We start from the raw sequence: 113962 nt of genomic DNA on the forward strand, positions 1-113962 counted from the left end.
CGTCGTAAACGACTCCGAACCCGGACCCGCATACATCCGCGCCGAATTGAACTCCGGCGGAAACGCCCCATAATCCAACATGATTGACTCCTTAACCAGCCGCGGCCGCGTTGGCCGCCTCAGTCAGCGCGTACGACCCGGAGCTTGTGCTCAGGGTGTTGACAAACATTTCGTGGATTGCCGCAGCCTGTGCGCTGACGGCCTGATACATCTGTGCATGCGCAGCGAACTGTGCCGCCGTCAGAGCTGACACCTCGTCGGCGGCGGCCGGCACCACCCCCGTCGTCGGGGCCGCTGCCGCAGCGTTCTGAGCGCTCAGCGTCGAGCCGATGGATTGGAGACTGCCCGCTGCCGCGGCCAGCGCATCCGGCTGTGTGGTCACAAATGACATTTCTTTTCCTTCCCTGAGGTCGGGCCCGGCAACTTCCCGGCAATGGCAGGCGGGTGGCGACTGAGGTCCATCTGGGCTCTTCGTTATCCGGCCGAGGGTGGGCGGGTCAGCACGCTGTAGCGAAACCCGTACTTGTGGACATAGCCGGCGCCGGCACGCCGGCCCGAGGCCCCCGGCGGCATACCGCGCAGAATGGCATTGCCGGGTGCAGGTGTCACAGAGGTCGCAGTGGCCCGGACCGGAACGGCGTCCGTCTCGGAGACCGTCGCCGGGCTTACCGCCGAGGTCAGCGTGGCCCACTGCTGCGGAACCGACAGCGCCCCCACCTGGGTGGCCTGGCCGGCAGCCGCTGAGATCCCGGCGCCGCTGATCTGGCTCACGGCTGCCGGGCCCCCGCCAAGGTTGCCCAGACCCAAGGTCGCGAACTGCGGCGTCGGGAACCACGCACCGCCGGCACCGGCCGTCTCACCACCGGGACCGTAGGTCAGCTGCTGCGCAATCGACCAACCGAAGTTTCCTATGCCCACACCGAAGTACGCCTGCAGCGTTTGTCTGAAGGTTGTGTAGTTCGCGGAAGTAAGCCCCCACCAGTTGGTGGGGCTGGGGATCAGATTTTGCAGCGTGGTACCCGACGATGTGGTCGGTGCCGCGGCCGCCGCCGATACCTGCTGCGTCGCTTGAGGAGCAGCGGTGGCCGACAGCATCTGCGGGGTCGCCAGTTGCGACGTCGTGTTCGCGGCCGTCTGCGCGCCATTGCCGGCCGGCTCGGCGGCCGCTTGCGTGACCGCGGACGCTTGGTTGGATTCATTGTCGGGTGTGGTGGTGTTGGGCGGCGTCATGAACGGGCTCAACGCCGAGGCGGCCGCCGACGATGCGGCATATCCATACATGGCGCCGGCATCCTGTGCCCACATCTCCATGTACTGGGCCTCGGTCGCCGCGATCGCCGGGGTGTTCTGCCCGAAGAAATTGGTCGCGATCAGGTTCATCAACAGAACTCGATTCGCGGCGATCACCGGCGGCGGCACCGTCATCGCGAAAGCCGCCTCGAAGGCCGCCGCGGCCGCCCGACCCTGGCTGGCGGACTCCTCGGCCTGTGCGCCGACGGCAGTGAGCCAGCTCACATACGGCGTGACCGCCGACAGCATCGACATCGATGCCGGTCCTACCCAGGGGGCGCTGGTGAGCTCCGAGACCACCGAGTGGTAGCCGCTGGCCGCGACACCCAATTCCGCCGCGATCTCGTCCCAGGCAGCGGCCGCGGCCATCATTGGCCCCGACCCCGGACCCGCATACATGCGACCGGAATTGATTTCGGGCGGTAACGCCGCGAAGTCAAACACCGTGTCCTCCTCAGTCGGCCGCGATCGCAGGCGATCTCGGCTGTCACATGGGAATCAGTGGTGGCCGTGGTCACGGCTCTGTAAACGACGCCACCAGGCGGTCGCCGAAGCAGGTGGGGTCACTGTCCGCGCCTTCCGCCCGCAACCCCATCAGCCGGGCCGGACGATGCATACTGACCGATTGGCAGCGCTCGCAAAGGTGGTCTGCCACCACGCTTCTCGGACATCTGGCCTGGAAAGACATGCATCTTCTGCCTCGGCTAATCCCCCGTTATCAGCAACCGAGCGACAGCTCGCGTTGTGCCCGAACTGCCGCCCGGCAATGAGATTAGTTCGTTATGAAGCAAACACCGACGTGCGATGCCAACTGTTCATTAACGGCCAGCCACTGTTCATTCCCGGTCGGCGGGAGTTCATGCAATGCAACGGATTGTTCATCAACCGTTCGCTTGCCGACATCCGAAACGGGGCCGGCTTCGCGCCGGTCAGTCCTCTTCCAGAATCAGCGCCATTTCGGGGCAGGAAGCGACGCCGTCACGCGTCAACTGCTCGTCTTCCGGCCTCACCTCGTGCTCCTCGAGAATCGAATAACCGGACTCGTCGATGGGGAAGATGCCTGGGTCGACGGCGTAGCACTGGGCGTGACCCACACATTTCGACTGCTCCAGACGAACCCTCACAAGGCTTCCTTCCTAGAAGGCCGATATGGCTCGTAACCAATTCTTCAAAATGAGCGAAACTGCGCTTGACGCTTCGATGACCAGATTAGTTGGTCGTTGAAGTGTGCAATATGTTTCGCCGACCGAGGGCCCGCCGGAGATCTCGGATCGGCTCCGGCAGGCGCATCCGCATTCCTTTGCCGCCCGTGCAATATTGATGTGCCACCACGTTTTGGTGGACGAGGGAGCAAGCGCGGCGTGATCACGTCGGGGCTGACGGCCAAAGACAGACAACCGGAGATCGAAGCGCATGAGCGAGGGCCAACAGGGCACGTTCTACCTACCCCGGCTTGAGTACGACAAGTTGCCGATGGCCGCCGACCGGGGCGTCGGGTGGAAGACGTTGCGCGACGCCGGCCCGGTGGTGTTCATGAACGGCCACTACTACCTCACCCGTCGCGAGGACGTGCTGGCCGCGCTGCGCAACCCCAAGGTCTTCTCGTCAACGGTGCTGCAGCCCCCGGGCCATCCGTTGCCAGTGCTGCCGTTGGCTTTTGACCCACCGCAGCACACCCGCTACCGCAAAATCCTGCAGCCATATTTCAGCCCGCACGCGTTGAGCAAGTCCCGCCCGGTGCTGGAGCGGCACGCCAGTGAGATGATCGCCGCGCTGGCCGGCCGCGGCGAGTGCGAAGTGATGGCAGACTTCGCTCGGCTGTACCCATTTCAGGTGTTCCTGGACCTGTACGGTCTGCCCCTCGAGGATCGTGACCGGCTCATCGCGTGGAAGGACGCCGTCGTCGGCGACAAGCCGTTCCTCACCCAGGCCGATCTAGAGCAAGGTCAGCATCTGCTGCAATATCTGCTCGACGCCATCGCGCAGCGCCGGAAGAACCCGGGGTCGGACATGTTGTCGCGGGTGATGACCGGCGAGGGCAATTTCACGGACCTCGAGCTTCTCGGGATGAGTCACTTGTTGATCCTGGCCGGTCTGGACACGGTGACCGCGGCGATCGGATTTTCCTTGTTCGAACTGGCGCGCCGACCACAACTGCGCAAGGAGCTTCGCGACAACCCTAAGCAGATCAGGGTTTTCATCGAAGAGATCGTCCGCTTGGAACCGTCGGCACCGGTGGCGCCGCGGATCACCACCGAGTTCGTCGAAGTCGGCGGCATGACGTTGCCGCCGGGCACATCGGTGCGGCTGTGCATGGCCGCGGTCAACCGTGACGACACTGACCCGTTATCCACCAACGAGCTCAACTTGGACGGGAAGATTCACCGGCACTGGGGATTTGGCGGTGGTCCGCACCGGTGCCTGGGGTCTCACCTGGCGCGCATCGAACTGACGGTGATCGTCGCCGAATGGCTGTCCCAGATTCCGGATTTCGAGCTGCCCGAGGACTACTCCCCCGAGATCAATTACCCGTCAAAAAGCTTCGCGCTCAAGGCATTGCCGCTGCGCTGGGGCTGAATCTGATTCGGTCGGCCCCAGCGCAGCGCGTCCTACTTGCGGAACTCGGTCGCCGCGACCTGAACGAACACACCGGTGTCCTCGGCCATCAGCAGGCCTCGGCCACGGGGCAGCGGACCACCCTTCATCTTGCCGCGGATGAAGCCCTCGTCGGGGTCGGCGTCCATCACCAGCAGCGGCGCGTTCGCCTGCGCCAGTGCCCGCAACATCGGGTCGCTGCCGGCCGAGGACCAACCGCCGAACGTCCGCGTGACGATCACGTGCAGGCCGACGTCGGCGGCCCGGGTCACCCACGGCGCGGCCTTGTGCAGCGGCGAGTCGAAGCCTGCCGGCAGCTGCTGGATGTCGTCGACGATCAGGAAGATCTCCGGCCCACTCCACCAGTTCCGCGACAGCAACTCCTCGGCGGACAGGCCCGGCGGCGGCTCGCGGCCGGCCAGCACCGCGGCCAGTTCGCCCATCATCGCCTGCACGCCGTCGAGGTTGTATGCGAACTTCTCCACGTAGTTGGAGCCGAGCGTGGTCAGCAGCTGACGACGCGGGTCCACCAGCCACACCTGGGCTGAGGGCTGCCCCGGCGGCGGCGGCGGTGCGCTGGTCGCTCCCGGCGCGTACAACCGCCCGATCTCGGACATGATGGTGGCCAGCGTCGTGGTACGCCCACATTCGCGACGGCCGGTCACCATCAGGTGCGCGTTCTCGGCGAAGTTGAGATACACCGGGTAGAGGTCCAATTCCGAGATGGCCCAAGCGATTCCGCCCGCGCCGACGCCCTGGCGGGTGTCCTGCGCGGCGAGCTCGCGGAGCTGTTCCACCCCGAAGGTCGCCGGCAGCCGGCGCACCGGCGCAGCCTGAGCGCTCGTGATGCGGCTGACGGCTTCGACGATGCTGTCGGACTCGAACCGGTGGTCAGGTGTGCTGGCCAGCGCGGGACGCGCCACCAGCGTGTGTAGACCGGACTGCGGGTCGGCGTCGAGGCGGACGTAGTTGACCGCGACCATGCCGCGACCCGGCTTGACCGGAACGTCCTTGGCGAAGCGCGAACGCACCAGCTTCGCGTCTTCCACGGCGGCCAGCCGCAGTTCGACCCGGGAGCCGAAACCGCTGCGCACCGGCGGCCGCAGCTCCGATTCGCGATCGGCGGTGACCACCACGTGCACCCCGAACGAGGGACCCTGATTGATGATCACGTTGACCTGCTCGATCAGCACCTCGTTCTCTTCGGCCAACGCCCGGTAGTTGTCCACCACCAGGTAGACGTCGCCGAAGCCGTCGTTGGGGACCGGACCGGGCTCGTCGCCGAACTTGCGCCGCCGGAACACCTCCATCGAGGCGATTCCGTACTCGAGGAAGCTACGCTTGCGCTCCCGCACCAGCGCCAGCAGCTCGGCCACCGTGCGGCGAACGCCGTACGGGTCGGTCGGGCCGGCCACCTCACCGACATGGGGCAGCCGGGCGACGGTGGTCAGCGCGGTACTGCTGTAGGCCAGGCAGTAGAACTGGATCTGCTCGGGCGTGTGGGTCAGCGCCGCCGAACAGATCAGGGTCTGCAGCGCGGTCGTCTTACCCGAACCACCGGCACCCAGGATCAGAACGTTGGCACCGGGCCCCGACGTGTCGACCGTCCACGGCGGCTGGTCGTGCTTGAAGGGACGGTCGATGATCCCGATCGGGAAGACCAGATCCCGCGCGCTGCCGTAGTCCTGCTGCCAGGGGCGGCCGAGGAACCGGTTCACCAATTCGTCGATGGCGACGGGCTGGCTCAGCGGCGGCTGCCAAAGCCGGTACGGCTGGAAGTCGATCTTGCGCAGCTGGTCGATGATGACCGTGCCGACCTTGGGCGTCCGGATCCCTTCGGAGTCGTCTTCCTCGGCCGCCTCGATCGGAAGCGCGTCACCGTCGCCGGGAATGGCGGGGGCGGTCACCTCCGGTCCCCCGACGCTGACTTCCAGCGGGGTGAACGAGTTGGTGAACAGTTGCGGACGGACGTAGTCGATGCTGTGCACCAGCGCCGGCGCTTCGTCTCCGTCGTCGGTGAGGCCGCGCGGGAAGTAGTCCCGCCACAGGAATTCGGCCTGGAACCGGGTGATGTCTTCCAGGCTGCGGCGGAAGTAGCCCAGACCGGCCTGCGCGGGCAGGTTGACCGCGTTCGGCACACCGGCCGCCTGCGCCGCACCGGCGGTGCGCGCCTTCAGCACCAACCGGTAACCCATGTTCTCCATGAGCTTTTCGGCGCGGCTCTCGATGGTCTGCGACGCCATCATCAGGTGGATCCAGTACGCGCGACCCTGACGGCCGATGGAGTCGAGAACGTCGACCGCGGTCGGCATGATGCGGAACCACTCGTAGAACTCGTCGATGACGACCACGAGCATCGGCAGCGGCGCCATGTCCTGGCCGCGTGCCCGCATCCGGCTGCGCACCGAGTTGTATTCCTTGGCGTCGTCGACACCGGCGCTGTCGCAGATCGCCTTGCGGCGGGCGATCTCACCCCACAGCGCGTCCAGGAAGCGCTCCATCAACGCCTGGTCCTCTTCCAGGTCGGTGATGATCCGGGACACGTGCGGCACGCCGGCGAAGGGCTTGACCGCCGACCCACCCTTGAGGTCGGCGAGGACGAACTGCAGCTCCTCCGGCGGGTGGCTGAGCATCAGCGACTCGATCACGGTTCGCACCAGGGTCGACTTACCCGAACCGGTCGTACCGGACATGACGCCGTGCGGGCCGTCGCCGCCTTCGTCCAGCGACTTCATGTCGAGGAACAGCAGCTCGCCGTTGTCGGAGCGGACGCCGAACGGCGCGCGCAACCGGGACCTGCCCATCGAGTCGTTGCGGCTACCCCACAGCGCCTCGAAGTCGATGCGGCCCGGGTCGTCGATTCCGTAGTAGCCCATGATGTCTCGGGCGCCGATGTGCGCCACCCGCTGGCCGATCTCCTCGTACGCCTCGGCGAGCCGCCAGCGCGCCAGCTTCTGCGCGAACTCCTCGGCCTCCGCGGTGCTGATGTGGTCGGTGAGGGCGAAGAACCAGGGCTTCTCGTCGATGACCATCCAGGTGTCGCGGTCGCGGGGCAGCGCCTCGATCACACCCTTCTCGTCGAACCGCAGCGTGCGCTCCGGGACCGCGCTCCACATCGCGGAACCGGTCAGGTCGAAGAACGTCACCCCGTCTACACCCTCGCCGCTGATCACGTACTCCCACTGCGGGTCGACGGCGTCGGCGATGATCACGGTGTGCGGGGTCGGCGTCTGGGCAGACGAACTGGCGTGCCGAGGCGTGAAAGAGCCACGGCCGGCGAACAATTCGGCCTGCTCGGCGGCGAACTCGCGCACCGAGCTGTAGACCATCCGCGCGTTGCCGGCGGCGTCCTGGCGGCGCGGGTCGCCGAAGTGCGGCAGCCACTTCACCCAGTCCCATTCGTCCAGGTTCGAACTGACCACGATCATGCGCATGTGGTCGGGCCCGTGCGAGAACGCCAGCTGGCAGATGATCGCCCGCATCAGTCCCACCGCCTGCTCGCGATCTCCAGCCAGCGAGTACCAGGGCTCGACCAGCACCGAGATCATCTTGGGCAGGTTGTAGACGACGCTTTGGTAGCGACCGAATTCCTGAAGCGCCTTACCGGTCACCGGCTCCAGCTCGATGTCGGTCGGCATGTTCTGAGGCTCACCCCAGGTCACCTCGGGACGCGTCATACCGACGCCGACGCGGACCACGCCGAAGTTGAGGTCTTTGCCGTCGGGCTTGCGTTCCCACATCCGCGACGATCCGACCGCGGCGGCCAGCGTGGTGGGCGCCGGGTGGAACCACCGGTAGTTGGCGTCCATGCTGTCGGCCGACTCGTGGGCGGTCTCGCGCAGCATGTCCAGCATCAGCATGAACTGGGCACGCATCGAGTCCAGCTTGGGCCGGCTCATCTGCTGCTGGCCGCCGAACCGGCCGCCGAACATCATCATCGCGACGCCACCGATCATGAAGATCGGGAAGATCGATCCGGCACCGCCGAACACGTGCGAACCGCTGGCGAAGGTCATGGCGACCATACCGATCAGCAGGCCGACCACCACGACGCCGACCACGATCAGCCACCAGGGCTTGCCTTCCGGCGGCGGGATGCTCAACGGCGTCGGAAGGACGATGTTCTCCGGCTTGATTACCGGAGGCTTCTCCGGCGTCGGCCGCGCAAATCCACGTTTCACTTCGGTACCGCCAACTCTCCTGGTGACATATCCATCGGTAGCGTGTCGTGCTCCACCAGCGCATCCGCCCGCGACAACGTCGGCCCCTGCGGCAGCAGCCGCAACGCCACCCACGGCGCCAGGCCCGGTTTCGTCTTGAGGCCCAACGCTTCTCGTACCTCGCGGGTATCGTCGACTCCGAACCGGGCACCCGCATCCGTGAGCCACCACAATGATTCGGTCGTCTTGGCTCCGGGATCGTTGCCGGTGACGGCCACGAAGTTCGCGTAGTCGGGCCCGAAGAAGACCTGGTCGGCTTCGCGCCCGGTGGTATCCGCCTTGACCAGCGACACCACCCTGCTGACGTCCTTCTGTTCGACCGGAATGGTGGCGCCGGAGATGACCTGGACGCGGGCCCGATTCTCACCGGAGGTCTTCTGCCACCACCAGCAGGTCGCCGGGTTCTCGCGGATGTCCATCACGTTCAGCGGCGCGTCCGGGTACGACGACAGATCCAGCTTGTTGACCACCGGCATCTTCGCCAGCGCGGACGGCTCCACGGTCACCGGCTTGGTGTTACCCGGCCCGGCGTTCTGCAGGATCTGGGCCACCAGCGGCGGCAGCGTCTGCACGCCGTCGGCCAACACCAATGAATACTGTTGCGGCCCACTGATTTGCGGGGTGACGATCACCGTGCCGATCGGGCCCGGCGCGTTCGGGAACGACGCCCCGGCACCGGCATTCTGGATCTGCGGCACGGTAAGTTCCGGCCCCACCGGCAACGCGTCATAGAGGGCGCGGCTCATCGGCTTGGCCATGCTGACCTGCTCCGGGGTGAGACCCAACGGCAACAGCACCGATCGGTTCGACCCGTCGATGCGGGAGCGGCGTCCATCCCGGATCACCCAGGCGTCCCCGCCGTAGTTCAGCACCACCGCGTCCGACCCCGTCAGCACCCGCCGGTGGTTGCCCAGATCGGGGTTGCCGTCGATCACCGTCACCGTCACACCGGACGGCGCCCCGGCGCCGGTCGAGTTCGCCACGGTGTCGCAGACCAACCAGGACGATGCGGCCGGGCTGGTCGGGTGGAAGCTGGACGGTGCACCGGGGATGCCCACCATCGGACCGCGCGGCAGGGTGGCGATCTGGTTGGACTTGACCAGGTGCGGGTTGTCCGGGCGGCCGGTGATGAGGCGTGCCGACGCCAGGTTCAGCGCCGGGTACAGCTTGTCGCCGACGCGGACGTACAGGGCGCCCGAATCGCGGTCGGCGATGATCGGCGACTCGTTGATCTGACCGGCCGGGCTGATGAAGGAGTAGAGCAGCGCGCCGAGGCAGATCACCAGCGCGGCGGAGATCGATGCCACCACCGCCAGGTTCTGACGCCGTCCCGGCTCGACCTCCATGCGGACACGCCACCGGGTCAGTGCCATCGCGGTCCGGCGCGCAAGGAACTGGTAGCCGGTCACCTGGGTCCGGGTCGACAGCCCGAGGCCGTACCCCGACCCGCGCTGCCCGCGACTCTCTTCCGCCACTTAATTCACCATCCGGTCTACTGATGCGCCTAAATTTTGTCCCACTGAACTGATCCAGCGCGAATTACATGACAACCGTAAGGCACCTGCGCGGACCTCGCCACGCGGCGCCAATGCCATTCACTTCTACATCTCTTTATGCACCCGAAGCCGGCCGCGTTCGGCGCGCCGGAGGCGCCGGCGACGACGGCGGCGACATGCGCCTTTGAGCTGGCAGTTTCGTTTCCCCCACGGACGCGCCGACCGGATCCTTTTCGTCTCCTCGGAGCATCGTAGTGGCCGCGCGGCCTTTCGTCCTGTCGAGCGCACCAAAGCCCTTCTCGGAAGACGTCATAAATGAATGGCAGGCCACCACACAGCAAAGAACGCGCCAACTCGCGCCGGGTCCGAGTCGCAGGGCCGCGAATCCTGGCAGCAAGATGGCGGTATGACTGAACTCGCGCCGTCGCTGATCGAACTCGCCCGGAGGTACGGCATCGCGACGGAATACGAGGACTGGACCGGCCGGCGGGTGCGGGTCTCCGAGACCACGCTGAAGGCCGTGCTGGGTGCCCTCGGCGTCGCGGCCGACAACGAGCAGGAGCGCAACGTCGCGCTGACCGCGAAGCTGCGGGCGCACTGGGCGCGCCGGCTGCCGGCGACCATCGTCGGGCGCACCGGCGAGCCGATCCGGTTCTGGGCGCATGTCACCCACGGCGATCCCGCCGAGGTGTGGTTGCAGCTCGAAGACGGCACGGTGCGCGGCGGTGTCGAACAGGTCGACAACTTCACCCCGCCGTTCGACCTGGACGGCCGCTGGGTGGGCGAGGCCAGCTTTCTGCTGCCCTCCCATCTGCCGCTGGGCTATCACCGCGTGCACCTGCGCTCCGGCGACTCCGAGACCAGCACCGCACTGATCGTCACGCCGGACTGGCTCGGGCTGCCGGAGCGGCTCGGCGCCCGGCGCGCATGGGGCCTGGCCGCCCAGCTCTACAGCGTGCGGTCGCGGCAGTCGTGGGGCATCGGCGACCTGACCGATCTGACCGACCTGGCGGTGTGGTCGGCGTCGCGTCACGGCGCCGACTATCTCCTGGTCAATCCCCTGCACGCGGCGGCCCCGACCAAGCCGATGGAGCCGTCGCCGTACCTGCCGACATCGCGCCGCTTCGTCAACCCGATTTATCTTCACGTCGAGGCAATCCCCGAATTCGCCGACCTGACCAAGCGCAGCAGGGTCCGCCGGCTGCGTTCCGAGGTGCAGCAGCGCGCCGCCCGCGTCAACGCCATAGACCGCGACAGCTCATGGGCGGCCAAGCGGGCAGCACTCAAGCTGCTGCACGAGGAACCGCGGTCGGCGGGACGGGAGCTGTCCTACACCGCGTTCCGCGACCGGGAGGGCCGCGCGCTGGACGACTTCGCCACCTGGTGCGCGCTTGCCGAGAAGTACGGCGCCGACTGGCACGCCTGGCCCGAGGCGCTACAGCACCCGGACGCATCCGGGGTCGCGAACTTCGTCAAAAAACATTCGGAAACAGTCGATTTCCACCGCTGGCTGCAGTGGCAACTCGACGAGCAGCTGGCCGCGGCGCAGTCACAGGCGATCCGGGCCGGCATGTCATTGGGCGTCATGCATGACCTGGCCGTCGGCGTGCACCCCAATGGCGCCGACGCCTGGGCGCTGCAGGACGTGATGGCGCTGGGCGTCACCGCGGGCGCGCCGCCGGACGAGTTCAATCAGCTCGGCCAGGACTGGTCCCAACCGCCGTGGCGGCCAGACCGATTGGAGGAGCACGAATATCGGCCGTTTCGCGCGCTGATCCGCGCGGTGCTGCGGCACGCCGGCGGGGTGCGCATCGACCACATCATCGGCTTGTTCCGGCTCTGGTGGATCCCACGCGGCACCTCGCCCACCGAGGGCACCTACGTGCGGTACGACCACGAGGCCATGATCGGCATCGTCGCGCTGGAAGCGCACCGCGCCGGCGCGGTCGTGGTCGGGGAGGACCTGGGCACGGTCGAGCCGTGGGTGCGCGACTACCTCTTGTTGCGGGGCCTGCTTGGCACCTCGATCCTCTGGTTCGAGCTGGACCGCGACGGGAACGGCGGCCCCCTGCCCGCCGAGCGCTGGCGCGAATACTGCCTGTCTTCGGTCACCACGCACGACCTGCCTCCAACGGCCGGCTATCTGGCGGGTGACCATGTGCGGCTGCGGGATTCGCTGGGGCTGCTGACCCGTCCCGTCGAGGAGGAGCTCGAGTCCGACCGGACGGAGCTGGCGGCGTGGATGGCCGAGCTGCGTCGGGTCGGGTTGCTCGAGGACGGCGAAGAGAACCCCGAGCAGGTCGTGCTGGCGCTGTACCGCTACCTGGGCAGGACGCCGTCGCGGCTGCTGGGCGTGGCGCTGACTGACGCCGTGGGTGACCGCCGGACTCAGAATCAGCCCGGCACCACCGACGAGTACCCGAACTGGCGGGTGCCGTTGACGGGCCCCGACGGGAGCGCGGTGATGCTCGAGGACGTGTTCACCGATCCGCGCACCGCCACGCTCGCCGAAGCCGTGCGCGCAGCGATCGCGCCCGTCGCCACCGAAAGTGCGACCCGCCAGCCGCCCCGTCGGGTGCCTTGTTAGCTTCAAAAGCCATGAAGGTCTCAGTCGTGGCCCCGGTCGCCGACGGTGTCACTGCGGACCCCCAGTGGATGGTGGCCTTCGCGCGTCACCTCGAAGCCTGCGGGTTCGAATCGATCGTCGTCGTCGAGCACACCGTGTTGCTCACCCGCTACGACAGCGTCTACCCCTACGACGACTCGGGGCGCGTCGGACTGACCCCAGACTGCCCGATCCCGGATCCCCTTGACCTGCTTGCCTTTCTGGCCGGCCAGACCAGCCACCTGGGCCTGGCCACCGGCGTGCTGGTTCTGCCCAACCACCACCCGGTGGTGCTGGCCAAGCGGGCCGCCACCGTCGACGCCCTGTCCGGCGGCAGGCTGCGCCTGTGTGTGGGCGTGGGCTGGCTGAAGGAGGAGCTGGCCGCCTGCGATGTGGATTTCGACAGCCGGGGCCGACGGGCCGACGAGCAGCTGGCCGTCATGCGGGAGCTGTGGGCTCCGCGGTCCGGCGGGGCGTCTTTCGCGGGCGAATTCTTCAACTTCGAGAATGTTATGAGTTTTCCGAAACCCGCTGCAGCGGAACGCCTCCCGATTCACATCGGCGGGCACAGCCGAGCCGCCGCACGCCGCGCCGGACGCGTCGGCGACGGCTTCCAGCCGCTCGGGGTGACCGGGCCGCGTCTCGCGTCGCTGATCGCGCTCATGCGCGACGAGGCAACGGGGGCGGGCCGTGATCCGGCGGCGCTGGAGGTGTCGCTGGGCCACGCCGTCGCCAAGATCGACGCCGAGCGCGCGGCCGCCCTCGCCGATCAGGGCGCCGACCGTCTGGTGCTGGCCATGCCGCCGACCACCGATATCGAGCAGGCCAAAGACCTGTTGTCGGCGTGTGCGCAACGGCTGTCCCTAAAATCATGACGCTGTCGGCCGACCAGCGGGCCGCGCTGAGCGATCTGGTGCACCGGTACGCCGCCAACATCGATGACCGCGAATTCGGAACTGTTGCAAGCCTTTTCGTTGTCGACGCCGAACTGGTGGTGCCTTCACCCCCGGCCGATCTGTTGCCGATCCATTCGCATCGCGGCCGCGACGCCATCACCGCCGCGGTCGCGGCCGTCGCCGCCGTCGCCCGCACCGAGCACGCGATCATCGGTGAGGTGTACGACGCGGCCGCGCGACCCGGCACCGCGCGCGGGCGGATCGCGTGCGTCGCGCACCACTGGAGCGAGCGCGGCGGCGAGCTGGTGGACGTGGCATGGCACCTGCGTTACGACGACGAGTATGTGCTGACCGATGCGGGCTGGCGGATCAGCTGCAGGTCACTGACGATCCACGCCATCGAGACCCGCCCGGTGCGCCGGCTGCTGCCGCACGACCCGGCCTAGCGTGTTGGCAGCAGGTTATGCGCACACTCACAGCTGAACTCATCGGTTCGTATCTGCGGCGCAAATCGGCGCTTTCTTTGGGTAGGTGCGGCTAACACCGTTCGCCCTCGGCCGGATTCTGCGCACTCGGCAGAGTACTTCGGGCGTCACCAAACACTCTGAGCCGCGGCGCGCCTCACCTCCGTCAAGTCGTTTGTCCGAACGGCCATTCGGGTAGCACAAACACATCGGCCGAAACGGATGTGACCGTAGAGGAGACGCCATGGGGCACAACCCTGTCGACCACGATCGGACGACTGACCGGTATGCGCACGGATCGGCGCCTGCCGCGGCACAAACACCCGGGCTCGTCGTCGTCGCGGCGGCCGCGCTGGCGTTCGCGGTGTGCGTGGTGAATTTCGCGCTGGGCGAGGCCGGCGCCGGTGTTGCCGCCGCCATCATCTCGATGCTCGCGTTCGGGGCCGGCCTGTCGTGGCTGGGGATGGACCGCAGGCGAATTCGCGACGCGGAGCGACAGTGGGTGGTCAGGCACCCGGCGGCCCGGTAGACCGGCTACTGCAGGGCCGCGAGGTTGTTCACGGACTTTTGCACGTCGGAGCGCAGCACCCGGGCGACCAATCCCCCGACCGGCCCGCTGAGCAAACCGCCGCCAAGATCCGCGGTGAGGTGAAACGTCGACCCGGGGTGATCATCGCTGACGGTCATCGCCACCGTGAGGCGGATGCCGCCGCGTCCGCGGCCCTGCAGCTCAATCGCTTTCGGCTCGTCGTACCGGGTGACCTCCCAGTGGATGACGTTGCGAAAGCCCTTGACCTTGACGCACGACGAGACACAGGTGCCCTTCTCGATCTTGTCGGGCACCGGCCCCCGCCACCCGGCGAAAATCGTCATCCACTCGCCGAATCGATCCAGGTCGGAGGCCAACTTCCACGCTGCTTCCGGTTCTACCTGCGACTTCACCGAGACATCTACGCGAGCCAAAGTTTTCCTCCCCTGGCGGATCAGGACGCCGTCGACGTACGTGCCGGCGACAAACACACATTCGTGGCTGAGTACCCCGACACCCTCACCCGTATTCGTGGGCCCGGACGCTCAGGGCCAGGCCTGCTCCAGCTGCTGAGCCACGTCGATGATCTGCGCCGCCTGCGACTGGGGCGCGTCGATCTCGGTGGCGACGTACTGCGCGATGAAGCGCCGGATCTCACCGTCGACACCGGCCAGGATCCGCAACACCTCGCCGCGGATCGACTTCGACGAGACGTTGACGGTGATGTCGGAGGGCCGCGGCTTGGCGACGTCGACGATCAACAACAGCGGCTCGGCCGCACGCGCGGTCGCGCGCAACTGGATGTCCCCGGAGACCACAAATCGCTGCTTATCGAGCCACAGGTCGACCAGCAGGTCGATCGAGAGCGGAATGTGGATGACGAAGGTGATGCTGTCGCCGAGCCGCCGAGTGACCCGCGGGTCCTGGATCTTGACGTTGGCGCTGACTTTGGCGATCCCGCCCGGCCCCTGCGCTATCGGCTCCATGGCGAACTCACTCCCGGCGATGTCGGCGAACGCGGCAGCGACCCGCTCGGGGGTGACGGCAACCTCGAAGAACCTGCGGCCAAACTCCTCGTAGGTGACATAATCGTGATTCGTCATAGGCTTATACCGTCTCATGTCACCTGCCGGAACGGTCGCTTGATCTGCTCGCGTCGCAGGATTTCCGCCGCAGATCCCCTCTCGATGAACGAGCAAACCCGATCGGTGCCAGGTGGGCGATCTGCGTCAATCCGAAGGTTTGTGAAGCGCGCCACAGGCGGGGCGCTTCGATTCGATGTGTCGGGCGGTGGCCTGCAAGGCTTGATGGTGGAGGTGTTTGGAGTCTCATGCCCCAGGAAGTAACTGAGCAGCGCACGGGCCAGGTGTCGGGGGTGCTCATCTGGCTTGGCGGTGGACACCGGCGCGAGCTGGGTGAGCGTCACGAACGGTCCGCTCACGCGGTCGCGGGCGCGGTCGCGTTGTTGGGCGCGGTGCTGGCCTGGCTTGTCGCGACCCTGGCGATCTGCGGGTCGGGCCGCTGGCCGCTGCCGGTCGTAGTTCCGTTCACCCTCGTCTTCGGCCTGCTGGTCGGCGCCATCACCCGCGGCACGATCCCGGGGCCGGACCGCAGCCGCCCCGGTGTGGTCGGACGCGCGGCGGTGGCGGCCGTGGTGGGCGTCGTCGTCGGTGAGCTCGCGGCGCTGGTCATTCTGTCCACCTCCATCGACCATCGGCTCGACGAACGGGCGTTGCGCAACGCCGAATCCGCCCCCGCCGTCGCGCAGGCGTCGGCACCGCTACAGCAGACCCGGGATGCCCGCGCCGCGCTCGACGGCGCCGTCGCGCAGGCGCGGGACCGCCAGGACAAGGCCTTGGTGGTCGCGCGCTGCGAGTACCACCCGACGCCCGGCTGCCCGCAGACCCGGATCACCGGGGATCCCGGGGCCGGGCCCGAAACACGGACGGCGAACGACCTTCTCGCCGATGCCCAGCACGAACTGGACACCGCGCTGGCGGCGCGAGACAGCCGCGCACCGGACCTGGACGCCGCGATTTCGCGACAGGAGGCGGCGCTGCGCGACGCGCGGGACGCCGTCGTGGCGGATGCGGGGCGGGGCCTGGGCGCGCGCTGGGTCGCGATGAATGACCTCACCTTCGCCGAGGCCGGGGCAATGAGCCTGCGGGTGCTGACGGTCGCGCTGTGCGTGCTGCTCTACCTGACGCCGCTGATTCTGGGGTTGTGGCGAGGCGAGACAACCCACGATCGCCGCGCCACCTCGCGCGCCGAACGCGAACGCGCCGAACTCGACGCGGACACCGCCATCGCGGTCAAGCGGGCCGAGGTGCGCCGCGAGGCCGAAATCCTCTGGGCCGAGCACCAACTTACCCAGGCACGGCTCGCCATCGAGGCGCAGACCGAGATCGACCGCGAGCAGCAACGCCGCCGGGTCACGGAAGCCCTGGACGCTCCGGGGCACGCACCGTCGCAGCGGGCCTTCGAGCCGGCCGACGACGTGTATCTGCCGATCGCCGCCGAGGCCGAGGCGGCCAGCCGGGCCCTCACCCAACTGCCCGCGCCGCGCCCGACCGGCGGGCCGGGTAATGCCCAGACGCCGGACGTTCCGGAGAACCTGCCCGCTCCCCTGCCGGCGGGCGGCGAGGTCGAGGCCCACGAGGAACGGCACGCCCCGTTGATCCCGTCGATTCCGGACGCCACCAAGGCCGCGGCCCGCTGGATTCGCCCGCTGGTGCCGCCGTTCGTGGCGAAGGTGATCGACACCACCACCCAGCCACTGCGTAGCGCGCGCCAGGTGTTCGAAGGCGTCCTCGAAGAGACCGAGGAGATCACGTTCACGCTCAAGCGCAGCCGCAAAGTGACGGTCAACTCCGAGAGTGTAGACACGGAGCTGGCCGGACAGCCCGCGAGCACCGAAACTCCGCCGGCACGAACGGAGTTCGTCACCTCGTCGCGACAGGAACCCGGCAGCCGAGCGCACCGGCGGGTAACCGGTCGCCATTCCCACTCGTCCTTGCCACGGCGCGCCGCAGACGATGCGGACCGCTTGTCGGTGGAGGCCGCGGAACACGGCCGTCGGCGTGCGCTGACGAAGCGGGACGGGCCACCCGAATTGGATCCGCCGGACGGTCCGCGCCAGCTGCCGCCGCCGAAATAGCTTGGCGTTATTCGGAACCGAACGCGTCGCGGAGTTCGGAAACGACCCTGTCGGTTGGTTCGACTCCTGAGCCCAGCGCGCGGATGATGTGACGGCACCATCTTGTCGCGTCGATCCGACGGCCCAGTGGTTTCGCTTTCCTTCAACAGAACCACGATTCCGAGCAATTTCCATCGTATTTGGTGCCCTGGGCGCGGATGCACCCACCCTGGCGGCAGGGAAATGTCAGCCGGTCGCGTCACACCAGCCGCCCCACCGGATGACCGGCACCACTGCAGAGGAAGCTCAACGATGACCGAAACGACGTCCGCGATGTCCACGTTCGACGCGACTGAGGCGCTTGACGATCTTCTCGCCGATGTCGGCTTGTCGGTCGCCGACGCCGGGGGCCGAGTCACCTTCGCCGGTCAGGATCCCATCATCCCGGCGCGGCATCGGTTGGCAGCGGCGATTGGTATACCGATGATGGGCAACGCGGTGGCGGCGGCCGCGATGCACCGCCGGCGCGGCGGTCCGGGCCAGGATCTGCACCTGGATTTGCGCCAAGCCGTACACCACATCAATCCCGGCTACGCATGGGAGCCGACGCTTGCCGGCGAATTTCCTTCCATTGCGCTCGTATTGGACAATCCTTTTGCGCTTATTCCGTATCGGACCCGCGATGGGCGCACCGTGATGGCCTCGGCGGTGTATCCGCACCAGTCGGCCAAATGGTGCCGATTCCTCGATGTGCCACCCGATTTCGCCAAGGTCGCCAAGGCGTTTGGCGATTGGGATGCCTTCGAACTCGAAGAAGCGGCCAACGCGGTCGGATTGCCTGCCTGTGTGGCCCGCAGCCCCGAGGAGTGGCTGGCCCACCCGCATGGAGCGCTGCTGGCCAGCCAGCCCGTCATCGGGCTCACCCGCATCGGCGACGCCCCTCCGCGCGAACTGGGGCCCTCGGAGCGACCCTTCGGGGGCATGCGCGTGTTGTCGTTCACCCATGCGGTGGCGGGGCCGACCGTGGGCCGCGTGCTGGCCGAGCAGGGTGCCGAGGTGCTCGGCGCTTCGCGCCCCAATGACTTCGAGCACGACTGGGTCTATTTCGAAGCCAATATCGGATCTCGCAGCGCATGGCTGGATTTGACCAAGGACAGTGGCAAGGCCGATGTCAATCGACTGTTGCGCGACGCCCATGTCGTGGTGAACAACCATCGCGCCCTCAAATTGGAGAAACTGGGTCTCGACCCCTGCGAACTCGCAAGCACCCACCCGGGCCTGGTCCACGTCTCGGTCACCTGTTATGGGTCGAGGGGGCCGTGGGCACACCGCGGCGGTTTCGACATGAACGGGTCGGCCGCGTCCGGATTGATGGTGATCGAAGGCGGGGCCGATAGCCCCAAGCTGCCGCCCACCGGGCTGATCAACGACTTCATCACCGGCTACATGGGCGCCTTGGGCGCGGCCGCCGGGCTGATCAGACAACAAACCGAAGGTGGTAGCTGGCATGTCACCGTCAACCTCACTCGCAACGCGATGTGGTACCAAACCCTGGGCCTGGTTGATCCCGCCGACGCAGGCCGAGACGACGAGCACTCGATCGCCGAACCAATCGCTTACGATGCCGACAGTCCCATGGGTCGAGTCCACATGCTCGCCCCGCCCGTCAATTTCAGCCGCACCGCGCCAAGCTGGCCGGATCCAATCCTCGTACCCCGGGGATCCAGCCGCCCCGAATGGACCGACCTCGACCGCTCGGCATGAAACTTGTTGCCCAGAGGGGGCACCTCAGTGAGTCGACGGAGTGACAATAAGCGGTGTGGATGGCGTGGACGAGCTGGATATCGCCTTGCTCGATGCGCTCCATGTCAATCCGCAGATCAGCTTCGAGGAACTCGGCCGGGTTCTCGACGTCTCGCCCGTCACCGCGGCACGGCGGTGGCGTCGCCTGGTATCCACCGGCCGAGCATGGGTATCATCCGCGATCGGTCCGCGGCTGCCAACGCGGGCCGCGCTGTTCGAAGCCGAGTGCAAACCCGGGGCCGCGCCCTCGGTGGCCGACGAATTCGCGGCCATGCCGCAGGTTTTCAGCGTCAACATAACGACCGGCGCCGGCAACCTCTATGCATTGGTAGCGGCCGCCGACCAACCCCGGCTAGCCGGGTTGATCGTCGATGTCCTTCCCGCGGTCCCGGGGCTTCTGCGCGTGCGGTCCGCGCTCATTACTCGGCTGTTCAGCGGCACCCGCTGGCGACTGGGCGGTCTCAGCGCGAGCCAAGTCCGCGAGCTGACACCCGATCCGGCCGCGCATGCGCATCACCATGAGTTCGACGAGTTCGACCGCCAGTTGTTTCTGACACTCCAGCATGACGGGCGTCTCAGCTGCCGCGATCTGGCTGCCGCCGTCGGCCAGTCGGAACCTGCGGTGCGACGGCGCCTGGGATTGTTGACCCGCTCCGGGTTGATCGCATTCCGCACGGATTTCGCCCGCGTGGAAGCCGGCTGGTTGACCGGTGTCGCGCTCAAACTTCAGGTAAGCGGGTCGCCAGTGGCCGCTGTGGGACGGTCACTGGTGCAATACCCGGAGACCCGCTTCTGCGTCGCGGCCGTCGGCGACGGCGTGGAAAACCTTTTCGTCACCATGCAGCTTCACGCCCTGTCGTCGCTCGACGATGTGATATCGCAACTGATCGCCTCATACCCCGGCGTAACCGTCATCGACACTCGCGTGGTACTACGCTCCGTCAAATCTTGGGGGCGGCTCCTGGGACCCGACGGTCACGCGCACGAGATCGTGCCGGTCGACTTGTGGGCGCCGGCCAAGCCGGCCCCGCCGGGCCGCGCTACCGAAACAGCTTGATCCCGTAGTCAATTTCGGACGCCGGTAGCGTCACGGCATGCCCTCTTCGCCAGCGCCGGATACCCCGTCCCCGCGTCGGCCAGTGCAACCGGAGCGCGAAAGCGCCACCCTCAGGCCGCACCTTCGGGTCGATGTTGCCGTCGATGTCGTTGCAGTTGGAGACGGCCGGGTTACCCCTCGAAAGCTCGGCCGCCCCAACGTCTTGGCGCGCGCTCAACAGGTCAGAGCGGCGGATTTGAACAGCGACCCCCACTCGTGGCGGGCCGCGGACTGCGCGTCGACGAAGCTGGGAGTCTTCTCGCCGTCGCCGGCCAGGTGGACGAGCGCCCACGCCATGGCGAATACCGGTACTTTGTGCCGGATTGCCGCGCTGTGCAATTCGTCCAAAGCGGCGTCGGAAGGACACCGGCGAAGACCGATGAGGATGCCCCGTGCGGTGTCGAGAATACGACCGGAGTTCGGGCCGCACGAAGTTTGGGCTGGAACCCAGTTCGTCGTCATGCTGTTGATACCTCCTGCTGCGCCTCAACGAAATCCACTACTCGCGTAGCGGCAGGAATCCGTGCGCTTCATCGCGGCCGCAATCCCCAAAAGGCGCCCTGTGTAATGATTTGCGGATCCGTCGCGATGTGCCAGTCCATCATTGACATTGATATGCGGCTGTGACCGTTTCGGAATCGGCGGCTCATCAACAAAATTCGCGACACGTGGTAGCGAAACAGGCCGTGAAACGGCGTGATCAATTGCTGACCGGGTCCACCAGGCTCGCTACAGAATCGCCTTGGCGTCCTTCGCCTTGGCGATGTCGTCCCAGTCGACGTCCAGTTCCAGCAGGATCTCTTCGGTGTGTTGCCCGTGTTCCGGCGCACGCGCGGGAGACGGTGGCGTCTCGTCAAATTGGACTGGCGCGGCGACGATTCGGTATTTCTCACCGTGATCGTCGACATTGGTGATCACATATCCGTTGGGTTCGACTTGCGGGTCGTTGAGGGTCTCCCGTGGCGTCGCGAGCGCACCCCATACGCCCGGCTCGTCCTCGAGCACCGCCTGCCAGTGCGCGAGGTCGTGACTCGCGAAGGTGTTCGCCAGCAGCTCGGTGGCCGCTGCCGCATTGGCGATCAGGTTGCTGGACGGGACGAATCGCTCGTCGTCAGCGAGTTCCGGCAGGCCCATCCGCGCGCAGAAGCCCACCCAGAATTTGTCGGGCTGTAAGAACACCAGCTGGATCCACCTGTCGTCTTTCGTCTTGTACCGGTTGACGAGCGGATTGATGGCCAGGCCCGGCGGTGCGCCCGGGATCCCATCGATATCGAAGAAGTCGGCCGCACATATCGACGGCGCTATCGACCACATCGCCTGCGCCAGCAGCGAAGAGTCGACAATCGTGGGTTCGCCGGTGCGTTCCCGGTGAAACAGCGCGGCGCACACGCCGCCGGCCAGCGTCGCCCCACCCTGCAGGTCACCGAAGCCGGGCCCCTGGACCGCGGGCGTCTCGCTGCCGAATGGGGTGAGCGTGTAGGCGACCCCGCCGCGCGCCAGATAGGTCGCCGCATCGAATCCGCCGCGATCGCGGTCGGGACCGCGAACCCCTAGCCCGGTGCCGCGCGCGATGATGATCTTCGGGTTGAACGCGCGGATGTCGTCGACGGTCAGCCGGGCCCGTTCGAGTGCGCCGGGCAGCCAATTGGTCAAGAACACATCGGCGCTGGCAAGCAGCCGGCCGAACAGCTCGCGACCCGTTTCCGACTTGATGTCGATGGCGATGCTGCGCTTGCCGCGGTTGCCCAGCTCGAGGATGAAGTCGGCGTCCGGGCGGGCCGCCTGCCGGGTGAACCCGCCGACCACCAGCGCGCGGCCGGGATCGCCGGTGGCGACGCCTTCCACCTTGATGACGTCGGCGCCCCAGTCCGACAGGGCGGCACCGGCGGAGGGCACGTAGGTCCACGACGCCAACTCGACCACCCGCACACCTCGAAGGACTCCGCCGTGCACGTCAGACATCGCCAATCCCCTCGTCGCGACCATTCCTTGCTATTTTAGATATTCTAGCTAGTCTTGGGCGTAGTGATAGCCCATCTGCAGGTCAGCGCAGTTTTTCGTGGAAGTGATGCGATGGAGCCGACCGAAGGTCGCATTCCGACGCCCGCCGCGGTGACCGCGTGCCGCGATGAGGCGCGGACGGGCGAGAAGTCGATTCAGTCCCGCCGCGAAACCAGTCGTGACGACGAATGGCGTTGGGCCCCAATGCGGGTCGTGATGTAGACACACGGACGAAGGACGGGCGATGGGCAGAGTGACGGGCAAGGTTGCCGTGATCAGCGGCGCCGCGCGCGGTCAGGGCCGTTCCCACGCGCGGATGCTGGCCGCCGAGGGTGCCGACATCATTGCCGTCGACCTCTGCGCGGACATCGACACCAATGAGTATCCCCTGGCCCGCCCCGAGGACCTGGACGAAACGGCTCGGCTGGTGGAGAAGGAGGGCCAGCGCGCCCACACCGCGATCGCCGACGTCCGCGACCGCGTCGCCCTGTCCGCGGCCATCGACGAGGGCGTCGCCGAATTCGGGCACCTCGACGTCGTGGTGGCGAACGCCGGCATCTGCCCTCTGACGGCGGGCCTGCCACCGAAGGCTTTCGCCGACGCGGTGGACGTGGATCTGGTAGGCGTGCTCAACCTCGTCCACGCCAGCCTCAAACACCTGCAGGCCGGCGCATCGATCGTCGTCATCGGTTCCAACGCGGCCTTCATGTCGTCGATGAACACCACCGGCATCGACGGCGGCCCCGGCGGGGCCGGCTACGCCTTTGCGAAATTGGCTGCCGCGCACTATGTCAACGACTTCGCGCTGGCGCTTGCCCCGTTCTCCATCCGGATGAACGCGGTTCATCCCACGAACGTCAACACCGACATGCTGCACAGCCCGCCGATGTACCGCGCCTTCCGGCCCGACCTGAAGGAACCGACCCGCGAGGACGCAGAACCCATCTTCCCGTTCGTCCAGGCGATGCCGATCCCCTACGTCGAGCCCGAGGACATCAGTGAGGCCGTGCTTTTCCTCGCCTCCGACTCCGCCCGCTATATCACCGGCCAGCAACTTCGCGTGGACGGCGGCGGCTTCCTCAAGGTCAAGCCATGGTCGGGCGCATGACCGCGTGGGCACCAAACAGACTGCACCGCAACGGGACTACGCGATGACTGACAACCGCTCCGTCCAACGGCGCCTCTACGCGCTCATGGTCCTGATGAAGGCCGCCGACGACCGGCTGTCCAAGGGCATCGGCACCGGGGAGTTCATGTGCGTGTATTGGCCGTCGCGCGGCCAGGAGGCGATCGCCGCCGCGATGGGCGTCGCGCTGCGGCCCGGCGATCAGCTGGTGACCACCTACCGCGGGCTCCACGACCTCATCGGCAAGGGGGTGCCGCTCGAGGAGATCTACGGCGAAATGATGGGCCGCACCGTCGGCGCCAGCCGGGGCAAGGGCGGCACCATGCACATCGCCAAACCCGAGGTCGGCGTGATGCTTTCGACCGGCATCGTCGGGGCTGGGCCGCCGGTGGCCGTGGGGCTGGCGATGGCTGCCAAGCGCAAGGGGCTCGATCGGGTCACCGTGGTGAGCTTCGGTGACGGTGCCACCAACACCGGTTCCTTCCACGAGGCGGCCAATATGGCCGCGCTCTGGGATCTGCCGATGGTGTTCCTCTGCCAGAACAACCTGTACGCCGAGATGACGCCGACCGGCGACACGATGAAGCTCGAGCGGGTGGCCGATCGGGCCGCCGGATACGGGATGCCGGGTGTGCGCGTCGACGGCAACGACCCGCTGGCGGTGAAAGATGCACTCGAGGAGGCGCTGCGGCGGGCCCGCGACGGCGCCGGCCCCACCTTCATCGAATGCGTGACATTCCGATTCCGCGGCCACTACTTCGGCGACCGGATGCCCTACATCCCCAAGGAACAACTAGAAGCGGCGATGGCCGCCGACCCGGTGCCGCGCTTCCGCCGGCACCTCGTCGACACCGGCGTGTGCGGCGAAGACGAGCTCGCCCGGATCGACGATCAGGCGTTGGCGACGGTGGAATCCGCGCTGCAGACCGTGATGAACGCGGATGAACCGACGGCGGACGAACTCGACCACGACGTGTACGCAATCCCGATCAAATTCCCGGTGTAAAGGCATGGACGACAAAGAGATGACGATGCGCGAGGCGCTTAACCTCGCGCTTGATCAGGCGCTCGCAGCCGACGATCGGGTGTTTCTGCTCGGCGAGGACATCGCCGATCCCGGCGCCTCCGGACCGACCGCGGGGCTGTCGACGAAGTACGGCCACGAACGCGTCCTGGACACGCCGATTTCGGAGGCCGCGATCCTGGGGGCGGCCATCGGGGCCGCCATCGACGGCCTGCTGCCCGTGGCCGAGATCATGATCATGGATTTCATCGGAATCGCCGCCGATCAGCTGATCAACAACGCCGCCAAACTGCGGTTCATGACGGCCGGACGCACGTCGGCGCCGATCACCGTTCGCACCCAGGTATACGCCGGCCTGGCCACCGGCGCGACGCATTCGCAGAGCCTGGAGGCGTGGTTCATGCACATCCCCGGGATGAAGGTGATCGTCCCGTCCACCCCGCGCGACGGCAAAGGACTGCTGACGTCGGCGATCTTCGACCCCGACCCCTGCCTGTTCATCGAAACCATCCGGTTGCAGGGCAAGAAGGGTCCCGTCCCCGTCGAACCCGGTTTCTCGATTCCATTGGGCCAGGCCGAGATCAAGCGACCCGGCACCGAGGTGAGCCTGGTCGGCTACGGACGCTGCGTGCACGACGCGCTCACCGCCGCGGTCACGCTGGCCGAACAGGGTGTCAGCGCCGAGGTCGTCGACCTGCGCACCCTGGTGCCTCTCGATGTCGAGACCATCGTCGAATCGGTCCGCCGCACCCGCCGGGCCGTCATCGTGCACGACTCGGTCCAATTCGGCGGTCCGGGAGCCGAAATCGCCGCGACGCTGTCAACCGAATTGTTCGGCGAACTCGCCGCGCCGCTCGAGCGGGTCGCCGCGCGGTTCGTGCCCAACCCGGCCGCGGCGGCGCTCGAGGCACAGGTGTATCCGTCGCCGGCACGCATCGTGGCAGCGGCCCAGCGCACCCTGGAAAAGGCGAAGGTGCATGGCTGACTTCATCATCCGCATCCCCCGGGTCTCCGTGGCGGTATCCGAGGCCGAACTCACCGGGCTGCTCGTCGGCGCCGGTGAGCACGTCGAGGCGGGCACACCCATCTACGTGATTGCCACCGAGAAAGCGGAACAGGAGATCGAAGCGGGAGCATCCGGCACCGTGCGCTGGACGGGCCGGGTCGGGACCACCTACGACATCGGCGCCGAAATCGGCGTCATCACGTCCTAGAAGGAAGGATAAGCCTATGGATCTCAACGAGACCCGCGAGAGAATCATCTACGCCAAAGAAGGCCCGATCGCCCGCATCACCCTGAACTGGCCGGAGAAGGCCAACGCCCAGGACCAGAAGCTCGCCGAAGAGGTCGACGCCGCGCTGCTGGACGCCGACCGCGACTACGACATCAAGGTGCTGGTACTCAAGGCCAACGGCAAGGGCTTCTGCTCCGGGCACGCGATCGGCAACAACGCCGTCGACTACCCGTCGTTCGTGGAGAACGCCATGGTGACGGGCCACCCGTGGAAGGCGCAGTCGGACCTCTTCGTCAAACCCACCCTGAACCTGTGGGAGTTCTCCAAGCCCACCATCGCGCAGGTGCACGGCTACTGCGTGGGCGGTGGCACGCACATGGGCCTGACCACCGACATCGTCATCGCGTCGGAAGACGCCTACTTCTCCTACCCGCCGCTGCAGGGGTTCGGCATGCCGTCCGGTGAATGTTCCATCGAACCTTGGGTGTTCATGAACTGGCGCCGCGCCGCCTACTACCTGTTCACCGCGGAGGTGATCGATGCCAAGAAGGCGTTGGAGGTCGGCCTCGTCAACGAGGTCGTACCGCGAGACCAACTCGACGACCGTGTCGACGCGATCGCCCGCCACATCGCCCAGGCACCGTTGACGACACTGATGCTCACCAAGGCCAACCTGAAGCGGGCCTGGGAGCTGATGGGCATGCGGGTGCACTGGCAGAGCTCCAACGACCTCGTCGCGCTCGCCTCGATCAGCAAGGACGTGCAGCAGCTGATTCAGACCGTGTTCAAGGACAAGGTGCTGCCGTCCGAGCACGCCCGCCGCCAGGCCGCGGCCGCCGCCCAGACCGACGGCGCCGCAGCAACATAGGCCCGCCGGTGAACGTCACCGATCACGCGATCGCAGCCGCTCAGTCACCGGCACTGATAACCGACGGCGGCGCGATCTCGTTCGGCGAACTGCATGCCCGCAGCCAACGGGTGGCCGCGGCGCTGCACGAGGTGGGGCTGCGCCGCGGCGACGGCGTGGCCCTGGTTCTGCCGAACCGGCCGGAGTTCCTCGAGATCACCTGGGGCGCTCAGCTTTCCGGCCTCTACTACACCGCGGTCAACACCCATTTTTTGCCCGACGAGGTTGGCTACGTCATCGACGATTCGGACGCCAGGGTGGTCTTCGTCGATGCCTCGATGCCCGAACTGGCCGCGCACATCCGCGAGGCCAACGCCGCGGTGATCGCCCACATCGCGGTCGGCGGACCCCTGCCGGGCTGGCGATGCTACGAGGACGCGTTGGCGGCGGCGGGCGACGCCCCGCCGGCATCGGACGGGTCGGAGATGCTCTATTCGTCCGGCACCACCGGACGGCCCAAGGCGGTGCGACGGCCGCTTCCCGTCGACGGCAACGGATCCTGGGCGCAGTCGGTGCTCGAGATGGCGCTCATCCACAAGTACGGGATGGGCCCGTCGAGTGTGTACCTGTCCCCCGCTCCGCTGTATCACGCGGCGGGGGTGAACTACACCATGGCGGCCAACCGGGTGGGCGCCGCGTCGATTCTCATGCGCAGGTTCGACGCCGAAACGGTGTTGCGTCTGATCGAGACGCACCGGGTGACCCACGCGCAGTTCGTGCCGACCATGTTCGTGCGCATGCTCAAGCTGCCCGCGGCGATCCGGGAACGCTATGACGTGTCGAGCCTGCGGTGCGTCATTCACGCCGCGGCGCCGTGTCCGGTCGATGTCAAACACCAGATGATGGGGTGGTTCGGGCCCATCATCCACGAATACTACGGTGGCACCGAGGGATTCGCGGGGACCACGATCGGGCCGCAGGATTGGCTCGCGCATCCCGGATCGGTGGGGATCCCGATGGCCCCGGTGCACGTGGTCGGCGAGGACGGGCGGGAACTGCCCGTCGGTGAATCCGGCGAGCTCTATTTCGAAGGCGGGCCCGACTTCGAATACTTCAAGGATCCCGCCAAGACCGCATCGGTATACAACGACCGCGGATGGCGATCGCTGGGCGACGTGGGCTATGTCGACCGGGACGGGTTCCTGTATCTCACCGACCGGTCCACGTTCATGATCGTTTCCGGCGGGGTCAACATCTACCCGCAAGAGGCGGAGAATCTGCTCGTCATGCACCCGAAGCTGGTGGACGCGGCGGTATTCGGGGTTCCCAACGACGAATTCGGCGAAGAGGTCAAGGCCGTCGTGCAGCCCGCCGACGGCGTGGTGCCCGGACCCGAGCTCGAGGCCGAGCTCGTCGAATACTGCCGGGCTCACCTGGCCGGGTACAAGTGCCCGCGCACCGTCGAGTTCGACCGGGAGCTGCCCCGCGACCCGAACGGAAAGCTGTACAAGAGACGCATCCGCGACCGTTACTGGCAGGGACGGGTATCGCGGATCTTGTGACGTGACACAAGGGATGACGAAATGGCTGTAGGAATGGGCAACGAGATCTCCGGCGCTCACACCGCGCGCCGGCCGGGGGCGAATTGGACGCGGCTACCGGTGCCGTGGGCGGTCCAGACCGCCGATCGAATCCCCAAGCAGCGCTACTACGACCCGGAGTTCTATGCGCTGGAAGCGGAGATGTTCTGGCCGCGGGTGTGGCAGATGGCGTGCCGGCTCGAGGAGATCCCCAAGCCCGGCGATTTCGTCGAATACGAAATCCTCGACGAGTCGATCATCGTCGTCCGGGTGGACGGCGACACCGTGCGCGCCTACCACAACGCCTGCCGCCATCGCGGCGTGAAACTGGTGGAGGGCAACGGGAATCGTCGCACCTTCGTATGCCCGTTTCACGGCTGGTGCTGGGGCATCGACGGCCGCAACACGTTCGTCCTGCGGCCCGAGGCGTTCGCCGAAGAGAACATGGCCGACGACGACCTGCAGCTGGTGTCCGTGCGCTGCGAGCTGTGGGGCGGTTGTGCGTGGATCAACCTCGACGACGAGGCACCGGCGTTGCGTGACTGGATGGAGCCGTTCGCGACGATCTACGACGCGTGGCAGGTGGACTCGCTGCGCGTGGAATGGTGGCAATCGTGCCTGCTGCCGGTGAACTGGAAACTGGCGACCGCGGCGTTCATGGAGGGCTACCACGTCCCGCAGACCCACCCGCAGCTGCTGCCGTCCGCGCAGACCGGCGAGCCTTCCGCGGCAGTGCATCCCGTCGTCGCGAGCAGCCTGTATTTCATGCGCACGCTCGGCGACGGCATGGGCGGCATGACGCACGAAAACGACATCCGCATCGCCGAGGGCCTGCAGAACATCGAGTTGCCGACCGACCCCGCCGCGGCGATCGCGGCGTGGCGCGGCGCGCTCAACGATGCCGTCGTCAACTGGCATCGCGCCCGTGGCAGCGGCATACCCGATCTCAACGATCTGGTCCGCCGCGGGATCACCGACGCGATCGGATTCGCCTTCCCGCACCACTTCATCCTGCCGACCTATAGCAGCGCATCCTCATATCGCATCCGTCCGCTGGGACCCGAGGAGACGCTGTTCGAGATCTGGTCTCTCACCCGGTTCCCGGCGGATGCGTCGGCCGGCAAACCCAAGCCCCCCCAACCCATGGCGCCCGACGATCCGCGTTGGCCGCCCATCCCCGCCCAGGATTTCTCGAACCTGCCCAGGCAGCAGAAGGGATTGCACTCCAAGGGTTTTGAATTCATGCGCCTGTCCGACCAGATCGAGGGCCTGATCTCGAATTTCGAACGGGTCATCGACGGTTTCCTGGCGGGCCTGCCGTACGCCACCCTGCTGCCCGCCATCCAGAAGACCAACACCACCATCGATGTGCCGATCGCCGACCTCGGCTTCGGCTCGGAGGCGCCGTGACCAGCCGGTGGGACCACTCCGCGGACCTGGTCATCGCGGGCAGCGGCGGGGGTGGCATGGTCGCCGCCCTGGCCGCGCTGGACTGCGGCCTGGAACCGCTGATCATCGAAAAGCAGCCGCTGGTGGGCGGCTCGACGGGGCTGTCGGGCGGCATCGTCTGGCTGCCGAACAATCCGTTGATGCGGGCCGACGGCATCGCGGACTCACACGAGGACGGGCTCGCCTACCTGGCCGACGTGGTCGGCGACATCGGCGCGCCCTCCTCCCCCGAGCGACGCGAGATGTTCCTCACCGCCGGCTTCGAGATGGTCAACTTCCTCACCCGCAAGGGTGTCCGACTGATCCGGTGCGCGGGCTGGAGCGACTACTACCCGAACCACAAGGGCGGCAACGCGTCCGGCCGCGCCGTCGAGGGCATCCCGTTCGATGCCGCGAGGCTCGGCACGTGGCGCGACAAGGTGCAGCCGCCGCTGGCCAAGAACTACGGATATGTGGTGCTGACCAACGAATTACGGTTCGTCCAGTATTTCAACCGCGCGCCGCGCGCCTTCGCCGTCGCAACGCGGGTGTTCCTGCGCACCGCGCTGGCGCGGGCCCGCCGCCGCCGGCTTCTTACCAACGGCGCGTCGCTGATCGCTCAGATGCTCAAGGCGCTGATCGATCTCAGCGACGGGAATCCCCCGCTCTGGACCGAAGCCGCGATGGCCGACCTGGTCGTCGACGACGGCCGGGTGGTCGGCGTGCGTGTCGTGCGCGACGGGAGGCCGCTGAACGTGGAGGCCCGGAAGGGAGTCCTGTTGGCCGCCGGCGGTTTCGGCCACAACAAGGAGATGCGCCGCCGGTACAGCGGTGACCAGCCCAACGAGGGGAAGTGGTCGATCGCCAACGCCGGGGACACCGGCGAGGTGCTCGAGGCGGCCATGCGGCTGGGCGCCAAGACCGACCTGTTGGACGAGGCATGGTGGCTGCCTTCGGTTTTCATCGCCAACGGCGGTGCCGTCGCCGCGTCGCTGGGGTCTGGACGCCAGCGCCCCGGCGCCATCTATGTCGACTCGACCGGGAGGCGGTTCTGCAACGAGTCCAACTCCTACGTTGAGGTCGGCAAGGCGATGTACGCGAACAAGGCCGTGCCGTGCTGGATGATCTTCGACGAGGGATACGTGCGCCGATACGTCACCAGCACGAATCCCCTCAATCGGAACCAGCCGCTGCCCCCCGAGCTGATCGAGTCCGGCGCGGTCAAACGCGCCGCGACGGTTTCCGACCTGGCCCGCGAGATCGACCTTCCCGCCGACGAATTGGCGGCCACGGTCCAGCGGTTCAACCAATTCGCGGCCAGGGGGCTGGATCCCGACTTCGGCCGGGGCCAGTCCGCCTACAACGACTGCCTCGGCGACCCCGGATACCGGCCGAACGCCGCCATCGGTCCGCTGGACACCGCCCCGTACTACGCGACTCGGGTGCTCCCCGCCGACGTCGGGACCTGCGGCGGCGTGATCACCAACGAGCATGCCCAGGTTCTCGACGAAGACGATCGGGTGATCGAGGGCTTGTACGCGACCGGCAACACCACTGCGACCGTGATGGGGCGGACGTATCCGGGGGCCGGCGCGAGCATCGCCAGCTCGATGGTGTTCGGGTACGTCGCCGCCCGCCACGCGGCGGGACGCAAGCTCGCGGGCGAGATGAGCCGCTAGGCGGCCACCGTCACGTTGGCGGCGAGTCGGGTTTGTCGACGAATTCGCGCGGCTTCATGCCCGACTGCATCAGCTCGGCACGCCGCGCCTGCACGTCGGTCGCGGCGCCGACCATATTCGTCAGGATGTGACTGACCTGCAGATGCACCCGCATGCCCATCAATTCCCACGCGCGCTTGACGTTGTTTTTGACCGCCATCAGTGTGGTCAACGGGATTTGGGCGATCTTGCGTGCCATCTCCTCCACGGTGTCCTCGAGCTGATCGCGCGGCACCACCCTGTTGAGCAGGCCCCACTCCAGGGCCTGCTGCGCGGACAGGGTCGGCGCCAGCAGCAGCCAGTCCATGGTGCGATGCCAATTCATCAACAGCCACGGCTCGATCATCGTGTGACCGCCGGGCTCGCCGAGGCTTTGGGCAAGTGGCATCTGGAAATACGCGTCCTCGGAAGCGACACAGAAGTCGGTCAGCAAGCCGAGATAGATCCCGCCGCCCATGCAATAACCGTGGATCTGCGAGATGGTCGGCTTGGGGAATTCCCACAGATACAGCGTCGGCCACAAAAAGAGATCGGCGGTGCCTTTGTACAGATCCTCGAAGGTGTCCCCGAAATCCGGATAAGGGTTTTCATCCGGGCCCCAGCGCGCCACGTGGCCGCCGCAGAATCCCTTGCCGTTCGCCTTGAGAATGACGACCTTGATGTCCTTGTCGCGGTCGGCCTCATGCAGGCAGCTGTCGACCTCGCCGACCAGGACCGCGTCTTTCGTGTTGGCCTTGTCCACCCGGTTCAGAATGATCCGCGCAATCGGCGGTTCGCGTTCGTAAATGACCGCTTCCAGGACGCGCCGCTCCATCCTGGTGACATTACCGGAGACCGCAATGATCCGAATTCGCTTTGTGGTTGCGCAATGTTCGCGGGAGGAGTGAAGTGTATAGGGGCGCTGGACTAGGCCGTGACGAATGGAGCTGGGATGACGACTCCGTCGGACCGAGCGGCACAGCTCGCCCTGATAGCCCGGCTGCAGTCCTCCTACCCCGAACTTCCCGACGCTCCCACGCCGGATCTCATTGACCACGAACACTTCACCGCCTACGTCAAGACTCCCCACGACGTGGGCGGCGAGCCGGACGCGCCCATCGAATACGAGAACAAGCAGTACGAGATCTGGGAGCACAACACCTACGTCATGTGCGAGGTGCTCGGCTGGCGTGGGATCTGGTTGTCCGAGGAACGACGTCGGATGGGCAACGTCGACGTGGGCCGCACCATTTATCTCGGCCTCCCCTACTACGCGCGGTGGCTGCTGGCGGTCGCACGCGTCCTCGCCGAAAAGCACCACGTCGGCGTCAGTGAATTGGCCGAACGCATGGCCGAGGTCAAGGCCCGCTATGCGGAAGGCCTGCGCGGAAAACCGTTGGAGGCCAAGCCCAAGTCCGAGGGCGACCCCGCCGCCGTCACCCGCAACCGACACCACCTCCATGCCGTCGGCAAAGGCGATCCTCAGGTGTTCGCGGGCCGGGCCGGCACGCCGAAGTTCAACGTCGGCGACAAGGTGGTGGTGCGGGAGCTGCCCGTGCTGCTCTACACCCGCACCCAGGAGTACGTGCGCGGCGCGACGGGCGAGATCGTGGTCGTGTCCTACGAAAGCCCCGCCGCCGAGGACGAAACCTGGGACGGGCCAGACCAACAACCCGAATGGTTCTACATCGTTCGGTTCAACCTCTCCGAGTTGTGGCATGGCTACACCGGACCAGGCAACGACACGCTGCAGACCGAGCTCCCCGAGCGGTGGCTCGAGTCGGCCGAATAGCGTCGGAAAGGACCGCAGCATGACCGCCCACGAGCACGACCACGAGCGCACGGCCGCGCCCATGGTGGACGAGATCACCGACTTCGAGGTCCTCGAGATCGCGCTGCGCGAATTGTGCATCGAGAAGGGGATTTTCACTGCCGAGGATCATCGCCGCTTCACCGAATTCGCCGAACAGATCGGCCCCACTCCGGCGGCGCGCCTGGTGGCGAGAGCCTGGCTCGACCCCGACTTCAAGGAGTTGGTGCGCTCGGATGCGCTCGCCGCCAGCAAGGAGGTCGGCGTCGACTGGCTGGAACCGACCGGATTCGGAACGCCGAGCGACTTCACCGCCCTGCACGTGCTGGAGGACACCCCGACGCTGCATCACGTGATCGTCTGCACGCTGTGCTCGTGCTACCCGCGCCCGATCCTGGGCAATTCGCCGGAGTGGTACCGCACACCCAACTATCGCCGTCGCATCGTGCGCTGGCCGCGTCAGGTACTCGCGGAATTCGGCCTGATCCTTCCGGAAGACGTCGAGATCCGGGTGGAAGATTCCAACCAGAAGCACCGGTTCATGGTGATGCCCGTCCGCCCTGACGGAACGCAGGGGTGGACGGAGGACCAACTCGTCGAAATCATCACGCGCGATTGCCTGATCGGCGTTGCGCTGCCCAAGCCGGGGGTGACGACCAACGTCATCACTCAGACGCGTCCGGCCATCCACCCCGTCGACGATTGATGCGAGCGAAGAGATGAGCACCGCGCACTCTCCGCATGCCGCCGAAGGCGAAGTCGTCGCGCCGCTGGCGAAAATCGTTGAGCGCAAACAGGTCTGGAGCCGCATGGCGGCCAAGTACGGCGTCGACAACCCGGCACCGCCCTGGAAGACGAGCCTGGACGGGATCTGTGATGCGCTCGACCACAGCGACCGCGGCGCGCAGCTGCTCGGTTTCGCCGACCGGCGCGGCGAAGAGGATGCCCTGTCGGCGACGGTCTACTCGGACCTGCCCTATCCGGAGAACCGGTTGGTGGCGTTGGCCCACTCGCTCGTGGTGCGCGGTGTCATCGACGAGTCGGAACTCGAAGACAGGCTGGCCGCGGTGCGTTCCCGGCTGCAAGCTTGAGCGAAGTCGAGCAAGTCCGGTGGCGATCCCGGTTTTCGAGGCTGGTTAGAGGATTGCCGTCCGATACGCTAGGCTGGCAGCAACGTTGGCTTCATGACACTGCATGCCAACACCGTCGTGGAACGCTTCCTCATCCCATTGGTGCCAGCCCAAAGCTCGCGCTTGTCACCTAGATGATCCGTGCATCCCGCACGAGCTTGTCTCGCGGCGATCGATTTTGCCATCCGGCAATCTCGCCACCTCGTGCCGATGCCGCGCGGCGTTGTCGCCTGCAGCACGGCACCACCGATGCCTGAAAGGCACCGAAAAGTGACTACCGACAAGACTTTCGCCGACCTCGGCGTGCGCGGCCAGCTGGTCGATGCGCTCGCCAAGCGCGGCATTACCCACCCGTTTCCGATTCAGGTCGAGACCCTGCCCGATACGCTCGCCGGACGCGACGTACTCGGTCGCGGAAAGACCGGCAGCGGTAAGACGCTGGCCTTCTCGATCCCGCTCGTCAGCCGGCTGTCGGAGGGAAACCGGCGCCGCTCGCGGCCGTCGGGGTTGGTGCTCGCGCCGACCCGAGAGTTAGCGACGCAGATCACAGCGACGCTCGAGCCGTTGGCGACGGCCTGCGGCCTGCGGATCACCACGATCTTCGGCGGCGTATCGCAAAGCCGCCAGGTCGCCGCCCTCAAGTCCGGAGTCGATATCGTGGTCGCCTGCCCGGGCCGGCTCGAGGATTTGATGAAGCAGCGGTTGATCAGCCTCGAGGCCGTCGAGATCACCGTCATCGATGAGGCCGATCACATGGCCGACCTCGGGTTCCTGCCCGGCGTCACCCGGATCCTGGCGGCGACCCCGAATGGCGGCCAGCGGCTGCTGTTCTCGGCGACCCTGGACAACGGCGTCGACAAGCTCGTCTCGCGATTCCTCCGGAACGAGGTGTTGCATTCGGTCGACGAGGCCAACTCGCCGGTATCCGAGATGACCCACCACGTCTTCCATGTCGCCAATGCCGACGCCAAGAAAGAGGTTGTGCACCGGCTCGCCTCCGGCACCGGTCGGCGGATCCTGTTCATGCGCACCAAGCACCAGGCGCGCAAGCTGGCCAGGCAGCTCACCGAGGCCGGTGTTCCGTCAGTTGACCTGCACGGCAACCTGTCTCAGCCCGCACGCGAGCGCAACCTGGCTATGTTCGCCTCGGGCGGCGCCCGGGTGCTGGTGGCGACCGACATCGCGGCGCGGGGAGTGCACGTCGACGAGGTGGAGCTCGTCGTGCACATCGACCCACCCAGTGAGCACAAGTCCTATCTGCACCGGTCCGGGCGAACGGCGCGGGCGGGTAGCGCCGGTGACGTCGTCACCGTGGTGCTACCCGAGCAGCGCCGTGACACGCAGATGCTGATGCGCAAGGCCGGCATCAAGGTCGCCCCTCAACAGGTGACCGCGGCGTCGGACGCGGTGCAAGCGCTCGTGGGTGAGGTCGCGCCGTACCAGGCGCCCGCACCCGCCGGGGCGCCCTCGCACACACCTCAGCAGCATCGGACCAACTCCGGCGGGCAGCGGCGCCGCCGTACCACCAGGTCGCCGAGGACCAATCCCACCCCCACCGAATCGGCGATGTCCCATCGCACGGGTGCGACCAAGCGGAGGCCGGATCGTCGCCGCTCGAGCCGTGCGCAAGGGAGTGCCGGTCAGCACGGTTCAGCGCCGGGCCAGTAGCCACGCCTGACCGTCGCCTTCGTCGGCGCCGAGCAGGTCCAGGCCTGCGAAGGCGGCGGGCAACTCGCCGGCCGCGGCGCGGAAGGGGCCGGGGCGCGCCCCGACCTCGCTCAGCGCGGCAATGGCCAGCAGACCGCCCGGTGCGAGTCGTTCGATGATCGCCCGGTCGAGGCGGGGATCGCGGAACTTGCAGCACAGGATGACGTCGACCGGGGTTCCCGCCGGCAGACCGCCGTCGAAATCGACGACGTCGAAGCGACAGCGGCCGCCCACCGCGGCGCGCTGGGCCAGCTCCCGCGCGTGGCTGATCGCCACCGGGGAGACGTCCAGCCCCACCACCTGCAGACCGCGTGAGGCCAGCCAGACCGAGCCGGTCCCCTGGCCGCAGGCGAGGTCGAGGGCCCTGCCGGCGGTGGGAAACAGATCCGCATGTCCCGCGAAGACGGCGGGCGGCGCAACCGAACTCAGCGATGGCGGACCCTTCGCCGCGTACCGTTCGTCCCAGCGATGCCGGTCCGCTTCGCCCATAGGCGCCACTCTAGAACGGCGTGCGCCGGTGACAGTCAGTCCCGTTTTAGACAGTTGTCCGTAAAAGGGCACCCGTGTCCGCACGAGCAGGCCGGCCGACCGCGATGGATGCTGTTGTTGGCGGCAGGTCCCGTTTCTACACTGGACGAGTGTCTAGAGATGCGTCGTTCCCGGTCGTCGTCGGGAAGGCGGCGGGTGCCGGTGCGGCCCGCCGCTCAGATCGCCGGCCCGGGCAGACCATTCGCAAGGTCCTCGATGCCGGGCTGGCGGAGCTGCGGGAATCCTCGTACGCGAACCTGACGATGCGCGCGGTGGCGACCCGCGCCGGGGTGTCGCCGGCCAGCGCCTACACCTACTTTCCCTCGAAAAGCGCGCTGGTCGCGGCGGTGTACCTGCGCTTCCTGCGCGACCTGCCGCTACATACCGACGTCAACGACACGACGAAGACCCGGGTCAGCGCGACCCTGCGGGACATGGCGGTGGTGGTCGCCGATGAGCCGGAGCTCACCGCCGCCTGCGGGGCGGCCCTGATGGCCGACGATCCGGCGGTCGCGCCGCTTCGGGAACAGATCGGCGAAGAAGTGTCCAAACGGATCGGGGCCGCGCTCGGTCCGGGTTGGCCCCGATCCGTCAAATCCACGCTGCAGATGACCTTTTCCGGTGCGCTGATGACCGCCCGGTTCGTCAGCTTCACCGAGATCTCCGGACAGCTCGACGAGGCCGTCAACCTCATCCTGGGAGCATCGGTCGCATGAATCGCTGCGTGCCAAGCGAGTCGGCGCGGCTAGCCCGTGTAGGCCAGCTTTCGTGCCGAGCTGCCGGTGCCGGCCCGGAGGAATTCACCGAAGCGCTGCTCGCCCAGCTCTGGCGAGGCCTCGCCCGCGCCGAAGGCGAGTTTCCCGGACACCAGGACCGCCGTGACCGTCTCGTCGTTGCGGTTCACCATCCGCGACAGCCCGCCGTAGGACTCGACCGGATGCTCGGCGTACCGCTCGAGTGACTCGTCGAGCTTGTCCGGATTGATGACGACGATGTCGGCGCGGTCGCCTTCACGCAGCGTGCCGGCGTCGATGTCGTACCACGCACCGAGTTCACCGGTGAGCCGGTGCACGGCGTGCTCCATCGACATGAACGGCCTGCCCTGCTTCTCGGCGTCGCGCACGTGGCGCAGCAGCCGCAGACCCGAGTTGTAGAACGCCATGTTGCGCAGGTGCGCGCCCGCGTCCGAGAACCCCATCTGAACGTTGGGACTCTGCGCAAGCTTCTTGAGCAATTCGGGCCGGTGGTTGGAGATCGTGGTGCGCCAGCGCAGCTTTTCGCCGTGCTCGAGCACCAGGTCGAGGAACGCGTCGACCGGATGCAGGCCGCCGCGGTCCAGACCCACCTGCCCGAAGGACTTACCGACCACCGATTCGTCCGGGCACGCCACGATGTCGGCATCGAAGAAGTCGCGGTGCCACACCCGGGGCCCGTACTTCTGGTCGTAGTCCTTGCGGAACTGACGCCGGTAGTCCTCGTCGCGCATCAGCTCGTTGCGGGTGATCTCGTCCTGCAGGTGCAGCGCCGCGGCACCGGAGCCGAACTCTTCGAAGATCACCAGCGAGATCCCGTCGGCGTAGACCTCGAACGGCACCGGCAGGTGCTGCCAGCGGAAATCCGCGCCCAGCGCGTTGACCATCCGCGCGAGCCAATCCATCAGATGGATGACCGGCGGCAGGGATTTCACATCTGCGGCCGACAGCAGGCTGGTCTTCAATCGCCGGCGCCCGACCCCGAGCGACGTCGCCAGCTGCGAGACGATCGACAGCGGGTTCTTGATGTCGGGGCCCGACTGCAGGATTTTGTTGCGCCGCCGCAGGATCGCGTTCAAGCGCCGGAGTTCACGCGGCTTTGCATAGGTCGACGGCAGCGTGCGCGACCGGCAGACCTCGCCGTCGAGTTTGTCGAACAGCAGTTGCTGCGAGGACAGCCCGATGAAACCTTCGTCGAGAGCCTCTTCGAGCATCGACTCCATCCGCGCGAGTTCGGCCGCCGACGGGCGAGTGTCCTTGCGGGTCGCCCGGTCCAGGCCCATCGTGGCGGCGCGCATGTCGGAGTGCCCGATGAACGCCGCGATGTTGGGGCCGAGGTTCAGCTGCTCGAGCGCGGTCACATATTCCTTGGGGTTGTTCCACGACCGGGCTTCGTTGAGCTGTTCGATGACGTAGCGCCGCGGGATGGCCTCGACGCGGCCGAAGATGTCGCCCGCGTCGACGTTGTCCAGGTACACGGTGGACAGCGAGCAGGAGCCCAGCATCACCGTCGTCACGCCATGCCGCAGTGATTCGGAAAGCGCTGGTTCACAAAGTGTTTCGATGTCGTAGTGGGTGTGGATGTCGATGATGCCGGGAATCACCCACTGACCCGTCGCATCGATGACCCGGGCCCCGGTCGTATGGAGTGGCCCCTTGGCGATGGTGACGACGCGGCCATCACGCACGCCGATGTCCCGCAGAGCCGACGGCCCGCCCGTCCCATCGAACCAGCGGCCGTTGGTGATCACGGTGTCGTACTGCATCGGTCGGCCTCTCTGTCGCGCCGGAGCCCTCCGGATCCGCAGTGATCATACATAATGCGCATATTGTCCTGCCGCGCTATCGGCGCACGACTCGGCGGTTAGCCAGCAACGATGGCGTCGCGACAGACGTTATGATCCAGCTGTGGGGTTCACCGGCCACGGGTTTGCCGCCCGTTAATCATGCGCAGTCACGGTTGGGCGGGAAACACGCCGGCGTCCGATGCGGAGGCGATCGAGCGCATCCTCGACGCCGCCGACAAGATCATCGACGAACGTGGCTCGGCGATGCGGATCGCGGATGTGGCGCGGGCACTGGGGGTGACCCGGCAGACCGTCTACCGATACTTCCCCGGGACGCAGGCCTTATTGGTGGCGTCCGCGATGCGGTCGGCCGACGGCTTCCTCGATCGCATGGCGGCCCACCTGGAGGGCGTCACCGATCCGGTGGTGGCCATCACCGAAGGAATGGCTTTTGCCGTCGAGGAGCTGGCCGCGGACAACCAGGTCGAGTTCGTGCTCAGCCAGCGCCACCGCGGCGCCCAGAAGGTTTCGATCATCTCCGATACCGCCCTGGCCTTCGGTCGTTCGATGCTCCATCGCTACGACATCGACTGGGAGCAGTACGGTTTCGATGAGGCCGGCCTGGACGAGCTGAACGAATTCTCGCTGCGGGTTCTGCATTCCTTCCTGACCGACCCGGGACGGCCGCCGCGCAGCGGTGCCGATCTCCGGCGCTACCTCACCCGCTGGGTAGGACCGGCGATCGCCTACCCGCAGATGGTCCGGGCCATGGATGCACTGGGCGCCGCGGAGCCGCCGCGAACGCGACGGCGCTCGTCGAAAGCCTCCTGACCGGCCGGGCGGGAGCGGCGATCTTGACCATACATATTCGCCATTATGTCCTGGCGTCGCGATGCGCGAATCCTCAACGGGCCGACGTTGTCCACCGATCGAAGGAGGCCTCGACGTGGTGGGTTTGGCACAGGTCGCGCTGAACAGCGCGCCCATCTTCGGTGGCGCGCTGCTCGCGGTTGCGGCCGGGCAGTTCCGGGGTCCTGATTACCGGGAAGCGATCAAGCAGGACATGGACCTGCTCGACCGACTGCCGCCCGAAGATGTCGACAGGCGCGCGGAATTGCGGCGCAGCATCGAGGGTCGCGTCGACGACCTGATCGATGCGGCGGACCGCAGTCGCGTGCTACGCCGGGCCGCACTGTCCTACCACGGCAACTGGCGAGACGGGGTTCTGCTGCTCTGTGCCGTGCTCTTCACGATCGTCTGGTGGGACGTCAGTCACAGCAGGGACAACTGGCTGCCGATGTTCGTCGTGTTGATCTTGCTGTGCGTGGTGGCCGCCGCCTACGCGTTCCGCGGCGCGCTGCACGGCGCCCGGTCCGCTTTCCGCGCGAAGCGAAAGGGTCACGCCCAGGGCTAGCGGGCGCCCGTCGGCGCGAGTCGTCGACTTGGAGGTCTTCGTCACATCCGCGGCGGTGGCCGACCGCTCAGCGCGCGCTTCCGGGCGTCCTGTGGCAGGATCGCGCTGTGCAGGCGCATCCCCTCGCTGTGTTGACTTGTGCTGTGCTGTCGCCGATTTGGGCTCTGCTCGTCGGCCCGGTCACGGCGGCGTCCGCGGATCCATGCCCCGACGTCGAGGTGGTGTTCGCCCGGGGCACCACCGAGCCGCCCGGTGTCGGCCGCATCGGCCAGAACTTCGTCGACACCTTGCGCTCACACGTCGGCGGCAAGTCGGTCGGCGTGTATCCGGTCAACTATCCGGCCACCACCGACTTCCCCACGGCCGCCGACGGCATCAACGACGCCGGCAGTCACGTCGAACAGATGGCGGCGAATTGCCCCCGCACCAAGATGGTGCTGGGTGGCTACTCGCAGGGCGCCGCGGTGATGGGCTTCGTCACCGAAAGTGCTGTCCCGGACGGCGTGCACCTGGTGCAGGCGCTACAACCGATGCCGGCCGAAGTGGCCAACCACGTGGCGGCGGTGGCGCTGTTCGGCAAGCCGTCGAGTCAGTTCATGAGCATCATCAACCAGCCGCCGGTCAACATCGGGCCGCTGTATTCGGCAAAAACGCTCGAGTTGTGTGTCCCCGGCGACCCGGTCTGTTCCGGCGCGGGCAACCCCGCCGCGCACCGTCAATACGTCGAAGCCGGGATGGTCGACCAGGCGGCCGATTTCGCCGCCAACCGGCTCTCGTAAGCCTCGCGCTCTTTCAGCGCCAGGGCCTGCCCTCACTCGGCCGCGCCACCGATCATGTCGTGCACGTCGCGCACGGACCACGGCGCGGCCTGATGGTGGTCGCGGTAGCCCAGCAGCCGCGGGGTCTGGCGGTCGAAGCTGCCGACGAAACCGCCTGCCGCAACCAGGATTCGGCCCGTCACGTCGCGCGATAAATCGCCGGCGAGATAGGCGTAGACCGGTGCGACGAACTCGGGCGGAGCGCTGTCGAGCGATGCCCGCATGGTCATCTCGTCGAGCAGCCCACGGCGGTGCAGATCTTCGATGTGTTGTTCGTATTCGACTCCGGTCGACAGGCGTGTCCTGGCGCCGGGGCACACCACATTGGCCCGCACGCCGTAGGGCTTCAGTTCGGCGGCGATGGCCATCGTCAGGCCGTTGACGGCGCCCTTGCCGGCCGGATATCCCGTCCCGCCGTAGTCACCCAGATACGCAACCGAACTGGTGTTGACGATGGCTCCGTGCCCCTGCTCGGCCAGCACCGGGGCGGCCGCCCGGCAGGTGTGGAAGGCCGTGCCGAGGTGGCCACTGATCAGCCGGTCGAACTCGTCCGGGGTGATGGTCAGGATCGACGAGCCGGGGGGTTCTGCGATGCCGGCGCAATTGATCAGGGTGTCCAGTCGCCCGAACGCGCTGAGGCATTTGTCGACGAGCGATCGCGCGACGCGCTCGTCGTCAGCGGCTCCGACCACCGCGGTGGCCCGCCCGCCCGACGCGGTGATCGTTGCGACCGTTTCTTCCACGGCGTGTTCGTCACGTCCGTTGACGACTACACAGGCGCCCAGGCTGCCCAGCAGCTCTGCGACCGCTCGTCCGATGCCGCGACTGCCACCCGACACCACCACAGCGCGCCCATCGAGCGCAGCCTCGGTGCCGCTCATCGCCCGCTCCGGTGGGTGCGCCGGCGAGGACCACGTAAAGCGTTGCGCGCGAATCGCTCTCGCGGTCGGGTGTAGCCGGCGCGGCCGGTCGATGTCGCGAACATTAGGCGAACAGTACCCAGCCGGACCAGGAAATGAGAACCAACGCCGGCTATTGCGGATCACGGACCCGTCAGCAATCTCTACCAACCGGATGATTGGGCGCGCGGCGGCGCCCGCCCCGCTGCACAATCGCCGCCTGGGTCGGCCGCCGGTGCACCGGCGTTCTCCCCGCCGGCAACCGGCCCGGCAGGCCGCTCGCACAGCGGGGTGAACCAGGTCACCGCGACGGCGCGCAACCCTGATTCGATCGCCGGTCGGGTTTGCCGACGACGACAGGACCGGCGTCACCGCTCGACGGAGGAGCACGACGCCGCACGTCGGAGGCGATCACGCAACCGGCGCGATGCCGTCGCGCCGCGACCGGGGGCTTGCTGGCGCCCCACCCGATCGCGCCGGCCCCGCGCGGAAAAGCCCCCGATCCGCTGCGGCGACCCGCGCCGGGTGAGGCGAAGGGGCGTATAGTTTCCAACGAAGTCCGTAATGGACGTGTCGCCGTTTAGCTAAAAGCGGTCCAGCAGCCGCACGGCTACTGAGCTTGGTATGGCTCCGGCGAACAAGCCCCAGTCAACTCCCCGCTCCTTCGTGCGTGGTTAACGACCCGTCCGGCGGATTGAGATGCAGGGGGGCGAGATGTGCACAGAGCTGCAACCTCCCATTGCACACGACTCGAGGGGAGAGTCAGCATGCAAACTTGTTTTCGCGCAACCGTTTACACGATTTTTCGAGTGAACGCGGGGTGCGCCAGCCGATGACCAATGTAATTTCAGCAACCCGACCCGCTCCGCCACCTACCACCAAGACCGACGATTCGTACGACGATGTAGTCGAGATGTTTCTGGCGCTGCACCAGTTGCCCGCCGAATCGCACGAGTACGCCCACCAGCGCGAACGCATCGTTTCTCGATGCCTGCCGCTGGCGGACCACGTGGCCAGCCACTTCGCCCGTCGGGGCGAAGGTCTCGAAGACCTGATTCAGGTCGCGCGGCTGGGGTTGATGAACGCCGTCAACCGATTCGACCCCGCCAAGGGGCCCAGCTTCATCGGGTTCGCCGTGCCCACCATGATGGGCGAGGTCCGGCGCTACTTCCGCGACTACAGCTGGGGAATGCGCGTCCCGCGGCGGTTGCGCGAGTTGCACGTGCAGATCAGCAGGACCACCGCGGATCTGTCCCAGCGACTGGGGCGCGCGCCCACGGCGGGCGAGCTGTCTCAGGTGCTCGAGGTACCGCGCGAGGAGATCATCGAATGTCTCGTCGCGGGCGACGCCTATCGGCTCGACTCCCTGGATGCACCGCTGGGCGCCGACGGTTCGGGAACGCCCCGCTCGGTGGCCGACTCGGTCGGCGACATCGATCCACAGATCGAGCACATCACCAATCGGGAAGCGCTGCGGGTGCTGGTTGCCACCCTCCCGCAGCGTGAACGCGAGGTGCTGGGCATGCGGTTCTTCGAATCCATGACGCAAAGCCAGATCGCGGAGCGGATCGGCGTGTCACAGATGCAGGTATCCCGCATCCTGGCAAACACGCTGAGCAGCCTGCGCGATCAACTCGAGTAGCAGGCCAGTTCCCCCAGGACGCTGCGCGGCATACCCTGCCGCGCAGCCCTGTACTGTGCGATCGAAGGACGATCCGACTTTGTCGCCAGGAAGACCTGGAAGGGAGCTGGATGCGATGAGGATGTCACGAACGGTGATCGCGGGTGTCGCAGCGACGACGGCACTTGCGATATCGGTGGCCGGCTGTGGGGGCAACAAGCCGCAGCCGTCGCCGTCGAAGTCCGGATCGGCCACCTCGGCAACCTCGGCTCCGAGCAGCCCCGGCTCGGCACCGGCGTCATCGGCGCCGGCCCAACCCAACGAGTACGACAAGCTGCTCATCCAGCCCAGTGACATCAACGCCCCGGTCCCCTTCACGGCCACGCCCCCGACCGGCAACCCCAACGGCCAGCCGGGCGTGGCGACCACCTTCAAGGACGACGACGGTAGCCACGCGATCAAGGTGACTATCCAGGTCTACGACGACCCCGACTCCGCCACGAACGCGTTGAACGCCGCGAAGGGACAACAGGGCGGCGTGATCAAGGATCCCTCCACGCAACCGTCGAACATCGGCAGCGGCGGAACGATGCTGATGGGCAACGCCCCGGACCGCAGCAAGGGTGCGGTCATCCTGCTCTTCACCGAGGGCAAGGCGTTCGCCACGCTGGAATTCGACGGCCCGACCGACACGCTGGCCCCGCCGGACTTCGTCAACGACGTCGGCCAGAAGCAGGATGCGGCCATCAAGAAGGGGCTCGGCAGCTAGCCGCTGCGCCACCACCATCGGGGGGACGCCATGAACGTCATCAACGGCATGCCGGCGCACGCTTTGCTGCTGCATTTCGTGTTGGTGCTGGTGCCGCTCACCGCCCTGCTGGTAATCGCTTGCGGGTTATGGCCGGCGGCGCGGCGCGGGCAGCTGATGTGGCTCACGCTGGTGCTGGCCGTGGTCACCATGGTGTTGACGCCCATCACCATCAACGCCGGCGGATGGCTCTACGGCCTGAGAACGAATCCGAGCCCGATCCTGCGCGAACACGCCGAGCGCGGCGGCCTGATGACCTACTTCTCCGCCGCGCTGCTGGTCGCGGCTGTCGTGCTGGTCGTGGTGCGGGTGATCGAACGCCGGTCCGACAAGGGCCGCGTCGCCACCCGGATACTCGTCGCGATTCTGGTGCTGGCGGTGGGGATCGCGTCGATGGTCCAGATCTACCGCGTGGGCGACGCCGGTGCGCAGTCGGTCTGGGGCACCGAGATCGCGCGCCTGACGAAGAACCACCCGGGCTGACGACGCCACTCGCGGCAAAACCCGTCGGCGCGCGCGGGCGAGCGCCGTCGGAGTAACTGCCGTGCGCTAACCACGTTTCGCGACATGGGTGCTTCCGTTGCGTTACCGTTTGCGGTGTCGAAGCCGGGGGCGGAAGGAAACGTCCATGAGCAAATTTTTCAGGCTTGCCGTCGGGGTGCCGTTGACGCTGGCACTGGCCGGCGCGACGGTGCTGGGCTGCGGCAACGGGTCGAAGTCAACGCCGGCCACATCGCCGGCCACGTCGCCGTCGGTCGCCTCGAGTTCGCCCGGGCACGCCGCGACATCGACGCCCGCGCCCGCCCAGCCCTCCGACTACACGCGGTTGCTCATCGCGCCAGGCGATATCAACGCGCCCGAGGTCTTCACGGCCACCCCGCCGATCAACAACCCGAACGGTCAACCGGGCGCCAGCACCACTTTCAGCAACAACGACCGGACGCACGTGATCGCTGACAGCGTTCAGGTCCTGTCCGATCCCGCCGCCGCGCAGCGCGCGCTGGAATCGGCAAACTCGACGCATGACGGTTACGTCCACGGGGCGCCCGAGCCGATCGCCATCGGCACCGGGGGCACCACGATCTCGGGCCCCTCGCCCGACGGCGCGAAGGGCGTGACCGTGCTGATGTTCACCGAGGGCAAAGCCTTCGTCGAGTTGGAATTCGACGGCCCGCCCAGCGCCCTCGTGCCGCCGGACTTCGTGACTGATGTCGGCCAAAAACAAGACGCCGCAGTCAAGAACGGACTCGGCGGCTAGAAACGGCGACGAAGACACTCACGGGGCCGGCGTGAGCAGAAACAGCCGGAACCGGCGCGCGCCGGCGCGTTCCTGGGCGAGGCGATAATTCGGCCAGGACGTCAGCGCCTGGGCCCACGCTTCGTCGCGCTCCGCGCCGCCGAGCAGCCGCACGGACGCCACGAACCGGTGGCCCCGACGGCGCACCGTGACCCGTTGCGCCGCTTTCAGATTCGCCGACCAGGACGGGTGGCGCACGCGGCCCCAGTTCGATCCGACCAACAGCAGGCCGTCGCGAAAGGGTACGTACTGCACGGTTGCGCTGCGGGCGAGACCGGTCTTGCGGCCCGAGAGGGTGATCCGCACGTTGGGCACGCCGGCCAGATCCAACGCGCCGAGCCGTCCACTGGTCAGGAACCGAAGCACGGCTTCGAGCCCCTCCACGATCTGGCGACCGTTGAGGACCAGCACGCGGTAGGCCGTGGGGTTGCGCGCCAGCCGCTGCAGCGGATTCATGGGCATGACTGTATTCGCTGGGCGCCGGGCCAGGGCGTCACGGCGATGAAATGCCGCTAACGAACCAAGGTTTCGGTGCGCACCCGAAACGCGGCCCGCCCGGCTAAATAAAGCGCTTGATTTAATACGGGGCGAGGTGTTCACTGAGGCGATGACTGCCGAACGGGCCGCTCGGTCCGACAGGTCGACGGGCACCCGAGAGGCGATCCTGTCGGCCGCCGAGGTGCTTTTCGCCGAACGCGGTATGTACGCCGTGTCCAACCGGCAGATCAGCGAAGCGGCCGGCCAGGGCAATAACGCCGCGGCGTGCTACCACTTCGGCACCAGGGTCGACCTGCTCCGCGCGATCGAAAGCAAGCATCGAGAGCCGATCGAGGAGCTGCGCGCCCAGATGCTGACCGCCATCGGTAATTCGACCGAGCTACGCGACTGGGTCGGCGCCCTGGTGCGCCCGTTGACCGATCACCTGTCCGCGCTGGGCACCCCGACCTGGTACGCCCGATTCGCCGCGCAGGCCATGGCCGATCCGACCTACCGCCATGTGGTCACCAAAGACGCACTGGCGTCGCCGTTGCTGGTGCAGACGCTCGACGGCATCAACCGCTGCCTGCCGGAGCTGCCCAAGCGGGTGCGTTCGGAACGAATGGTGATGGTGCGCAACCTGCTCATGCACACCTGCGCTGAGCACGAAGGCGCGCTGGCCGAACACGGACCGCGGTCGCGTTCGGCGTGGCCGGTGGCCGGCGAAGGGCTGATCGACGCGATCGTCGGCCTGTGGCGCGCGCCGGTTCACGTGGGCGCGGCCGGCGGCCAGCCGACACAGACGACCGCGCAGGCCGACAACCGAGGAGCACGATGACCGAAGGTTCCACCGCCACCGATATCCCGGAATTCCCGATGACACGGGCGCCGGGCTGCCCATTCGCCCCGCCTCCGCCGGTGCTGGTGCTCAACGCCGACAAACAGCTGAGCAGGGTCCGGATCTGGGATGACAGCACGCCGTGGCTCATCCACGGCTACGACGCGATACGCGCGCTGTTCACCGATTCCCGCACCAGCGTCGACGACCGGCTGCCCGGCTATCCGCATTGGAACGCGGGCATGCTGGCCACGGTGCACAAACGCCCGCGCTCGGTGTTCACCTCCGACGCAGAAGAACACACCCGGTTCCGCCGGATGCTGTCTAAACCGTTCACGTTCAAGCGAGTTGAAGCACTGCGGCCGGCGGTACAGAAGATCACCGACGACCACATCGACGCCCTGCTGGCGGGCCCAAAGCCGGGCGACATCGTCAGCACCCTCTCGCTGCCGGTCCCCTCCCTGGTCATCAGCGAACTGCTGGGCGTGCCCTACGAGGACGCGGAGTTCTTCCAGACCCTAGCCCAGCGGGGTATGGGCCGCTACGCGACCGAGGAGGACACCGCCCAGGGCGCCGCCTCGTTGGCGAAGTATCTGGCCAATCTGGTTCGGACCAAGATGCTTAGCCCCTCAGAGGATTTGGTGTCCGACCTGGCCGAGCGGGTCAACGCCGAAGAGATCAGCGTGCGCGAGGCCGCACAATTGGCCACCGGCGTGCTGATCGCGGGCCACGAGACCACCGCGAACATGATCAGCCTGAGCATTGCGGCATTGCTCGAACACCCGGATCAACGAGCGCTGCTGCGCGACACCGATGACCCGAAGGTCGTCGCCGCCGCGGTCGAAGAGCTGATGCGCTACCTGAGCATCATCCAGACCGGTCAGCGGCGAATCGCCATCGAGGACATCGAGATTGGCGGCGAGACGATCCGTGCCGGCGACGGCATCATCCTGGACGTCGCCCCGGCCAACTGGGATGCCCGCCAGTTCCCCAACCCGGACCGCCTCGACCTGCTCCGCGAGGACGGGCCGCACGTCGGGTTCGGCTACGGTCGCCACCAGTGTGTGGGACAGCAGCTGGCCCGCATGGAACTGCAGATCGTCTTGCCCACGCTGCTCCGCCGCATTCCGACACTGCATCTCGCCGTGCCGCTGAATGACCTGCCGTTCAAACATGATGCACTGGCGTACGGACTCTATGAGCTGCCCGTGACATGGTGAAGCCCGATCTGTCGCTGGACGTTCCAGATCTGCGTGGCAGGTTTGCCGTAGTAACCGGGGCCAACAGCGGTTTGGGGTTCGGGTTGGCCAAGCGGCTGTCGGCCGGCGGTGCCGACGTTGTGATGGCGATCCGCTACCGGGTCAAGGGCGAACAGGCGATCGCCGAGGTCCGTCGGGAGGTGCCGGAGGCCAAGCTCAACATCAGGCAGCTCGACCTGTCGTCGCTGTCCGGCGTCGCCACGGTGGGCGACGAGCTGATCGCAGAAGGTCGCCCGATCGACATCCTGATCAACAACGCGGGCGTCATGACGCCGCCGCAACGGCAAGAGACCAGCGATGGTTTCGAATTACAGTTCGGTACAAACCATTTGGGGCATTTCGCCTTGACCGGACGGCTGCTGGGTCTGCTGCTGTCCAACGCCGCCCATCCGGGCCTGACCAAGACCAACCTGCTCAGCGGTGCGTCGTACGGCCGCGCCACACCGACGTTGCAGGCCCGGCTGACGCGGCTGACATGGCGGGTCTGCCGGTCGACTTCCTGGCCGATGCGATCGCCGAGATCGGGCCACAGCACTGTCAGCGCGGACAGTCGGTGCGGACGGTGCTCGACGTCTACCGTGAACCCATGGCCGCGGTGGCGGGATCGCCGGTGCCCGGAGAGCGATTCCGGGCGGCCGTCCATGCCGCCGGGCGCGCGATCCCCCACCTGTCGAGGGAGCTGATCGACAAATACCTGGCCGACCTCCAGCGGATCGGTGTGCTGACCCGCTGAACGCGAACTGATCTGGAAAACGAAGGGACGACGATGTCCAGCCCAGCCCCAACGCTCTACCCCGAAGGCGTGATCGGTGCGCCCAAGGACCGGCGCGGTCACGCGGCGGAATTCAGCACCGGCCTGCCGGCGGGCACCGAGGTGTTCTCCGCCGACAACCACATCTCGGTGCGACAGATCAACGAGATCGGGATCGACAAGGTGATGTGGTCGTCCGATTACCCGCACAGCGAAAGCACTTTCGGCTATTCGGAGCGGTCGCTGGTCGCGGTGGTCGACGCGGTCGGTCCCGAGGACGCCGTTCGGGTTGTCGGTGGCAACATCAAAAACTTCCTGGGGATCTCCGCATGACGAATTCGGTTACTGCCCGCGCCTCGGTGCTCGACATCCCCGATGAGCCGGACTGGGCGCGCATGCGCACCGAGATCGGTGCGCGGCTGCGATCCGCCATGGCCGAACACGGTGTCGACGCCCTGATCCTGCTGATGAACGGCTATGTCGGCTACGCGACCGGTGCCAGCTGGCCCCTCCTGGACGCCGGCCTGTCACACGTGGAGCGCCCGGTCGCCGTCGTGCTCGCCGACGACGTGCATCCGCACCTGTTCATGCCGTTCCGCAGCGGGGCGTCCGCGGAGTATCCCGTGCCCGACGACCATCTGCACGGTCCCGCCTACCTCGAATTCGACCATGGTGTCGAGGATTTCGCGCGGAAGCTGGCCGGGATCGTCCCGCCGGGGGCCAACGTCGCCGTAGACGAACTCACCGGTGCGATGCGGCGGGCGGCGCCCAAGCTGTTTCCCGCGGGTGCGCCGACCGACGCGGCGATCGTGCTCGGCGCCGCGCAACTGGTGAAGACCCGCGACGAGTTGTCTTGTCTGCGTCGGGCGGCCCGCATCACCGAACGGGCGATTGTCGACGTGCAGCAGGCGTTGAAACCCGGTGTGCGTCAGATCGATCTCTCGGCCACGTTCGTGCGTCGCGCTTTCGAGCTTGGCGCCACCACCAACATGCTGGAGGCCATCTGGCAGGTGATGCCGAGCTCGCGGGAAGCCGGAGTGTGGACGACGCACGGCGATCTCGCGCTGCCCCTGCTACCGACGGATCGGGAGCTGGCCGCGGGCGACGTGCTGTGGACGGATATCAGCATCACCTACCACGGATACTGCTCTGACTTCGGCCGCACCTGGGTGGTCGGCGAGGCGCCCACGCCACGACAGCAAGACCAATTCCGTCAGTGGCGCACCATTTTGGACACCGTGCTCGCGGTCACCAAAGCCGGCGTGACCTCAGGCGACCTGGCGCGCGCCGCGATCGCGGCCAACGGCGGTCGCAAACCGTGGCTGCCGCATTTCTATCTGGGCCACGGCATCGGCACCTACCCCGCCGAAGCGCCGATGATCGGGACAGATCTCGGCGAGGAGTTCGACGACAATTTCGTCTTCCCGCCCGGCATGGTGCTGGTGCTGGAACCCGTGGTGTGGCAGGACGGCACAGGAGGCTACCGCAGTGAGGAGATCGTGGTGATCACCGAAGACGGCTACGCGCCGATCACCGACTACCCGTACACCCCCTATGGCGACTGAAGTTCTGCCCGACGAACGCGCGTTGCGGTCGGGCCGCAAGGAACGGGCGTTGGCCCAGATGGAGGAGCACGGCCTGGACATCCTGGTGCTTGGCCGGCAGGCCAACATCCGTTACGTCACCGGCGCTCCACAGCTGTGGATAGCCGGCACCCGGCCGTTCGGTCCGATGTGTGTACTGGTGCGCGCCACCGGAGACATCTACCTCAACAGCACCGACGACGAGGGCGTTCCGGAGGAGATCGGCCACGATCACCTGTACGGGCTGGCCTGGAACCCGATGACGCTCATCGACGTCCTGAAGAAGGTCGACGGCGCCGAGGCGGCGCGGCGGGTCGGAACCGACGCGATCACAGCGACTTTCGCCGCGCTGCTACCCGACGCGTTTCCGAATGCCGAGCTCGTCGACGCCGAGCCGGCGATGCGTGCGGCGCGACGCATCAAGACGCCCAACGAAATCGCGGCGATGGATCAGGCCTTGCGCGTCGCCGAACGCGGGTTGGCTACCGCCCTGGGCGAATTGGCGCCGGGCGCCGCGGAGCGGACGCTGACCGGGGTGATGATGGAGGCGATGGCCGCGGGCGGGGTGAGCACGCCGGCCACCCAGGACGCCGCATGGGTCACCTCGCGGGATCAGCCGTGGCGTCGCGCGGCCGCTCACGAGGTCCGTGCGGGTGATCTCGTCGCGTTCGCCGCCGGCGCGCTGGCGAATGGCTACGTCGCCGAGGTCGGCCGAACCTGGCCGGCCGGCGATGGCGTCACCGGTGAGGCACGTGCGCTCTTCGAGCGCTCGAACGGGTTGTACGACAGCATGCTTGCCGCGTGTCGTCCGGGCGCGTCCACACGCGATCTGCTCGCCGCATACGAGGCAGCGGGTGAGCCGGTGCCGCCGATGCCGGTCGCGCACGGGCTGGGGCTGGGTTTCGACCCGCCCGTAGTGTCCGCAACGCTCGTGGCCGCAGGCGAACACGACGTGCTCGAGGCCGGGATGGTGTTGGCGATCACCGGGTATGTGTGGCAGCGGGGGGCTGGCGCGGTGTTCCGCCGGGACACCGTGCACATCACCGAAGCGGGCTTGGACGTGCTGACCACCAGCCCCACGTGGAGTTAGCCGACTCGTTCGTCTGCGCCAGGACCGCACGACACCGAGCCCAAATTGGGCCTCCGGGGTTTCCCGTCAACGCTTGCCCCCGTGTCGGCGGCGTAAATCCCCACGCCCTGGGACCCGGTGAAATCACCTGTGCCACTTTAGTTTCAGTGGTATCAGGGCAGCGATTTGTGTCGGTGGTCTCCGATAGCGTCGGGGTGTGAGCATAGATCGCGAGTCTCTGTCCGCGGCGTTTGATGTCATCGACGCTGCCCTCAGCCACGTGATCGGGTCTGACTGCGATGCGTTGGCCACCCGCGAGCAATTAGCGGCGTTGGAGCGCGGCGAGATGGTGCGCCGCCGGTTGCCGGCCATCGAGCATCCACTGATCAATTCCCTTGCCCGCCAAGCGCCGTCCGAGGAGCTCGGCGGCACGCTGTCGCATGCGATCGCGGAGACGACGCTGATCAGCCGCGCCGAAGCATCCCGACGCATCAAGGAGGCCCGGGATCTGGGCCCGCGCCATGGCCTCACCGGCGAACCGCTAGCACCGATGTTGGCCGCCACTGCGGCCGCGCAACGAGACGGCACGCTCGGCACCGGTCAAATCTCGGTGATCCGCAAGTTCTACTACCAGTTGCCCGGCTGGATAGATGCAGCCACCCGCGAGCAGGCCGAGGCCAAACTCGCCACGGAGGGAACCCGGTATCGGCCCGAACAACTCGGCAAGCTGGCCGACATCCTCGCGGATTGTCTGAACCCCGACGGCACCTTCACCGACGAGGACCGGGCTCGGCAGCGCGGCCTGACGCTGTGCAACCAGCAAGCCGACGGCATGTCGCAGCTACGCGGCTGGCTCACCCCCGAGGCACGCGCCACGTTCGAAGCCGTCTTGGCCAAACTCGCCGCGCCGGGCATGTGCAATCCCGATGACGACGCCCCGTGCGTCGACGGCGCGCCCACCCAAGAGGCCATCGAGCGCGATCCGCGATCGGCCAGTCAACGCAACCATGATGGACTCAACGCGGCGCTGCGGGGTCTGCTGGCTTCGGGCGAGTTGGGTCAGCACAATGGCCTGCCGGCTTCCATCGTCGTCACCACCGCGCTCCAAGAACTGGAAGCCGCGGCTGGGCGTGGTTTGACCGGTGGCGGCACGATCCTGCCGATGAGCGACGTTATCCGTCTGGCTCGCCACGCGCATCACTACTTGGCGATCTTCGATAGGGGCAAGGCCCTGGCGCTGTATCACACCAAACGCCTGGCCTCACCGGGTCAGCGAATCGTGTTGTACGCCAAAGACCGCGGCTGCTCGGCGCCCGGATGCACCACGCCCGGCTACTATTGCGAGGTCCACCACGTCACCGAGTACGCCACGTGCCAGACCACGGACGTCAACGACCTCACCTTCGCCTGCGGACCCCAGCACCGCCTCCTGCGACCCGGCGGCTGGACCACCCGCAAGAACGCCAAGGGTGACACCGAATGGCTTCCGCCCCCGCATCTGGACCGTGGAAGGCCCCGCATCAACGTGTTTCACCATCCCGAGAAGCTGCTTCAGGACCGAGACGACAACGCGCCTTAGACGACGCGCCCTTCCTCGGCCAGTGCCTCGTCAAGCAGGTCGCCCAGCGGGTGCCGCTGCCACAGCAGCAGCAGGTTCGACAACATCTGCAGAGGCGCGCGCACACCCTCGTCATCCCTGATCCGCGGGTCCGCCCGGCTGCTCGGCGCGATGTCGAATCGCTTACGCAGCAATGCCGGTACGTCCAGCAGCCAGGCCACGCCCATCACCGCCGCATACAGCAGCGTGTGCCGGCGCAGCCGGTCCGGCTCCAGGCGCGCACCGGCACAACGCTCGAATTCCGCGACGAACAATTCCAACAGGTCGTCGAGATGGGTATCCCATATCTCGTTCTCGGCGCCGGACATCGCCCCCCACAGAGCCATGCCCAGGTTCATCTGGCTTACGCATCCCCAGTCCATCAGGCCGCAGCGCAGAGTGCCGTTGCCATCGCGCCAGAACCACGCGTTGTCGATATTGGCGTTCCAGTGGCACAGCGCGACGTAATCGCCGTCGGCGGCCAAGTGATCCGCGACCGCGTCCTCGAACAGGGCCAACCGCGGGGCCTCGGCGGCCAACCGCGCCAGGAACTCTGGGGTGCCCACGCCGGCCGGCACCAGGCCGCGGTGGGTGTCGATGAATTGACCGAGTCGATTGACCCGTCGCTGCAATGTGTCCATCGACAACGGTGCCCGCTCTCCCACCGTTGCGGACTGCACGTCCAGTGGAAACTGCTCGGTATGTTCCGCGGGCAGCCGGCCGGACCGGTGTGTGCCGGCAAGCCGCGCCAGCGCGGTCAGCAGCGCGCGGTAATGCTCTAACGGCTCGGGCATCTCGTAGTCGAGGCACTTGTGGTAATGGGGTTCGATCCCGTTGGCGCCGAAGCTGATTCGTTCGGTAATCAAGATCCCGGTGCCGCTCTGTGCGTGGTAATCGGCGAACTGTGGGCTGGGCACCGCGATCGGAAATTGCGGCGCACACGCCAACGAGGCGAACCGGACCTCGGACTCCATCTGGGTCCTTCCGCGGTCGCGCACCGGATTGTCGAGATCGCGGGAGAACTTGACGAACAGCTCGGTGTGCAGACTCGGCGCGGGAAGGTCGTATTCGATCGACAGCATCGCCTTGCGGCCCGTGCTGCCACCGCCGATCTCCCGGAATTCACTGATCCGGGCGACGCTGTTCTCCGTGAGCACACCGGAGGCCCGAAACGCGCTGGTGAGGAACGATACTCCCCCGACGAGCAACGCCGCGGGGTCAGCCGGGAGCGGCAATCCGTGGTGATCGCCGATCACCCAATCCGACTCCACGCCGCTACCAGGTCTGCTCGGCGGAGCGCACCAGCATGTGATTGACAGCGACCCGCCGGTCACGCGTCACCATGAACAGCACCGCGTCCGCGATGTCCTCGGGCCGCAGCATGACCATGCCCGCGGTCTGCCGTTCGAACGCCTCGCGTGACGTTTCGGCCAGGTGGCTGAAGATTTCGGTGTCGACCGTTCCGGGACTCACCACTCCGACCCGCACCCGCTTCCCGAGCACCTCCTGGCGAAGCCCTTCGCTGAAGGCGTTGACGCCGAACTTGGTTAGCGAATACACCGCCGTGTTCGGCCGGGCCACCCAGCCGGCGGTGGAACTGATGGTGACCAGGTCTGCCACGCCGCGCGGCGAGTCGGCGGACGCGTCGATCAGGTGAGGAAGCCCCGCGCGGGTGGCGTAGAGGACACCCTGAACGTTGACCGACACCATCTGGTCCCAATCCTGCAGCGACGCCTCGGTCGCGGGCGCCGACTGCATCAGGCCGGCGTTGTTCACCAGGATGTCAAGCCGTCCCAGCTCCGCGACGGTGCGCTGCACCGCGGACGCCACCTGTTCGGCGTCGGTGACGTCGGCGGCCACTATCAGCGCTGTGCCACCGGCGGATTCGATCTCGGCTTTCAGCTCCGCCAACCGGTCGGCACGGCGCGCGAGCAGGGCCACCGCCGCTCCCTGGGCCGCCAAAGCCCGGGCCGTCGCCGCGCCGATGCCGCTGCTGGCCCCGGTGACCAGGGCTGCTGTTCGCGCCAGTGTCGTCATGCTCCGCCCATCGGTTGCCTGCCGAGTATCTCGTGAAGAACGTAGTCGGTGTCCTCGCCCAGGTCCGGCGCACCGCGCGCGACCCGGGCCGGACGGCGCGCCATTCGCCAGGACGGACCCAGCACCGGTCGCTGGCCCTCGCGGTGATCCGTGACGAAGCGGTACAGCTCGCGGTCCCACAGCCGTTGATCGGCAATCACATCCACCGAGGTGGCGCTCTTGGCGGCCGGCACCCCGGTTGCGCAGAGGCGCTCGGCGAGTCGCTCCGCGTCCTGCCCTCGGGTGAGCCGGGCGAGGTCCGCGTCGAGCGCTTCGGCGTGCCGGTGTCGCGCCTCGTGCGTGGCGTAGGGGGGCTCGTCGGCCAGTGGTGCGGCGCTGAGCGCCTCGCACAACCGGCGCCATTCGGCGTCACTCGCGACGGCCAGCGTGATCCACGCTCCATCGGCGCACGGGTAGCAACCGTGCGGGCACATGTCCGGGTTGGCGTTGCCGCTGGGGCCCAGTGGTCGTCCGGTCAGCGATTGCTCCAGCAGGCAGTCACCGATCATCGAGGAGAGCGTCTCAACGGCCGACACGTCGACGAATTGGCCGGCGCCACTGAGTTCCCGATGCAACAGCGCCACCACGGCGGCATAGGCGGCGGCCGCGCCCACCGTCGAATCGCCGTAGCGCATGCTGGTCCCGAGCGGCGGCCCATCGGGATAGCCGACCAGTGAGGCCGGTCCGGCCAGCGCGGCAAAGCATGGTGCATAACCGGTTTGGTGGCCCATTGGCCCGTCGTTGCCCCACATCTTGATCGACACCGAGATGATGTCGGGCTTGATCTCGGTGAGTTGTTGGTACCCCAGGCCCTGGCGCTCCATGGCGCCCGGGCGCAGGTTGTTGAGGACGATGTCGCTGCGGGCGATCAGCTCGCGTAGCCGCGCCATCCCCTCGACCGACCTGATATCGAGGTCCACGCTGAGGATCTCGGGGTTGATGCTCAAGAAATACGGTGCGTGGTTGATGTCGGTGCCGCCGTAGGCGCGCATCTCCTCGGGGCTGGCGGCCGTTTCGATCTTGATGACTTCGGCGCCCAGCATCGCCAGCAGTTTGCCCGCGTACGGACCGGCCCACACCTTGGTGAGTTCGACGACCCGCACGCCTTCCAGCGGCCCGCCCCGGGCATCCCTGGGCGGCTTCAGTTGCGCCGACTTGACCGTCGGCCGGGCGCGCGGGGAATCGATGCCTTCCAACACCGGCCGGGTGTGCTCACCGAGTCCGGGTGCGGCACTGACTATTCGCGCGGGCGACGCGCTGAACGCGTACGGCACGGTCGGATACGCCGCTTCACCCAGCACCGGATGCCGGACCCCCTGGAAGAATCCGCGGTGGCGGTATTGGGGCAAGTGATGCAGGTCCGCGGCGCCGTTGACGGGCACCAGCGGGACACCGAGCCGCTGAGCCCGCTCCGAGGCCTCGTCTTTGGGCAGGGCGGCGACCCAGCCGGCGAACCCCCGCTGAAACGCGGCGACCTTCTCAGCGGTGACGGAGAACTCCAGCCAGTCGTCCTCAAACGTGTCGAGCCATTCGGGATGGCACATCAAGGTTTTCATGCCGGCCCAGTGCGCGCCGCTGGTCATGTACAGGTATACGAAGCCATCGGCACACTCGAAGAACGAGGCCGGCCCGGCCTGATCGAAATCACCCCGCTCACCGTCGGCCGGTACCTCGCCGGTCACGTGGCGACCCAGGATGCAATCGGCGCGTGAGACCAGCACGGCCTGCTGGGAGATGTCGATGGACTCGCCTTGGCCGGTGTGCAACCGTCCCCACAGCGACGATGCGACACACAACGCCGCCTCCAGCCCGGCCTCGTAGTCGGCCAGGAAGCGGCCCGGTCCCTGCAGCGGCGGCTTGCCCGGATCCGGGTGGCTCGGGGTGTGATATCCCCACCCGCTCGCGTGGAACACGTTGATGCTCCGGGCATTATCGAACTCGGCGGCCACTCCTTGGCCGTACGGGGTGATGAAGCAGAAGACCACCGACGGGTGCCGCGCGGACCAGTCCGTGGCCCGGCCATCGATGACCGCGTCCGCGGTGTCGATCAGCCGGTGCAACCGCTCGAAGTCGGCCGTCGAACCGAGATCGAGGATGACGGAGCGCTTGTTGGTGTTGAGGTAGGCGAACAACGCGCTGCCTTCGCACCCGTCGGCGAGGACGGGCGCCATGGCGCGGGTCGCGCTGCCGCGCTTCGGCGCCTCGATCTTGATGACCTCGGCGCCGAAGTCGGCCAGCAGCTTCCCGCAGTACTCCCCCGCGACGGATTCGGCTAACTCGACGACCCTGATACCCGTCAGCGCGGACATGCACGCCCCGCCAAGACGGTCAGGGCTTCGCGCGGCCCGAGCGGCTCAGGCGCCACTCCGGCGGGAAGTTCATGTCGTTGTCCTTGACCACGTTGTTGAGGCCCTTGTTGAAGGTGCCTTCGGTGAGGTCGACTTCCTGCGCGTCATTCTGGATCATCGGCAGCATGCCCTCGACCATGCCGGTCAGCAGGCTGCCGAAGTACTCGCCCTTGTGCTGCTTGTACAGCTCGAGGAAGGTCTTCTGCACGGCGACCGTGTCGGTCGGGCGGGACCGCGAGCATGCCATCGCGTACTTCTCGGTCTCCGCTTCCAGCTGATCGCGTGGCACCACGCTGTTGACGAAGCCACAGTCGTACATTTCCTTCGCGCTGAACGGCCTTCCGGTGAACAGCATCTCGGAGAACTTGCGCAGGCCCATCGTCTCGGCCCACCACCACAGCCGGGGTCCCCAGCCCACGTACCGGAACGCGGGGTGACCGAACAGGGCGTCGTCGGAGGAGATCACCAGGTCGGCGTCGCCGGCCTGGTAGAAGTGCCACCCGTAACAGTAGCCCTTGGCCTCGATGATGCTGATCTTCCGGAGTTCCTGTAGCGGACGGTTTCCGGCACGGGCCTTGGCGTAGAAGTCGGTGACGGTGGACAGGTAGCGGTACGACCCACCCGGCGGGTACTTGACGTCGTCATCGTTGATTGCGAGCTCGTGATGCAACGGGAGACCGGGGTTCTCCAGCATGGGGCGCTGCTCGGGCAGGTCGCCGCCGCTGCCGAAATCCTGGCCCTCGCCGCGGATCACGACCACCTTGACGTCGTCGTCCACGTTGCACTTGTGGATCAGGTCCGCGTAGTTCTGCCGCATGCCCAGACTGGTGGCGTTCTGCGCGTCGGGACGATCGAAGGTGATGTAGGCGATCCGGTTCTTCTTGTCCTTTTCGAACTTGATGTACTGCTCGGCTTCCTTCTTCAGCTTTTCGTAGTCATATTCGGGCATGGACTTCTTCTTTCACTTGGGGTTGACGCCTATTTGAGCAAGCTGCCCGCATCGACGGGAAGCGAAACGCCGGTGACATAACGAGATTCGTCAGAGGCGAGGAACAGGACAGCATTGCTGATGTCAGTGGCTTCCACCCAAGGCACCGGCAGTGTGTGCATCATTTGCGAGATGGGGGCGAAGTCGTCCGGTCCGGGATTTTCCAAATCCGGGCGAAAGAGCCGATAGGTGTTGTCGTTCATCACCATTGTGGTGCTGACTTGGGTGGGCAGCACCGAATTGACCCTGATCATGTGCGGGCCCAACTCGACGGCGAAGGCCCGCATCAGGCCGATGACGCCGTGCTTGGCGGCGATGTAATGCCCCGTGTTCGGGTAGGCCTTGCGGCCGCCAACCGAACTGGTGAGCACGATGGAGCCACCCCGTCCACCCGAAAGGACATGCGGCACACCTGCTTTGACGGTGTGCCACACGCCGCTGAGGTTGATGTCGATCATGTCCTGCCACACGTCCTCGCGGATCTTGTGCAGCTTCCTGCCATCGGTGCCGACGCCCGCGTTGGCGACGATGATGTCGAGACGACCGAGCTGTTCGACCCCGCTGTCCACCGCGGCCTTCAGCGCGTCGTAGTCCCGGACGTCCACCTGGGCGGTCACGATGCGCCGGTCGAGGTTCTTGACCAGATCCGCCGTCTCGGCAAGGTCTTCCGGCGTCGAGTGCGGATAGGCCAGATTGTCGATCGGCCCGCAGACGTCGATCGCGACGATGTCGGCACCCTCCTGCGCCAGGCGGACGGCGTGACTGCGGCCCTGCCCGCGCGCGGCGCCGCTGACGAAAGCGACCTTGCCCTCGACCCGGCCGGTCATCATGGCACCAGGGACGGCATGCACTCCCAGCCCCGGACCGTGGAGGTCGGGCTGAGGACTGCTTTGGTCAGGTCGACCTCCCACTCGGGGAATCGTTTCAGGATCTCCTCCAGCGCGACGCGGCCTTCGAGGCGGGCCAGCGCCGATCCCAGACAGAAGTGCGTCCCCATGCTGAAGGTGAGGTGCGGGCGGACGGTGCGATGGATGTTGAAATCGCCTGCGTCCGGCCCGAACTGGGCCTCGTCGCGGCACGCCGATCCGATCAACATCATCATCACGCTGCCTTCGGGCACGGTCTGGTCGTGCACGGTGACGTCGCGGGTCACGTAGCGCGACACGTGCGGTGCCGGCGGCTCGTATCGCAGCAATTCCTCGATGGCCTGCGGGATGAGCGTCGGGTTCTCGGCGAGGTCCCGGCGCTGATCGGGGTGTTCGGCGAGAACCTTTCCGGACCAACCGATCAGCCGCGTTGTCGTTTCGTTGCCGGCCCCGGCGACGACGTTGAGGTACACGAGGATCTCTTCGCGGGACAGCCGCCGGGTGGTCCCGGTTTCGTCCGCGAATTCGACGTTGAGGAGCTCGGTCATGATGTCGTCGGACGGATGGTCGGCGCGCCAGTCGATGTAGGCCTCGAAGTGCTCACCCACCGACAGGCCATGCTCGGCGGCGTCCATGGGCTTGCCGGCCTCGGTGCGCAGCTGGGCGTTGCCGCGGTCGCGGATGTACTCCTGGTCGTCCTCGGGGATGCCGAGCAGCATGCTGATGACCTTCATCGGCATCTGCGCACCAAGATCGGTGACGAAGTCGAAGCGTCCTGAGCCCACCAGCGGATCCAGCAGTTGAGCGCAGAAGTCGCGGATCATCGGCTCGAGCGCGGCGATCCGGCGTGGGGTGAACATGCGCGACAGCAGTTTGCGATGCACGTCGTGAATCGGCGGGTCCTCGAAGATCAGCATGCCCGGCGGGATTTCGAGGTTGGCCTTGATCAGTTCCAGGATCGCGCCGCGCGCGGAGCTGTAGGTCTCGTGGTCGACAAGCGCCTTGCTGACATCGGCGTAACGGCTCACCGCGTAAAAATCGTATTCGGCGTTGTAATAAAGCGGCGCCTCTTCGCGCAATCGCGCGAACATGGGATACGGGTCGGCGATCAACCCGACATCGTATGGATCGAACCGAACATGGCTATCGGTGCTCGCCGTCACGAAAACCCTCCTACCGCTGCAGTTTTAGATGCCCGCATGACCTGCACCAGGGCTCGCGCCGCCAGCGTCGCAGCGCTGGATTCGGTCCGGGCAATTTATACACTCCGCTTAATTGCGTCGCTCTGACTTCTGCACAAGCTCCGCTGAAAACGGCGCATGAACGTGGGTTTACTCTATTCTCGTAGAGAACCATACAGCGGATGCCGGGGCAAGATCCATAGCCCGCGTTTCCCGGAGGCGTCCTCACGCGGATCCGGCCGCCCCGCGGCGCAACACCCGCAGGCCGCCGGCCTGGGTCAGCCGCCCCTTGTCCGAACTTTTCAGGATGCCGGCGGCGATCGCCGACAGGATCCCGTCGAGCTGTTCGGCGCTGTCGATGATCCGGTCGCCTTGGGCGAACCGCTGCAGCAGGCCGTTGATGAACGTCAGCGTGACGTTGCTCAGATCCTCGATGACGGCCGGATCCAGGTCCGCACCATGCGGCATCAGCTGCACCAGGATCTCCCGGTGCAGCTTGGTGAACTCGTCGGTAGCCTGCTGCAGAATCGCGGCCAGCGCGGGGTCGCGGGTGGCCTGCATGGTCAGCTCGTAGCGGGCCCTGGTCCGATACAACTGCGGGTCGCTGCCGGCCTGGATGACCACCTGCGACAACCGCGACGGTGCGCGATTTCCACCGGCGCCATCGGAGCTGTCCGCGATCGCCTGCAGCTCGGCGAGGTCGAGCTCGGCGGAGCGCTCGGCCACCGCGCGCAACAGCGCCGACCGGGTGCGGAAATAGAACGAGGTGGTGCCGTCCGGCACCCCGGCCGCGCGGTCGACCTTCAGATGGCTCAGGCCCTTGGCCCCGTCATCGGCCAACAACTGGATCGCCGCGTCGCACAGATCGCGGCGGCGCTCGGCGGGGTTGGGTTTTCGGCGTTTGTCCATAATCTTCTCAACGGCGACGCTACTCTATATTCGTAGTGTCAGTAAAGACCGCGATGTGTGCGTGTCGGAATGCCGCATGCGCGCAGGCCAAGCCACTCCCGCAACCATCATCGAATTGCACGATTTCGACGCGGCGCGCTACCCGGCACCAAAGAAATTGCGGTGCAGGAGTTCCCGTCGGACATGGAATCAATGATCCTGCGGGTAGAGTCCATCGACGATGATTCACCGTCGATTCAGCGCGCGTAGTGCCGCCGCCTGGCTTGGGTCTATCGGCCTGCTCGCGGCGGTGACGTGTGGCTGCCAGCAGACGCACAAGCCTGCGCCGTCCACCTCGCCGACCACCGCGCCGACCACCGCGCCGACCAGCACCACCGCGCCGCCATCTCCGCCACCGCCGCCGGTCGTGAAGATCGCGCCGCTGCCCGTCCGGCCGGTGACGAAGTCACAACCGACGACGCCCGCCGTGAAGTGCCCGGCCACGGATCCGAACGCTCCCGTCAAGCCGACCGACGTCCTGACCACCTGTGATATCGGGCGAACCACCGTCTACACATTGGGCCCCGAGACCATGCAGCTCGGGATCGTCCGCGTCGACCCACCGAAGTCTTTGACAGCGGACTATTACGAACTGACCCTCGTGCTGGATCCGCCGTCGGCGGCCGCGTGGTCCGCATTCACGAGCGCGCATCTGCAGGAACACATGGCCTTCGTCCGGGACAACATGGTCCTGGAAGCACCGATAATCGAACAACCGGCGACGTCGGGGCGGATCGTGCTGACGACCCAAACAGCCCAGGGCGCAGCGCAATTGGACCAATTGGTGGGTCGCCCCGCATGACGGGCTCGGGGCGCCCGGACCGCCTCGGCATCGGCATGCTCAGCGTATTCGGACTGCCGCCAATCGAATTGGTGAACCTCGCCGCGGATCTGGGGTGCCGGTATGTCTCGGTCGCCGTGCAGGGGATGCCGCTGGTGCCGCTGGGCTATCCCCCCTTCTCGTTGAAGGACGACACCGTTCTGCGGAAGGACCTGCTCGCCGCGACGGACGACCGGGGCGTGAGCATCTCGCTCGGCGACGGATTCCTGGTGCTGCCCGGCGCCGACGTGAGCGCGCTGGGCGGCGACCTCGACGTGCTGGCCGAACTTGGTGTCCCGTGGATCAACGTGGTCAGCCTGGACCCCGATCTGCCCCGGACGCTCGACCAGTTCGCCGTACTGACCGAGCTCGCCGCACAGCGTGACATCGGCACGGTCGTCGAGCCGGTGCCCGGCCTGACCATCGGTAGCCTGGGCGCCGCGCTGGCCGCCGCGGAATACGTTGGCCGGAGTGATTTCCGGCTGTTGATCGACACCATGCACCTGGTGCGGTCGGGTGGCGGGGCCGCCGAACTGGCCGCCATCGACGCCGAGCGCATCGGCTACGCCCAGCTCAACGACACAACGCTGCGCCCGCGCATCGACAACTACCTGGAGGAGGCCATGTTCGAGCGGATGGTGCCCGGTGAGGGCGAACTTCCGCTGCACGACCTCCTGTCCGCGCTGCCCCGCGACACCGTGCTTGAAATCGAAGTTCCCAGAAGGTCATTGGCGCTGGCCGGCGTGAGTCCGATCGACCGCATGCGCCCGTGTGTCGAGGCCGCACGGCGGTTGCTGTCGGACGTTCAGCTCGGGTAGCGCAGCGGGAGACCCGCGGCGCGATAGATCGCGTCGATAACGGTCATGTTGTCGATCGCGTCGTGCGGGGTGGTCTTGACCGGTTCGCCGCGCAGCACCGCCGCGGCGAACGCGTCCAGTTGATACGCGTAGGAGGCCCGGCGTCCGAACCGTTCCGCCCGTCTGCCCCGCCGCGACCGCACCGACAGCCGATGGAAAGCCTGTGGCAGCACCGGATTCAGGATGCGCAGTTCCCCGTGTTCGCCGATCACCCGGGCGCTGATCTGCAGCAGCCGCCGCGACCACATCGAGCAGCGCACCCGCCCGGTGTGGCCGGCCGGGAACCGCAGTTCGGCGGTCATCGCCCGGTCGACCCGGGGGTCGCGCAGTTTGGCGTGCGCCGTGACAACTTCCGGGGAGGGTCCGCCGAAGGTGCGGGCCATGTGCACCGCGTAGCAGCCCGCGTCCATGGTCGCCCCACCGGCAAGCGTGTAGTCGTAGCGGATGTCGGAGAACTTCGGCAGCGGGAAACACAGCGCGGCCTCCACGTGCCGCAGTGTGCCCAGCTCGCCGGAGGCGATGATCTCCTCGGCGCGCAGCGTCAGCGGGTGGTAGCGGTAGTGGAAGGCCTCCATTACCACGCGGTCCGAATCCGCTGCCAGCTCGGCGATTTCGCGGGCCTCGGCCGCGTTGGCGGTGAACGGCTTTTCGCACAGCACGTGTTTGCCGGCGGTGAGTGCGGCCCGGGTCCAGCGCCCGTGTAGGCCGTTCGGCAGCGGGTTGTAGATGGCGTCGATGTCGGGGTCGGCGATCAACGTCTCGTAATCGCCGTGCACCGTGGGGATGTCGTGCTTTGCGGCGAACGCCTGCGCACGCGGCACGTCGCGGGCCGCCACCGCGGCGACGACCACCTCCGCGTTCTCCTTGGCGGGATCGATCAACGCCGCCGGCGCGATGCTCGCCGCCCCGAGGACGCCGATGCGCACCGCAGGAAGCGGCCGGCCTGGTTTCACCGGTGGATAGTCTCCGTACACGCCGCTGAGCTTATCGCCCCGCGCAGGTTGCCACGCCGTGGTTTCCCGTTAGAGTCAGCGGATGGGGCAGGTAACGGACCGCTGGCGTGCCGCTCGGGTGGCATCGGCGTTGTATAACGCGGCCGCAACGCATGACAGCATCGCTGCGCTGGGCGCAAAAACGTTGTGGGGATTGACGTTACATGACCTCCTAGGAGAGGTTCAGCGTGTCGGTGAAGCTCGCGCCGGCGCCCAGGTACTTGACATCCCGTGCGGTGGTGGCTTTGCCTTTCGTGGCCTGCGCCCTGGGCAGGATTGCCGCTATGTGGCCGCCGACATTTCCTCGGACATGCTGAGGCGGGCGCGCGACCGGGCAACTCAGTTGGGTGTGGCCGACCTCATGGAGTTCACCGAGGCCGATGTCACCGATTTACCCTTCCAGGACAACGCCTTTGACCTGGTATTGACGTTCAACGGTCTGCATTGCATTCCTGACCCGCGAGCGGCGGTTTTCGAGCTTGCCCGGGTGCTCAAGCCGGGTGGGATTCTTCGCGGGAGTACCTGTGTACGTGGTCGCGGCTGGCGTCAGGATCGTTTTGTGGCGGCGTTGCAGGCGGCGGGCTTTTTCGGGATCACGCCCCGGGCCGGTGACGTGCAGCGCTGGCTCAGGGCTGCGGGCCTCGAAGTCTTGGCTGCACGGCACAGTGGTTCAGTCGAGCTATTCGAGGCCCTTCGACCCAGCGCGTGATCTCTGCTGAACGTGCCATAGGGTCACAGTTGAACGTCGTACACCGAGATGGGATCCAGGATCACACCGGTTTCCTCGACGTAGCGATCCCACAGCGCCAGCAGCTCGGCCAGCTTGTCGGGCCGCGCCTCGGAGAGGTCGTCGATCTCGCCGAGATCGGAAGACAGATCGTAGAGTTGCCAGCGGCCCGGCCCGTACGGCGTCGGGAGGTACAGCGCCTTCCAGTCGCCCTGCCGGATGGCGCGGCGGCCGAACAGCTCCCAGCCCGTGCCGCTTCCCGCGTCGTGCACGGTCTCCGCGGCGCCCATCAGGTAATCCACCAGTGAGCGGCCGCGCATGGGGGCCACCTCGCGGCCGCGATACGACGTGCCCGGGTGCGTGGCCCCGGCCAGCTCCAGCACGGTCGGCGCGACGTCCATGACCGTGCTGAACGCGGTACCGATCTGTTGTTGCCGGGCGAAGCCGGGCCAGGTGACGAAACCGGTCACGCGGATTCCGCCCTGGGTGGTGAACGCCTTGTGCAGCCGCGACGGCGCGGTGGCGGCCTGCGCCCAGCGGGGGCCGTACCAGATGAACGACGTCGGCCGGCCGAGGTTGTCCAGGCTGTTGTCGCAATGCTTTTCGATCTGCGCGGCGATCTGCGGGCCGCGCAGCGGCATCGCCTCCACGATCGCGCCCTCGGCGCCGTTGTCGGACATGAAGATGACGACGGTGTTGTCGAGTTCGCCGCTGGCCGAGAGGTAGTCGATGACCCGGCCGACGTTGTAGTCCATGCGGTCGACCATCCCGGCGTAGACCTCCATGCTGCGGGCCGAGCGTGCGCGCTGCTCGTCGGTCATGTCGGCCCACTCCGGTGCGCCGTCGGCCACCACCGGGTGTGCGACCACGTCGGGTGGACACAGGCCGAGCCGCTTGAGCGCGGCCAGGCGCTCCTCGCGCAACGCGTCCGGCCCGGCGTCGTAGCGACCCCGATATTTCGCGACGGATTCGTCGGGCGCCTGCAGGGGCCAGTGCGGCGCCTGGAAGGGCAGATAGGCGAAGAAGGGCCGGTCGTCGTCGGGGGCGCGCTCATCCAGATACCGCAGCAGGGTGTCGGTATAGGAGTCCGACGAATAGAAGTCGTCACCGACGCTGACGAACTGGTCATCCTCGGTGTAAAGCGTTGGCACGGGCGAGAATCCGCGCGCCCCCGAACCGCCGTAATGACTGGCGCCGGCCGGCAGCAGGGCGAACGACCGCTCGAAACCTCGCGCCCACGGCGACGTCTCGATCGTGGCGCCCAGGTGCCACTTGCCCGACATCAGAGTCAGATACCCCGCGTCGCGCAACAGTTCGGGCAGCGCGACCACCCGGTCGTTCAGATAGCCCTCGTACCCTGGTGCGCCGCGGAATTGCGGGGACGCGACCTCGAGCATGGTGCCGATGCCGGCGATGTGGTGGTCGGTCCCGGTCAACAACATCGCCCGGGTCGGTGAGCAGGCCGGTGCCGAGTGGAAATCGGTGAGCCGGATCCCCGCGTGGGCCAGCCGATCGAGGTTGGGCGTCTCGATCTCACCGCCAAACGCGCCGATGTCGGAGAACCCGAGGTCGTCTGCAACGATCACAAGGAAGTTGGGGCGCGTCACGCTCAAGCATCCTGCCAGGTCGGCCGCCGCCACGGAATGCTGCCGCACCGGCCGGGCGCCGATAGGGTCGAGGCAGGCAAGGTTTAGCGCGGCGGCATAGCGAAAGGGCCTGACATGTTGGCGCAGTTTGGAATGTCCGTTCCGCTGGTGGCGGCGCCGATGTCGGGCGGCCCGACCACCCCGGCCATGGTGTCCGCCGCCACCCGCGCTGGCGCGCTGGGCCTGCTCGCGGCCGGGTACAAGACCGTCGAGGCCATTGAGGCCGAGATCAAAGCCGTTCGCGCCGAGTCAATCCCATTCGGGGTGAATGTCTTCGCACCCAACCCGGTGCCGGTCGACCCGCAGCGTTACCGCGCCTACGCCGCGATCGTCCAGGCCGAAGCCGACCAGTTCGGGCTGACGCTTCCACCCGAGCCCATCGAGGACAACGACAGATTCGACGAGAAAATCGCGCTTTTGCTCGACGACCCGGTTCCGATGGTGTCGTTCACGTTCGGCCTTCCGTCACGCGACGTGATCGCTGCGCTGCAACGCGCCAACAGCGTTGTGGTGCAGACGGTCACCACGGCCGACGAGGCGGCGCGGGCGCACGACGCGGGCGTCGACATGCTCGCCGTGCAGGCGGCCGACGCCGGCGGCCATTCCGGCACCCTCTCACCGCAGCGGCCGTTGACGCCGGTCCCAATCGTCGATCTGGTCAAGGAAGTCGTCGCGAAGGTGCCGCTGCCGGTGATGGCCACCGGCGGGCTGGCCACCCCCGCCGCGGTGGCCGAGGTGATCCGCGCGGGCGCGACCGCGGCCGCCGTGGGCACCGTGCTGTTGCGCGCCACCGAGAGCGGCGCCTCGGCCACTCATCAGGCGGCCCTGGTGGATCCCGCCTACACCGAGACGGTGCTGACCCGCGCCTTCACCGGCCGGCCGGCCCGCGGCCTGCGCAACGCGTTCATCGACGCCCACGAAGCCGAGGCGCCGGCGGGCTATCCCGCCATCCACTACCTGACCAGCCCGCTGCGCAAGGCCGCCGCGGCGGCCGGCAGGCCGGACTTCGTCCACCTCTGGGCGGGCACCGGATACCGGCACGCGACCGCGGAATCCGCCGTCGACATTCTGCGCCGGCTGGCATCCGACCTCTGATCAGTCAGTATTCGAAACGGTTCAGCACGTCGTAGTGACGACCGGCCGTCCTCCACGTCAGCCGGTAGATCAACCGCACCGCGGCCGACGGGATCCGGTTGTAGTCGGCCAGCACGGGCTTCTGCTCGAGAAACCGCAGTCGGGGATTCCAGGCGGCAATCTCGCGCACGTCCCGGATGCCCCACTTGATGATTCCCCGCGTCAAGAGCTTGGACATCAGCGGTGCCAGCGCGGAGAGCGTGTCGAAATGCATTTCGCCGCCGGTGAATCGGTCGGCCAGGCGCTGCAGTAGGCGCCGCACTTCGTCCTCGTGCAGGTACATGAGTAGGCCCTCGGCAATGAATCAGCGTCGGGCGTCCGGTCGGGACCTGATCGAGCCACTGCAGTTCGGTGACCGACGAGCCGATCATCTGGTAGCGGCCGGTGTCGTCGTAGAGCCGGCGGCGGAGCCCGACGACACTCGGCTGATCGACGTCGAACCACACGACCGACGGCGGTGGGGCGAGCCGGAAGAAGCGGCCGTCGAGGCCGCAACCGAGGTGCAGCACAACGGCATCCGGTTGCCGGGCAAGGTAATCCGCGCACCAGTCGTCGAGCTGCCTGGCCCGTAGCGCGACCAGGTATTGGTTGGCCGCCGGCCACGACATCCGGTGAATTCTCTTGAAGTCATACGCGATCCGGTCCACCGCTTCCGCGGCCACCCGGTCCCCCAGAATCGGCCGCTGCGTACGGCTCTCATGCGCGCGCAGGTACAGCGTGACGAGGTTGGTCCACTCCACCGAACCCCAAGGGACGGAGCTGAAGTCGACTATGTCCGTCGCGGTCATGGCTTTTTCCTTTTCCGGTATTCGGTCCACATTTTCATGAGCTGATCGCCGTAGCCTGGGTGCAGAACTCACAGAAGTCGCGGAAGTCCTCGACGCGCCGGCGCTGTTCGGCGCGGTCCTCACCCAGCACCGACAGCGCGAAGTCGGCGGGTTGGATGCCCAGCCGCATCAGTGACAGCTGCGTTTCCAGGACGCTGGTGAACCCGCCCGGCCTGACGCGGTAGAGGTGTTCAGGAACCGAGTTCGGGGCGGGCGCGTCGAGCGTCAGCGCGGGCCCGGTCAGAACGCCTCGGGGTCCTCTTGCACCGCGGCCGGAACCGGGTGCCGGTATAGCCGAGACGCGTTCTCCCAGCTAAATTTTCGGATGACGTCGGCCGGCAGATCGCCGATCTGCTCGTGAATGGTTTGTTGGGTGTGCGGCCACGTCGAGTCGCAGTGCGGGTAGTCGGCTTCCAGCATGATGTTGTCGACGCCGATCCGGTCACGCTGTACGAAGGAGGACTTGTCCTCGACCGCGCAGAACCAGAAGTTGCGCGTCAGCACCTCCGCCGGGGTCAAGGGCTCACCGAGCGCCTCCCAGGTTCCGTACATCGCGTGATAACTCAGCATGTGGTCGAGGCGATCGAGCAGGCCCGCCACCCAACCGATTCCGCCTTCGGACAGGCAGATCTTGAGGTCGGGGAACCGGCTGGGCAGCCCGGAGTACAGCCAGTCGACCGCGGCGGAAATGGCGTAGGCGAAGAACAGCACACCCTGCACGTCCGGTGGCGCGTCCGCGGTGGTGGACGGCGACGACCCCGACGATCCGATGTGCAGATTCACCACGGTGCCGGTCTCGGCGCAGGCCGCCATCAGCGGATCCCAGTGGTCGGTGTGGATGCTGGGCAGCCCCAGCATTGCCGGGTTCTCGCTGAACGTGACCGCGTGAAAACCGCGCTCCGCGTTCTCGCGGATCATCGTCGCGCCGAGTTCGGGATCGAGCAGCCAAGGCAACTGGCAGGGAATGATCCGGTCGGGGTACGACCCCGCCCAGACGTCGAAATGCCAGTCGTTCCAAGCCCGCACCGAGGCCAGCGCCAGGTCGCGGTCGCTGGTCACCTGCTGCAGCCGTTGCCCGGCGAAGCCCGGCAGGAACGACGGGAAGTTCAGCGAGGCGTAGATGCCGTTGAGGTCCATGTCTTTGACACGCGCGTGAATATCCCATGCGCCCCTGCGCATTTCGTCGAAGCGGACGGGCTCGAAACCGTACTCCGCCACCGGACGGCCGACCACCGCGTTGAAGCCGACATTGGGCAGTTCCTTGCCGTCGTAGACCCAGGTCTGTCCCCCGCCATCGGTCTCGACGACTTTCGGTGCCCGATCGGCGTACTTGCGGGGCAGGCGGCCGGTGAAGGTGTCCGGGGGTTCGACGATGTGATCGTCCACCGAGATCACCGTGTAGCGGCGCGCGGCCCGGGGCGGGTCGGGCAGGAAGGTGACCGAGCGCTCCGTGCCGGTCTTCGCCGTGGTGAAGTTCAGGTCGGTGGCCAGCTCATCGATCGATTTCACTCGTCAATCTCCTTGCGGGGCGGCGTCGTTGAGCGGTAGGGCGGCACTCGTTCAGGTGAGCACATCGGCGCCGGCCTTGATGGTCATGCGCGCCGCCCCGGCCCAGTAGACGTCGGCCGCCCGCTCGATCAGCGACCGTTGCATGCCGGCCATGTCCGACCAGTTCATGGGCACCGGATCCCGGCCGGTGAGCAGAACGTCGTAGGCCAGCTTGCAGACGCGTTCGATGGATGCCGCACGGTAGACGGCTTCGGGCAGGTTGCGGCCGGTCGCGATGACGCCGTGATTGGCCAGGATCGTCAGGTTGGCGCCGCCGATCCGGGCGGCGAGTTCCGCGGCGCGCGCGGGGCTGTCGATCTCGCCGTCGTAGGTGTCGACCAGGCACAGGTCGTCGAGGAACAGCGAACCGGTCTGGTGCACCAGCTCGGGCAGCCTGCCCAACGCGGCCAGCACGCAGACGTAGTAGGGGTGGTTGTGGATCACCACTCGGGCGTCATCTCGCACCCGGTGCAGTTCGGTGTGGATGTGGATGGCCGGGGTAACGTCCCAGCGGCCGCTGACCACGCGCGCGTCGCCGTCGACCACGCAGATATCGGACGCGGTGATCTCCTGCCACCACAGCCCCCACGGGTTGACGAACATGTCGGTCTGGCCGTCGAGCTGCCAGGTGATGTGCCCGGCCATGTTCTCGGCGAACCCGATGCCGGCCAGGTGACGGAACGCGATGGCCAGCGCCTGCTGATTTGACAGGTCGACGCCGATGGGGGGAACCACCGACGGCGCCCAGACTTCCAACCCGCCGCGGCGTGCATCAGGAGCGTTCATGACCGGCCTCCATTCTGGCTCCAATATCCTCGCGCAGCCGGCCTTTGGCTATCTTTCCGCCGGATGAGCGGGGCAACTCGTCGACCACGATGAGCCGCTCGGGCAGCAGCTCTTTGGAAACGCCCAGCGCCAGCAGGTGTTCGACGAGTCCGGGCAGGTCGACGGTGGCGGCGTCGATGAGTTCGGCGTAGAGGCAGACCTTTTCGCCGAACACCGGGTCGGGCATGGCGACGGCCGCCGCGATCGCGATGGCGGGATGCGTCATGACGGCGTCTTCGACCTGGCTGGCGCTGATGTTCTTGCCGCCGCGCACGATGAAATCGGATGTGCGCCCGGTGACGCGCAGGTAGCCGTCGGCGTCGATCTCACAGATGTCGCCCATCCGCATCCACCCGTCGCGGGTGAACAGCTTGTCGTGGTCGGTGCCGCCGAGGTAACCGAGGCTGGTCGCCGGTCCCCGGCACGCGGGCTGGCCGCACCCCGTCTCGGTGACGTCGCGGTCCCCGTCGAACAGCCGGACCTCCATTTCGGGGATGAGGCGGCCGCCGGTGCGCAGCCGGCGCTCGCGCGAGTCGTCGACGGTGGTCGCGCTGAGCATCCCGGTCTCGTTGGAGCCGTAGAACTGCAGGATCTTGGCGCCGGTAAGTTCCTCGAACTCGGCCGCGGGCCGATACGGCAACGCCTCCCCGCCGGTGTACACGACGCGCAGCGAACTCAGGTCATGGCCGCGGCTGGCCGGGTCCGCCATCAGCATGGTCAACTGCGTGCTGACGCAACACAATACGGTCACCCTATGCCGGGCTATCGCCTCGCAGGTGGCCGTGGTGGTGAACCGGTCCAGAATCACCGCGGTGGCGCCAAGGTAGATCGGGGTGGTGTGACTGGTCCACAGTCCGAAGCCGAACGGGGTGGGGATGACCGGCAGGAATACCTCGTCGCTCGTCAGCAGCCCGTTTGCGACGGCTTTCTGGTGGAAGTAGTGCCAACGGTTCTGGGTGTGCACGACACACTTGGGCAGCCCGGTGGTGCCGGACGTCGAGTTGATCAGGAACACGTCGTCGGGGCCGAGTTCGCAGCCGGCCGCCGGCACCGTGGGCTCGGCGTCGACGTCCAGCCGAAGCGTCCCCCCGCCGTGGCTCAACACCACGCCGGGCACCCGCAGTTCGTCGGCCACCTCCGCCGCGGTGCCCGCCCGGGGTGGGTCACTGATCAGGATTTTCGGCTGGGCGGTGCGCAGGATCGCCGACGCCTCGCGGGTGCCCGCGCGCGCGCCGATACCGACGACCACCGCGCCGCAGCGTTCGATCGCCACGAACAGCACGTGGATGGCGGCGGAGTCGCCGTGCCATACCGCCACGCGGTCACCGCGGCCAACCCCGGCCCCGGCCAATGTTTCGGCCAAACCGTTTGCGGCACGGTCGAATTCACGCCAGGTGAACGCGGATCCACCGTGGTCGACATAGGCGGGGCGGTCCGGTGTCCGTTCGGCGTTGCGACGCACCGCGTCGGACAGCGTCGTATCGCACCACCAGCCGGCCGCACGAAAGCGGGCCGGGTCCTCGTCGGTGAACGCCGGCGAGCCCACGGTTTCCAGCCCACCGGCACTCATCACCAAATGATAGGAAAGCCGCCCGCGGTTTCGGCGCTAGGGATTCGCCGGGGCGGGCGCGGCGTGCTGGTTGCTGTCGACGCTCGGCCGGCGCGGGTGCGGCGACGGGCAGGTGACCTTGCGAATGCACCCGCAATTGAGGCCGATGATGCAGCCGCCTCCCCCGACGGGTTGCACCGGCACGGCACCACCCGGGGCCGGTGGCGCGGGCGTCACGACCGAAGGCGTGGCGGTGGCCGCCGGCGCGCCGCCCGACGAGAGGCCGGCGGCCAGGACAACCGCTGTCACGCACCCGAACAGCGCGGCACATGCCTTCGCGCTCGGGGTCCGCATAAGGCACAACAGTAGTTGCTCATCGGCAGACACGCAGGTTTGCAGTTGTTTCAGGCCCCGAAAGACTCCGCAGCTAGGTCAGCGCCGCCGCGCCCGTCGGCGCACCGCTGCCAGCTTCAGGGCGTACACCCCGGCGCTGACCGCGAACATCGCGGCCGTCAACAGCAGCCACCGGCCGAGAAACGGGTCCTGAGTCTGGCCGGTCGCGGCCCGGTAGGTGGTGGCACCTTGCCGGACGATGCCGGGCAGGAACACCAGCAGTGTCAGGCCCGCCCCCAGCGCGGGCACCCGGAGGTAATTGAGCACCGGCACAGCGGCGTCGGCGCGCGCAGGCCCGGGGCGGCCGCGCGACAGCATCCGGTCAACGAAAGCGTAGACGGGGAACAACACCAGGTCATGGGCGATGATGGCCGCCGCGAACCAGACGACGATCGATTGCCACCAGACGTGCGGGTTCCACAGCGTGACCGGTTTGACGACGGCGATGACGTAGCCCAGCAGGGCGAAGCCGGCGATCATCGTCAGCAGGTGCAGCGGGTGGGAACCATAGACCCGCGCGAACACGCTACGCATGCGCGGCCGCCCGAAAAGCGATGGAGGCCACCCACTTCGTGTTGTGCACGCCGGGGAGCGCCGGCACGATGATCCGCGCGGGAAAGCCGTGATCCAGGGACAGGTCGGTGCCGTTCACGCGCAGCGCCAGCAGCGCGTCCGGGTGCAGCACCTGGTTGCGTTGCAGCGTCGCGCCGGTGAATGCGCCGGAGTGTTCCAGCGACGACACCCGTGCGGATTCCGGCGCCGGCACGCCGGCCAGTCGGGCGAGGTCGGCCAGTCGCACACCGGTCCACGTCTGGGTGGTCGACCAGCCCTCGACGCAGGCGATCGGCAGTGCGGCGGTGTGTTGTGGCATCGCCAGCAGGGCGGCGCGGTCCAGCGCCACCGGCCCGGGGCCGCCGCTCAGGGTGAGCCGCCAGCGCTCCGTCGTGTCCGCGGTGGAGATGCCGGCCGCGGCCGCGGTGCGGTTGATCTCGAAATCGTTGGGTCCGCCTCCGGGCCGGCGCCCGCGCGGCAGTAGCAGCGCGGCGGGCCGGGCGTAGCCGCCCAGCGTCTGGCCGGCCGTGATGACCGCCAGGAAAAGGGCGCCGCCGCCCACCAGCGCCAGGGCGCCGCGGCGGCTCATCGTCGCCGGGGCGGGGTCGACGGCAACCAGGCCGTCGGGCTGCCATGGCTCGGGCTCGGTGTCGGCGCGCCCGGTGCGCAGCACGTCCCGCAGCGACCGCGACCGCAGGCCGGCCCACATGCGCCGGCTCTTGATCGCGACGTGCATGACGAAGCCGGTGATGAACACCCACGCGCCGAAGTAGTGCGCGGTGTAGAAGCTGAACCCGAAGATGTAGTCGTACTGGATGTTCAGCACGCCGGTCACGATCTCGAACAGGATCCCGCCGACCAGCATCAGCAGCGAAACCCGTTCCAGCAGTTGGGCGATCGACCGCACCGGCGGAAACACGAAGAGCCGGGGGATCACCGACCACAACTTGGCCAGCACCACCGGGATGAGGACCAGCCCGAGCCCGACATGAAGCCCCTGGGTCAGCCGGTACAGCCACGACGGATCGGTGGGCCAGTCGAAGGTCGGCAGCTTGAGCCAGCCGACGTCGCCGGGGATGGCCTGGCCGAGCCGCGGGCCGTAGGCGATGTAGGACAGCAGGCCGGTGAGGATGACGATCGGCAGCGTCACCAACAGCATCGAGCCGAACACCGACGTCAGCCACGGTCCCCGCAGCGGGCTGCGCCACTGCCGGGCGACGTCACCGGGGGTCTTTTTCGCCGCGGCGATATCCCCGGCAGCGGGTTCGTCGGTCTGCGGTGGCTTCATTCGCCCCTAATCACCGTCGGGAAGCACGTCTGCCGTGCCATCAACGATCATTCACGACGGGACGAGGCGAAGGGTTCAGTTTGACGCGCGAACGGACCGTCGCCTCAGTCTTTGCCGCGCGGCGGCGGCTGCACCTCGACACCGCCGGACTCGTGTTCGGGACCGGCCGCCGGGTGTTCGGCGGGAACCCGGTCACGGAACCGATCGCTTTCGCTGGGACGTCCGGGGTCGGGCCGATGGACGTTGCCGTGGTAAGGACCGGGCTTTGGCCGGGGCTTTCCACCCGGGAATGCCAGGCGGAAGATGCTGCGGTGCACCATGAACCACTGCTTGCCGAACCGGCCCGAGTTGTACGGCAATTCGTAACGCTCGCAGATCTCTTTGACCTGGGGTGCGATCTCGGAGTATCGACTGCTCGGCATGTCCGGGTACAGGTGGTGCTCAACCTGATAACCGAGATTGCCGCTGATGATGTGGAACAGCGGGCTGCCGTCGATGTTCGCGGCGCCGAGCAACTGGCGTACGTACCAACCGCCGCGCGATTCGTTCTCGGTCTCCTCTTGCGTGAACGTGTACGTCTGGTCCGGGAAGTGGCCACAGAAGATGATCGCGTGCGCCCACACGTTGCGGATGACGTTGGCGATCGCATCGGCGGCCAGCGTGCGCAGGTAGGTGCTTTCGACGCCGGGCGCGACTTTGTCGAGAAAGTTCGCGGCGGCGCCGATGCGGCCACCGCTGGACACATTGCGCAGCCTCCTGCCCAACCGTGACTTGGCCGGCTGGTCGAGCCTGCCACGCAAGGCTAGTTGGGTGAGCGCAAACGCCCCGGCGCTGATCGCCGGCCAGCCGAGGTAGTCCTTGTATATCTGCGCGCGCGCCTTGACACCGATGCCCCGCAGGTCCTTGCGTACCTCCGACCACGGCTTTTCCCGTTTGCGGACGGCTTCGATGTCCATGTCGTGGACGGCAACGCCCCACTCGAACAGCAGCGTGAGCAAGAGGTTGTAGAGCGGCTGGAACAGGAAGCGGGGCTCCCATTTCTGGTTGGGGTCGATCCGCATGATCTCGTAGCCGAGATCCTTGTCCTTGCCGAGGATGTTGGTGAAGGTGTGGTGGATGTAGTTGTGGGAGTGCTTCCACGACTCGGCGGTCGAGGCCGTGTCCCAATCCCACACCGAGGAGTGGATGTCGGGATCGTTCATCCAATCCCACTGGCCGTGCATGACATTGTGGCCGATCTCCATGTTCTCCAAGATCTTGGCCATGGAGAGGCAGGCGGTGCCCAGCAGCCACGCCGTCTTCGAGCGCGATGCCAGCAACAGCACCCGGCCGGCCACCACGATCTGTCGCTGTGCCGAGATGACGTTCTTGATGTAACGACGGTCGCGGTCGCCCAGGTCGGCGAACACCTCGTCGTGGATCGCGTCGAATTCCTTCGCTAGCTTTTCCAGCTCTTGTTCCCCAAAGCGGGAAAGCGGTGTTTCCCCAGCCCTTTTGACGGCAGTTGTCACGAGCCGCTCCTTTCGATCACAGTTCGAGTTCGACGTCGCCTTCGGCGGTGTTGATGCAGATCCGCACGTCTTGCTCCGTCGGCTCGATCACGTCGCCTGAGCGCAGGTCGCGCAGCTTGCCCGATTTCAGCGTGCCTACACAGGTGTGGCAGATGCCGATCCGGCAGCCGAACGCGAGGTTCAGACCGGCCTTCTCACCCGCCTCGAGTATTGATGTGCCGCCGTCACATTCGACTTTCTTGTCGCTGTCGAGGAAGCAGACGGTGCCGCCCTCGCCGGCGTTGGCGTCGCCGCCGATCTTGGGCTGGAACCGCTCGAAGTGCAGGCGCTCGCAGTCCCCGTTTTCTTCCCAGTGCTCGATCAGCGCATCGAGCATCTCACCGGGACCCGAACAGAATGCCTCGCGCTCGCGCCAGTCCGGGCACACGTCATCGAGGTCCTGGGGGGTCAGTCGCCCCTGCTCGGAGGTAAGGCGCAGGTCCAGCCTCATTCCCTCGTGGCGTTCGTTGAGCTGTTCCAGGGCGGGCAGGAACATGGCCTGCTCGCGGGTCCGCGCGGAATGAATGACCACCGCGTCGCGCAATTCCTCGCGATGGTCGAGGTCGCGCAGCATGCTGATGATCGGTGTGATGCCGCTTCCGGCGCTGATGAACAGCATCTTGGCCGGCACCGGCTCGGGCAGCGTGAAAACGCCTTCGATTTCGCCCAGCCGCACCAGATCCCCCGGCTGAATCTTGTGCACTAGATACGGCGAAACAACGCCGCCGTCGACCCTCTTCGGCGTGACGCTGATCAGCCCGTCTGCGGGCCTGGGGTCCGAAGTAAGCGAGTACGCGCGCCAGTGGTAGACACCGTCGATCACCACGCCGAGGCGCACGTACTGGCCCGGCTTGTGGCCGGGCCACTCGTATCCCGGGCGAATCAGAACGCTGGCTGCTTCCGAGCCCTGCGCCTCGATCGCTTCGACCTTCCCGCGCAGCTCCTTGGTGGTCCACAGCGGGTTGATCATCTCGAGGTAGTCATCGGGCTGGAGCGGGCTGAACAGCCGCCGCACGGCTCGCAGGAACCACCGACGTCCCCAGGGGACTCGGGGCTCAGCACCGCGTTCAGCCATGTCGCTAGAGTACACAACTGTGCACCGACTTTAAACATCATTTTGAATCTTGTTGCCGCACAAGGCTATACATATGGAAAACGGGCGCGCAAGTATAACTTGGCCGTTCACTGAGCGTTGGTAACTCGACTTTGGGTTGCGCGATAGACACCTGTGAGGTGCCCCGGGTGAGCGTCGCCCAAACTTTTGTTCTCCCGTTTCGGCGGATCACGGCAAAGCGGACCCCCGCCACGACGCCTAGTGTCGGTGGATGTGCTGATCGGCTTCCTCCTCGCGCTGGGCTGCTCGCTTTGCTATGGGACGGCGACCGTGCTGCAAGCGGCGGGGACGCGCTCGGTGGAAGCGGGCAGCGGCTCGGGTGTGGACGCGGTATTGCTGTTGCGCGCCGTGCGCCAGTGGCGCTACCTGGTGGGTGTCGGCCTGGACGTCGCCGGGTTTGCGCTGCAGGTCGCGGCGCTGCGGCTGGTCCCGATCTATGTGGTCGCGGCGGCGCTGGCCGCCTCGATCGCGGTCACCGGCGTCGTCGCGGCGTGGGTGTTGTCGGCGCGCTTGTCGTCAGCCGAGTGGGCGGCCGTCGGCGTCGTCTGCGCCAGCCTGGTCTTCCTCGCCCTGGCCGCCGGGCCGGGCCACTTCCGGCACGCCCCGGCCGGGCTCGGCTGGGCCCTGCTGGGCGTGGTGGCCGCGATCTTCGTCGGCGGCGTCGCCGCGGGGCGTCTGCCCGACCGCGCCCGTGCGCTCGCACTGGGGCTGGGCGCCGGAAGCGGCTTCGGCGTCGTCGAGGTGGGCGTGCGCCTGATCGACGCGATCGATCCCACCAAACGCGCCTTCTACACCAACCCCGCCCTGTACGCGGCCGCCGCGGGAGGCGCCGCGGGGTTTCTGCTGCTCACCTCCGCGCTGCACCGCGGATCGGTCACCACGGCCGTCGCGGGAATGGTGGTCGGAGAAACCCTGGCGCCCGCGTTCGTCGGGGTGGTGTGGCTGGGTGACACCGCCCGCGACGGGCTCGGCTGGCTGGTGATCGTGGGATTCGCCGTTGCCGTGTCCGCGACCCTGGTGCTCGCGCGCTTCGGCGAAGCCCCCGTCCCCGAGGAAGCGGGCTGAGGCCGCCCGCTAGTTCACGACCCCAGGGCCGACGCCGTGCGGCCGTCGGCGGTGTCGCCCACCGGCGCATAGCTGGTGCCGCGCGCGGGCCGCGTCCACAACAGGCCGTCCTGCGCGGTGACACCCGCGGCGATCAGCGCCCGCTTGAGGATCTTGTTCGTCGCGGTCGCGGGCAGCAGATCGTTGATGCGGACGTGGCGCGGCCACGCCTTCGGCGACAGGTCGGCTTGGGCGGCAAGGAATTTCTCGAAATCATCCGGGCTCAGGCTTGCCCCGGGCCGCAGTACCAGGGCGGCCATCACCTGGTCGCCCACCCGGTCGTCGGGGACCGCGTAGACGGCGACCTGGCTGATCTCGGGCAGCCGCGCCAGAATCCGCTCGATCGGGCCGGCCGCCAGGTTCTCCCCGTCCACCCGCATCCAATCTGCGGTCCGCCCGGCGAGATAGATCCAGCCGTCCGCATCGCGATAGGCCAGATCGCCCGACCAGTACATTCCGTGTCGCATCCGCTCGGCGGTGGCGCCCGGGTCGTTGTAGTAGCCGGCGAACGGGCCCGCGCCCTGGGTGTTGACGAGTTCGCCGACGGCATCATCGAAGTTGATCAGCGCCCCGTGCGCGTCGAACCGCGCGGCCTCGCACTCCCGCAGCGTCGTCGAGTTGTAGATGCTCACGCCCGGATACGGTTTGCCGATGGAGCCGGGCGGCGTGCCGTCTTCGCGCACCACGATGACCGCGAATTCACTGGAACCGAAGCTGTCGACGACCCGGCACCCGAAACGCCTTGCGAACTCCGCGATATCGCGATCGGTGGCCTCGTTGCCGAACGCCACCCGCAGGGTGTTCTCGGCGTCGTCGGGACGCTCGGGGGTGGACAGGATCAAGGCCAGCGGCTTGCCGACGTAGTTCAGGTACGTCACCTGGTAGCGGCGGACATCATCGAGAAATCGGGACGGCGAAAATCGGGCCGGCACCATGGTGGCCCCGCAGCCGATGGCGACGGCCCACCCGGCGGCGACACCGTTGGAATGGAAGAGCGGCATCGCCAGGTAGCAGACGTCGTCGGCGGTGACGTCGTATTGATAGATCAGGCTGGCGCCGCACATGATCGCCATGCCATGGGCGAACCGCACCACCTTAGGGTCACCGCTGGTGCCCGAGGTGAAGATCATCATCAGGGTGTCGGCGGCCGCCACCTCGCGCACGGGAACCAGCGACGGCGCCGCGGCGACGGCTTGGGCGTAGCGTGCGCCGGTCACGTCGAGCACCTGAATACCGTTGAGATCCAACCCGTCCAGCAGTTCGAGGTGGTCGGGGTCGACGAGCAGCATCTGGCAGTCGGATCGCCGGATGTCGGCCAGCAGGCCGGCTCCGCGCCGCGTGGTGTTGATGCCGCACAACACGTAACCGCCGAGCGCGGCGGCGGCCATCGACCGCAACATGGCAGGCGAATTGCCCAGAACCGCACCGACATGAGGCGGCCGTGCCGTGTCCGCGAGCTTGATGAGCGCCGCGGCCTCCGCCTCTGCCTCGGCGAGGTGTTCGCGCCAGGTCCACGTCCGGTCGCCGTGGGCGACCGCCGGGGTGTCGTCGTCGCGGCGTTGCCGCAGCAGCTGTTGAACCGTCTCCAGCACGGGTTCACTTCCTCTTCGACGTCGTCATCGGGTGGTCAGCACCAGGCCCGCGTAGTCGTCGTGGGCCACCTGGTCGCAGTGGCGCCGGTAGGTGCCGAAACCGCCGATGTAGGGCATGAAGACCCGCTTCTTGCCCTCGATGTTGGCGCCGAGGTACCACGAGGACGCCGCCTTGGGGAACAGCGTCCGGTCGGCCGCCTGGCCCACGTGCCGGGTCCAGGCGAGCGCCGCGTCGCGGCGCGGCTCGACCTCGCTCACCCCTTGGCGTCGCGCCGCCCGCACCAGCTCGATGACCCAGTCGACCTGAACCTCGGCGTGCAGCACCATGTTCGCCAGCACCGAGGGGCTGCCCGGCCCGCTGACGGTGAACAGGTTCGGCAGCCCCGGCACCATCAGGCCGAGGAAGGTCACCGGGCCGTCGGCCCAGACGTCGCTCAGTCGCTGTCCCCCAGGGCCTTTCGGGTCGATTCGGGTCAGCGCCCCTGTCATGGCGTCGAAGCCGGTCGCAAAGACCAGCACGTCGCAGGGATATGTCGCTTCGCCGGTTCGTACGCCGTCGGCGGTGATCGCCTCGATCGGCTCGCGGCGCAGGTTCACCAGCCGAACGTTGTCGCGGTTGAAGGTGGCGTAGTAGCCGTCGTCGGTGCAGATCCGTTTGGTACCGATCGGGTGATCGACCGGGATGAGATCCGTTGCGACGACGGGATCGGCGACGATCTCTCGGATCCGCTCCTCAACGAACGTCCTGGCGACGTCGTTGGCGGACAGGTCGCTGGTCTGGTCGGGGAAGGTCTTGGCGAACAGGACGCCGCCCTCGCGCCAGCGCTTCCACAGCGCCTCGGACTGCTCGTGGGCCTCGGTGTCCAGGGCGTTCTTGTGGTAGGTGCCGTGCGGTGTGCCCGCAGCGGCGTAGGCGGAGACCCGGCGACGCTCGGCATACTGCTCCTGGATTCCTCGCTGCTCCTCGGCCGACCACGGCCGGTTGGGCATCGGGATGGTGTAGTTCGCGGATCGCTGGAACACCACCAGGCTTTCGGCGTTGGCGGCGATGATCGGCGCCACCTGGATGCCCGACGATCCCGTGCCGATCAGGCCTACCCGCCTGCCGCGCAGCTCCGGATCCTCGCGCGGCCACGCGGCCGTGAAATACACTTCGCCGGAGAACGTTTCGGCGCCCGGGATATTGGGCCGGTTCACCGCCGACAGGCAGCCGGTCGCGCAGAGCAGGAACTGCGCGGCATAGGTGTCTCCGGCCGCGGTGTCGACATGCCAGCGTCCCCGCTCGAACGTGGCGCCGATGGCGTCCACGCCGAATCGGTAGTGGCGGCGCAGATCGAAACGGTCGGCGACGTGCCGCAGGTAGGCCAGGATTTCGGGTTGGGCGGCGAAGCGTTCGGTCCACTGCCAGCTCCGTTGCAGCTCCTCGTCGAAAGAGTAGGAGTAGTCCACACTTTCGACGTCGCAGCGCGCGCCCGGGTAACGGTTCCAGTACCAGGTGCCGCCCACGTCGGGCGCGGCCTCGAGGGCGGTCACCGAGAGGCCCGCCGAGGCGGCCCGGTGCACGGCGTAGAGCCCGGCGAACCCGGCGCCGATGACGATGACGTCGCCGGCTTCGGTCACGACGCCGCGCTCCGGTCCGCCGGATGCAACAACTCGCGCAGGTCGGCGCAGACCAGATGCTGCGCCGATGCCGCCGGCGGAAACGTTTGCATCGTCATGAAGCCGTGGAACAGCCCGGGAAAGTCCCGGTGCACGACGGGCACTCCCGCGCCGCGCAACCGGCGGGCGTAGTCGCATCCCTCGCTGTGCAGGGGATCGAGCCCCGCCGTCACGATCACCGCGGGCGGCAGGCCCGCATGGGTGTCGGCGCGGGCCGGGGCAACCAGATAGGGCGGGTCGAAAACCGTTTGCGCCCCCAGGTATTGGCGCCAGTACCACTGCATCGCCGCGCGGGTGTTGAAGTAGCCCGTGGCGTAGCGCTGATAGCTGTCGGTATCGAAGCTCGGATCGATCGCCGGGTAGATCAGCAGCTGTGCGGCGGGTGGGGTGACGCCGCGGTCGCGGCAGAGGACGGCGGTGACCGCGGCCAGGTTGCCGCCGGCGCTGTCACCGGCGACCGCGGTGCGTGCTGGGTCGATGCCCAGCTCGGCGGCGTGCTCGACCGCCCAGCCGAACACCGCGAACGCGTCGAGCGCCGCCGCCGGGGCGGGATGCTCGGGGGCCAGGCGGTAGTCGACCGAGATCACTACGGCCTGGCTGCCGCGGGCCAGGGCACGGCAGAATCCGTCGTGAGATTCGATGTCGCAGAAGACGAATCCGCCCCCGTGGTAGAACACGATCGCGGCGGCCTCCCCCGACGGCTCGCCGTGCGGCTCGTAGACACGTACCGGGACCGCGCCGCCGGGCCCCGGGACCATGCGGTCGGTAGCGCTGCGGACGTCGTCGAGGTTCTCGACCGGCATGCGTCGTTCGGCCACCGCGGCGCGCGCCTGCGGGCCGGTCAGCTGCTCGACGCGCGGGAATCCGGCGTTCAATTGGTCGAGCATCGCCTGCACTGCGCCGTTGAGCGGGTCGTCCATGTGCACCTCCGACCTCGTAGTTGAGGTCATGCGGGCCGATATTTCAGGAGGGTGATGCCCTCTTCAGCCAGATCGTAGAACACCGGCTGCAGCCGCATTCCGATCCGGATGTCGCCCGGGTCGACGTCGACCAGCTCGGTGCTGAATTTCGGCCCGGCATCCCACCGCACCACCGCGAGCAGCTGCGGCAACGCATCTTGCCACGGCGGGCCGGTGGGTCGGCGGGCGATCGTGAAGGTGTACAGCGTTCCGGCGCCGTCGATCTCGCGCCATTCCAGGTCGTCGGCCAGGGTGCCCGGGGCCAGCATCCGCGGATAGAACACGTACCGCTGCGCCGACGGTGAGTACTGCACCAGGATCCGGTGCTGCGCCAGGCCGTCCCAGAACGGCCGTGAGACGGGGGTGGGCTCGGGGATGGGGTGGGCCATGGCTAGTCCCCCCGCAGGAGCAGCGCGACCTGTTCGCTCATGATGCCGCCGTTGCCGGTCACGAATGCGGTGTGGCAGTCGGTCACCTGCGCGTCGCCGGCCCGGCCCATGATCTGGCGTGCACCGTCGACCACATGGTGCATGCCGCCGGCCATGCCGGCCTGGCCGAAGGACAGTTGGCCGCCGGCGGTGTTGAGCGGGAAGTCACCGCGAAAGGTCAGGTCGTGCTCGGTAATCCAAGACATGCCTTCGCCTTTCGCGCAGAATCCGGCGTCCTCCAGGCTCATCAGCACCGTGATGGTGTAGCAGTCGTAGATCGACGCGACGTCCACATCGGACCGGCTCAGCCCGGCCATCGCGAAGGCCCGGTCGGCCGCGCGCGCGATCGGGGTGGACAGCAGGTCCTCGGCATAGGTCGGGGTCTTGAAGGCGATGTGCTCGCCGAAACCCTTGATCCAGACCGGGCGGTGGCGGCCGCGGCGCGCGATGTCGGCGTCGGCGATCAGCACGCCGACCCCCCCGTGCACGCGCATCACCGTTTCCAGCATGTGGATCGGGTCGGCGATCATCGGGCTTTCCAGCACGTCGTTCACGGTGATCGGGGTACCGTGAAACACCGCGCCCCGGTGCGCGCACGCGTTCGTGCGCTGGTCGACGGCGATCTTGGCGACCGCGGCCGGGTCGTAAACGAATTCCGCCGCGTAACGCTGGGCGATCTGGGCGTAGGGCGCGTTCTGGCCCACGTTGCCGTAGGGAATCTCGAATTCGGCTTGCGGCGAGCCGTAGTTGTTCGACGACGCCCCATACCAATTCGGGTCGGCCGCGGGTCGGCGCCCGGATCGGGGCACCGACGCCGATCCGGGTACGACGGCGAGTGCCGCTTCGCAGATGCCGAGTTCGACAGCGGCCGCGGCCCGCCAGATCATTCCGGCGGCGGTGGCCCCGCCGAGGTCCACGCGTTCACCGAAATCCAGTGCCAAACCTAGGTATTCGCACAGGGTGGCGGGCGCGAACATGGCCGACTCGGCGATGCCGTGAGTCAGCAGGCCGTTGACACAGGCGGGGTCGACTCCGGCGTCCTCGATCGCCAGCTTCGCCAGCACCGCGTATTGGTCGAGGGTGAACAGCGGCGCACGGGTGGGACGCCGTTCGGCGGGCAACTCCGCGATCCCGACGATGGCCGCCTCTCCGCGCAGCCCGGTCACGGCCGGGCTCCCCGCATCGGCAGCTCGACCGTCGCCATCCCGGGCATCAGTATCGTGTCGTCGCGGCGCCCGGCGATGACGAGATCGACCAGCCCGGTTCCCGTGTCGCTCAGCCGTTTACCGGTGACCTCCCCACCGAAGCTGAGCGATTCGCCGGGGTAGGCGACGGCCCGGTTCTGCACCGAGAACGACACCAGTCGCCCTCGCCCGCCGATCCAGTCGCCCAGGGCGCGGGCCAGCAGCGCCGCCTGGAGCGGGCCGTGCACCAGGACGTTGTCGTAGCCTTCGGTGTCGCGGGCCCACTCTTTGTCGTAGTGGATGCGGTGGCCGTTGTAGGTGGCGGCGCTGAAGAAGAACATCTGGGTTTCGTCGACGGTGACGGTCAGCGTGGGAATGTCCTCACCCACCGCGACGTCGTCGAAGAACACCTGCGAGTCGGTCATGGCGCTCCTAGGGACGGGCGATCATCGAGGTCGACGCTTCGGCCAGCAGGTCGCGATGGTGGTTGCGGTACACCGTGTGCCAGGTGACGAGAACGAATTTGCCGGAGCGGCCCTGCTTTTCGACGATCGAGGAAATGGTGCGGACCATCTCGATCTCGTCGCGGTGATAGGCGGGCAGGTGAAACGTGAAGCTCTCACCGCCGGCCATCCGCTTGGGGGCCCGGGGAAAGGCCAGGCTGCCGGAGACCGCGCCGGACGATCCGTCGGGACGCAGCGACTCGAGCGGTGAGACGCCGAGGATCGCGTACTGGAGGAACAACGGAGGGCAGATGATGTCGCGATATCCATTGGCCCTGGCGTAATCCGGGACGAAATACAGCGGATTGTGGTCACCCACCGCCGCGGCCCAGCGTTGCCAATCGCGCCGGTTCACCTCACCGGTCGCCGACGCCGCGACCGTGCCCACCCGCGATGCGGATTCCGCATCGATCAAACTGTCCTCGCTCAACGGCGCTCCCCTTCGTCTGTCTCGTCGTGCATGCTCTGCTCAAGCCAGGAGGCGGCGACGTCGGCTCCACCGCCGAATGTCGAGCCGAGCCGTGCGCGTTCGCTCCACAGGTGCAGGTCGGTCTCGGTGACATAGCCCATGCCGCCGTGCAATTGGTGGGCGTCCAGCGTGATCAGCCGCGCGGCCGCGGCCGCATGCATGCGCGCGACGGCCGTCTCCCTGGTCGCGACGCGGCCGCGCCCCAGCCAGAACACCGCCGCGTGCGCGGCCAATCGCGCCGCCGCGAGCGCGATGTGCATGTTGGCGACCAGATGCTGGGCGGCCTGGAACGACGCGATCGGCCGGCCGAATTGATGACGCAGCTTGGTGTAGTCGACGGTGCGGTCCAGCACGGCCTGGCCGACGCCCACCAGGTCGAGCGATCCCAGCGCCACGGCGGTGTTGGCGAGCCGGCGCAGCGCCGGTGCGGTGACCCCGTCGAACGCCGCGTCGGCGGTGGCGTCGTCGAAGCGCACCGTGCAGGCCCGGAACCCACCGGCCATGTCGAGCGGGTCCACGCTGACAGCGCGGACGTCGACGACGAAGAGCAGGGTGCGCCCGGCCGCGGCGGCCGACACCACGATGAGATCGGCGACGTCGGCATCGAGGACGTAGTCCGCGGTTCCGTTGAGCCGCCACCGTTCTCCGGCGGGGGCGGCGTGCAGCGGCGGGGCGACGACGGCGGCGTCGCGGGCGTTCCACAGCGCGGTGGTGGCCCGGACGTTCCCGGACGCGAGCGGGGGCAGCCAGCGCGCCTTGGCGTCCGGGGAGCCGAGCTGGTCGATGGCCAGCGCGGCCTGCACGCTGCTGTGCACCGTCGTCGGGCACAGCGCGCGACCGGCCTCGGTGTAGAAGACCGCGAGGTCGTCGAGCGAGCCACCGGCACCGCCGTACTCCTCGCCGATGGCCAGGCCGAAGACGCCGGCATCGGCCAGCGCCTTCCACAGCGCCGGCGTGGCGCGGTCCCCGCCGGGTTCGCCGAGGGCGCGCACCAGAGCGGTCGGGTTCTCAGCGGCCAGCAGGGCGCGCAGCGCCGAGGCGAAGTCGCGCTGTTCGGCGGTGGGGATCGTCTTCATCGGCGGTATGCGAAACTCCCGTCAGCGTCCAGAGGAGGGCATCGCGTGCCCGCGCTGGGCGATGATGTCGCGCAGCACCTCGTTGGTACCCCCGCCGAAGCGCATCAGCGGGGCGGCCCGGTAAAGCCGCTCGAATTTGCCTGCCAGCGGGGCCTGTTCGCTGCGATGCGCCAACAGCCCGTCGGGACCCAGGAGGTCGAGCGCCAGGTCGGCGATGCGCTGGCGCAGCTCGCTGGTGAACACCTTCTCGACGCTGACCTCGACGCTGGGGATGACGCCGCTGTCGAGGATCGACGCCGCCTCGTAACCCATCAGGACGGCCACCGCGACGTCGGCCTCGGCCTGCACCAACCGGCGGCGAATCGACGGATCGTCGGCGGGCACGGACCCGTCGCGCCGCGGTCGTCGCGCCAGCTCGTGCAGCTCCTCGACCGCGCGGCGCAGGTCTCCAGCGTTGGTCAGCGCACCGCGTTCGAGATCGAGCGCGCCGGTGATGTAGGTCCAGCCGCGGTTGACCTCGCCGACCAGGTTGGTGGCCGGCACCCGCACGTCGCGGAAGTGCACCTCATTGGTCCGATACCCCGACCAGGCGTACAGCGGGCGGATGTCGACGCCCGGGCTGTCGATCGGCACGATGACGACCGAAATGCCCCGATGCCGGGCACCGCCGGGATCGGTACGGACACAGAGCCATTCGTGCGTCGCGCGCTGGGCACCGCTGTTCCAGATCTTGGTGCCGTTGATCACCCATTCCTCGCCGTCAAGCGTGGCGCTGGTCCGCAGGCTGGCGAGGTCGGTGCCCGCCTCCGGCTCGGAATAGCCGACCGCGCAGATCATCTCGCCCCGGGCGATCGGGGGCAGCCATTCGGTCTTGTTGCGCTCGGTGCCGTGCCGCATGATCATCGGCGCCACCGAGGTCACCGTCAGGTCGGGGCCGGGCACGCCCCAATATTCGAATTCGCTCATCAGCAGATGCAGGTGAATGGCGCCGAGCCCCAGTCCCCCGTATTCGCGCGGCCAATTCAGCCCGAACCAGCCCTTGGCCCCGACCTTGCGCCGAAACCGGGCGACCTCCCCGCCGCGAAATTCCAGGTCGTGCTCGGCGAGCTCGGCGCGTAATTCCGGGGTGGCGTTCTGCTGCAGAAATTCACGGACCTCGGCGAGCCAGGCGCGCTGCCCAGCGTCGAGTTCGAAATCCATTCCGGCGCCTGTGCCTTTCCGCATGCTGTTCACCGAGCGTCGTCAGCGTAACGCCACGGCGAGACGGCGCAGGGAATTTCGGTATTGCGGCACGCGCGAGCGACGACTCCGCCGGCGCGCGGACTGTAAATTCGCTGTCAAACTCCCGTTAATACGTGTAGGCGCGCTCGCGGTTACGCCGACGGGCTGCGAAAATTTTCAGATCGGCTGGTCGACGCAGACCAGGCATTCTGCCCGGCCCAAGGGAGAAGTCATGCCCACTGTTGAGATGCGCCTCCGCGAAGATTTGCGCAACTACGCCGTCGAATTGCGGCAACTGGCTTACACGCTGCCGTTGGGCGTGGGCGAGCACGATCTGCTGCAGCTGTCCGACCGCATGCGCGCCGCGGCCGAGCAGTTGATCCGCAAGGGCGCCTGAACGGACGCGCTCAGCCGCCCCTGAGGCGGATCTTCCAGCGCACGAAACCCAGATAGACGGCGCTGATGACGAACAGCATGCCGACGTCGAACCACCACGTCGCCGGGGTGTGCCGCCAGTGCGAATCCTTCGGCGTGAGCGGGCCGGGCACCAGCTTGGTCAGATCGGCGGTGGAGGCCGACGCTGCGAATCCCCACCGCGCCGGTGTCGCCCACGACATCTGGTCCAGCCCGATGCGCGCGGTGACCGGAATCATCCCACCGGAGAACACCAGTTGCGACATGACGGCCACCACCAACAACGGCATGATCTGCTCGTTGGACTTGGCGACGGCCGACAGGGCCAGCCCCAGCATGGCGGACGCGACGCACGTCAGCGCGACGTCGGCGAACAGCTCCAGACCCGGCTTGCCCAGCGCCACGGCCCCCTGGGTCGGGGCGCCCTTGCCGAGCACCGCGATGATGCTGACGATCGCCGACTGGACGACCGCGAAGACCGTGTACACGCAGATCTTGGCCAGCAGGTACGCCGACGTGGACAACCCGACCGCCTGTTCGCGCAGGAAGATGGCGCGCTCACCGATGAGGTCGCGGATGGTCAGCGCGGTGCCCATGAACACCGCGCCGACGTTCAGCAGCACCAGGATCTGCCCCGGCTCGTTGGGCGCGGCGCCCATCGGGTTTGGGATGCCGAAGCCGACATCGCCGGGCACCGACATGGACAACGAACCCATGATGAACGGCAGCAGCGCGAGGAAGACGAAGTAGCCGCGATCCGAGACGATCAGCCGCATCTGGCGCCGGGCGATCGTGGAGAACTGCCGGAACAGGCTGGTGTGCGAGGGATCGCCCAGTTCGGCGGGTCTCTGCGCGGGTGGCGGAGCCGGTGGCGGGCCGGTGCGGGCCAGGTAGCGCGCGCGGGACCCGTCCGGGTCGTTGGCGACGGTGCTGAAGATGTCGGCCCAGTTGGTGGTGCCCATGGCCGGACCGATCTCGCTGGGCGGCCCGCAGAACGCCGTCTTGCCGCCTGGCGCCAGCAGCAGCACCTGGTCGCACACGTCCAAGTAGGTCAGTGAGTGGGTGACCACCAGCACCACACGGCCGGCGTCGGCCAACTGCCGCAGCATGGTCATCACCTGGCGGTCCAGCGCCGGGTCCAGGCCGGAGGTCGGCTCGTCGAGGATCAGCAGCGACGGCCCGGTGAGCAGCTCCAGCGCCACCGACGCGCGCTTGCGCTGCCCACCGGACAGCTTGTCGACCCGCGTGTGCAGGTGCTGGGTCATCTCGAGTTCTTCGAGCACCCGGGCCACCACCTGGGCTCGGTCGTCCTTGGTGGTGTCCGGCGGCAGCCGCAGTTCCGCGGCGTACATCAGCGCCTGCTGCACGGTCAGCTGCCCGTGCACCACGTCGTCCTGGGGCACCATCCCGATCCTGCTGCGCAGCGAGGCGTACTCGGCGTGCACGTTGTGGCCCTCGAACGACACGGTGCCCGTCGTCGGGTGGGTGTAGCCGGCGACCAACCGGGCGAAGGTCGACTTGCCGGCGCCGGAGGGCCCGATGATCGCGGTCAGCGTGCCGGGCAGCGCGGTCAGCGAGATGTTGTCCAGCAGCGCCTTGTTGTTCTCGATCGTCCACGTCACCCCGCGCACGTCGAGGCCGCCGCTGCGCGTCGCCGTCGCGGCCTGGTCGCGGCGGGCCAGGTGGCCGCCGTGGAAGACCAGGTCGATGTTGCCGATCGTGACGACGTCGCCGTCGTGCAGCACGGCCGAATCGACCCGGGCACCGTTGACGAAGGTGCCGTTGATGCTGCGGTTGTCGTGGATCTCGGTTCCGGTGGGCGTCGGGACCAGGGTGGCGTGGTGGCGCGATGCCAGCACCTCGGGGATGACGATGTCGTTGTCGTTGGCGCGGCCGATCTTGATCGCGCCGGGCACGTCCAGCCCGGTCTTGCCCGGCCGCAGGATCTTCATCATCGAGGTCGCGATGACGGACGAGTCGCCGCCGATGCGGCCCGTCTGGGGCGCCGCCGGCTCGGCGGTGGTCGGCGGCGTCGCATGCACAGACGGTGACCGGTAGATCTGCGGGGCGTGCTGGGAGCCGCTGGCCGGGGCGCTCGGTAGACCGCTGGTCGGGTACCGGGACTGCGGCCCGGACGGCGAGCTCGGCGTGGGTCCTCCGCCGGCCGGGCTCGGCTGCGCGGCGGTGGGCGGATGGACGGGGTGACGGAACGAGGCCGACGCCGGCTGCTGAGGCTGGCCGGGCCACTGCATGTCGAACGGCTGGCTCTGCGGCGCCCTTGCCAGCGGATCGCTGGAATTGCTGACCATCGGTATCGACGTGGTCAGCGGGGGCCGTCCGGCCGAGCCCTGGTGGCGGCCGACCTCGAAGGTGAGCGCAGGACCGTCTGGATTGCCCATGTTGATGCGCAGGCCGTCCTGGATGTCGGCGACCGGAACGCGGCGGTTGTGCACATAGAGGCCGTTCAGGCTGCCGTTGTCGATGGCGATCCATCGGCCCTGGTCATACCGCACGATCAGGTGGTTGCGGGAGATCAGCGGGTGGGCGACTCGCACGTCCGCGCGCAGGTCACGCCCGATTACTACGTCGTTGCCCGGCGCGAAGGTGCGCTCGGCTCCCTCGTACCGCACGGTCAGCGCAGGCGGGGCTGGTGGGGTCATCAGGACCAACTGTAACGGCCGCGGCGCGACTTATGCGCTGGGTTGTTCGCCGGACAAGGTGTCGTGCGGCCACAAGCGAGGGCGGGCGCCGGGACACGCCACGCAGTCACCGAAGCGCCGGGACAGCGACTCTGCTTGCGGCGCAGTTACATTCGGCTGCCTTCAACCGGCCACCGCAGCATTGCGCAGGCTGCGCACGCTCGGAACCTTCGCGCGAACAGCGGTGACGTCCTTGACGAAGTCCCCAAGGTATTTGATGGCCCGCCTACCCTCGGGCAAAAAGTCTGCGGCCAAAGGGAAGTCGTGGATCTGTCCATCCCACAGGTGCAGATCGCAGTGGATCCCGCTGGCTTCCAAACGCTTCGCCATCAGCTCGGCATCGGCGAGCAGCAACTCGTCCGAGCTGGCGTGAATGGTGACCGGGGGCAGCGAGGATAGATCGGCGTCCACCGGGGATGCGACTGTGGCGTCGCCCTCGCCCTCGCCCTCCACAACCTGTGCGTTGCTGAGGAATTGAGCGAACCGCGAGAAGGCGCGGCGGGTGAACATCGAGCACTTGCGGGCGTTGGGGTGCTTGAGTTTTCGCACCGGATCCGCATCGGTGAACGGCGAGACGGCCGCAACTCCGGCCGGATCCATGATGCCGTCCTGGATCGCCAGGAGTGTGGTCATGAACGCCAAGTATCCCCCGGCGGAGTCGCCGGCCACGACAACCCGGTCGCCGTCGTAGCCGTGATCCTGCAGCCAGCGCAGGCCACTGATCCCGTCGTCGATTGCGTCGGTGATCTGGTGTGCGGGCAGCTTCCGGTATGCGACGGCAAGGATGGCGGCATCGGCCGCCTTCGACAAGCGGGTCACCATGGAGCGGTGGGTGTTGAGTCCACAGGTGAGGAATGCGCCCCCGTGCAAATACAGGATTGCCCGCTCCCCCGATACGCCCGGCGCGCGAACCCATTCGGCGGCACAGTTGTCCAACCGCACCGATTCGGTTGTGGCCGCGTATCCGACACGCGGGAACAATCCCGCGACGGTGTCGATGTACTCGAACGGCCAATGCAGGTTCGGCGTCATGGCCCACGCGCGGACGGTGTTCTTCACAATCAAGCGGCTGGCGAGCCCCACGGCAACCGACTGCGGGCTATGGCGATGATGGACGCGGCGCGTCGTCGCCACACTCGGCAATATATGTGTCGGTTCGGCTGTGCTCACCATTGATTGCAACCTCCTAAGTGGAGAGCGGATACCCGCCCCGCCGGCGGATTACTGCAAATTAACGCGTAAGAAATGTTGCGTACATCACTGTTTGCCAGCGGCGGAGATGGGTATCACTCGCTTATCTATCCTGCGGTTGCCACGCGGGCGTAATCAGACCGAACCGGCTGTGCTCAATCCCCTGAATGCCCGAAGATATGAGCGGTGACACACGCTACGCATCCTGATCCGCTCCTGACCGACCGGGTGGCGGTCGTTACCGGCGGCGCGGGAGGTATCGGCGCGGCCACCGCGCGGCTGTTCGCCGAACACGGCGCAAAAGTGATCATCGCCGATATCGACGCCGGCCTCGCCGACGCGACCGCGGCCTCGATCACCGAAGCCGGCGGGTCGGCGCTGGCGGTCGTCACCGACGTCCGTGACCGCGATCAGGTCTCCCGCCTGGCCGCAACGGTCCTCGGTCGGTTCGGCCGGGCCGACGTGCTGGTCAACAACGTGGGCCACTGGCTGCGGCATCCCGGAAACTTCGCCGGCACCGATCCACAACTGTGGGACGAGCTCTACCGGATCAACCTGCACCACGTATTCCTGCTGACCCACGCGTTTCTGCCGGCGATGGTCGAGCGGCATGCCGGTGCGATCGTGAACGTCTCGTCTGTCGAGGGGCTGCGCGGCTATCCGGAGGATCCGGTGTATGCCGCGTTCAAAGCCGCCGTCAACGCGTTCACCCGCAGTCTCGCGGTCCAGGTGGGCAGCGACGGGGTGCGGGTGAACGCCATCGCACCCGACGTCACCGAATCCCTGCAAGTGCCCTATTCGCAATGGCTTTCGACCGAGGAACAGGCGCAATGGCCGCAGTGGGTTCCGGTCGGGCGGATGGGCCGGCCCGATGACCAGGCCAGGGTCATCCTGTTTCTGGCGTCGGACCTCTCGGGCTTCGTCACCGGTCACGTCATCCCCACCGACGGTGGCACCGGCGCGGCCGGCGGATGGTTCCGCTCGACGCGCCGGCCCGATCGCCAGTGGACCAATCGGCCTATCGCCCCCTGATCACGCGTAACCCAGCGCCGCGTTCTCCGCGCGGATGCGCACGGAGAGCACCAGCGCATTGGCCAGGCTGAATACGATCGCGGTGAGCCACGCGGAGTGCACCAGCGGCAGCGCGGCCACCTCGGCCGCCACCGCGGTGTAGTTGGGGTGGCGCACCCAGCGATACGGCCCGCGCTGAACCAACGGCGCGTCCGGGATCACGATCAGCCTCGGGTTCCAGTGCTTGCCGAGCACGCTGACGCAGCGCCAGCGGACGACCGTGCTGAGCGCGACCACGGCCAGCATCGGCCAGCCCAGCCACCCGATGAACGGCCGGCCAAGGCTCCAGGTCTCGACGATGCACGAGACCAGGAGCAGGGCGTGCATGCTGACCATCGCCGGGTAGTGGTCGCGCCCGAACTCCTTGCCGCCGTGCGCCATCGACCATCTGGCGTTTCGCTGGGCGACCGCCAACTCGACGAGACGTTCGGCCCCGACGGCGAGAATGAACAGGTAGTAGTACATGGCGTGGTCCCCCGTCACCACTGCAGCAACAGCAGCTCGAAGCAGAAACCGGGCCCCATTGCGAGCATCACCCCGAAGGCGCCGTCGCCCGGTGGCGCGGCGACCGTGCGGCGCAGGACGTCCAGCACGGACACCGAGGAAACGTTTCCGTTCTCCCGCATGGAGTTTCGACTGTGCGCGAGGGCATGGCCGGGCAACCCGATCGCATTCTCGATCGACTCGAGGACTTTTGGACCGCCGGGATGACACACCCAGGCCGCGATGTCGGTGATGGACAGACCGTGATCGGCCAGGAACTCGTCGACCTCGGCACGCAGGTAGTCGTCGGCCATCTTGGGGACGTCACGGGACATCACGAGCTGAAATCCGCTCGAGCCGACGTTCCAGCCCATCACGTCGACGGTTTCCGGGACGACCCGGCTGCGGGTCGCCAGCACGCGCGGTCCTGTTGCGTTGGCGACCAGCGGGATTCGTTCCGCACCAGTGGCGACGACGGCGGCGGCGCCGTCACCGAACAGGGACACCCCGATGAGCGCGGGGATCGAGGTGTCGTCGCGCTGCAGGGTGAGCGAGCACAGTTCGACCGACAGCAGCACGGCGACGTGCCCGGGGTAGCCGTGCAGGTAGTCGTGGACGCGCGCCATCCCGGCGGCGCCGGCCACGCAGCCGAGCCCGAACAGCGGCACCCGCTTGACGTCGGGCCGCAACCCGATTCGGGTCATCAACCGCGCGTCGATGGTGGGCACGGCGATTCCGGTGCTGGAGACCATCACGATGGTGTCGACCTCGTGCGGTGCCACGCCGGCTGCCGCCAGCGCCGAATTGATGGCCCGCTCACCCAGATCGACCGCCACCTCAAGATACGCGTTGTTGGCCTCCGTGAAGCCGCTCAGTCTCGGGTAACGCGACAGCGGCAGCGCGAGGCTGCGCCGGTCGACGCCGGCCGTCTGCGCGAAGCGCAGAAACCCCGGATCGGTGACCCCGGTGAGCTCGCGTGCGACCTCGTCCTGGTTGTAGCGGTGCGGCGTAAAAGCCACCGCGGTGCCGGCGATCCGTGGAGCGCCGCATCCTCGGTCCGCGGCCCGATGCGGGGAGCTGGAATACGTTGTTGCAGTCATGCCCATGCCGACGACGGCGGCCCCTAGATGGTTCACCGGATCGCCGCCGAAGTGAGTTGAACCACAACGGCACAGCTACCGTTAACCAGGAGACGGGCACGTGGAGGGGATATTGTCAGGCGCGCCCGTTCGGCGCGAAAGGCCCTGCGCGACCGGGGAACCCCCGAGGACGTTCAGGCGGTTGGCGCAGACCGGAACCCGGCTCGATCGTCGATGATCGTGACCGGGATGCCATTGAGCACGCCGTTGCCGGAGGGCTCGTCGACAAACGTCGGCGGGGAAAGCACATTCGTGTTGGCGCCCGGCGAGCTGTTGGCCACCGACATGCGGGTGCCCGGCTTGCCGTGCCCCCAGCCGTGCGGCATCGAGACCACTCCGGGCTTGATTGACTCGGTGACCTCGACGGGAACTTTGATCTCGCCGGCCTCCGATTTCACCGTCACGATGTCGTTGTCGGTGACGCCGCAGCGGGTCGCGTCGTCGGGATGAATCAGCAACGTGCACCGGTCCTTTCCCTTCATCAACGCGGGCACGTTATGCAGCCAGGTGTTGTTGGATCGGAGGTGCCGGCGGCTCACCAGGACGAGCGGCTCGGCGGGCCGCTGCATGCGCGCGGCCAGCCGCGGCAGGTCGTCGAGCAGGTATTGCGGGGCGAGCCGGACCTTCTTGTCGGCGGTGCCGAGGATGTCGGGCAGCTGCGGCACCATGGGCCCGAAGTCGATGCCGTTCGGGTGGGCCTTGAGCATGTCCAGCGTCAGCCCACCCGGGTTCTTGCCGTACTGGTCGCCGAAGGGCCCGGTGCGCAGCGTGAGGTCGAGCATTCGCTCGGGTCCGCCGTGCCCGTAGAGCTTGCGGATCTCCGCACCGTCGAGGCCCTGGGTAAAGGCCAGGTAGTCGAAGAATCCGTCGTCGATGGCAGCGACGTCCACGTCCTCGGCCGGTGTGCCGGTGCACAGGCCGGTCAACCGGATCAGGATCTCCCATTCGTGCGGGCGATCGCCCGGATCGAACACCGGGGCAGAGTAATTCGCGATGCTGTGGATGGCGAAGAGCAGGATCAGATCGTCGTGGTGCGGCTGCTCCAGCGGGGACAGGCCGGGCAGGATCACGTCGGCGTGCCGCGTCGTCTCGTTGAGCCAAAGGTCAACGGAGATCATCGCTTCCAGCATCGGCAGCACTTCGTCGAGTTTGTCACCGGCGGGGGTGGACAGCACCGGGTTGCCCGCGACGGTGATCAGCGCCTTGAGCTGCCCGTCGCCCGGCGTGGCGATCTCCTCGGCCATGCACGACACCGGCGCCTGACCGAGCACCTCTTTGGCGCCGCGCACCCGGGTGTGCCAACGACCGAATTCCGCTGCGCCGTCTTCCAGCCCGGGCAGTGGCTGGGTGGTGAACGACCAGGCCGCAGGCTTGGGGAACATCGCGCCGCCCGGCGTGTCGAAATGGCCGGTGAGGATGTTGACGGCGTCGACCAGCCAGCTGGCGAGGCTGCCAAACTCCTGATTGCACAGGCCGATTCGGCCGTATACCACCGACTTCTCGGTACCGGCGAGCTCGCGGGCGAGCCGACCTATGCGGTCTTCGTCGATGCCCGTGACCGCGCTGACCCGTTCCGGTGGCCAGTCCGCGACGGCTCGCCGCATAGTGTCGACACCGTCGACGTACGGCCCCGGTTTGATGAGGCCCTCGTCGAAGAGGGTGTGCGCGACGGCCAGCAACAGCGCCGCGTCGGTTCCCGGCACGATGGGCAGCCATTCGTCGGCGCGCGCGGCGGTCAGGGTGCGCACCGGGTCGATTACGATCACCTTGCCGCGTTTGCGAATCCCGTCGATCAGACTCATCACGTGGGGCGCCGCCAACAGTGATCCCTGCGACGCGGCCGGGTTGGCGCCCATGATCACCAGGAGGTCGGTGCGTTCGATGTCGGGCACCGGGAAGTTCCACCACAGGCCGTACATCAGATGCGACGACAGGTTTTTCGGCCACTGGTCGACCGTGCCCGGTGAATACGTGACCGGCATGCCGGACATGCCCATCAGTACGCCCGCGTAGCGGGCCAGTGAGAACGAATGCGCCAGAGGGTTGCCGGTGTAGGCGGTGACCGCGCCGATGCCGTATTTGTCGATCACCGGGCTCAGCAGTTCGGTGCAGCGGCGAAACGCCACGTCCCAACTGACTTCCCGCCAGTGGCCGTCGACCTTGATCATCGGCTGGCGGATGCGGTCCGGATCGTCGTGCAGGGCCGCAAGCGAGGTGCCTTTGGGGCACAGATGTCCGCGGCTCCACACGTCGTCACGGTTGCCGCGGATGCCGGTGACGCTGCCGCCCTCAACGTGGATTTCCAAGCCGCACATGGCTTCACACAAGGGACACGTGCGCAGGTGCGTCCCGTCTTCGCCCGGTTTCATCCACCCACTGTATTCCGCTACCGCGGGTAGCGGAAGTGTCAAGATTCGGGGTCAGCCCGCCCAGGGCCCGATGCCGCCCACCTTGTCGATGCGGATGTGGGTCAGATAGCCCGGCGGCGCGCCGTCGGGCGGGAATTTCGTGTTCGGGTCGCCCAGGACCGGGTTGAGCTCCGCCAGCAGTTCGGGCGCGCCGCCCTCGGTGATCCGGGCGGTCCCGGTGAGCGAGAGGTAGGGGCGCATCCCCTGGCCCGCCGCGTCGAGCGACACGATGGTCACGGCGACGCGGGGATCGTTGCGGACGTTACGGACCTTCTTGTGTTCGGAAAGGTGGGCGCTGACGAGTTCGTCTCCGTCGGGGGTAGACCGCAACGCCACCCAGACCACGCTCACCTGGGGGCTGCCGTCGGGATCGACGGTCACCAGAGTGGCATCCGCGCCCCTCCCGATGAGGTCGCGGGCAGCGTCGTTCAGTCTCATGCGTTGTTCTACACCCGCGCGCGGCTTTTCATTCCCGGCCGCGACAAAGCGGTGGCCCGGCCACGCCTGTGACCGGGCCACCGTCGACTGCCGCTACTGTTCGGCTTTCTGGCGAGCTTCGTTGATTTCGGCGGCCTTGCGGGCGCTTTCGGCCTCGGCCTCTTTCTTGGCGGCCTCTCGTTGCGCGTCGGCCTTGTCCTGCTGAGCCTGGCCCTCACGCATCAGGTCATCACGCCCGGCGACCGCGCCGGCGACTTCCTTGACCTTGCCCTTGACGCCCTCGACGATGCCCTCGATGGCTTCTTCGGGTCCACTCTTGTCCGACATGCATTCTCCCTCCGTGTGGCGCACGAATGCCCGTGTCGTGCGCTCGCCCCCTTTATTGCCCAACCTGTGCGTTCTCGAAACGTGGGCGACGAGTAGCCTTCGCCACAGTCGTGACCTGGCGGTTCGTCGCCACCGAGAACTCGCCGAGGGTACCGCCCAATTACCCTGCCGGACAACATCACTGATCACACTCGGCGACTATGTCGACCGCTGCACCGCCTCATTTACGCGCCGTCACCCGATGCGCCTACGCTGGTGGGCCGAGGTTTCGGCGACGGCGCGAGGAGTCGTGACGGTGGAAATGTGGGAACTGGTCGCCCGCGAGCGAATCCGGGACACCTTGGCTCGCTACAACTGGTCCGGTGACGCCGGCCGACTCGACGGCCTTGCGGAGACATTCTGCATCCACGGCGTCCTCGAGATTCGCGGTTCCGCGCCGCTGCACGGGCGTTCAAAGATCGCGGCCTTCCTGGGCGGTGTCACCGGAAAGGTCGCGGCCGAGGCCGGCGTCAAACCGATTGTGCGCCATAACGTCGCGAACGTGTTGTTCACCGAGGTGACTCCCGGCCGCGCCCGGGTCGACTCCTACTTCACCGTGGTCACCCATATCGGGCTCGACCACTGCGGCCGCTACCGAGATCTCCTGGTGCCCGAGGATGACGCGTGGCTGATCAAGCACCGCAAGGTCTCGATCGACTGGGCGGCGCCCGACTCGGCGATGGCCCGCGAGCCCTCCGGGGCGCAGTGATCACGTCCTCGCGGGAACACCAAACCTGTTGTCTGCGTTGCGGTTACGCACTGCCCTTCGCGGAGCTGATCCCCGGGGGCGCTGCTGCTGGCGGGGGGCGCCGACCCGCGTGACGCCATCGCCGGGCTACAACCGCTACTCCTTCGACCACCTGCTCGCCGGGCACCGGTCCACCAGCGCATAAGCGGCGACCCGCCGGGGCGTCGGGACGTCGGCTGAGTGGCGATTTCGTTTATGTACCGCCGGGATGTTTGCCGGAAGCCCCTCAACGGCTACAGATAAAGGTCACACGAAATAAGTTGCGGCCGCCCTGATCGCGCGTCCCCTCAGGAGCTCCGGGATGACCGCCGGTCACGTGATCAGCGGTCATGGCCGCACAACCGAGACGAGCAGCATGCAACGACTCAGTGGGTTAGACGCCTTCTTTTTATACCTGGAATCACCGACGCAGCCGCTGAATATTTGCTGCGTCCTGGAGATGGATCCCGCGACGATGCCGGGGGGCTACACCTTCGACCGCTTCCAGGAGGCGCTGTCGGTGCGGTTGGACGCCGTGCCCGAATTCCGCCTCAAGCTGGCCGACAACCAATTGAACTTCGACCATCCGGTGTGGGTCGACGACGATCGTTTCGCTCTGGCACGACACCTTCACCGCGTCGCCCTGCCCTCGCCGGGCGGCCCGAAAGAATTAGCGGACTTCTGCGGACACATCGCCGGGCTGGCCCTCGATCGGGATCGCCCACTGTGGGAGATGTGGGTGATCGAAGGCCTGCACGGCACCGACGCGCTGTCCGTCGTCCTCAAAGTCCACCACGCGGTGGTCGACGGCGTGGGCGGAGCCAACCTGCTCGCGCAGTTGTGCAGCGCCGTGCCGGACGCCGCGCCGCCGGAACCGGCCGAGCGCGCCGGCGCGGCGAATCCGCTGCAGATCGCCGCCAGTGGGCTGATCGGCGCGGCATTGCGACCGTGGCGCCTGGCCAAGGTCGTGCCGTCAACAGCGCTGACCCTGGCCGGAACGTTGCTTCGTGCCCGCGGCGGGGGGCAGACGATGGCGGCTCCGTTCGCGGCGCCCTCGACGGCGTTCAACGGCTCGTTCACGCGGCGCCGCAACATCGCTCTCACCAGCGTGGATCTCGAGGACGTGAAAACGGTCAAACGCCGGTTCGGGGTGACGGTCAACGACGTCGTGACGGCGCTGTGCGCCGGCGCGCTGCGCCAGTACCTCCGGGACCGCGACGCGCTGTCGGACCTGCCCCTGGTCGCCAGCGTGCCGGTATCCGTCCGCGAGAAATCGACTCGGACGGGCCGCAACCAGATGACCTGGATGCTCTGCCGGCTCGAAACCCACATCGACGATCCGGCGGAACGGCTGGCCAGCATCGCCGCCGGAAACGCCGCGGCCAAGGACCACTCCGCGGCGCTGGGCCCGACCCTGCTGCACGACTGGACGCAAGTGGCCGGACAGGCCATGTTCGGCGCCGCCAGGAAACTGCTTCCCCGCATCCCAATGCCGGACAAGCCACCACACAACCTGGTGATGTCCAACGTGGCCGGCCCGCAGGACCAGCTCTACTTCCTGGGGTGCCGGCTCGACGCCATGTATCCGCTCGGCCCGATCATCGCGGGCGCCGCGCTCAACATCACCGTGATGTCGCTCAACGGCCGACTCGGCGTCGGCATCATCTCCTGCCCCGACCTGGTGCCGGACCTGTGGGACCTCGCCGACGCGTTCCCGGCCGCGCTCAAAGAGCTGGTGAATTGCGGCGAGTCCGCGGGCAACCCACTCTGACCGGCCCGGTGAGCGGAACCCCGTCCGCCATGCGCGCGATGGCATGGCAGGGTGACACCCGTGGCAGACACATCTGAACCGACGACCATCGCGGCGGACGACCTGCGTGAAATCGGCCTCGACAAGGGCGCTTTGCGCTACTACGACACCGGTGGCCCGGATTCCGGCGCGGTGCTGTTGTTCCTGCACGGATCCGGCCCGGGCGTCACCGGGTGGCGCAACTTCCGTGGCGTGCTGCCCGCCTTCGCCGCCCACTTCCGGTGCCTGATCCTGGAATTCCCCGGGTTCGGGGTCAGCGACGACTTCGGCGGGCATCCGATGGTCACCGCGTTCGGCACGGTGTCGCCCTTCCTGGACGCGCTGGGCGTCGACAAGGTGCACATCGTCGGCAACTCCATGGGCGGCGGCGTCGGCATCAACTTCGCCACCCACAATCCGGACCGCGTCGACCGGCTGGTGACCATCGGCGGCATCGGCACCAACATATTCAGTCCCAGTCCGAGCGAAGGCATTCGGCTGCTGCAGGAGTTCGTCGAAGATCCCACCCGGCAACGGCTGGTCGACTGGCTCAAGTCGATGGTCTACGACCAGGCCCTGGTCACCGAACAGCTGATCGAGGAACGCTGGCAGCTGGCCACCGACCCGGGCACCCTGGCCGCGGCGCGACGCATGTACGGCAAGGCGGCGTTCGCCGGAATGAACGCCGCGCTGAACGCCTCCGACCGGCCGCTGCCATGGGCGACCATGCACAAGCTCACCGCGCCCACCCTGTTGACGTGGGGCCGCGACGACCGGGTGAGTCCGCCGGACATGGCGCTGATCCCGATGCGCACCATCCCCAACGCGGAGCTGCACATCTTCCCCAACTCGGGGCACTGGGCGATGATCGAGGCCAAGGACGCGTTCGAAAGCACCGTGCTGGCGTTCCTGTCACGCGATTGAGGCAGCGGCGATCGCGCGCGCGGCGAAGCCGGGCGAAGCGGGTCGCGCGATCAGCTCTGGCCCGCAAGGCCTTTCGTCAACAGCGCGAGCGCGTCGGGGTTACCGTCGAGCACTCGGCTGGTCCGGGTGGCGATCTGCCAGCCATCGACGTCGCATACGCCGTCGGTCGCCCACAGGCCCGCAGCGACGTCGGCATCGCCGGCATCGACCGCGGGGCCGTACGAGGCGATCAATCGGGCGATGTCGCGCTCGTCCTCGAGCCGGCGCAGGCGGGCCAGCACCCCGTCGATGGCGGTCATGGTGTTCTCCTCATCGCTGGGTGGCCCCGGCGTCGACGGGCAGGACGATCGCGGTGATGTAGCGCGCCTCCTCGGAGGCCAGGAACAGCGCGGCATTGGCAACGTCGACCGCGGCCACCCACGGCACCGCGAGCATGTTCATCGAGCGGGCCGCCTCGGCGAATTCGGCGCGCGTGGGCGGGCGGCCCAGGTCGGGCCGGAACGCGGTGCTGACCACCTCGTTGTGAATCATCGGCGTGTCGACGTTGGTCGGGCTGACGCAGTTGACCCGAACATTATGTGGCGCAAGCTCATTGGCCATGCTGCGCATCATGCCGATCACGCCGTGCTTGGCGGCGGTGTAATGCGCGACGCCGACCAGCCCGCGCAGCCCCGCGATGGAGCTCGTCAGGATCATCGATCCCGCCCCCCGCGCGATCAAGTGCGGCGCGGTCGCGCGGCAGGTGTGCCACACTCCGGTGAGGTTGACATCGAGCATGGTGCGCCAGGCGTTTTCGTCCAGCTCGATCGCCATGCCGCGCGAGGTGATGCCCGCGGTCGCACAGACCACGTCCAGGCCACCGAACCGCTGGACACCGCGATCGGTGGCGGCCCGCATGCCGGAGATATCGCGCACGTCGACGATTTCGGTGTGCACCCGCGCACCGGCCTCGGCGACCAATGCGGCCGTCTTTTCGAGGTCGGCCCGGGTGCTGTGCGGGATGATCACCGTGTCGACCGGACCGCACACGTCGAGCGCGACGACGTCGGCGCCCTCCTGCGCGAACCGCACCGCTTGCGCGCGGCCGATCCCCCGCGCCGCGCCGGTGATCAGGGCGACCTTCCCTGTTAGACGCCCTTCGGCCGTCATCGTCATGGTCATGTCGTCTTCTGCGTCAGGCCGGCGTCCACGACGAGCTGGGTGCCGGTGATGTAGCGGGCCGCGTCGGAGGCCAGGAACAGCACGGCGTTGGCGATGTCGACGGGCTCGACCCAAGGCACCGGGAGCAGGTTGCGCGCCTGCAGCACCTCGGCCGCGTCGGCGGCGGTCGGGTTGTCGAGGTCCGGCCGCAGCCGCCGAAAGGTAGGCTCGTTCAGCACCATTGGCGTAGCCACCGGGCCGGGGTGCACGGTGTTGACCCGGATGCCGCGGGGGCCGAGCTCGTTGGCCAGGGTGCGCGCCAGTCCCACCACCGCGTGCTTGCTGGCGGTGTAGTGCGCGGTGTTGGGCAGGCCACGAAGCCCGCTGGTGGAGCTGATGATGACGACGGAGCCACCCTGATCACTTATGTGCGGGACACTCGCCCGGGCCGTGTGCCAGACGCCGGTGAGGTTGATGTCGAGCGTGCGCTGCCACACCTGGGGGTCGAGTTCCCAGGACGGTGCGCCGGGCAGGTGGACCCCGGCGTTGGCCACCACGACGTCGAGCCGGCCCAGCGCGGCGACACCGGCATCGATGGCAGCCGTCATCGCCTCGAGGTCGCTGACGTCGGCCAGGCCCGTCACGCACCGTCGGCCGCGCTCCTCGACTCCCCTTGCGGTGTCGCGCAACTCGTCGGCCGCGGCGTCGGCGTCGAGCGCGATCACGTCGGCGCCCTCGTCGGCGAAGCGCGCACAGTGCACCCGCCCGGTGCCTTTGGCGGCGCCGGTGACCACAACGACCTTGTGCAGCAATCCCGTCATCGTTCGATCAGATCGAATCCCCGGTAGCCGGCGTCGGCCACTTCGGCGCAGATGTCGTTGTAGGCGGCGAAGCCGCCGGTGAACAGCATGAAGCCGCGCGGCTTGCCCGGCACGTTCGCGCCCATGTACCAGGAGTTCGCCTTGGTGAACAGCGTCGTCTCGGCCCGGCGGGCACATTCGGCACCCCAGCCGTCCACGCTGTCCACGGTGGCTTCCAGCGCGGCGTATCCGTTTTGGTCGAGAAAGGCGATGGCGTCGGCGATCCAGTTCACCTGGGCCTCGGCGTGCAGCACCATGTTGGCCAGCACGGCGGGCGCTCCCGGGCCCGAGATCAAGAACAGGTTGGGGAAGCCGTCCACGCCCAGGCCGAGGTACGTGCGGGGCCCGTGTGCCCAGTCCTCCCGCAGGAGTGTGCCGCGGCGCCCGACGATGTCGATCTTGCCCAACGCGCCGGTCATCGCGTCGAAACCCGTTGCCAACACGATCATGTCGACGTCGTAGTGGGCTTTGGTTTTATCAATCCCGGTGGTGTTGATCCCGGTGGCGTCGACGGATTCGATCGGGGTGGCGCGGACACTGATCAGTGACACGTTGGCGCGGTTGAAGGTCTGAAAGTAATTGCTGTCGGTGCAGATTCGCTTGGTGCCGATCGGATGGTCGGTGGGAATCAGCAATTCGGCCACGGCCGGGTCGTCGATGACGGCGCGCACCTTCTCCTCGTAGAACCTGCGGGCCTCCTCGTTCGCCTCCAGGTCGGTCATCTGGTCCGGAAACGTCTTGGAGAACAGCACGCCGCCGAGTTGCCACCGCTTTTCGAATGCCGCCCGCCGCTCCTCGGCGGTGAACTGCATCGTCGGCTTCGGGGCGGTGATGTGCGGTGATCCGCCGCCGCTGCGCCACGACAGCGCACGCCGCTGCGGGTAATTCGCCTTGATCTCGTCGAGTTCCTCGGCGGACAACGGCCTGTTGCCGGCGGGGACACTGTAATTCGCGGTGCGCTGGAAGACGTAGAGCTGGGCGGCACGCTCGGCGATGACCGGAATCGATTGAATGCCCGAGGATCCGGTGCCGATGACCGCCACCCGTTTGCCGGTGAAGTCGACGGCCTCGTGCGGCCAGTGCGCGGTGTGGTGGATCTCGCCGGCGAAGGTGTCCAGGCCGGCGAAGTCCGGCGTCAGCGCGGCCGACAGCGGGCCGGTCGCCATCAGGCAAAATCGGGACGAAAGCCGTTGTCCCGCATCGGTAATAACCGTCCAGTGCAGCGTCGCCTCATCGAGTGTCGCCGAAACCACCCGGGTGCGCAGCGCGATGTCGCGGCGCAGGTCGAGCTTGTCGGCCACCCAGTTCAGATACGCCAGGATCTCGGCCTGGGTGGCATACCGTTCGGTCCAGTCCCACTCCCGCTGCAGCTCATCGGAGAACGAGTAGCAGTAGTCGACGCTCTCGACGTCGCAGCGGGCACCCGGATACCGGTTGTGGTACCAGGTGCCGCCCAGCTCGGGGGCGGCTTCCAGCACCCGAACGGTGAGGCCCCGGCTGCGCAGCTTGTGCAGGGCATACAGGCCGGCGAACCCCGCGCCGACCACGACGACATCCACGGACTGTTGGCCGGCATCGTTCACAAGCAGCCACCGTAGGGCCTTGCGCATCGCGGGCCACCGTCCCTCCCGGTCACCGGACGGTTCGGGTGAGTTCTCCCGGCCACCGGGTGCGCGCGCCCGCCACCCGGCGCTCATCACCGACCATCAGCCGATGCCGGAAGTCGCACATGTCAACGTCGATCTGGACGGCCAGCGGCATCGTTTGCGCTGGCCGCAGGGACAAACGTTGGTCGAGACACTGCTGGACGCGGGGATCGCCGTGCCGCACTCGTGCCGGGAGGGCCGCTGCGGTTCGTGCGTGGCGACCGTGAGCGCCGGGCGAGTCGACATGGCCCCGTCCGACGTCTTGGACGCCGCGGACCTCGACGACGGCCTGATTCTCGCCTGCCAGGCGAGGGCGGCAGGCGTCGATGTTCACGTCGAATTCTGATTGCCGGTGTCCGCTCATCGGGATTTCCTTTGGGACGGCGCGGGTCTGCGGTAGACCATTACTAAGCCCACTCACGTAAGGACAACGATATGAGTGACCGGGTACTCGACCGGGTAGTCGCCATGGCCGACCAGTTGCGCGACCAAGCCGCCGAAGCCGAACGGATCGGGCGGCTCACCGACGACACGGTCAAGCTGATGAAGGGCGCCGGCCTGATCCGGCTGCTGCAGACCAAGCAATACCAGGGCTTCGAGGTCCACCCCCGCGAGTTCGCCGAGACGACGATGGCCACCGCGGCGCTGGACCCGGCGGCCGGCTGGATCGTCGGCGTGGTCGGCGTGCACCCCTACCAGTTGGCCTACGCGGACCCGAAGGTCGCCGCCGAGATCTGGGCCGACGACGTGGACACCTGGATGGCCTCCCCCTACGCGCCACAGGGGGTGGCCAAGCCCGTCGACGGGGGCTACATCTTCAACGGCCGCTGGCAGTTCAGCTCGGGCACCGACCACTGCGACTGGATCATCCTGGGCGCCATGCTCGGCGACGAGAAGGGCATCCCCCTGATGCCGCCGCAGATGCTGCACATGATCCTGCCGCGCAAGGACTACGAGATCGTCGACGACTCGTGGAACGTGGTGGGCCTGCGCGGAACCGGCTCCAAGGACGTCATCGTCAAGGACGCGTTCGTCCCCAGCTACCGGACCATGGACGCCACCAAGGTGATGGACGGGACCGCCCAGCGCGAGGCCGGCATGACCGAGCCGCTGTACCTGATGCCGTGGTCGACGATGTTCCCGCTGGGCATCTCGGCGGCGACCATCGGCATCGCCGAAGGGGCGCTGGCCGCACACCTGGACTATCAGCGCGAGCGCGTGGGCGCCACCGGAACCGCGATCAAGGACGACCCCTACGTCATGCACGCGATCGGCGAGGCGGCCGCCGACATCAACGCCGCCCGCCAGGAACTGCTGGCCAACGCCGACCGCATCTACGACATGGTCGCGGCCGGCAAGGAGGTGTCGTTCGCCGACCGGGCGGCCGGGCGCCGCACCCAGGTTCGCGCGGTGTGGCGCGCGGTGTCCGCGGTCGACGAAATCTTCGCCCGCTCCGGCGGCAACGCGGCGCGGATGGACAAGCCGCTGCAACGGTATTGGCGCGACGTGCACGTCGGACAGATGCATGCCATCCACGTCCCCGGCACCACCTATCACGCGTCGGCGCTGAGTTCGATCGGCATCGACCCGCCCGAGGGTCCGCTGCGGGCCCTGATCTGAGCAGGAGACGCATCCGTGAGCGATCTGAAAAGCCTCGGCTACATCACCATCTCGACCAACGACATCAACCGCTGGCGGCAGTTCGCCTTCGGGGTACTGGGTTTCGCCGAGGGCTCCCCCAGTTTTAGAGGCCCCGATCCGTCGGCACTGTACCTGCGGATGGACGAGCGGGCGGCCCGGCTCATCGTGGTGCCCGGTGAGACCGACCGGGTGCTGACCGTCGGCTGGGAAGTGCGCGATCACCCGGCGTTGCAGCGCGTGCAGGCCACGCTGGACGGCGCCGGCGTGGCGTACAAACAGCTGTCCCCCGACGAGGCCGAGGCCCGCCGCGTCGAAGAGGTGATCACGTTCGAAGATCCCGCCGGCACCACGCTGGAGGTGTTCCACGGCGCGGTGCTCGACCACAGCCCGGTGGTCACGCCGTTCGGCGCGAAGTTCGTCACCGGCGACCAGGGCATGGGCCACGTGGTGGTGCCCGCCACCGATCCCAACGGGCTCTTCGGCTTCTACACCGAGGTCCTGGGCTTCCGCGCCCGCGGCGCGTTCCGGGTGCCGCTGCCGAAAGAGTTTGGCCCGGTGCGGGTTCGGTTCCTGGGCATCAACGAGCGACACCACAGCATGGCGATCGTGCCGGCCGCGCACCAGCGCGACCCGCGCCTGGTTCACATCATGGTGGAGGTCGACACCCTGGATGCCGTCGGGCAGGCGCTGGACCGGGTCAACGCCGAGGGATTCCAGCTGTCGTCCACCCTGGGCCGGCACACCAACGACAAGATGGTCTCGTTCTACGTCCGTGCACCCGGTGACTGGGACATCGAATTCGGCACCGAGGGGATGCGGGTCGACGAAACCTATTACACCGCAGAGGAAATCACCGCCGATAGCTACTGGGGCCACCAGTGGGTCGGCGAAATGCCCGCGGCCATGCGGCTGTGACGCCCGAATCGGACGTGACGCCGGTCGCGGCGTCGTCGATCACCTCGTGGGATGACGAGGCCGACGTCGTCATCGCCGGGTACGGCGTCGCCGGTGCGGCGGCGGCGGTGGAGGCGGCGCGGTTCGGCGCCGATGTGCTGGTGCTGGAGCGCACCGGCTCCTGGGGCGGCGCCGCCTCGATGGCCGGCGGGTTCATCTATCTCGGCGGCGGTACGTCCATCCAAACGGCTTGCGGTTTCACCGATTCCGTCGACAATATGGCTGCCTTCCTCAATGTCGCGATGGGGCCCGGCGCCGACGAGGACAGGATCGCCGATTACTGCGTGGGCAGCGTCGCGCACTTCGACTGGCTGGTCGGGTGCGGCGTCCCGTTCAAGGCCGAGTTCTTCTCCGAGCCCGGCTGGGAGCCGATGGGCGATCAGGGGCTGATGTACAGCGGCGGCGAAAACTCGTTCCCGTTCAACACCATTGCCTCCCCCGCGCCGCGCGGGCACGTCCCGCAGATGCAGAACAAGAAGCAGGGCGAGGCCAGCGCCGGCTACATGCTGATGAAGCCGCTCGTGGAAACTGCGACCGCGGCCGGTGCCCGGGCGCTGTACGACGTGCGGGTGTCGCGGCTGATCGTCGAATCCGACGGCCGGGTGGTCGGCATCCGCGCCCGAAAGTACGGCACCGAGATGAACATCCGGGCGCGATCCGGGGTGGTGCTGGCGACGGGCAGCTTCGCCTACAACGACGCGATGGTCCAGCGGTATGCGCCGCGGATCGCCGGCCGGCCCGCCGCCTCCATCGAGCAGCACGACGGGCAGGCGATCCGGATGGCGCAGGCGCTGGGCGCCGACCTGGCGCACATGGACGCGACCGAGGTCGCGATCTTCATCGACCCGCAGCAGCTGGTGCGCGGGATCCTGGTCAACGGCCGCGGGCAGCGCTACGTCGCCGAGGACACCTACCCGGGCCGGATCGGGCAGCTCACCCTCTACCAGCAGGACAACATCGCCTATCTGATCATCGACGGCGATGCGCAGGAGGAGGCGATGGCCTCGTGGTCGCCGAAGTTCATGCTGCGCCCGGCGACCTGGGTGGCCGACACCGCCGCCGACCTGGAACGCGAGATGGGGCTGCCACCCGGCTCGCTGCAGGCGACGGTGGCCGCGTACAACGAGGGCGCCGCGCGCGGCGAGGATCCGCTGCTGCACAAGAAGCCGGAGTGGATCAAGCCGATCGGCTCCCCTGTCGGCGCCGTCGACCTGCGGGATAACACCGGCGGCTTCACCCTGGGCGGGCTGGCCACCTCGCTGGACGCCGAGGTGCTGCACGTCAGCGGCGCGCCCATCCCGGGACTCTTCGCCGCCGGGCGCTGCACCGCCGGCCTGGCCGCGTGGGGATACGCCAGCGGCGTCTCGCTGGGTGACGGCAGCTTCTACGGCCGCCGCGCCGGACGCTCCGCCGCCAAGGGCTGAGCGGGTTATTCGGAAACCCTCGACCACCACCGTGCTCTGACCTGAACAGAGCCGTCGACCGCCGTCGGACGCCACCGCGCCCGGCGGCGGTTTTCGTGTCATGTGTGAAAGGACCACGCGGGTGTGGTAAAAACAGATATTCCTAATAGGAATATTCCAGCTAGATATCCTTGGAGGCGTCGATGCCAGCAACTGCCGAAGCAGCTACGCCCACGGCGGTCATCGACCGCATCTCGCTCGTCCTGGATGCATTCGACGGGCCCGGCCGGCTGACGCTGGCCCAGATCGTCCGACGTACCGGCCTGCCGCGCTCGTCCGCCCACCGGATGCTCGAGCGCCTGGTGCAGCTGCGCTGGCTGCGCCGCAGCGGCCGCGACTACGAGCTGGGCATGCGCCTGGTCGAGCTGGGCTCGCTCGCCGTGCATCAGGACCGCCTGGTGCGTGCCGCCGGTCCCCTGCTGGGCGAATTACACCGCGCCACAGGGCTCGTCGTTCACCTCGCGGTTCTGGACGGCCCCGACGTGGTCTACCTCGACAAGGTCGGTGACTCGCCGCTGGCGCCGATACCCACGCGGGTGGGCAGCCGTCAGCCCGCGCACTGCACCGCCGTCGGGAAGGCGATGCTGGCCTACCGCGACGAGGACGCGCCGGTGGACCTGCGGGTCCGCAAGACCAAGTACTCGATTGCCACCGGCTCGCAGCTGGCCGTCGAGTTGTCGCGGGTGCGCGCGCACGGTGTCGCCTTCGAACGCGAGGAATCGCTGCTCGGATTCGGTTGTGTGGCAGCACCGATCGGCGGACCAGGTGAAGCCCAGGAAGTCATAGCGGCGGTGTCGGTGTGCGGGCCGATGAATCGAATGATGTTCGACCAGCGATTGATCGCCCCTGTCCGGATGACCGCAATGGGTATCTGGCGGCACGCCGAGGACGGCCCGCAACGCGTCGCCCCGACCCTGCAACCCTTGCGTCCGTTGCGCCCGGCGCCGCGGCCCGTGTTGCAGTACGCGTAAACCTCGATAGCTCTCCTAATCCGCCGGAGCGTCAAATCGGTATCACTTTCCCGCCGTGCGTATTTCGGTGACACCCGGGTGACACCCGCATCGGCGGCCTGAAGCAATCGACGGTTTATGAAAACTGGTTCTGGTCCTGTCGTGAACGTGGCCCCGGGCCACCCCACCTGGTAACGGCGCCTCCCGGTAGACGGGACTTACCCGTGTCCAACGCGAGACAGCGCCATACCCTTTGCATATGGCTAACGGTGAGATATTTGTCGTCGACCGTGTCATCACGCGCCCTGGTTGTGCCAGGGAATTTGTGGACACCTACCTCAACGAGTACGCCCCAGCCGCACGCGACCGAGGTATGACGCTGCGTAACGTCCTTGTCAGTCCGCCGATCTGGTTCGACGATCAATCCAACACCGTGACCGTCACCTGGTCACTACCCAGCCTGCAGGCCTGGTGGGAGATGACGTGGCAGGGCCGGCCGGACCCCAACCTGGGGCCATGGTGGGAAGGCATCGGCGATCTCGTCGAGACGCGCGGACGCAGCGTGGCCGCCGCGGCCAACGACGTCGATCGACTCTGCGATGTATAGCGTGACCCGCCTGCTCGACGTCGCCGAGCAGGATCGCGAGCGCGTGCTGACCGCTGTGCGCGCCGTCGCCGCAACCACCGGGGCGCAATGCCGACTCGCCGAGCCGACGCTGCCGGGCGGACGCAACGGCGGCGACGTCCTGGTGCACCTGCGCTTCGGTGCGGAAAGCCAATGGCATTCCGCCGAGGCCGATTTCGCGGGACTGCTAAATGATCCCGCGATCATCGCCATCAATGGCGCCTGCTATTCAGGCGCGGCTTCCCGCACCAGCGCAACCGGCACCGTCTATCGCACGCTGTTGCTGTGTGTGCTTCCCGGCACCGACGGCGGCACCATTGCCCGCTTCGAAGATGAGCTGCGCTTGATGCCCCGGTATATCAAGGCGATCACTGCCTGGCAGCTGAGCCGTGTCGAGCAAGCTGTCGGGACCCAAGAGTGGACCCACGTGTTCGAGCAGGAGTTCACCGACGTCGAAGGGCTGACGGGCGCGTACTTGATGCACCCGATCCACTGGGCCGTAGTGGACCGCTGGTTCGATCCCGAATGCCCCGAAGTCATCGTCCGGAATCCGGTGTGCCACAGCTTCTGCGCGATCACCGATCCGGTGCTGAGCTGAATCCAGCTAGACCCCCGCCGGCAGGATGTTCGGGTTGGCCGTCGTCGGCGGCTCCAGCGCGGGTAGCTCGCCTTTGCCGTCCAGTGTGCGAACTTGCAACTGCTGCGACCACGGATAGTGCAGGCTGAATGCCACCAAGCCGGTGCGCTCAGCCGCGGAAAGGTGACACATTGCCAGCACTGTTTCGGCCAGGTATTCCACCGATTCGGTCGGAAACGAATTGGGAATCAACTGTGCGGCACCGGGTGTCCGAACCGCCGTCGATGGGCCCACGCAATTGACCGCGATGTTGGCATCTAGCAGTTCGGCCGCGACACCCTGGGTGAAGCGATGCAACGCGGCCTTCACGGACCCGTAGATCACGTCGCCCGAAGTCTTGTTGTAGTCGCGGTACGGCCTCACCGGCGCCACACCGGTCACCGACCCGATGTTGACGATCCAGCCCGCGCCTTGCTTGCGCATATGGGGCACTGCGGCTTTCGTCAAAACAAAAGGTGTGCGCAGGTAGTGCTCCACAGTACGGTCGAACGTCTCCAGACTCATCGCCTCGATCACCGAGTAGTCGGCGAAGCCCGCATTGTTGACCAGGATGTCGATACGGCCGGTGCGTTCGAGCACCCGGTCGATCAGACCAGCGCGGGCACCGTTGTCCTCGAGGTCGACGGCCAGCCCGAACGCCGATCCCCCTGCGTTCTCGATCAGGGCAATCGTCTCATCAATCGTTCCCGGCAGCACCGCAGCTAGTCCCGCCCGGGTGGATCGCGAGGGTGTGTGGTTTCGCGCCGTCACCGCCACGGTGGCGCCCTCGGCAGCCAGTCGCTGCGCGATCGCCCGGCCAATCCCCCGGCTGCTGCCAGTGACCAAGGCCGTTCGACCGGAGAGTAACTGGGTCATCGCAACTCGAAGTGCTCTTCGATCGGTGCTCGGTGTTCATGCCAGAGGTCCACCAGCCGGTACGGAGTGGCCACTACGACCCGCCCCGAACCGGAGCGGTAATAAGTGTGCGCGTTCGGGGTGTGACACCACACCGTGTCGGCCATGGCCTCGTCGATGGCGGCCACATAGTCGTCGTAGGCCTGTTGTGTGACCTCCATCGTCGTCGCGCCGCGCAGCGCCATCAGTTGCAGGCATTCGATGACGTAGTGCGACAGCACTTCCATCGAGAAATTAGCGCCGGCTCCGTGACCGGGACTGTAGTTCGGGGCTGAGTTGATGAACAGGTTCGGAAAGCCCGGCACGGTGCCGCCGCGGTAGGCACGGGGGCTGTCACCCCACTCGTCGATGAGCCTCCGCCCGCCGCGGCCGCGAATATCGATGGTAGACAAGAAATCAAGGTGATACCCGGTGGCATAGATGATCACGTCGAGATCGACCTGCCTACCGTCTTGCGTGACAATACCTTTGGCGTTGACCGCGGCCGGCTCACTGGCTTCCACATCGACGTGCTCACGGGTCAGAGCCTCGTAGTAACCACCTGGGTCACGGATAATCCGCTTGCCGTAAGGCGCAAAATCCGGCGTCACCTTCTTCGCCAGTTCAGTTCCCGAACCGAAAGTTGTGTTGATGTAGTCCATACACATACGCAAGAGCACGTCGTTCGCGGGCGAGATCGATAGATGCGTTTCCGCCCACTCCGGGTCACGCAGGATGACGGGATAGTTGTTGTCCGCCGTGCCCCAGTAGGACTTCAGCCTGTTCCATTTGGCGTAGTGCGGGACGTGACGGCCGAGATAACGGCGGTACTCGGGGACGTCGTCGGTCAGCCGCTTACGCGGCGCCACCCAGTGCGGCTGGCGCTGAAAGACTGTGAGGTGCTCGACTTCGTCCACACAGGCGTCAACAATTTGCACCGCTGTGCAACCAGCACCGATGATCGCCACCCGCTTGCCCGCGAGGTTTAGAGATGCGTCCCACCGTGCGGAGTGAACGCTGGTGCCTGCGAACGTGTCCCGGCCCGGTAGCTCCGGCCAACGCGGCCGGTTGAGGTAACCCGCGGCGGTGATCACCACCCGCGAGCGAGTGACGTCATGCTTACCGTCGCGGTCAACCGAGTGGATCTGCCAATGAGCGCAGTCCTCATCCCACCGTAACGCCGTCACCTCGGTATCGAATCGTATGTGCTCACGCAGTCCGTACTTGTCGGCCAGCGCGACCAGATAGGCCTGGTACTCAGCGCCCTGCGGATAGTAGCTCGTCCATTCGGGATTCACCTCGCGCGACAGCGAGTAGTACGCCGAGGGAGTGTCGACTCCGATGCCGGGGTAGGTCGTGGTCAACCACGTCCCACCGACTTCGGCGTTGCGATCGAAGACTTCGTAGCCAACCCCGGCTTCGGCGGCCGCGAGCGCGGCGACGATGCCGGCGATGCCCGCACCGATGATCACCACATTCGTCGTTTCGGGGATCGGCACCGTTCGCGGCAGCGTCGGCCTTGAGAGTTGAAAGCCGCCCTGCTCGAGCAGCAGCGGAACGAACTCGTCGTCCACTTCCGATCCCAGAGCCAGCGGAAGCAAGCGCCTGAACAGCTCGGGGTCATCGATGGGCGGAGCACTCGCTTGCCGGCTCTCGACCAGAGCGGCAACCAGGGCGCCCACCAATTCCTCCGCGGTATCGTCATCGGTGACGCCGGCCCGCTCGGGGGGATCGGGGACGTGGGAAATCTTAGGCCCGAACTTCTCGATCACAGACGAGTCGCCGGTCAGCTGAGCCAGGACCGCGACCAGCACGCCGGGGTCGGCCTGGCGAAGGTGCGCCCGCAGTTCCTCGACATCGAGCGCGGCCGAGCCGGGAGGCGACGTC

At 67.4% G+C, this 113962-nt stretch carries 106 protein-coding genes and 3 pseudogenes (1 of these 109 cut by a window edge); 52 read left to right on the plus strand and 57 right to left on the minus strand.

The window, feature by feature from the left end:
• The 4 genes from B8W69_RS31495 to fdxE form a co-directional block, all read right to left on the minus strand.
• Positions 1–84: PPE domain-containing protein (locus B8W69_RS31495; protein ID WP_133058013.1), on the minus strand; the 84-nt coding region annotated here is incomplete at its 3' end.
• A 7-nt stretch (positions 85–91) separates the two neighbouring features.
• Positions 92–391, minus strand: coding sequence for a PE family protein (locus B8W69_RS18820; RefSeq protein WP_085291306.1), 300 nt, complete (start codon positions 389–391; stop codon positions 92–94).
• An 83-nt stretch (positions 392–474) separates the two neighbouring features.
• Positions 475–1734, minus strand: a complete 1260-nt coding sequence (locus B8W69_RS18825) for a PPE family protein (protein WP_085291307.1) — start codon at positions 1732–1734, stop codon at positions 475–477.
• A 485-nt stretch (positions 1735–2219) separates the two neighbouring features.
• A complete protein-coding gene (gene fdxE, locus B8W69_RS18830) occupies positions 2220–2414 on the minus strand; it encodes a ferredoxin FdxE (protein ID WP_085291308.1) in 195 nt (64 codons plus the stop codon).
• A 289-nt stretch (positions 2415–2703) separates the two neighbouring features.
• Between fdxE and B8W69_RS18835 the strand changes: the two genes are divergently transcribed.
• On the plus strand, positions 2704–3867 hold the full coding sequence (locus tag B8W69_RS18835) for a cytochrome P450 (RefSeq protein WP_085291309.1): 1164 nt from the start codon (positions 2704–2706) through the stop codon (positions 3865–3867).
• Between the two features lie 32 nt (positions 3868–3899).
• On the opposite strand, the gene eccCa is transcribed toward B8W69_RS18835, so the two are convergent.
• Both eccCa and eccB read right to left on the minus strand, forming a co-directional pair.
• The gene (gene eccCa, locus B8W69_RS18840; RefSeq protein ID WP_085291310.1) at positions 3900–8066 is read right to left on the minus strand and encodes a type VII secretion protein EccCa; all 4167 of its coding nucleotides are present in this window, start codon (positions 8064–8066) and stop codon (positions 3900–3902) included.
• Complete coding sequence (eccB, locus tag B8W69_RS18845; RefSeq protein ID WP_085291311.1) at positions 8063–9580, minus strand: type VII secretion protein EccB; 1518 nt, start codon at positions 9578–9580, stop codon at positions 8063–8065. Before eccB ends, eccCa begins: the two co-directional genes overlap by 4 nt.
• Positions 9581–10007: 427 nt before the next feature.
• Here eccB and malQ point away from each other — a divergent pair, with 427 nt between their 5' ends.
• The 4 genes from malQ to B8W69_RS18865 all read left to right on the plus strand — a co-directional run bounded on the left by malQ (position 10008) and on the right by B8W69_RS18865 (position 14095).
• A complete protein-coding gene (malQ, locus tag B8W69_RS18850) occupies positions 10008–12188 on the plus strand; it encodes a 4-alpha-glucanotransferase (protein WP_085291312.1) in 2181 nt (726 codons plus the stop codon).
• A gap of 11 nt (positions 12189–12199) precedes the next feature.
• On the plus strand, positions 12200–13081 hold the full coding sequence (locus B8W69_RS18855) for an LLM class F420-dependent oxidoreductase (protein ID WP_085291313.1): 882 nt from the start codon (positions 12200–12202) through the stop codon (positions 13079–13081).
• On the plus strand, positions 13078–13548 hold the full coding sequence (locus B8W69_RS18860; protein WP_085291314.1) for a nuclear transport factor 2 family protein: 471 nt from the start codon (positions 13078–13080) through the stop codon (positions 13546–13548). Before B8W69_RS18855 ends, B8W69_RS18860 begins: the two co-directional genes overlap by 4 nt.
• A gap of 262 nt (positions 13549–13810) precedes the next feature.
• Complete coding sequence (locus B8W69_RS18865) at positions 13811–14095, plus strand: hypothetical protein (protein ID WP_085291315.1); 285 nt, start codon at positions 13811–13813, stop codon at positions 14093–14095.
• 5 nt (positions 14096–14100) lie between these two features.
• Here B8W69_RS18865 and B8W69_RS18870 read toward each other — a convergent pair whose 3' ends face one another.
• On the minus strand, positions 14101–14529 hold the full coding sequence (locus B8W69_RS18870) for a type II toxin-antitoxin system Rv0910 family toxin (protein WP_085291399.1): 429 nt from the start codon (positions 14527–14529) through the stop codon (positions 14101–14103).
• A gap of 111 nt (positions 14530–14640) precedes the next feature.
• Positions 14641–15198 (minus strand): hypothetical protein, encoded by a 558-nt coding sequence (locus B8W69_RS18875; protein ID WP_076055436.1) that lies wholly within the window; start codon positions 15196–15198, stop codon positions 14641–14643.
• Positions 15199–15425: 227 nt separating this feature from the next.
• Here B8W69_RS18875 and B8W69_RS18880 point away from each other — a divergent pair, with 227 nt between their 5' ends.
• From B8W69_RS18880 to B8W69_RS18890, 3 genes are all read left to right on the plus strand, one after another.
• Positions 15426–17252, plus strand: coding sequence for a DUF4407 domain-containing protein (locus tag B8W69_RS18880; protein WP_085291316.1), 1827 nt, complete (start codon positions 15426–15428; stop codon positions 17250–17252).
• Between the two features lie 291 nt (positions 17253–17543).
• Positions 17544–18995, plus strand: a complete 1452-nt coding sequence (locus B8W69_RS18885; RefSeq protein ID WP_165762646.1) for a CoA transferase — start codon at positions 17544–17546, stop codon at positions 18993–18995.
• A 55-nt stretch (positions 18996–19050) separates the two neighbouring features.
• Positions 19051–20091 (plus strand): Lrp/AsnC family transcriptional regulator, encoded by a 1041-nt coding sequence (locus B8W69_RS18890; protein ID WP_220084561.1) that lies wholly within the window; start codon positions 19051–19053, stop codon positions 20089–20091.
• 213 nt (positions 20092–20304) lie between these two features.
• On the opposite strand, the gene B8W69_RS18895 is transcribed toward B8W69_RS18890, so the two are convergent.
• A complete protein-coding gene (locus B8W69_RS18895; protein WP_085291318.1) occupies positions 20305–20592 on the minus strand; it encodes an ANTAR domain-containing protein in 288 nt (95 codons plus the stop codon).
• A 267-nt stretch (positions 20593–20859) separates the two neighbouring features.
• Entirely contained in the window at positions 20860–22092 is a 1233-nt protein-coding gene (locus tag B8W69_RS18900) for a CaiB/BaiF CoA transferase family protein (RefSeq protein WP_085291319.1), read from the minus strand.
• Positions 22093–22375: 283 nt separating this feature from the next.
• On the opposite strand from B8W69_RS18900, the gene B8W69_RS18905 reads away from it, so the two are divergent.
• From B8W69_RS18905 to B8W69_RS18940, 8 genes are read left to right on the plus strand one after another with little or no spacing between them, the layout of a single operon-like run.
• Positions 22376–23239 carry a mycofactocin-coupled SDR family oxidoreductase gene (locus B8W69_RS18905; protein ID WP_085291320.1) on the plus strand — a complete coding sequence of 288 codons (864 nt, stop codon included), beginning with the start codon at positions 22376–22378 and terminating at the stop codon, positions 23237–23239.
• Between the two features lie 43 nt (positions 23240–23282).
• Positions 23283–24263 carry a thiamine pyrophosphate-dependent dehydrogenase E1 component subunit alpha gene (locus B8W69_RS18910; protein ID WP_085291401.1) on the plus strand — a complete coding sequence of 327 codons (981 nt, stop codon included), beginning with the start codon at positions 23283–23285 and terminating at the stop codon, positions 24261–24263.
• A gap of 4 nt (positions 24264–24267) precedes the next feature.
• Positions 24268–25266, plus strand: a complete 999-nt coding sequence (locus B8W69_RS18915) for an alpha-ketoacid dehydrogenase subunit beta (protein WP_085291321.1) — start codon at positions 24268–24270, stop codon at positions 25264–25266.
• Positions 25259–25495, plus strand: coding sequence for a lipoyl domain-containing protein (locus B8W69_RS18920; protein WP_085291322.1), 237 nt, complete (start codon positions 25259–25261; stop codon positions 25493–25495). The genes B8W69_RS18915 and B8W69_RS18920 overlap by 8 nt, the downstream gene beginning before the upstream one ends.
• A gap of 16 nt (positions 25496–25511) precedes the next feature.
• The gene (locus tag B8W69_RS18925; protein WP_085291323.1) at positions 25512–26384 is read left to right on the plus strand and encodes an enoyl-CoA hydratase-related protein; all 873 of its coding nucleotides are present in this window, start codon (positions 25512–25514) and stop codon (positions 26382–26384) included.
• Positions 26385–26392: 8 nt separating this feature from the next.
• On the plus strand, positions 26393–27925 hold the full coding sequence (locus B8W69_RS18930; protein ID WP_085291324.1) for an acyl-CoA synthetase: 1533 nt from the start codon (positions 26393–26395) through the stop codon (positions 27923–27925).
• 33 nt (positions 27926–27958) lie between these two features.
• Complete coding sequence (locus tag B8W69_RS18935) at positions 27959–29353, plus strand: aromatic ring-hydroxylating oxygenase subunit alpha (protein ID WP_085291325.1); 1395 nt, start codon at positions 27959–27961, stop codon at positions 29351–29353.
• Positions 29350–31050, plus strand: a complete 1701-nt coding sequence (locus B8W69_RS18940) for an FAD-binding protein (RefSeq protein WP_085291326.1) — start codon at positions 29350–29352, stop codon at positions 31048–31050. Before B8W69_RS18935 ends, B8W69_RS18940 begins: the two co-directional genes overlap by 4 nt.
• 10 nt (positions 31051–31060) lie before the next feature.
• Here the strand turns inward: B8W69_RS18940 and B8W69_RS18945 are convergent, their stop codons facing one another.
• On the minus strand, positions 31061–31903 hold the full coding sequence (locus tag B8W69_RS18945) for an enoyl-CoA hydratase-related protein (protein ID WP_085291327.1): 843 nt from the start codon (positions 31901–31903) through the stop codon (positions 31061–31063).
• Between the two features lie 117 nt (positions 31904–32020).
• On the opposite strand from B8W69_RS18945, the gene B8W69_RS18950 reads away from it, so the two are divergent.
• From B8W69_RS18950 to B8W69_RS18970, 4 genes are all read left to right on the plus strand, one after another.
• Positions 32021–32860 (plus strand): SH3-like domain-containing protein, encoded by an 840-nt coding sequence (locus B8W69_RS18950; protein ID WP_085291328.1) that lies wholly within the window; start codon positions 32021–32023, stop codon positions 32858–32860.
• A 19-nt stretch (positions 32861–32879) separates the two neighbouring features.
• Entirely contained in the window at positions 32880–33584 is a 705-nt protein-coding gene (gene scnC / locus B8W69_RS18955) for a thiocyanate hydrolase subunit gamma (protein WP_085291329.1), read from the plus strand.
• Between the two features lie 13 nt (positions 33585–33597).
• Positions 33598–33969 (plus strand): thiocyanate hydrolase, encoded by a 372-nt coding sequence (locus B8W69_RS18960; protein ID WP_085291330.1) that lies wholly within the window; start codon positions 33598–33600, stop codon positions 33967–33969.
• Between the two features lie 309 nt (positions 33970–34278).
• Positions 34279–35676, plus strand: a complete 1398-nt coding sequence (locus tag B8W69_RS18970; RefSeq protein WP_085291331.1) for a DEAD/DEAH box helicase — start codon at positions 34279–34281, stop codon at positions 35674–35676.
• On the opposite strand, the gene B8W69_RS18975 is transcribed toward B8W69_RS18970, so the two are convergent.
• Positions 35659–36204: a class I SAM-dependent methyltransferase gene (locus B8W69_RS18975; RefSeq protein ID WP_085291332.1), complete on the minus strand. Its 546-nt coding sequence runs from the start codon at positions 36202–36204 to the stop codon at positions 35659–35661. The genes B8W69_RS18970 and B8W69_RS18975 overlap by 18 nt on opposite strands.
• A gap of 149 nt (positions 36205–36353) precedes the next feature.
• On the opposite strand from B8W69_RS18975, the gene B8W69_RS18980 reads away from it, so the two are divergent.
• Positions 36354–36959: a TetR/AcrR family transcriptional regulator gene (locus tag B8W69_RS18980; protein WP_085291333.1), complete on the plus strand. Its 606-nt coding sequence runs from the start codon at positions 36354–36356 to the stop codon at positions 36957–36959.
• Between the two features lie 29 nt (positions 36960–36988).
• Here the strand turns inward: B8W69_RS18980 and B8W69_RS18985 are convergent, their stop codons facing one another.
• The gene (locus B8W69_RS18985) at positions 36989–38761 is read right to left on the minus strand and encodes an N-acyl-D-amino-acid deacylase family protein (protein ID WP_085291334.1); all 1773 of its coding nucleotides are present in this window, start codon (positions 38759–38761) and stop codon (positions 36989–36991) included.
• A 180-nt stretch (positions 38762–38941) separates the two neighbouring features.
• Between B8W69_RS18985 and B8W69_RS18990 the strand changes: the two genes are divergently transcribed.
• From B8W69_RS18990 to B8W69_RS19000, 3 genes are all read left to right on the plus strand, one after another.
• A complete protein-coding gene (locus B8W69_RS18990; protein WP_085291335.1) occupies positions 38942–39613 on the plus strand; it encodes a TetR/AcrR family transcriptional regulator in 672 nt (223 codons plus the stop codon).
• 61 nt (positions 39614–39674) lie between these two features.
• Positions 39675–40196: a hypothetical protein gene (locus tag B8W69_RS18995; RefSeq protein ID WP_181447438.1), complete on the plus strand. Its 522-nt coding sequence runs from the start codon at positions 39675–39677 to the stop codon at positions 40194–40196.
• Positions 40197–40339: 143 nt separating this feature from the next.
• Positions 40340–40975: a cutinase family protein gene (locus B8W69_RS19000; RefSeq protein WP_085291337.1), complete on the plus strand. Its 636-nt coding sequence runs from the start codon at positions 40340–40342 to the stop codon at positions 40973–40975.
• Between the two features lie 32 nt (positions 40976–41007).
• Here the strand turns inward: B8W69_RS19000 and B8W69_RS19005 are convergent, their stop codons facing one another.
• Complete coding sequence (locus B8W69_RS19005; protein WP_085291338.1) at positions 41008–41895, minus strand: SDR family NAD(P)-dependent oxidoreductase; 888 nt, start codon at positions 41893–41895, stop codon at positions 41008–41010.
• An 850-nt stretch (positions 41896–42745) separates the two neighbouring features.
• Between B8W69_RS19005 and B8W69_RS19010 the strand changes: the two genes are divergently transcribed.
• The 4 genes from B8W69_RS19010 to B8W69_RS19025 all read left to right on the plus strand — a co-directional run bounded on the left by B8W69_RS19010 (position 42746) and on the right by B8W69_RS19025 (position 45600).
• Entirely contained in the window at positions 42746–43555 is an 810-nt protein-coding gene (locus B8W69_RS19010; protein WP_085291339.1) for a SigB/SigF/SigG family RNA polymerase sigma factor, read from the plus strand.
• Between the two features lie 115 nt (positions 43556–43670).
• Positions 43671–44303: a hypothetical protein gene (locus B8W69_RS19015; RefSeq protein ID WP_085291340.1), complete on the plus strand. Its 633-nt coding sequence runs from the start codon at positions 43671–43673 to the stop codon at positions 44301–44303.
• 30 nt (positions 44304–44333) lie between these two features.
• Positions 44334–44825 (plus strand): DUF2231 domain-containing protein, encoded by a 492-nt coding sequence (locus B8W69_RS19020; protein WP_085291341.1) that lies wholly within the window; start codon positions 44334–44336, stop codon positions 44823–44825.
• A 145-nt stretch (positions 44826–44970) separates the two neighbouring features.
• Complete coding sequence (locus B8W69_RS19025; protein WP_085291342.1) at positions 44971–45600, plus strand: hypothetical protein; 630 nt, start codon at positions 44971–44973, stop codon at positions 45598–45600.
• Between the two features lie 18 nt (positions 45601–45618).
• On the opposite strand, the gene B8W69_RS19030 is transcribed toward B8W69_RS19025, so the two are convergent.
• Positions 45619–46095, minus strand: a complete 477-nt coding sequence (locus B8W69_RS19030; RefSeq protein WP_085291343.1) for a nitroreductase family deazaflavin-dependent oxidoreductase — start codon at positions 46093–46095, stop codon at positions 45619–45621.
• A gap of 136 nt (positions 46096–46231) precedes the next feature.
• Here B8W69_RS19030 and B8W69_RS19035 point away from each other — a divergent pair, with 136 nt between their 5' ends.
• The 7 genes and pseudogenes from B8W69_RS19035 (at position 46232) to B8W69_RS19070 (ending at position 53195) form a co-directional block, all read left to right on the plus strand.
• Positions 46232–46954 (plus strand): TetR/AcrR family transcriptional regulator, encoded by a 723-nt coding sequence (locus B8W69_RS19035; RefSeq protein WP_085291344.1) that lies wholly within the window; start codon positions 46232–46234, stop codon positions 46952–46954.
• On the plus strand, positions 46951–48174 hold the full coding sequence (locus B8W69_RS19040; protein ID WP_085291345.1) for a cytochrome P450: 1224 nt from the start codon (positions 46951–46953) through the stop codon (positions 48172–48174). Before B8W69_RS19035 ends, B8W69_RS19040 begins: the two co-directional genes overlap by 4 nt.
• Positions 48168–48896 carry an SDR family NAD(P)-dependent oxidoreductase gene (locus B8W69_RS19045; RefSeq protein WP_245843298.1) on the plus strand — a complete coding sequence of 243 codons (729 nt, stop codon included), beginning with the start codon at positions 48168–48170 and terminating at the stop codon, positions 48894–48896. Before B8W69_RS19040 ends, B8W69_RS19045 begins: the two co-directional genes overlap by 7 nt.
• Before the next feature lie 203 nt (positions 48897–49099).
• Positions 49100–49297, plus strand: a pseudogene (locus B8W69_RS32275) (amidohydrolase family protein); the annotation flags it as partial.
• The gene (locus B8W69_RS19060) at positions 49294–50529 is read left to right on the plus strand and encodes a M24 family metallopeptidase (RefSeq protein ID WP_085291347.1); all 1236 of its coding nucleotides are present in this window, start codon (positions 49294–49296) and stop codon (positions 50527–50529) included. The pseudogene B8W69_RS32275 and the gene B8W69_RS19060, both read left to right, overlap by 4 nt.
• Positions 50519–51637 carry a M24 family metallopeptidase gene (locus B8W69_RS19065; protein ID WP_085291348.1) on the plus strand — a complete coding sequence of 373 codons (1119 nt, stop codon included), beginning with the start codon at positions 50519–50521 and terminating at the stop codon, positions 51635–51637. Before B8W69_RS19060 ends, B8W69_RS19065 begins: the two co-directional genes overlap by 11 nt.
• A gap of 196 nt (positions 51638–51833) precedes the next feature.
• Entirely contained in the window at positions 51834–53195 is a 1362-nt protein-coding gene (locus B8W69_RS19070) for an HNH endonuclease signature motif containing protein (RefSeq protein ID WP_085291349.1), read from the plus strand.
• Here B8W69_RS19070 and B8W69_RS19075 read toward each other — a convergent pair.
• The 8 genes from B8W69_RS19075 to B8W69_RS32280 all read right to left on the minus strand — a co-directional run bounded on the left by B8W69_RS19075 (position 53192) and on the right by B8W69_RS32280 (position 62085).
• Positions 53192–54469, minus strand: coding sequence for a hypothetical protein (locus B8W69_RS19075; protein ID WP_085291402.1), 1278 nt, complete (start codon positions 54467–54469; stop codon positions 53192–53194). The genes B8W69_RS19070 and B8W69_RS19075 overlap by 4 nt on opposite strands.
• 19 nt (positions 54470–54488) lie before the next feature.
• Complete coding sequence (locus tag B8W69_RS19080; RefSeq protein ID WP_085291350.1) at positions 54489–55250, minus strand: SDR family NAD(P)-dependent oxidoreductase; 762 nt, start codon at positions 55248–55250, stop codon at positions 54489–54491.
• Complete coding sequence (locus B8W69_RS19085; RefSeq protein ID WP_085291351.1) at positions 55247–57598, minus strand: CaiB/BaiF CoA transferase family protein; 2352 nt, start codon at positions 57596–57598, stop codon at positions 55247–55249. Before B8W69_RS19085 ends, B8W69_RS19080 begins: the two co-directional genes overlap by 4 nt.
• 19 nt (positions 57599–57617) lie before the next feature.
• Positions 57618–58586, minus strand: coding sequence for an enoyl-CoA hydratase/isomerase family protein (locus tag B8W69_RS19090; protein ID WP_064877274.1), 969 nt, complete (start codon positions 58584–58586; stop codon positions 57618–57620).
• Between the two features lie 29 nt (positions 58587–58615).
• Entirely contained in the window at positions 58616–59452 is an 837-nt protein-coding gene (locus B8W69_RS19095; protein ID WP_085291352.1) for a mycofactocin-coupled SDR family oxidoreductase, read from the minus strand.
• Positions 59452–60654, minus strand: a complete 1203-nt coding sequence (locus B8W69_RS19100) for a cytochrome P450 (RefSeq protein WP_085291353.1) — start codon at positions 60652–60654, stop codon at positions 59452–59454. Before B8W69_RS19100 ends, B8W69_RS19095 begins: the two co-directional genes overlap by 1 nt.
• Before the next feature lie 243 nt (positions 60655–60897).
• Positions 60898–61581: a TetR/AcrR family transcriptional regulator gene (locus B8W69_RS19105; RefSeq protein WP_085291354.1), complete on the minus strand. Its 684-nt coding sequence runs from the start codon at positions 61579–61581 to the stop codon at positions 60898–60900.
• A gap of 225 nt (positions 61582–61806) precedes the next feature.
• The gene (locus B8W69_RS32280; RefSeq protein ID WP_165762645.1) at positions 61807–62085 is read right to left on the minus strand and encodes a hypothetical protein; all 279 of its coding nucleotides are present in this window, start codon (positions 62083–62085) and stop codon (positions 61807–61809) included.
• A 52-nt stretch (positions 62086–62137) separates the two neighbouring features.
• Between B8W69_RS32280 and B8W69_RS32285 the strand changes: the two genes are divergently transcribed.
• Positions 62138–62422 (plus strand): SecDF P1 head subdomain-containing protein, encoded by a 285-nt coding sequence (locus tag B8W69_RS32285; protein ID WP_245843299.1) that lies wholly within the window; start codon positions 62138–62140, stop codon positions 62420–62422.
• Positions 62419–63258 carry a sugar phosphate isomerase/epimerase family protein gene (locus B8W69_RS19115; RefSeq protein WP_085291356.1) on the plus strand — a complete coding sequence of 280 codons (840 nt, stop codon included), beginning with the start codon at positions 62419–62421 and terminating at the stop codon, positions 63256–63258. The genes B8W69_RS32285 and B8W69_RS19115 overlap by 4 nt, the downstream gene beginning before the upstream one ends.
• Here the strand turns inward: B8W69_RS19115 and B8W69_RS19120 are convergent.
• A complete protein-coding gene (locus tag B8W69_RS19120) occupies positions 63246–64250 on the minus strand; it encodes a Gfo/Idh/MocA family protein (RefSeq protein ID WP_085291403.1) in 1005 nt (334 codons plus the stop codon). The genes B8W69_RS19115 and B8W69_RS19120 overlap by 13 nt on opposite strands.
• Before the next feature lie 82 nt (positions 64251–64332).
• On the opposite strand from B8W69_RS19120, the gene B8W69_RS19125 reads away from it, so the two are divergent.
• Positions 64333–64998, plus strand: coding sequence for a class I SAM-dependent methyltransferase (locus B8W69_RS19125; protein WP_085291357.1), 666 nt, complete (start codon positions 64333–64335; stop codon positions 64996–64998).
• Positions 64999–65021: 23 nt separating this feature from the next.
• Here B8W69_RS19125 and B8W69_RS19130 read toward each other — a convergent pair whose 3' ends face one another.
• The gene (locus B8W69_RS19130; protein WP_085291404.1) at positions 65022–66623 is read right to left on the minus strand and encodes an arylsulfatase; all 1602 of its coding nucleotides are present in this window, start codon (positions 66621–66623) and stop codon (positions 65022–65024) included.
• Positions 66624–66737: 114 nt separating this feature from the next.
• Here B8W69_RS19130 and B8W69_RS19135 point away from each other — a divergent pair, with 114 nt between their 5' ends.
• Positions 66738–67757: an NAD(P)H-dependent flavin oxidoreductase gene (locus B8W69_RS19135; protein ID WP_085291358.1), complete on the plus strand. Its 1020-nt coding sequence runs from the start codon at positions 66738–66740 to the stop codon at positions 67755–67757.
• Between the two features lie 4 nt (positions 67758–67761).
• Here the strand turns inward: B8W69_RS19135 and B8W69_RS19140 are convergent.
• From B8W69_RS19140 to B8W69_RS19185, 10 genes and pseudogenes are all read right to left on the minus strand, one after another.
• Positions 67762–68584, minus strand: a pseudogene (locus tag B8W69_RS19140) (class I SAM-dependent methyltransferase).
• A 34-nt stretch (positions 68585–68618) separates the two neighbouring features.
• The gene (locus B8W69_RS31835; protein ID WP_281255243.1) at positions 68619–68753 is read right to left on the minus strand and encodes a hypothetical protein; all 135 of its coding nucleotides are present in this window, start codon (positions 68751–68753) and stop codon (positions 68619–68621) included.
• Between the two features lie 110 nt (positions 68754–68863).
• The gene (locus B8W69_RS19150; protein ID WP_085291359.1) at positions 68864–70132 is read right to left on the minus strand and encodes an amidohydrolase family protein; all 1269 of its coding nucleotides are present in this window, start codon (positions 70130–70132) and stop codon (positions 68864–68866) included.
• Positions 70133–70183: 51 nt separating this feature from the next.
• Positions 70184–70957 carry a class II aldolase/adducin family protein gene (locus B8W69_RS19155; protein ID WP_085291360.1) on the minus strand — a complete coding sequence of 258 codons (774 nt, stop codon included), beginning with the start codon at positions 70955–70957 and terminating at the stop codon, positions 70184–70186.
• Positions 70944–72566, minus strand: coding sequence for a class I adenylate-forming enzyme family protein (locus tag B8W69_RS19160; RefSeq protein ID WP_085291361.1), 1623 nt, complete (start codon positions 72564–72566; stop codon positions 70944–70946). Before B8W69_RS19160 ends, B8W69_RS19155 begins: the two co-directional genes overlap by 14 nt.
• 36 nt (positions 72567–72602) lie before the next feature.
• Complete coding sequence (locus B8W69_RS19165; RefSeq protein WP_085291362.1) at positions 72603–72899, minus strand: hypothetical protein; 297 nt, start codon at positions 72897–72899, stop codon at positions 72603–72605.
• 78 nt (positions 72900–72977) lie between these two features.
• Positions 72978–73472, minus strand: a complete 495-nt coding sequence (locus B8W69_RS19170; protein WP_085291363.1) for a hypothetical protein — start codon at positions 73470–73472, stop codon at positions 72978–72980.
• Complete coding sequence (locus B8W69_RS19175; RefSeq protein WP_085291364.1) at positions 73465–74778, minus strand: molybdopterin-dependent oxidoreductase; 1314 nt, start codon at positions 74776–74778, stop codon at positions 73465–73467. Before B8W69_RS19175 ends, B8W69_RS19170 begins: the two co-directional genes overlap by 8 nt.
• A 104-nt stretch (positions 74779–74882) precedes the next feature.
• Positions 74883–76289, minus strand: coding sequence for a fatty acid desaturase family protein (locus B8W69_RS19180; protein ID WP_085291365.1), 1407 nt, complete (start codon positions 76287–76289; stop codon positions 74883–74885).
• A gap of 16 nt (positions 76290–76305) precedes the next feature.
• Positions 76306–77403 (minus strand): ferredoxin reductase, encoded by a 1098-nt coding sequence (locus B8W69_RS19185; protein ID WP_085291366.1) that lies wholly within the window; start codon positions 77401–77403, stop codon positions 76306–76308.
• Between the two features lie 240 nt (positions 77404–77643).
• Between B8W69_RS19185 and B8W69_RS19190 the strand changes: the two genes are divergently transcribed.
• Positions 77644–78507, plus strand: a complete 864-nt coding sequence (locus B8W69_RS19190) for a DMT family transporter (protein WP_085291367.1) — start codon at positions 77644–77646, stop codon at positions 78505–78507.
• A 14-nt stretch (positions 78508–78521) separates the two neighbouring features.
• On the opposite strand, the gene fadD1 is transcribed toward B8W69_RS19190, so the two are convergent.
• Genes fadD1 through B8W69_RS19235 form a run of 9 tightly spaced genes read right to left on the minus strand, consistent with a single transcriptional unit; the run spans position 78522 to position 87616 of the window.
• Positions 78522–80138: a fatty-acid--CoA ligase FadD1 gene (fadD1, locus tag B8W69_RS19195; RefSeq protein WP_085291368.1), complete on the minus strand. Its 1617-nt coding sequence runs from the start codon at positions 80136–80138 to the stop codon at positions 78522–78524.
• Positions 80139–80162: 24 nt separating this feature from the next.
• The gene (locus B8W69_RS19200) at positions 80163–81758 is read right to left on the minus strand and encodes a flavin-containing monooxygenase (protein ID WP_085291369.1); all 1596 of its coding nucleotides are present in this window, start codon (positions 81756–81758) and stop codon (positions 80163–80165) included.
• Positions 81755–82747, minus strand: coding sequence for an alpha/beta hydrolase (locus tag B8W69_RS19205; RefSeq protein ID WP_245843301.1), 993 nt, complete (start codon positions 82745–82747; stop codon positions 81755–81757). Before B8W69_RS19205 ends, B8W69_RS19200 begins: the two co-directional genes overlap by 4 nt.
• Positions 82744–83145 (minus strand): Zn-ribbon domain-containing OB-fold protein, encoded by a 402-nt coding sequence (locus B8W69_RS19210; RefSeq protein WP_085291371.1) that lies wholly within the window; start codon positions 83143–83145, stop codon positions 82744–82746. Before B8W69_RS19210 ends, B8W69_RS19205 begins: the two co-directional genes overlap by 4 nt.
• A 2-nt stretch (positions 83146–83147) precedes the next feature.
• Entirely contained in the window at positions 83148–84350 is a 1203-nt protein-coding gene (locus B8W69_RS19215; protein WP_085291372.1) for a thiolase family protein, read from the minus strand.
• A complete protein-coding gene (locus tag B8W69_RS19220; RefSeq protein WP_085291373.1) occupies positions 84347–84793 on the minus strand; it encodes a MaoC/PaaZ C-terminal domain-containing protein in 447 nt (148 codons plus the stop codon). The genes B8W69_RS19215 and B8W69_RS19220 overlap by 4 nt, the downstream gene beginning before the upstream one ends.
• A 7-nt stretch (positions 84794–84800) precedes the next feature.
• Positions 84801–85301 carry a MaoC family dehydratase gene (locus tag B8W69_RS19225; protein WP_085291374.1) on the minus strand — a complete coding sequence of 167 codons (501 nt, stop codon included), beginning with the start codon at positions 85299–85301 and terminating at the stop codon, positions 84801–84803.
• Entirely contained in the window at positions 85298–86416 is a 1119-nt protein-coding gene (locus tag B8W69_RS19230) for an acyl-CoA dehydrogenase family protein (RefSeq protein WP_085291375.1), read from the minus strand. The genes B8W69_RS19225 and B8W69_RS19230 overlap by 4 nt, the downstream gene beginning before the upstream one ends.
• A 21-nt stretch (positions 86417–86437) precedes the next feature.
• A complete protein-coding gene (locus B8W69_RS19235; RefSeq protein WP_085291376.1) occupies positions 86438–87616 on the minus strand; it encodes an acyl-CoA dehydrogenase family protein in 1179 nt (392 codons plus the stop codon).
• 253 nt (positions 87617–87869) lie between these two features.
• Here B8W69_RS19235 and B8W69_RS30695 point away from each other — a divergent pair, with 253 nt between their 5' ends.
• Positions 87870–88034, plus strand: a complete 165-nt coding sequence (locus B8W69_RS30695) for a hypothetical protein (protein ID WP_165762648.1) — start codon at positions 87870–87872, stop codon at positions 88032–88034.
• A 10-nt stretch (positions 88035–88044) separates the two neighbouring features.
• Here the strand turns inward: B8W69_RS30695 and B8W69_RS19240 are convergent, their stop codons facing one another.
• Positions 88045–90711 (minus strand): FHA domain-containing protein, encoded by a 2667-nt coding sequence (locus B8W69_RS19240; RefSeq protein ID WP_085291377.1) that lies wholly within the window; start codon positions 90709–90711, stop codon positions 88045–88047.
• Between the two features lie 162 nt (positions 90712–90873).
• A complete protein-coding gene (locus B8W69_RS19245; RefSeq protein ID WP_181447439.1) occupies positions 90874–91923 on the minus strand; it encodes an alpha/beta hydrolase in 1050 nt (349 codons plus the stop codon).
• Between the two features lie 204 nt (positions 91924–92127).
• On the opposite strand from B8W69_RS19245, the gene B8W69_RS19250 reads away from it, so the two are divergent.
• Positions 92128–92973: an SDR family NAD(P)-dependent oxidoreductase gene (locus B8W69_RS19250; protein WP_085291378.1), complete on the plus strand. Its 846-nt coding sequence runs from the start codon at positions 92128–92130 to the stop codon at positions 92971–92973.
• On the opposite strand, the gene B8W69_RS19255 is transcribed toward B8W69_RS19250, so the two are convergent.
• From B8W69_RS19255 to mbp1, 5 genes are all read right to left on the minus strand, one after another.
• Positions 92974–93477 (minus strand): isoprenylcysteine carboxyl methyltransferase family protein, encoded by a 504-nt coding sequence (locus tag B8W69_RS19255; protein ID WP_085291406.1) that lies wholly within the window; start codon positions 93475–93477, stop codon positions 92974–92976. It abuts the gene before it with no gap.
• A gap of 14 nt (positions 93478–93491) precedes the next feature.
• Entirely contained in the window at positions 93492–94595 is a 1104-nt protein-coding gene (locus B8W69_RS19260; RefSeq protein WP_181447442.1) for a type III polyketide synthase, read from the minus strand.
• Between the two features lie 173 nt (positions 94596–94768).
• On the minus strand, positions 94769–97003 hold the full coding sequence (locus tag B8W69_RS19265; protein WP_085291379.1) for a molybdopterin-dependent oxidoreductase: 2235 nt from the start codon (positions 97001–97003) through the stop codon (positions 94769–94771).
• A 51-nt stretch (positions 97004–97054) separates the two neighbouring features.
• Entirely contained in the window at positions 97055–97480 is a 426-nt protein-coding gene (locus tag B8W69_RS19270; protein WP_085291408.1) for a PPOX class F420-dependent oxidoreductase, read from the minus strand.
• Between the two features lie 93 nt (positions 97481–97573).
• Complete coding sequence (gene mbp1 / locus B8W69_RS19275) at positions 97574–97807, minus strand: microaggregate-binding protein 1 (protein ID WP_085291380.1); 234 nt, start codon at positions 97805–97807, stop codon at positions 97574–97576.
• Between the two features lie 295 nt (positions 97808–98102).
• Between mbp1 and B8W69_RS19280 the strand changes: the two genes are divergently transcribed.
• From B8W69_RS19280 to B8W69_RS19290, 3 genes are all read left to right on the plus strand, one after another.
• The gene (locus B8W69_RS19280) at positions 98103–98555 is read left to right on the plus strand and encodes a nuclear transport factor 2 family protein (protein ID WP_085291409.1); all 453 of its coding nucleotides are present in this window, start codon (positions 98103–98105) and stop codon (positions 98553–98555) included.
• A gap of 394 nt (positions 98556–98949) precedes the next feature.
• Complete coding sequence (locus B8W69_RS19285; RefSeq protein WP_085291410.1) at positions 98950–100344, plus strand: WS/DGAT/MGAT family O-acyltransferase; 1395 nt, start codon at positions 98950–98952, stop codon at positions 100342–100344.
• Between the two features lie 60 nt (positions 100345–100404).
• Positions 100405–101286, plus strand: coding sequence for an alpha/beta fold hydrolase (locus B8W69_RS19290; RefSeq protein ID WP_439330630.1), 882 nt, complete (start codon positions 100405–100407; stop codon positions 101284–101286).
• A gap of 122 nt (positions 101287–101408) precedes the next feature.
• Here B8W69_RS19290 and B8W69_RS19295 read toward each other — a convergent pair.
• The 4 genes and pseudogenes from B8W69_RS19295 to B8W69_RS19310 all read right to left on the minus strand — a co-directional run.
• Positions 101409–101585 (minus strand): annotated as a pseudogene (locus tag B8W69_RS19295) (nuclear transport factor 2 family protein); the annotation flags it as partial.
• A 10-nt stretch (positions 101586–101595) separates the two neighbouring features.
• Complete coding sequence (locus tag B8W69_RS19300; RefSeq protein ID WP_085291382.1) at positions 101596–102441, minus strand: mycofactocin-coupled SDR family oxidoreductase; 846 nt, start codon at positions 102439–102441, stop codon at positions 101596–101598.
• Between the two features lie 2 nt (positions 102442–102443).
• Complete coding sequence (locus B8W69_RS19305) at positions 102444–103247, minus strand: mycofactocin-coupled SDR family oxidoreductase (RefSeq protein ID WP_085291383.1); 804 nt, start codon at positions 103245–103247, stop codon at positions 102444–102446.
• A complete protein-coding gene (locus B8W69_RS19310) occupies positions 103244–104896 on the minus strand; it encodes a flavin-containing monooxygenase (RefSeq protein ID WP_181447441.1) in 1653 nt (550 codons plus the stop codon). The genes B8W69_RS19305 and B8W69_RS19310 overlap by 4 nt, the downstream gene beginning before the upstream one ends.
• A gap of 103 nt (positions 104897–104999) precedes the next feature.
• Between B8W69_RS19310 and B8W69_RS19315 the strand changes: the two genes are divergently transcribed.
• From B8W69_RS19315 to B8W69_RS19345, 7 genes are all read left to right on the plus strand, one after another.
• Positions 105000–105278 carry a 2Fe-2S iron-sulfur cluster-binding protein gene (locus B8W69_RS19315; RefSeq protein ID WP_085291413.1) on the plus strand — a complete coding sequence of 93 codons (279 nt, stop codon included), beginning with the start codon at positions 105000–105002 and terminating at the stop codon, positions 105276–105278.
• An 89-nt stretch (positions 105279–105367) separates the two neighbouring features.
• Positions 105368–106552, plus strand: a complete 1185-nt coding sequence (locus B8W69_RS19320) for an acyl-CoA dehydrogenase family protein (RefSeq protein ID WP_065053153.1) — start codon at positions 105368–105370, stop codon at positions 106550–106552.
• Positions 106553–106567: 15 nt separating this feature from the next.
• Positions 106568–107488 carry a biphenyl-2,3-diol 1,2-dioxygenase gene (gene bphC / locus B8W69_RS19325; RefSeq protein WP_085291384.1) on the plus strand — a complete coding sequence of 307 codons (921 nt, stop codon included), beginning with the start codon at positions 106568–106570 and terminating at the stop codon, positions 107486–107488.
• On the plus strand, positions 107485–108951 hold the full coding sequence (locus B8W69_RS19330; protein ID WP_110881987.1) for an FAD-dependent oxidoreductase: 1467 nt from the start codon (positions 107485–107487) through the stop codon (positions 108949–108951). Before bphC ends, B8W69_RS19330 begins: the two co-directional genes overlap by 4 nt.
• A gap of 182 nt (positions 108952–109133) precedes the next feature.
• The gene (locus B8W69_RS19335; RefSeq protein ID WP_085291386.1) at positions 109134–109961 is read left to right on the plus strand and encodes an IclR family transcriptional regulator; all 828 of its coding nucleotides are present in this window, start codon (positions 109134–109136) and stop codon (positions 109959–109961) included.
• 238 nt (positions 109962–110199) lie between these two features.
• Positions 110200–110547 carry a hypothetical protein gene (locus tag B8W69_RS19340; RefSeq protein ID WP_085291387.1) on the plus strand — a complete coding sequence of 116 codons (348 nt, stop codon included), beginning with the start codon at positions 110200–110202 and terminating at the stop codon, positions 110545–110547.
• Positions 110540–111163, plus strand: coding sequence for a Dabb family protein (locus B8W69_RS19345; RefSeq protein WP_085291388.1), 624 nt, complete (start codon positions 110540–110542; stop codon positions 111161–111163). The genes B8W69_RS19340 and B8W69_RS19345 overlap by 8 nt, the downstream gene beginning before the upstream one ends.
• Positions 111164–111169: 6 nt before the next feature.
• Here the strand turns inward: B8W69_RS19345 and B8W69_RS19350 are convergent, their stop codons facing one another.
• Both B8W69_RS19350 and B8W69_RS19355 read right to left on the minus strand, forming a co-directional pair.
• Positions 111170–112057: an SDR family NAD(P)-dependent oxidoreductase gene (locus tag B8W69_RS19350; RefSeq protein WP_085291389.1), complete on the minus strand. Its 888-nt coding sequence runs from the start codon at positions 112055–112057 to the stop codon at positions 111170–111172.
• On the minus strand, positions 112054–113962 hold the 3' portion of the coding sequence (locus B8W69_RS19355; RefSeq protein WP_085291390.1) for a flavin-containing monooxygenase. Its footprint extends 20 nt past the window's final position; only the last 1909 of its 1929 coding nucleotides appear in the window; its start codon lies beyond the right edge, outside the window; the stop codon is at positions 112054–112056. The genes B8W69_RS19350 and B8W69_RS19355 overlap by 4 nt, the downstream gene beginning before the upstream one ends.

This window comes from Mycolicibacterium vulneris (assembly GCF_002104765.1).
GTDB lineage: Bacteria > Actinomycetota > Actinomycetes > Mycobacteriales > Mycobacteriaceae > Mycobacterium > Mycobacterium vulneris.

What these genes read in the sequence shown, in the direction of transcription:
- B8W69_RS19255 (WP_085291406.1), bottom strand. Translation starts at nt 93,477, where the DNA reads ATGTACTACTACCTGTTCATTCTCGCCGTCGGGGCCGAACGTCTCGTC.
- B8W69_RS19270 (WP_085291408.1), bottom strand. Translation starts at nt 97,480, where the DNA reads ATGAGACTGAACGACGCTGCCCGCGACCTCATCGGGAGGGGCGCGGAT.
- B8W69_RS19220 (WP_085291373.1), bottom strand. Translation starts at nt 84,793, where the DNA reads ATGACCGACTCGCAGGTGTTCTTCGACGACGTCGCGGTGGGTGAGGAC.
- B8W69_RS19160 (WP_085291361.1), bottom strand. Translation starts at nt 72,566, where the DNA reads ATGAGTGCCGGTGGGCTGGAAACCGTGGGCTCGCCGGCGTTCACCGAC.
- B8W69_RS18895 (WP_085291318.1), bottom strand. Translation starts at nt 20,592, where the DNA reads ATGACGACGAACTGGGTTCCAGCCCAAACTTCGTGCGGCCCGAACTCC.
- B8W69_RS18990 (WP_085291335.1), top strand. Translation starts at nt 38,942, where the DNA reads ATGCGCAGTCACGGTTGGGCGGGAAACACGCCGGCGTCCGATGCGGAG.
- B8W69_RS19310 (WP_181447441.1), bottom strand. Translation starts at nt 104,896, where the DNA reads ATGCGCAAGGCCCTACGGTGGCTGCTTGTGAACGATGCCGGCCAACAG.
- B8W69_RS19175 (WP_085291364.1), bottom strand. Translation starts at nt 74,778, where the DNA reads ATGAAGCCACCGCAGACCGACGAACCCGCTGCCGGGGATATCGCCGCG.
- B8W69_RS19285 (WP_085291410.1), top strand. Translation starts at nt 98,950, where the DNA reads ATGCAACGACTCAGTGGGTTAGACGCCTTCTTTTTATACCTGGAATCA.
- B8W69_RS18935 (WP_085291325.1), top strand. Translation starts at nt 27,959, where the DNA reads ATGGGCAACGAGATCTCCGGCGCTCACACCGCGCGCCGGCCGGGGGCG.
- B8W69_RS18915 (WP_085291321.1), top strand. Translation starts at nt 24,268, where the DNA reads ATGGACGACAAAGAGATGACGATGCGCGAGGCGCTTAACCTCGCGCTT.
- B8W69_RS18925 (WP_085291323.1), top strand. Translation starts at nt 25,512, where the DNA reads ATGGATCTCAACGAGACCCGCGAGAGAATCATCTACGCCAAAGAAGGC.
- B8W69_RS18855 (WP_085291313.1), top strand. Translation starts at nt 12,200, where the DNA reads ATGAAGGTCTCAGTCGTGGCCCCGGTCGCCGACGGTGTCACTGCGGAC.
- B8W69_RS19345 (WP_085291388.1), top strand. Translation starts at nt 110,540, where the DNA reads ATGTATAGCGTGACCCGCCTGCTCGACGTCGCCGAGCAGGATCGCGAG.
- B8W69_RS19010 (WP_085291339.1), top strand. Translation starts at nt 42,746, where the DNA reads ATGACCAATGTAATTTCAGCAACCCGACCCGCTCCGCCACCTACCACC.
- B8W69_RS19005 (WP_085291338.1), bottom strand. Translation starts at nt 41,895, where the DNA reads ATGAGCGGCACCGAGGCTGCGCTCGATGGGCGCGCTGTGGTGGTGTCG.
- B8W69_RS19315 (WP_085291413.1), top strand. Translation starts at nt 105,000, where the DNA reads ATGCCGGAAGTCGCACATGTCAACGTCGATCTGGACGGCCAGCGGCAT.
- B8W69_RS18975 (WP_085291332.1), bottom strand. Translation starts at nt 36,204, where the DNA reads ATGGGCGAAGCGGACCGGCATCGCTGGGACGAACGGTACGCGGCGAAG.
- B8W69_RS19155 (WP_085291360.1), bottom strand. Translation starts at nt 70,957, where the DNA reads ATGAACGCTCCTGATGCACGCCGCGGCGGGTTGGAAGTCTGGGCGCCG.
- B8W69_RS18885 (WP_165762646.1), top strand. Translation starts at nt 17,544, where the DNA reads ATGACCGAAACGACGTCCGCGATGTCCACGTTCGACGCGACTGAGGCG.
- B8W69_RS18995 (WP_181447438.1), top strand. Translation starts at nt 39,675, where the DNA reads ATGCGCGAATCCTCAACGGGCCGACGTTGTCCACCGATCGAAGGAGGC.
- B8W69_RS30695 (WP_165762648.1), top strand. Translation starts at nt 87,870, where the DNA reads ATGCCCACTGTTGAGATGCGCCTCCGCGAAGATTTGCGCAACTACGCC.
- B8W69_RS18920 (WP_085291322.1), top strand. Translation starts at nt 25,259, where the DNA reads ATGGCTGACTTCATCATCCGCATCCCCCGGGTCTCCGTGGCGGTATCC.
- malQ (WP_085291312.1), top strand. Translation starts at nt 10,008, where the DNA reads ATGACTGAACTCGCGCCGTCGCTGATCGAACTCGCCCGGAGGTACGGC.
- B8W69_RS31835 (WP_281255243.1), bottom strand. Translation starts at nt 68,753, where the DNA reads ATGCGGCTGGGCATCCAACCCGCCGACTTCGCGCTGTCGGTGCTGGGT.
- B8W69_RS19030 (WP_085291343.1), bottom strand. Translation starts at nt 46,095, where the DNA reads ATGAATCCGCTGCAGCGGCTGGCGCGCAACCCCACGGCCTACCGCGTG.
- B8W69_RS19085 (WP_085291351.1), bottom strand. Translation starts at nt 57,598, where the DNA reads ATGTCCGCGCTGACGGGTATCAGGGTCGTCGAGTTAGCCGAATCCGTC.
- B8W69_RS18945 (WP_085291327.1), bottom strand. Translation starts at nt 31,903, where the DNA reads ATGGAGCGGCGCGTCCTGGAAGCGGTCATTTACGAACGCGAACCGCCG.
- B8W69_RS19095 (WP_085291352.1), bottom strand. Translation starts at nt 59,452, where the DNA reads ATGACCGGCCGGGTCGAGGGCAAGGTCGCTTTCGTCAGCGGCGCCGCG.
- B8W69_RS19165 (WP_085291362.1), bottom strand. Translation starts at nt 72,899, where the DNA reads ATGCGGACCCCGAGCGCGAAGGCATGTGCCGCGCTGTTCGGGTGCGTG.
- mbp1 (WP_085291380.1), bottom strand. Translation starts at nt 97,807, where the DNA reads ATGTCGGACAAGAGTGGACCCGAAGAAGCCATCGAGGGCATCGTCGAG.
- B8W69_RS19335 (WP_085291386.1), top strand. Translation starts at nt 109,134, where the DNA reads ATGCCAGCAACTGCCGAAGCAGCTACGCCCACGGCGGTCATCGACCGC.
- B8W69_RS19240 (WP_085291377.1), bottom strand. Translation starts at nt 90,711, where the DNA reads ATGACCCCACCAGCCCCGCCTGCGCTGACCGTGCGGTACGAGGGAGCC.
- B8W69_RS19015 (WP_085291340.1), top strand. Translation starts at nt 43,671, where the DNA reads ATGAGGATGTCACGAACGGTGATCGCGGGTGTCGCAGCGACGACGGCA.
- scnC (WP_085291329.1), top strand. Translation starts at nt 32,880, where the DNA reads ATGACCGCCCACGAGCACGACCACGAGCGCACGGCCGCGCCCATGGTG.
- B8W69_RS18860 (WP_085291314.1), top strand. Translation starts at nt 13,078, where the DNA reads ATGACGCTGTCGGCCGACCAGCGGGCCGCGCTGAGCGATCTGGTGCAC.
- B8W69_RS19320 (WP_065053153.1), top strand. Translation starts at nt 105,368, where the DNA reads ATGAGTGACCGGGTACTCGACCGGGTAGTCGCCATGGCCGACCAGTTG.
- B8W69_RS19305 (WP_085291383.1), bottom strand. Translation starts at nt 103,247, where the DNA reads ATGACGGGATTGCTGCACAAGGTCGTTGTGGTCACCGGCGCCGCCAAA.
- B8W69_RS18910 (WP_085291401.1), top strand. Translation starts at nt 23,283, where the DNA reads ATGACTGACAACCGCTCCGTCCAACGGCGCCTCTACGCGCTCATGGTC.
- B8W69_RS19230 (WP_085291375.1), bottom strand. Translation starts at nt 86,416, where the DNA reads ATGAAGACGATCCCCACCGCCGAACAGCGCGACTTCGCCTCGGCGCTG.
- B8W69_RS19025 (WP_085291342.1), top strand. Translation starts at nt 44,971, where the DNA reads ATGAGCAAATTTTTCAGGCTTGCCGTCGGGGTGCCGTTGACGCTGGCA.
- B8W69_RS19105 (WP_085291354.1), bottom strand. Translation starts at nt 61,581, where the DNA reads ATGGACAAACGCCGAAAACCCAACCCCGCCGAGCGCCGCCGCGATCTG.
- B8W69_RS19090 (WP_064877274.1), bottom strand. Translation starts at nt 58,586, where the DNA reads ATGCCCGAATATGACTACGAAAAGCTGAAGAAGGAAGCCGAGCAGTAC.
- B8W69_RS19170 (WP_085291363.1), bottom strand. Translation starts at nt 73,472, where the DNA reads ATGCGTAGCGTGTTCGCGCGGGTCTATGGTTCCCACCCGCTGCACCTG.
- B8W69_RS18875 (WP_076055436.1), bottom strand. Translation starts at nt 15,198, where the DNA reads ATGACGAATCACGATTATGTCACCTACGAGGAGTTTGGCCGCAGGTTC.
- B8W69_RS18950 (WP_085291328.1), top strand. Translation starts at nt 32,021, where the DNA reads ATGACGACTCCGTCGGACCGAGCGGCACAGCTCGCCCTGATAGCCCGG.
- B8W69_RS19135 (WP_085291358.1), top strand. Translation starts at nt 66,738, where the DNA reads ATGTTGGCGCAGTTTGGAATGTCCGTTCCGCTGGTGGCGGCGCCGATG.
- B8W69_RS19060 (WP_085291347.1), top strand. Translation starts at nt 49,294, where the DNA reads ATGACGAATTCGGTTACTGCCCGCGCCTCGGTGCTCGACATCCCCGAT.
- B8W69_RS19245 (WP_181447439.1), bottom strand. Translation starts at nt 91,923, where the DNA reads ATGGTGAGCACAGCCGAACCGACACATATATTGCCGAGTGTGGCGACG.
- B8W69_RS19185 (WP_085291366.1), bottom strand. Translation starts at nt 77,403, where the DNA reads ATGGCTGAACGCGGTGCTGAGCCCCGAGTCCCCTGGGGACGTCGGTGG.
- B8W69_RS19350 (WP_085291389.1), bottom strand. Translation starts at nt 112,057, where the DNA reads ATGACCCAGTTACTCTCCGGTCGAACGGCCTTGGTCACTGGCAGCAGC.
- B8W69_RS19040 (WP_085291345.1), top strand. Translation starts at nt 46,951, where the DNA reads ATGACCGAAGGTTCCACCGCCACCGATATCCCGGAATTCCCGATGACA.
- B8W69_RS19260 (WP_181447442.1), bottom strand. Translation starts at nt 94,595, where the DNA reads ATGACTGCAACAACGTATTCCAGCTCCCCGCATCGGGCCGCGGACCGA.
- B8W69_RS19045 (WP_245843298.1), top strand. Translation starts at nt 48,168, where the DNA reads ATGGTGAAGCCCGATCTGTCGCTGGACGTTCCAGATCTGCGTGGCAGG.
- B8W69_RS18835 (WP_085291309.1), top strand. Translation starts at nt 2,704, where the DNA reads ATGAGCGAGGGCCAACAGGGCACGTTCTACCTACCCCGGCTTGAGTAC.
- B8W69_RS19080 (WP_085291350.1), bottom strand. Translation starts at nt 55,250, where the DNA reads ATGACGACACTGGCGCGAACAGCAGCCCTGGTCACCGGGGCCAGCAGC.
- B8W69_RS19300 (WP_085291382.1), bottom strand. Translation starts at nt 102,441, where the DNA reads ATGACGATGACGGCCGAAGGGCGTCTAACAGGGAAGGTCGCCCTGATC.
- B8W69_RS19115 (WP_085291356.1), top strand. Translation starts at nt 62,419, where the DNA reads ATGACGGGCTCGGGGCGCCCGGACCGCCTCGGCATCGGCATGCTCAGC.
- B8W69_RS18905 (WP_085291320.1), top strand. Translation starts at nt 22,376, where the DNA reads ATGGGCAGAGTGACGGGCAAGGTTGCCGTGATCAGCGGCGCCGCGCGC.
- B8W69_RS19125 (WP_085291357.1), top strand. Translation starts at nt 64,333, where the DNA reads ATGGGGCAGGTAACGGACCGCTGGCGTGCCGCTCGGGTGGCATCGGCG.
- B8W69_RS18985 (WP_085291334.1), bottom strand. Translation starts at nt 38,761, where the DNA reads ATGCAGTACGACACCGTGATCACCAACGGCCGCTGGTTCGATGGGACG.
- B8W69_RS19205 (WP_245843301.1), bottom strand. Translation starts at nt 82,747, where the DNA reads ATGACCTCAACTACGAGGTCGGAGGTGCACATGGACGACCCGCTCAAC.
- B8W69_RS18820 (WP_085291306.1), bottom strand. Translation starts at nt 391, where the DNA reads ATGTCATTTGTGACCACACAGCCGGATGCGCTGGCCGCGGCAGCGGGC.
- B8W69_RS19265 (WP_085291379.1), bottom strand. Translation starts at nt 97,003, where the DNA reads ATGAAACCGGGCGAAGACGGGACGCACCTGCGCACGTGTCCCTTGTGT.
- B8W69_RS19065 (WP_085291348.1), top strand. Translation starts at nt 50,519, where the DNA reads ATGGCGACTGAAGTTCTGCCCGACGAACGCGCGTTGCGGTCGGGCCGC.
- B8W69_RS18900 (WP_085291319.1), bottom strand. Translation starts at nt 22,092, where the DNA reads ATGTCTGACGTGCACGGCGGAGTCCTTCGAGGTGTGCGGGTGGTCGAG.
- B8W69_RS18865 (WP_085291315.1), top strand. Translation starts at nt 13,811, where the DNA reads ATGGGGCACAACCCTGTCGACCACGATCGGACGACTGACCGGTATGCG.
- B8W69_RS18960 (WP_085291330.1), top strand. Translation starts at nt 33,598, where the DNA reads ATGAGCACCGCGCACTCTCCGCATGCCGCCGAAGGCGAAGTCGTCGCG.
- B8W69_RS19020 (WP_085291341.1), top strand. Translation starts at nt 44,334, where the DNA reads ATGAACGTCATCAACGGCATGCCGGCGCACGCTTTGCTGCTGCATTTC.
- B8W69_RS19340 (WP_085291387.1), top strand. Translation starts at nt 110,200, where the DNA reads ATGGCTAACGGTGAGATATTTGTCGTCGACCGTGTCATCACGCGCCCT.
- B8W69_RS19235 (WP_085291376.1), bottom strand. Translation starts at nt 87,616, where the DNA reads ATGGATTTCGAACTCGACGCTGGGCAGCGCGCCTGGCTCGCCGAGGTC.
- B8W69_RS18880 (WP_085291316.1), top strand. Translation starts at nt 15,426, where the DNA reads ATGCCCCAGGAAGTAACTGAGCAGCGCACGGGCCAGGTGTCGGGGGTG.
- B8W69_RS19210 (WP_085291371.1), bottom strand. Translation starts at nt 83,145, where the DNA reads ATGGCCCACCCCATCCCCGAGCCCACCCCCGTCTCACGGCCGTTCTGG.